At 54.9% G+C, this 89,052-nt stretch carries 78 protein-coding genes, 5 tRNA genes and 1 riboswitch (1 of these 84 running past the window's edge); of the genes, 44 read left to right on the top strand and 39 right to left on the bottom strand.

The genetic code is table 11. The features are described from left to right. Positions 1-339, top strand: the 3' portion of a protein-coding gene (locus EQV24_RS19085) for a type II toxin-antitoxin system HicB family antitoxin (RefSeq protein ID WP_013094943.1). Its footprint begins 66 nt before the window's first position; only the last 339 of its 405 coding nucleotides appear in the window; its start codon lies off the left edge, out of view; it ends in the stop codon at positions 337-339. Between the two features lie 53 nt (positions 340-392). Here the strand turns inward: EQV24_RS19085 and EQV24_RS19090 are convergent, their stop codons facing one another. After that, positions 393-2,348, bottom strand: a complete 1,956-nt coding sequence (locus tag EQV24_RS19090) for a glycoside hydrolase family 127 protein (RefSeq protein WP_130626938.1) — start codon at positions 2,346-2,348, stop codon at positions 393-395. Between the two features lie 10 nt (positions 2,349-2,358). After that, positions 2,359-3,759 carry an MFS transporter gene (locus EQV24_RS19095; RefSeq protein WP_130626939.1) on the bottom strand — a complete coding sequence of 467 codons (1,401 nt, stop codon included), beginning with the start codon at positions 3,757-3,759 and terminating at the stop codon, positions 2,359-2,361. A 224-nt stretch (positions 3,760-3,983) separates the two neighbouring features. Between EQV24_RS19095 and EQV24_RS19100 the strand changes: the two genes are divergently transcribed. Beyond that, the gene (locus EQV24_RS19100; protein ID WP_020686525.1) at positions 3,984-4,802 is read left to right on the top strand and encodes a helix-turn-helix domain-containing protein; all 819 of its coding nucleotides are present in this window, start codon (positions 3,984-3,986) and stop codon (positions 4,800-4,802) included. On the opposite strand, the gene araD is transcribed toward EQV24_RS19100, so the two are convergent. The 8 genes from araD to yiaK form a co-directional block, all read right to left on the bottom strand. Next, positions 4,803-5,498, bottom strand: a complete 696-nt coding sequence (gene araD / locus EQV24_RS19105; protein WP_058661803.1) for an L-ribulose-5-phosphate 4-epimerase — start codon at positions 5,496-5,498, stop codon at positions 4,803-4,805. Beyond that, a complete protein-coding gene (locus EQV24_RS19110; protein WP_020686527.1) occupies positions 5,492-6,352 on the bottom strand; it encodes an L-ribulose-5-phosphate 3-epimerase in 861 nt (286 codons plus the stop codon). Before EQV24_RS19110 ends, araD begins: the two co-directional genes overlap by 7 nt. A 2-nt stretch (positions 6,353-6,354) precedes the next feature. After that, entirely contained in the window at positions 6,355-7,008 is a 654-nt protein-coding gene (gene ulaD, locus EQV24_RS19115; protein WP_038418390.1) for a 3-keto-L-gulonate-6-phosphate decarboxylase UlaD, read from the bottom strand. Then, positions 7,005-8,510 carry an FGGY-family carbohydrate kinase gene (locus EQV24_RS19120; RefSeq protein WP_058661802.1) on the bottom strand — a complete coding sequence of 502 codons (1,506 nt, stop codon included), beginning with the start codon at positions 8,508-8,510 and terminating at the stop codon, positions 7,005-7,007. Before EQV24_RS19120 ends, ulaD begins: the two co-directional genes overlap by 4 nt. Before the next feature lie 56 nt (positions 8,511-8,566). Then, on the bottom strand, positions 8,567-9,886 hold the full coding sequence (locus EQV24_RS19125) for an MFS transporter (RefSeq protein ID WP_029881926.1): 1,320 nt from the start codon (positions 9,884-9,886) through the stop codon (positions 8,567-8,569). A gap of 45 nt (positions 9,887-9,931) precedes the next feature. Next, positions 9,932-10,858: a DUF4862 family protein gene (locus EQV24_RS19130; RefSeq protein ID WP_130626940.1), complete on the bottom strand. Its 927-nt coding sequence runs from the start codon at positions 10,856-10,858 to the stop codon at positions 9,932-9,934. A gap of 151 nt (positions 10,859-11,009) precedes the next feature. Then, positions 11,010-11,477: a YhcH/YjgK/YiaL family protein gene (locus EQV24_RS19135; protein WP_045901943.1), complete on the bottom strand. Its 468-nt coding sequence runs from the start codon at positions 11,475-11,477 to the stop codon at positions 11,010-11,012. A gap of 10 nt (positions 11,478-11,487) precedes the next feature. Next, the gene (gene yiaK / locus EQV24_RS19140) at positions 11,488-12,486 is read right to left on the bottom strand and encodes a 3-dehydro-L-gulonate 2-dehydrogenase (RefSeq protein ID WP_013094954.1); all 999 of its coding nucleotides are present in this window, start codon (positions 12,484-12,486) and stop codon (positions 11,488-11,490) included. A gap of 225 nt (positions 12,487-12,711) precedes the next feature. Between yiaK and yiaJ the strand changes: the two genes are divergently transcribed. Both yiaJ and EQV24_RS19150 read left to right on the top strand, forming a co-directional pair. Beyond that, a complete protein-coding gene (gene yiaJ, locus EQV24_RS19145; protein ID WP_013094955.1) occupies positions 12,712-13,530 on the top strand; it encodes an IclR family transcriptional regulator YiaJ in 819 nt (272 codons plus the stop codon). A 3-nt stretch (positions 13,531-13,533) separates the two neighbouring features. Beyond that, on the top strand, positions 13,534-13,989 hold the full coding sequence (locus EQV24_RS19150) for a 4Fe-4S dicluster domain-containing protein (protein ID WP_095907219.1): 456 nt from the start codon (positions 13,534-13,536) through the stop codon (positions 13,987-13,989). A 4-nt stretch (positions 13,990-13,993) separates the two neighbouring features. On the opposite strand, the gene avtA is transcribed toward EQV24_RS19150, so the two are convergent. Beyond that, positions 13,994-15,250 carry a valine--pyruvate transaminase gene (avtA, locus tag EQV24_RS19155; protein ID WP_020686533.1) on the bottom strand — a complete coding sequence of 419 codons (1,257 nt, stop codon included), beginning with the start codon at positions 15,248-15,250 and terminating at the stop codon, positions 13,994-13,996. 194 nt (positions 15,251-15,444) lie between these two features. Continuing rightward, positions 15,445-17,475, bottom strand: a complete 2,031-nt coding sequence (locus EQV24_RS19160) for an alpha-amylase (protein WP_130626941.1) — start codon at positions 17,473-17,475, stop codon at positions 15,445-15,447. Positions 17,476-17,789: 314 nt separating this feature from the next. On the opposite strand from EQV24_RS19160, the gene EQV24_RS19165 reads away from it, so the two are divergent. Further along, positions 17,790-18,614, top strand: coding sequence for a protein bax (locus EQV24_RS19165; protein ID WP_014830204.1), 825 nt, complete (start codon positions 17,790-17,792; stop codon positions 18,612-18,614). Positions 18,615-18,651: 37 nt separating this feature from the next. Here EQV24_RS19165 and xylR read toward each other — a convergent pair whose 3' ends face one another. From xylR to xylF, 4 genes are all read right to left on the bottom strand, one after another. Then, positions 18,652-19,830, bottom strand: a complete 1,179-nt coding sequence (gene xylR / locus EQV24_RS19170) for a D-xylose utilization transcriptional activator XylR (RefSeq protein WP_014830205.1) — start codon at positions 19,828-19,830, stop codon at positions 18,652-18,654. Positions 19,831-19,863: 33 nt separating this feature from the next. Continuing rightward, positions 19,864-21,045: a xylose ABC transporter permease XylH gene (gene xylH, locus EQV24_RS19175; protein WP_020686536.1), complete on the bottom strand. Its 1,182-nt coding sequence runs from the start codon at positions 21,043-21,045 to the stop codon at positions 19,864-19,866. Continuing rightward, on the bottom strand, positions 21,023-22,564 hold the full coding sequence (locus tag EQV24_RS19180; RefSeq protein ID WP_013094962.1) for a xylose ABC transporter ATP-binding protein: 1,542 nt from the start codon (positions 22,562-22,564) through the stop codon (positions 21,023-21,025). Before EQV24_RS19180 ends, xylH begins: the two co-directional genes overlap by 23 nt. Positions 22,565-22,636: 72 nt before the next feature. Beyond that, positions 22,637-23,629 carry a D-xylose ABC transporter substrate-binding protein gene (xylF, locus tag EQV24_RS19185; protein ID WP_013094963.1) on the bottom strand — a complete coding sequence of 331 codons (993 nt, stop codon included), beginning with the start codon at positions 23,627-23,629 and terminating at the stop codon, positions 22,637-22,639. A gap of 370 nt (positions 23,630-23,999) precedes the next feature. On the opposite strand from xylF, the gene xylA reads away from it, so the two are divergent. The 4 genes from xylA (at position 24,000) to EQV24_RS19210 (ending at position 28,399) form a co-directional block, all read left to right on the top strand. After that, complete coding sequence (xylA, locus tag EQV24_RS19195) at positions 24,000-25,322, top strand: xylose isomerase (RefSeq protein WP_014830210.1); 1,323 nt, start codon at positions 24,000-24,002, stop codon at positions 25,320-25,322. 59 nt (positions 25,323-25,381) lie between these two features. Continuing rightward, on the top strand, positions 25,382-26,836 hold the full coding sequence (gene xylB, locus EQV24_RS19200; RefSeq protein ID WP_038982531.1) for a xylulokinase: 1,455 nt from the start codon (positions 25,382-25,384) through the stop codon (positions 26,834-26,836). A 103-nt stretch (positions 26,837-26,939) separates the two neighbouring features. Beyond that, positions 26,940-27,479 carry an isochorismatase family protein gene (locus tag EQV24_RS19205; RefSeq protein WP_020686540.1) on the top strand — a complete coding sequence of 180 codons (540 nt, stop codon included), beginning with the start codon at positions 26,940-26,942 and terminating at the stop codon, positions 27,477-27,479. Next, a complete protein-coding gene (locus tag EQV24_RS19210; RefSeq protein ID WP_040020961.1) occupies positions 27,479-28,399 on the top strand; it encodes a helix-turn-helix domain-containing protein in 921 nt (306 codons plus the stop codon). The genes EQV24_RS19205 and EQV24_RS19210 overlap by 1 nt, the downstream gene beginning before the upstream one ends. On the opposite strand, the gene EQV24_RS19215 is transcribed toward EQV24_RS19210, so the two are convergent. Next, positions 28,392-29,387, bottom strand: coding sequence for an acyltransferase (locus EQV24_RS19215; RefSeq protein ID WP_029882714.1), 996 nt, complete (start codon positions 29,385-29,387; stop codon positions 28,392-28,394). The genes EQV24_RS19210 and EQV24_RS19215 overlap by 8 nt on opposite strands. A 183-nt stretch (positions 29,388-29,570) precedes the next feature. Between EQV24_RS19215 and EQV24_RS19220 the strand changes: the two genes are divergently transcribed. From EQV24_RS19220 to EQV24_RS19235, 4 genes are all read left to right on the top strand, one after another. Further along, on the top strand, positions 29,571-29,876 hold the full coding sequence (locus EQV24_RS19220; RefSeq protein ID WP_023620070.1) for a YsaB family lipoprotein: 306 nt from the start codon (positions 29,571-29,573) through the stop codon (positions 29,874-29,876). A 160-nt stretch (positions 29,877-30,036) separates the two neighbouring features. Beyond that, complete coding sequence (gene glyQ, locus EQV24_RS19225) at positions 30,037-30,948, top strand: glycine--tRNA ligase subunit alpha (protein WP_003860141.1); 912 nt, start codon at positions 30,037-30,039, stop codon at positions 30,946-30,948. Positions 30,949-30,957: 9 nt separating this feature from the next. Next, positions 30,958-33,027 (top strand): glycine--tRNA ligase subunit beta, encoded by a 2,070-nt coding sequence (gene glyS / locus EQV24_RS19230; RefSeq protein ID WP_013094970.1) that lies wholly within the window; start codon positions 30,958-30,960, stop codon positions 33,025-33,027. A gap of 232 nt (positions 33,028-33,259) precedes the next feature. After that, complete coding sequence (locus EQV24_RS19235) at positions 33,260-34,879, top strand: ABC-F family ATP-binding cassette domain-containing protein (RefSeq protein WP_130626942.1); 1,620 nt, start codon at positions 33,260-33,262, stop codon at positions 34,877-34,879. 46 nt (positions 34,880-34,925) lie between these two features. Here the strand turns inward: EQV24_RS19235 and EQV24_RS19240 are convergent, their stop codons facing one another. Next, complete coding sequence (locus tag EQV24_RS19240; protein WP_013094972.1) at positions 34,926-35,213, bottom strand: HTH-type transcriptional regulator; 288 nt, start codon at positions 35,211-35,213, stop codon at positions 34,926-34,928. 331 nt (positions 35,214-35,544) lie between these two features. On the opposite strand from EQV24_RS19240, the gene EQV24_RS19245 reads away from it, so the two are divergent. Then, positions 35,545-36,255, top strand: a complete 711-nt coding sequence (locus tag EQV24_RS19245) for a DUF3053 domain-containing protein (RefSeq protein ID WP_013094974.1) — start codon at positions 35,545-35,547, stop codon at positions 36,253-36,255. 246 nt (positions 36,256-36,501) lie between these two features. Beyond that, on the top strand, positions 36,502-36,714 hold the full coding sequence (gene cspA / locus EQV24_RS19250) for an RNA chaperone/antiterminator CspA (RefSeq protein ID WP_003860775.1): 213 nt from the start codon (positions 36,502-36,504) through the stop codon (positions 36,712-36,714). Positions 36,715-36,772: 58 nt separating this feature from the next. Here the strand turns inward: cspA and ghrB are convergent, their stop codons facing one another. The 6 genes from ghrB to EQV24_RS19280 all read right to left on the bottom strand — a co-directional run bounded on the left by ghrB (position 36,773) and on the right by EQV24_RS19280 (position 42,808). Further along, positions 36,773-37,747 (bottom strand): glyoxylate/hydroxypyruvate reductase GhrB, encoded by a 975-nt coding sequence (gene ghrB / locus EQV24_RS19255; RefSeq protein ID WP_038982527.1) that lies wholly within the window; start codon positions 37,745-37,747, stop codon positions 36,773-36,775. Between the two features lie 26 nt (positions 37,748-37,773). Beyond that, a complete protein-coding gene (locus EQV24_RS19260; protein WP_013094976.1) occupies positions 37,774-39,054 on the bottom strand; it encodes an MFS transporter in 1,281 nt (426 codons plus the stop codon). A gap of 115 nt (positions 39,055-39,169) precedes the next feature. Continuing rightward, positions 39,170-40,108, bottom strand: coding sequence for a sugar kinase (locus tag EQV24_RS19265; protein ID WP_040020955.1), 939 nt, complete (start codon positions 40,106-40,108; stop codon positions 39,170-39,172). 3 nt (positions 40,109-40,111) lie between these two features. Beyond that, the gene (locus EQV24_RS19270; protein WP_038418414.1) at positions 40,112-40,861 is read right to left on the bottom strand and encodes a xylose isomerase; all 750 of its coding nucleotides are present in this window, start codon (positions 40,859-40,861) and stop codon (positions 40,112-40,114) included. Positions 40,862-40,965: 104 nt separating this feature from the next. Continuing rightward, entirely contained in the window at positions 40,966-41,982 is a 1,017-nt protein-coding gene (locus EQV24_RS19275) for a LacI family DNA-binding transcriptional regulator (RefSeq protein ID WP_013094979.1), read from the bottom strand. A 163-nt stretch (positions 41,983-42,145) separates the two neighbouring features. Next, positions 42,146-42,808 (bottom strand): OmpA family lipoprotein, encoded by a 663-nt coding sequence (locus EQV24_RS19280; protein WP_023620074.1) that lies wholly within the window; start codon positions 42,806-42,808, stop codon positions 42,146-42,148. Positions 42,809-42,972: 164 nt separating this feature from the next. On the opposite strand from EQV24_RS19280, the gene EQV24_RS19285 reads away from it, so the two are divergent. Then, complete coding sequence (locus EQV24_RS19285; protein WP_130626943.1) at positions 42,973-45,294, top strand: molybdopterin guanine dinucleotide-containing S/N-oxide reductase; 2,322 nt, start codon at positions 42,973-42,975, stop codon at positions 45,292-45,294. Here the strand turns inward: EQV24_RS19285 and EQV24_RS19290 are convergent. Next, entirely contained in the window at positions 45,257-45,703 is a 447-nt protein-coding gene (locus tag EQV24_RS19290) for an N-acetyltransferase (RefSeq protein WP_013094983.1), read from the bottom strand. The genes EQV24_RS19285 and EQV24_RS19290 overlap by 38 nt on opposite strands. Beyond that, a complete protein-coding gene (gene tag, locus EQV24_RS19295) occupies positions 45,681-46,262 on the bottom strand; it encodes a DNA-3-methyladenine glycosylase I (RefSeq protein ID WP_020686549.1) in 582 nt (193 codons plus the stop codon). Before tag ends, EQV24_RS19290 begins: the two co-directional genes overlap by 23 nt. A gap of 159 nt (positions 46,263-46,421) precedes the next feature. Here tag and EQV24_RS19300 point away from each other — a divergent pair, with 159 nt between their 5' ends. The 9 genes from EQV24_RS19300 to dppF all read left to right on the top strand — a co-directional run bounded on the left by EQV24_RS19300 (position 46,422) and on the right by dppF (position 57,002). After that, on the top strand, positions 46,422-47,120 hold the full coding sequence (locus tag EQV24_RS19300; protein WP_023620076.1) for an autotransporter domain-containing protein: 699 nt from the start codon (positions 46,422-46,424) through the stop codon (positions 47,118-47,120). A gap of 238 nt (positions 47,121-47,358) precedes the next feature. Beyond that, on the top strand, positions 47,359-48,561 hold the full coding sequence (locus EQV24_RS19310) for an MFS transporter (protein WP_040020946.1): 1,203 nt from the start codon (positions 47,359-47,361) through the stop codon (positions 48,559-48,561). 257 nt (positions 48,562-48,818) lie between these two features. After that, entirely contained in the window at positions 48,819-50,510 is a 1,692-nt protein-coding gene (gene eptB, locus EQV24_RS19315) for a kdo(2)-lipid A phosphoethanolamine 7''-transferase (protein ID WP_020686552.1), read from the top strand. 91 nt (positions 50,511-50,601) lie between these two features. After that, positions 50,602-50,678, top strand: a tRNA-Pro gene (locus tag EQV24_RS19320). Between the two features lie 620 nt (positions 50,679-51,298). Continuing rightward, positions 51,299-52,906: a dipeptide ABC transporter periplasmic-binding protein DppA gene (gene dppA, locus EQV24_RS19325; protein ID WP_023620080.1), complete on the top strand. Its 1,608-nt coding sequence runs from the start codon at positions 51,299-51,301 to the stop codon at positions 52,904-52,906. A gap of 160 nt (positions 52,907-53,066) precedes the next feature. Further along, a complete protein-coding gene (gene dppB / locus EQV24_RS19330; RefSeq protein WP_014830232.1) occupies positions 53,067-54,086 on the top strand; it encodes a dipeptide ABC transporter permease DppB in 1,020 nt (339 codons plus the stop codon). A gap of 9 nt (positions 54,087-54,095) precedes the next feature. Further along, positions 54,096-54,998 carry a dipeptide ABC transporter permease DppC gene (gene dppC, locus EQV24_RS19335; RefSeq protein ID WP_020684504.1) on the top strand — a complete coding sequence of 301 codons (903 nt, stop codon included), beginning with the start codon at positions 54,096-54,098 and terminating at the stop codon, positions 54,996-54,998. Between the two features lie 10 nt (positions 54,999-55,008). After that, positions 55,009-55,992 carry a dipeptide ABC transporter ATP-binding protein gene (dppD, locus tag EQV24_RS19340; protein ID WP_013094994.1) on the top strand — a complete coding sequence of 328 codons (984 nt, stop codon included), beginning with the start codon at positions 55,009-55,011 and terminating at the stop codon, positions 55,990-55,992. Then, positions 55,989-57,002, top strand: a complete 1,014-nt coding sequence (dppF, locus tag EQV24_RS19345) for a dipeptide ABC transporter ATP-binding subunit DppF (RefSeq protein ID WP_014830234.1) — start codon at positions 55,989-55,991, stop codon at positions 57,000-57,002. The genes dppD and dppF overlap by 4 nt, the downstream gene beginning before the upstream one ends. Before the next feature lie 43 nt (positions 57,003-57,045). Here the strand turns inward: dppF and coaA are convergent, their stop codons facing one another. Then, positions 57,046-57,996 carry a type I pantothenate kinase gene (gene coaA / locus EQV24_RS19350; RefSeq protein WP_013094996.1) on the bottom strand — a complete coding sequence of 317 codons (951 nt, stop codon included), beginning with the start codon at positions 57,994-57,996 and terminating at the stop codon, positions 57,046-57,048. A gap of 317 nt (positions 57,997-58,313) precedes the next feature. Here coaA and EQV24_RS19355 point away from each other — a divergent pair. From EQV24_RS19355 to rpoC, 13 genes are all read left to right on the top strand, one after another. Continuing rightward, a tRNA-Thr gene (locus tag EQV24_RS19355) sits at positions 58,314-58,389 on the top strand. An 8-nt stretch (positions 58,390-58,397) separates the two neighbouring features. Then, positions 58,398-58,482 (top strand) — tRNA-Tyr (locus tag EQV24_RS19360). Positions 58,483-58,599: 117 nt separating this feature from the next. Next, a tRNA-Gly gene (locus tag EQV24_RS19365) sits at positions 58,600-58,674 on the top strand. Between the two features lie 6 nt (positions 58,675-58,680). Further along, positions 58,681-58,756: transfer RNA gene (locus tag EQV24_RS19370), tRNA-Thr, on the top strand. Between the two features lie 118 nt (positions 58,757-58,874). Further along, positions 58,875-60,059, top strand: a complete 1,185-nt coding sequence (tuf, locus tag EQV24_RS19375; RefSeq protein ID WP_013094997.1) for an elongation factor Tu — start codon at positions 58,875-58,877, stop codon at positions 60,057-60,059. A 229-nt stretch (positions 60,060-60,288) separates the two neighbouring features. Then, positions 60,289-60,672: a preprotein translocase subunit SecE gene (gene secE / locus EQV24_RS19380; RefSeq protein ID WP_013094999.1), complete on the top strand. Its 384-nt coding sequence runs from the start codon at positions 60,289-60,291 to the stop codon at positions 60,670-60,672. 1 nt (position 60,673) lies between these two features. Further along, on the top strand, positions 60,674-61,219 hold the full coding sequence (nusG, locus tag EQV24_RS19385; RefSeq protein ID WP_003862341.1) for a transcription termination/antitermination protein NusG: 546 nt from the start codon (positions 60,674-60,676) through the stop codon (positions 61,217-61,219). Positions 61,220-61,374: 155 nt separating this feature from the next. Further along, on the top strand, positions 61,375-61,803 hold the full coding sequence (gene rplK, locus EQV24_RS19390) for a 50S ribosomal protein L11 (RefSeq protein WP_008503452.1): 429 nt from the start codon (positions 61,375-61,377) through the stop codon (positions 61,801-61,803). Between the two features lie 3 nt (positions 61,804-61,806). After that, the gene (gene rplA, locus EQV24_RS19395; protein WP_013095000.1) at positions 61,807-62,511 is read left to right on the top strand and encodes a 50S ribosomal protein L1; all 705 of its coding nucleotides are present in this window, start codon (positions 61,807-61,809) and stop codon (positions 62,509-62,511) included. Between the two features lie 292 nt (positions 62,512-62,803). After that, complete coding sequence (rplJ, locus tag EQV24_RS19400; protein ID WP_013095001.1) at positions 62,804-63,301, top strand: 50S ribosomal protein L10; 498 nt, start codon at positions 62,804-62,806, stop codon at positions 63,299-63,301. A gap of 66 nt (positions 63,302-63,367) precedes the next feature. After that, positions 63,368-63,736: a 50S ribosomal protein L7/L12 gene (rplL, locus tag EQV24_RS19405; protein WP_013095002.1), complete on the top strand. Its 369-nt coding sequence runs from the start codon at positions 63,368-63,370 to the stop codon at positions 63,734-63,736. Positions 63,737-64,055: 319 nt separating this feature from the next. Beyond that, on the top strand, positions 64,056-68,084 hold the full coding sequence (rpoB, locus tag EQV24_RS19410; RefSeq protein ID WP_008503453.1) for a DNA-directed RNA polymerase subunit beta: 4,029 nt from the start codon (positions 64,056-64,058) through the stop codon (positions 68,082-68,084). Between the two features lie 76 nt (positions 68,085-68,160). Continuing rightward, on the top strand, positions 68,161-72,384 hold the full coding sequence (gene rpoC / locus EQV24_RS19415) for a DNA-directed RNA polymerase subunit beta' (RefSeq protein WP_013095003.1): 4,224 nt from the start codon (positions 68,161-68,163) through the stop codon (positions 72,382-72,384). Between the two features lie 57 nt (positions 72,385-72,441). On the opposite strand, the gene EQV24_RS19420 is transcribed toward rpoC, so the two are convergent. The 10 genes from EQV24_RS19420 to EQV24_RS19465 form a co-directional block, all read right to left on the bottom strand. Next, entirely contained in the window at positions 72,442-72,759 is a 318-nt protein-coding gene (locus tag EQV24_RS19420) for a PTS lactose/cellobiose transporter subunit IIA (protein WP_020684626.1), read from the bottom strand. Continuing rightward, entirely contained in the window at positions 72,759-73,067 is a 309-nt protein-coding gene (locus EQV24_RS19425) for a PTS sugar transporter subunit IIB (RefSeq protein WP_023334100.1), read from the bottom strand. Before EQV24_RS19425 ends, EQV24_RS19420 begins: the two co-directional genes overlap by 1 nt. A gap of 146 nt (positions 73,068-73,213) precedes the next feature. After that, complete coding sequence (locus EQV24_RS19430) at positions 73,214-74,755, bottom strand: sensor domain-containing diguanylate cyclase (protein ID WP_130626944.1); 1,542 nt, start codon at positions 74,753-74,755, stop codon at positions 73,214-73,216. A 326-nt stretch (positions 74,756-75,081) separates the two neighbouring features. After that, complete coding sequence (gene thiH / locus EQV24_RS19435) at positions 75,082-76,215, bottom strand: 2-iminoacetate synthase ThiH (protein ID WP_029883060.1); 1,134 nt, start codon at positions 76,213-76,215, stop codon at positions 75,082-75,084. Beyond that, positions 76,212-76,982 (bottom strand): thiazole synthase, encoded by a 771-nt coding sequence (gene thiG / locus EQV24_RS19440; protein WP_038418425.1) that lies wholly within the window; start codon positions 76,980-76,982, stop codon positions 76,212-76,214. The genes thiH and thiG overlap by 4 nt, the downstream gene beginning before the upstream one ends. 1 nt (position 76,983) lies before the next feature. Next, positions 76,984-77,184: a sulfur carrier protein ThiS gene (thiS, locus tag EQV24_RS19445; protein ID WP_013095009.1), complete on the bottom strand. Its 201-nt coding sequence runs from the start codon at positions 77,182-77,184 to the stop codon at positions 76,984-76,986. Next, complete coding sequence (locus EQV24_RS19450) at positions 77,168-77,923, bottom strand: HesA/MoeB/ThiF family protein (protein ID WP_038418427.1); 756 nt, start codon at positions 77,921-77,923, stop codon at positions 77,168-77,170. Before EQV24_RS19450 ends, thiS begins: the two co-directional genes overlap by 17 nt. Continuing rightward, complete coding sequence (gene thiE, locus EQV24_RS19455; RefSeq protein WP_013095011.1) at positions 77,916-78,551, bottom strand: thiamine phosphate synthase; 636 nt, start codon at positions 78,549-78,551, stop codon at positions 77,916-77,918. Before thiE ends, EQV24_RS19450 begins: the two co-directional genes overlap by 8 nt. Continuing rightward, on the bottom strand, positions 78,551-80,446 hold the full coding sequence (thiC, locus tag EQV24_RS19460; RefSeq protein WP_020684620.1) for a phosphomethylpyrimidine synthase ThiC: 1,896 nt from the start codon (positions 80,444-80,446) through the stop codon (positions 78,551-78,553). The genes thiE and thiC overlap by 1 nt, the downstream gene beginning before the upstream one ends. A 79-nt stretch (positions 80,447-80,525) precedes the next feature. Beyond that, a riboswitch (TPP riboswitch) is annotated at positions 80,526-80,635 on the bottom strand. 54 nt (positions 80,636-80,689) lie between these two features. Then, positions 80,690-81,187 carry an Rsd/AlgQ family anti-sigma factor gene (locus tag EQV24_RS19465; RefSeq protein WP_013095013.1) on the bottom strand — a complete coding sequence of 166 codons (498 nt, stop codon included), beginning with the start codon at positions 81,185-81,187 and terminating at the stop codon, positions 80,690-80,692. 95 nt (positions 81,188-81,282) lie between these two features. Between EQV24_RS19465 and nudC the strand changes: the two genes are divergently transcribed. The 6 genes from nudC (at position 81,283) to EQV24_RS19495 (ending at position 85,637) form a co-directional block, all read left to right on the top strand. Continuing rightward, positions 81,283-82,056, top strand: coding sequence for an NAD(+) diphosphatase (gene nudC, locus EQV24_RS19470; RefSeq protein WP_013095014.1), 774 nt, complete (start codon positions 81,283-81,285; stop codon positions 82,054-82,056). Positions 82,057-82,096: 40 nt separating this feature from the next. Continuing rightward, on the top strand, positions 82,097-83,161 hold the full coding sequence (hemE, locus tag EQV24_RS19475) for a uroporphyrinogen decarboxylase (RefSeq protein ID WP_013095015.1): 1,065 nt from the start codon (positions 82,097-82,099) through the stop codon (positions 83,159-83,161). 9 nt (positions 83,162-83,170) lie between these two features. Then, complete coding sequence (gene nfi / locus EQV24_RS19480) at positions 83,171-83,839, top strand: deoxyribonuclease V (protein WP_013095016.1); 669 nt, start codon at positions 83,171-83,173, stop codon at positions 83,837-83,839. Positions 83,840-83,883: 44 nt separating this feature from the next. Then, on the top strand, positions 83,884-84,474 hold the full coding sequence (locus EQV24_RS19485; RefSeq protein WP_013095017.1) for a YjaG family protein: 591 nt from the start codon (positions 83,884-83,886) through the stop codon (positions 84,472-84,474). 186 nt (positions 84,475-84,660) lie between these two features. Beyond that, a complete protein-coding gene (gene hupA / locus EQV24_RS19490) occupies positions 84,661-84,933 on the top strand; it encodes a nucleoid-associated protein HU-alpha (RefSeq protein WP_002445246.1) in 273 nt (90 codons plus the stop codon). A gap of 11 nt (positions 84,934-84,944) precedes the next feature. After that, the gene (locus tag EQV24_RS19495) at positions 84,945-85,637 is read left to right on the top strand and encodes a DUF1481 domain-containing protein (protein WP_023621286.1); all 693 of its coding nucleotides are present in this window, start codon (positions 84,945-84,947) and stop codon (positions 85,635-85,637) included. 46 nt (positions 85,638-85,683) lie between these two features. Here the strand turns inward: EQV24_RS19495 and purD are convergent, their stop codons facing one another. Together purD and purH are read right to left on the bottom strand one after the other, a co-directional pair. Further along, positions 85,684-86,976 carry a phosphoribosylamine--glycine ligase gene (purD, locus tag EQV24_RS19500; protein ID WP_013095019.1) on the bottom strand — a complete coding sequence of 431 codons (1,293 nt, stop codon included), beginning with the start codon at positions 86,974-86,976 and terminating at the stop codon, positions 85,684-85,686. A gap of 15 nt (positions 86,977-86,991) precedes the next feature. After that, complete coding sequence (purH, locus tag EQV24_RS19505; RefSeq protein ID WP_013095020.1) at positions 86,992-88,581, bottom strand: bifunctional phosphoribosylaminoimidazolecarboxamide formyltransferase/IMP cyclohydrolase; 1,590 nt, start codon at positions 88,579-88,581, stop codon at positions 86,992-86,994. Between the last annotated feature and the right edge of the window lie 471 nt (positions 88,582-89,052).

The raw sequence follows: 89,052 nt of genomic DNA on the forward strand, positions 1-89,052 counted from the left end.
CCTGGTTGTTTTTTTGCCGGCAATTCTCTGGATGATGCTTTTCAGGATGCACGTGATGCACTGACAGCTCACTTCGAAGCGCTATTTGAAATGGATGAAGAGTTACCTCTCCCTGGCAATGTTGAAGCACATCTTGAAGCCACACCGGGTGATTTTATCGGCGGACAATGGTTGCTTGTAGATATCAATATGAAGCAATTCGACGGTAAGGCCGAGCGTATCAATATCACCCTGCCTCGTCGATTGCTGGTGAAAATTGATTCTTTTGTGAATGAGCATCCGCAGTTTAGTAACCGAAGCGCTTTTCTTGCTGAGGCAGCGCGTCGCGTGCTGCCTTAACGATCCCTCTCCCGTGGGAGAGGGTTGGGGTGAGGGCATCAGGCCGCAGATATTCAGTCCTCATCCACCCAAATGCGCATTTCCCCTTCTCCCCGGTTAGCCCAGCTAAACCACGGAATAAAGGTCAACGTTTTGGGTTGACGTTGCACCGCAGGACGGTCGTACTGCCATAACGCCTCCGATCCCGCTTCTGCGGCGTCATGCGTGACACCTTCCGCCTGAATCAGCATCTTATGAGCGAAAATTCCTTTACCCTCGAAAACCCGGAATTCACTGACGGCAGGCAGGGCAAGATTATGCAGGTTGGCGCCATTGTCGGCTTCTTCCAGGCAGTAGACCAGCGGACCGCGCTGCAGCGCGACCTTTCCGGCCTGCTGACGAACCTGTGGGTGACCGTACACGCGGCGGACCGGCATCGGTAAGGTTAGCGTGAGCGTATCGCCCTCCTGCCAGCGACGGGTGAGGTGAAGATAGCCCCGTGATACCTCGCCCGTCATGCCTTCTCCGTTCAGCGACACGTGAGGATTTGCGCACCAGTCCGGCAGTCGCAGGGCCAGGGTGTGCGTTACCGGTACGGGCGAGGCGATCTCAATGTTGACCTCTTCCTGCCACGGATAATTACCGCTGATCCGCAGCTTAAACGTCTCATCGCCCACAGGGATGGTGACCTCATTCCCTACGTAGAGATTAATGAAAAGCGCATCCGGGCGAACGGTGTAAATGTAATGCCCCAGCGACGTCAGCACGCGGGCGATATTCGGCGGGCAACAGGCGCAGCCGAACCAGCGCTGACGAACCGGTTTGACGTGGTCATAGATGTGGTTAAAGGCCAGCGTCCTGGGGTGCACTTCCAGCGGGTTAACATAGAAGAAATGCTTACCGTCCAGCGCCATGCCGCCCAGCACCGTGTTGTACAGGGCGCGCTCCATCACGTCGGCGTAGCGGCTATCCGCTTCCATCTCCAGCATCCGACGGGCAAACATCATCAGGCCAATCGAGGCGCAGCTTTCGGCATACACCGTATCATTGGGCAGATCGTAATCACTGCTGAAGGCTTCACCGCTACTTTGCGAACCAATCCCGCCAGTAATGTACAGCTGGCGCTGCGCCATGTTGTTCCACAGGCGTAAGCAGTCCTGACGTTTTGCGTCGTCTTTGCTCAGACGGGCCAGGTGTGCCATACCCGCCATCAGGTAGACAAAACGCACCGCATGGCCAATCGCTGTTTGTTGTTCAGCAAGCGGTTGATGCGCCTGGCTGTAAGCTTTGTCCTTGACCATCCATGCCGGGCCGTAGGTGTGCCAGTACGATGTTCTGCCGCGCTTCTCGTATTCGATATCATAGAAGTGAGGGTGCGTACCGCGCGCCTCGATGAAGTATTTCACCAGGTTCAGGTAGCGTGGCTCCTCAGTAACGTCGTACAGCCGCATCAGCGCCAGCTCGATTTCCGGGTGGCCCGGATAGCCGTGAAGCTGGCCTTCCCGGGGGCCGAAAACGGTGTCGATATGATCTGCCAGTTTGCACACTACCTCCAGCAGTCGGCGTTTTCCGGTGCCCTGAAAATACGCCACGCCAGCTTCGATCATATGCCCCGCGCAGTAAAGCTCGTGGCACTCGGCCAAATTTGTCCAGCGTTCGTCGGGCGCTTTGACGGTGAAGTACGTATTGAGATACCCATCTTCACACTGCGCCGCGGCGATCAGTTCAATCACCTCATCGGCGGTTTTTTCCAGTTCAGCATCGGGTTTCTGACACAGCGACCACGCCACGGCTTCCAGCCATTTCGCCACGTCACTGTCCTGAAAGACCATGCCGTAGAACTCACCTTCTTCAAGACCTGCCGCAATGCGGAAGTTGGTGATGGCATGACTGGGCTCGGCTTCTGCCACGCGATCGTTGAGCGCATCCCACTGATAGGGGATGACCACATCACGCACCAGCCGCTGATACTGGCCAAGAAACGGATCGTTGATTTTCAGGTTATGCAGGTCGGCTTCCATTATGGACATCACGTTCTCCTCAGGACGGTACATGACGCTGGCGCAAATCGGTGGCAATGCGCGACATCATCGGATTGTTGAGTCTGCACCAGCGGATTGAGACCGCCAGCAGCAGGTGGAAAAGGGCAGGGAGCAGCGTCTCCATGGCGGTAATGCCTTGCAGCGAGGCGGGCGTCTGGTTACCCGCTCCCGGCTGATAGGCGACGGCGATAAACACCAGGCTGATGATCCCGGCGCTGGAGGCCCACGCCAGCTTGATGAAAAACAGGTTGAAGGCGAAGTTCATACCCGACGATCGCACGCCGGTCTTCCACTCGCCGTAGTCGTCGGCAAAAGCCATCAGCGAGAAGTGCAGCGGCAGGGTAAAGCCCAGGATGACGCCGTTACTCAGAATTACGATCAGCCAGAGCGTCTGATGCGCCGGGCCGCCGGGCAGGAACCACATGCCAGCCGCGATCGCGGCGAGCACCAGGTTGGTGTAGTAGTAGAGTTTGACCGTATCAATACGGCGAGAGAGGGGGCTGACGATCACCGCCCCGAGGATCGCTGCGAAGGTCACCATGGTGAAAAACAGCGAGGTGTAGGCGGTGCTGCCCTGAAGCACATAGGTGATGAAGTACATGTATCCGCCACCACGGATATTGAAGACGTTGATCAGCAAAAACGACATCACCAGCATCAGCAGCAGCTGGTCATTTTTACGCAGCCCTGCCAGGTGTTCGCGCAGGGTGAATTTACCCATCAGCGCCAGTGGGACGCGTTCACGGACCCAGAAGAAGCAGCAGAGAAACATCACCATGGCGAGGGTGCACAGGACGCCAACGCCCAGCTGATAACCCCGGGCGGCGTTGCCTTGCCCCAGCGCTGCCACCAGCCACGGCAGGCCGACGGAGACCAAAAATCCCGCAACGCCGCACAGCACAAAGCGCCATGACTGGCAGGAAATGACCTCGCTGTGGCGGGTGGTCATGGTGTTGATCAGCGCACAGTAGGGCACGTTGATGGCGGTATAGCCGACGGACAGCAGCAGGTAGGTGCCGAATGCCCACGCAATCTTCACGCCCATGCTGGCTTCAGGTACGGTGAAGGTCAGCACGCCGATGATGCCAATAGGGAATGCCACCCACAGCTGCCAGGGACGAAAGCGCCCCCATCGGCTTTGGGTGCGGTCAGCAATCACGCCCATGACAGGGTCAGAAATCGCGTCAAATACGCGCAGGGCAATAAACAGCGTGCCGACAAGCGCCGGGGTCAGGCCAAAAATATCGGTATAGAAAAAGGTCAGGAAATTCATTATCAGGCAGGTAATGACCGTGCCGCCCGCGTCGCCCAGGCCGTAGCCAATTTTTTCGCGAACGGACAAACGTTCTTCTCTCACCCGTTGTGCAACGTCAGACTCGGTAATCGGTGTGGAAGTCATGAGATAACTCCTCGGTAATCGATTTTTATCGTATTTGTGCAAGGTACCTCATTCATTCTGCACTGAACGAAAAGGGCAACAAGGGAAGGGAAAAGTATAAAAAGATGACGATTCCGACCTGATGAAGAAAGTGTGAGTTTGATCGGGCAGCTATAACGTTAATTGTTAATAATCAATGGATAAGTCAATTAAATGCGGCAATAAAAGCGGAATGGTGAATATCCATGCTCGAATTATCCATAGCGCTTCCGATTAAAGTGCAAAACGGCGGATTGTTTATTTCGCGGGGCGTGGGTCGCCACCCGGCGCGTAAATTAACGTCGTGGGAAATCATTTTCGTCGAAAAGGGGACATTAACGATCCAGGAGGAGAACCGTCTTTTTGAGGTGAAGGCGGGGGAGAGTTTATTGCTCTGGCCGAAGCGGCGGCATGTGGGTACAGAAGATTTTCCGGCCGATCTGCGATTTTACTGGCTGCATTTTGAGGTGAAACCTGGGCCTTCTGCTTTGCCGGAGGCTTCTCCGCTGACCATTGAACAACATTGCTGCGTGAGGGATGTCCCGTCGGTAATTGCGCTTTTTCGCCAGTTCCTCAGCGAGCAGGAAAAATTACAGCGCAGCGTGGCGCTGGAAATGCTTTTGCTACTGATTTTGCAGCAAATATCCCTCTCAGCAGGGTATGAGGACCGCCCCGATGAGGCCGGTGCAGCTCTGGCCTGGAAGGCAAAACAGCTTATTCGCACGCAGTTTCATTTACCGCTCTCCACCTCGCTGCTGGCAAAATCGCTGCACTGTAATGCCGATTACCTCGGGCGCGTGTTTCGTCGGACATTTCATTTAACCCTGACGGAGGCGATTCATCGCCAGCGCGTCAGGGCGGCAGAAAAAATGCTGCTGAATGACTCAGCGTCATTAACGGAAGTGGCCACCCGCTGCGGTTTTAACGACGTGGGGTATTTCCGGCAGATATTTTCGAAGCATACCGGGTTAACGCCCGCCGTCTGGAAACGGCGGTACTGTAAAGAACACATTAATTCCGGTTGATCACTGCCCGTAATAGGCATGCGCACCGTGCTTGCGCAGATAATGTTTGTCGAGCAGTTCCTGCTGCATAACCGGAAGCTGCGGCGCAAGCTGGCGCGAAAACAGGCCCATGTACGCGCACTCTTCCAGCACCACGGCGTTGTGTACCGCATCGGCGGCATCTTTACCCCATGCGAACGGTCCGTGGGAGTGCACCAGCACTGCCGGGATCTGCATGGGGCTGATGTCGCGCTCTTCAAAGGTTTTGATGATCACTTCACCGGTCTGATACTCGTAGTCTCCTGCGATCTCCGCCGTGGTCATCCGCCGCGTGCAGGGGATCGCGCCGTAGAAGTAGTCCGCGTGCGTCGTGCCCCATGCGGGCAGATCCTGACCTGCCTGAGACCAGATGGTGGCATGGCGGGAATGGGTATGGACGATGCCGCCAATCTCCGGGTAGCGACGGTACAGCGCAAGATGGGTAGGCGTGTCTGACGACGGTTTCATGCTGCCCTCGACCACCTCACCGGTGGCAATATTCACCACCACCATATCCTTCGCCGTCATCACGTCATACTCCACGCCGGACGGTTTGATCACCATCAGACCGCTGTCGCGATCCACCGCGCTGACGTTACCCCAGGTGAAGGTCACCAGCTGGTGGGCGGGCAGTGCCAGGTTGGCTGCCAGCACCTCGGCTTTGAGTTGTTCTAACATGTCATGCCTCCTTCCTGCATGCGGGCTTCAATCCAGCGGCGCGCCTGGATAATCTCCAGCACCGGCTCTTTTGCTTTTTCGGTCCACATTTCAATCAGAAACGCGCCGCGGTAGTTCAGCTTATTGAGCGTGTTAAACACGCCAACGAAATCGACGCAGCCCTCGCCAAAGGGCACGTCGCGGAACTGTCCTGGGCTTTGTGCCGTGACGGGCTGGGTATCTTTCAGGTGAATTGCCGCGATGCGGTCAATGCCCAGCGTCAGTTCGGCGGCCACATCGTTACCCCACGCGCTGAGGTTGCCGACATCCGGGTAAACGCTAAACCACGGCGAGGCCAGCATCTCGTCCCACTTTTTCCATTTGCTGATGGAGTTCATAAACGCGGTGTCCATGATCTCAACGGCCACCATCACCTGCGCGGCGGCGGCCTGCTCGACCGCCCATGCCAGCCCTTCGGCGAAGCGTTGCCGGGTGCCTTCATCATGCTCTTCGTAATACACGTCATACCCGGCCAGCTGGATGGTGCGAATACCCAAATCACGCGCCAGTTTAATGGCGCTGGACATGATCTCCCGGGCGCGGGCGCGCACGGTTTCGTCCCGGCTGCCAAACGGGAAGCGGCGGTGGGCAGACAGGCACATGGAGGGGATCGACACACCGGTCTCCAGCATCGCTTCCACCAGCGATGCACGCTGTGTGGTGCTCCACGCCAGGCGCGACAGGCGTTCGTCCGTTTCATCTACCGACATTTCAACAAAATCAAAGCCACAGCTTTTTGCCAGCACCAGGCGCTCCGGCCAGGTGAGGGATTTCGGCAGCGCTTTTTCGTAAATACCTAACGGATGCTGACGCATGATTACGCTCCCCAGATGTCGCGGATTTGCGAATGGAAGGCCTCGGCCACCTGCGGTGGATTGGCAGCGCCTGCCAGTGCGCGACCGGCGATAAAGGCTTTGACGTTGATCTGCTTAAACAGCGGCAGGTCGGCCGGGGTGATGCCGCCGGTGACGGACAGCTGCAAACCAATGTCGGAGAGCGCTTTCATTCGGGCGAGATCTGCCTCACCCCACTGCTGACCGCTGGCCTGCGCGTCGCGTCCCCGGTGGTAGATGGCCTGCTTCACGCCGATGCGGTGCCAGGCGCGGGCATCGTCCAGCGTCCAGTTGCCAAACAGCTCCATCTGAATTTCCCCACCGCAGCGCAGCGCCACCGCGTGACCTTTTTCAACCGTGGCCAGCGGCGCAGCGCAGATGATGGTCATCCAGTTCGCGCCTGCGCCAAACGCCTGCTCTGCCAGCGTTTCTCCGGCATCGGCCACCTTCCAGTCCGCCACGAGGGTTTTCCCTGGACACTGCTCGCGCAGCGCACGCACGGCGTTAAGCCCTTCGGTTAGACATAAAATGGTGCCCGCTTCGATAATATCGACGTGATCGGAAAGCCTGGCGACATCGCGCTGGGCAGCCTGAAGTGAGGTGTGGTCGAGCGCCAGCTGCAGTAATGGTCGGCTCATAGGTCGTGCTCCTTAACACGGGCGTGATAACCCTGTAGTGCTGAAATCAGTAACTGGTAGCGCTGATACTTGCGCTGATAGGCCGCATGGGCGTGCATGTCGGGTTCAATGACCCGAATGTCGTGTCTGAGCGCGTGCTGCGCTGCGTAAAAATCGGGATAAACGCCGGTGCCGACCAGGGCGGCCAGCGCCGCGCCGGAACAGCCAGTCTCTTCCACCTGCGGGAGCGCAATTGCCAGACCGCTGACATCCGCCAGCATCTGCATCCATACGTCAGAGTGGGTCGGGCCGCCGGTGACGCGCAGTGCCTGTACGTCGGTAAAGCGTTCGAGCATGCGGTTTAGATGGGTCATATGGCTGAACACCACGCCTTCGTAAACTGCCTGTAAAAGATGCGCGCGAGTATGCAGCGCCTGCATGCCGTAGAAGCCGCTCGTCATCTCCAGCCCGGCGTTGCTGCCATAGAGAAACGGCAGAAATAACAGATCGCTTTCGGCTTTCGGCAGGCTGGCCACGGCGCGGTTGATCTCACTGAAAGACATTTCTCCCCACTGGGCGGTCAACCACTCAAGGTTGCCGGAAGAGGTGGGGCTGGCTTCGTGGACGATGTACTGCTGCGGGTGGACGTAACGCCCATAGACATAGGGATGCGGTTCGTTGTCCCGAAGCGCATTGGCAATCCCGCTGGTGACGGCCCAGGTGCCCATGACGGCGTTCAGCGTATGTTCGTCGTGCAGTCCGGCACAGATCGCGGTGGAAACCACATCAAACAGCCCACCAACGACGGGGGTTCCCGCCGCGAGACCGGTAAGTGCGGCAGCCTGAGCGGTGATTTCCCCGCAGATTTCTGCTGAACCGACAACGGGTGGCAGAGCGTTGTCGATTTCACTGATACCCAGCCAGCGCGTGAGCTGCGGATCGTACTGGCCGGTGTTCATGTTGTAGAGATTGGATTCAGAGATGTTGCTCTCTTCGCAGCCTTTTACGCCGGTGAGGCACCAGCGCAGGTAGTCGTGTGCCATCATCACGCAGCCAATCTGCTGATAGCGTTGTGGCTCATTCTCTTTGACCCAGCGCAGAAGAGAGGCCGGATGCCCGGTCCAGAGCGTCTGTCGCGTGTGCGGATAGAGTTTTTCGGGAATACCGTCCTGCTGCCAGCGCTGCACGATGTCCAGTGCCCGACGGTCTGAGGAGAGCATCGCATTGCCCAGAGGACGATCCTGTTTATCGAGAAGAAACAGCCCCTTGCCCTGCGCTGAAATGCCCACGCCTTTGATCTGCTCGCCGCTAACCCGGGCGTTGTTGAGCAGAAGAGCGACGGTGGTGTGACACTGCTGCCACAGCTGGTTCATGTCCCGCTCCGCATAGCCTGCTCGCGGGCTGAGCGTGGCAACCGTGCGGCGTTCAATACAGACCTCTTTTCCCTCGCGGGTATATAAACCGGCTTTCAGATAAGTACCGCCACAATCGATACCCAGCCAGAAGGGTTCTTTTTCACTCATCTTTGACTCTCTCGTCTTGCTCCCTCTCCCTGTGGGAGAGGGCTGGGGTGAGGGCATCAGGCCGCACGCTTATGCGGGTTCACCGTAGGATTAGGCTCCGCACCAGCATCGCACTTCGCCGGTAGAAGCAGGGCCAGCAGAGAGGCCAGTGCCAGTGACACCGCCAGGCAGTAAACTCCCGCATCTTTGCTGTACAAGGTGATCAGCACGCCGACCGCATAAGGGCCACAGAACCCGCCGAGGTTACCCAGGGCGTTAATTACCCCCCGCGCGCCGCCTGCCATCTCCGCGCTGAACAGGCGTGCCGGAATGGTCCAGAACACGCCCGCCGCCGACTGCAGGAAGAACCCACACCCCACCAGCGCGGCGTAGGCCAGCCAGGTATGCTCTTTCAGCGCCACGGAGAGGAACATGCAGAGCGCAAAACCAATCAGCGGCAGGGAGACAAACAGCTTGCGTTTACCGGTACGGTCAGAGAGCGAAGAGAAGAGGAACATACCCGCAATGGCCCCGATATAAGGCAGGATCGCGAGCACGCCTACCTGGCCGATGCTGGTGTGCGTGAGCTCTTTGAGAATGGTGGGTAGCCAGAGGGTGTAACCGTAAATGCCGGTCTGGTAGAAGAAGTTCAGGGCAATCAGCTGCCACATGGTTTTGTCGGACAGCACCGCGCTCAGCGAGGCGTTTTTCACCTCTTTACCGGCAATGGCCTGCTGTTCTGCGGCCAGGGTTTTGACCAGATAGTTTTTTTCCGCTTCAGAAATCCAGCGTGCTTCCTGCGGGCGGTCGTACACCGTGAAGGCCCACAGCACCAGTACAACGATGGACATCAGCCCTTCAATGATGAACAGCCAGCGCCAGTCGAGTGCAGTAATAATCCAGCCCGACAGGGGCGCGGTGATGATCCCGGCAATGGGGACGAACATAATTACAATCGCATTGGCACGACCGCGTTCGGCGTCAGGGAACCAGTTACTGATCATCGTCAGCACAACCGGCAGCATCCCGCCTTCTGCTACCCCGAGTAAGAAACGCAGCACCAGCAGTTGATACTGGCTGGTGACGAGCCCGGTCAGGACCGAAATCACCGCCCAGGCGACCAGCGACCAGCCGATAAATTTCTTCCCGCTGCCATGAACGGCAATCTTGCCGCCAGGCACCTGCAAAAACAGATAGCCAATAAAGAAGATCCCACCCGCCAGGCCTGCCATGGTGGCAGAAATACCTAACTCTTCATCCATACCGCCGGGCATGGCAAAAGCAATATTCACACGGTCCATATAAGAAATAATGCAGGCGATAAGAATCGGGGGAATAATTCTTAGCCAGCGCTGGCGCGGAATGTCCGCATGTAGAGCTTGAGTAGACGTATTCATATTTAATATCTCAGTGTAGGTAACCGGAATAAGATTTTTTTATTGTTATTGCGTTGCTTTTTTCATTTGGCTAATGCCGTCTCGCAAAATATCGATGCGATGGCTGATATCAGCATTAGCATTTATTTCCAGTAATTTAATACCGGAAAATTTCAATGTTGCGGCGCTCGCCGCAGTAAAGAGTGCTTTTGCATGTTCAGTGGTCAGCAAACTGTCGGCACAGTACGATGAAAACGGTGCGTGCAGATCCTGCCATTCACCATACTCTCCGCAGATGGTGGTGCCGGAGAACATCAACGCGGCCAGTTTTCCGGCCTGAAGGGCGGTCTGAACGTGCTCAACCGGAAGCGTGGTGTTGCGCCCTTCAATGGCTGAGCGCGCCCAGTTAATACAGATGCTGATATCTGTCTCTTTTATCACCTCCAGCACCTGCTCTAAGGGTAAAAATCCCTTACGCGGTGCGGGACCGGTCATGGCATCGCAGTGTTCAAGCACCAGATCGCAGGACCAGTCCCAGCCCGCGATTTCACGAGTGGAACGGGCGAACGCCTCGATAGCCTGCTCGACTGAAGCATTGCCCGCCTGCGGTGCGGCCTGCATTTCCAGAGCGATCACCTTTCCAGGAAAACGGGCGTTAACGGCAGCAATTTTCTGGCACAGATGGCGGTAAAATTCGACGCTGGCTTTACGCTGATCTTCATCAGCGGAGGCCAGGCCAAACGCACCGTTTGTGCCGCGGCGGCGCATGGTTTCCATCACGGCGGTCACCACGATTTGCCATTCACCCGGCGTATGGCGGAACAGCCATTCATCCCCATATGGATGGAGATGTTCAAGGCAGGGTTGTTCCAGCCCGCGAATGTGTGGCGTGTCAGAAAGTTCCCGCCAGAAGGTTTGTTCTTCTTGTTCCCCTTTCTGGTGAAACGAGGGTGCGCAGGGGTACGCACCAATAATAAAACCGGTATTGGTCATTTCGCGTTCCTGTATTTATACCCGTCATACTTCAAGTTGCATGTGCGTTGGCTGCGCTCGTTCACCCCAGTCACTTACTTATGTAAGCTCCTGTAGATTCACTCTCTTGCCGCCTTCCTGCAACTCGAATTATTTAGGGTATATCAGAAAATTAATCTAATTCGCTGATTGCCACTTTCACCACAATTTTGCGAATTGCAGTTTCCTTGTTTTTAATACAGGCAGGACGGTGTACATCCTGCGGGAAAAATATGGCGTAACTGCCGGGTATCATTTCGATAAACGATTCATTTTCACTGTTGTGATAAAAAATAATATCCCGCTGTTCCAGTAATGATTCGCTGATGTTGTTATTGCCGGTATCGATAGCAATACCGATTTTTTCTTCACCCCACGCCAGAAATTGAATATCAAGATAGCGGCGATGCACTTCCGGGCGATTTTCGTGCTGTTCCCGGGTGGTGAGATCAAGCACCTGGGCAAAGATGTTGTGTCCCTCAATTTCAACGACACCCGGCTTTAGCATGCTGAAATCCGTGGTACGCAGAAAATCTAACGCTTTTTCAATCGCCCGCGGCAGGCGACACGGATTTGGCTGTGAAATATGTCCGAATATCATGGCCCACTCCTTACAGCGCCTGGATTTTCGCCCACACGCTGTCGTCAATGGTGATGCCGTTGCGGCGGTTCTCTTCAAGCAGTCGCGTAAATTCATGCCCCGGCAGACGGACAGCGACGTTTTCGTCTGCCCGCTCGGCGGTGGTGATGAAGTCCATAATACGCTGCAGTTTGGCATCGCGGGTTGGGCCGTCGATCAGGCGGTCGACCTCGATGGCGATAAAGATCTGCGACACGCCATACTCGTCGCTGTTGTCCTGGGTAACTTCCGCCACGGAGGAGCCGTTAGAGAGCAGGGTGGCGATCATGTCGAGCACAATCGATAAGCCGGAACCTTTCCAGTAGCCCATAGGCAGAATACGGCGATTTTTCTCAATCACGCCAGGCTCTTTGGTCAGATTGCCCTCGTCGTCGAATCCACCGTCGACCGGTAACGTGCGTCCGGCCAGTCGGTTCACTTCCAGCATGCCGTAGGAGAACATCGACATCGACATATCGACCATGGTAATTGGGGAGGAGGGGATCGCCACGATAAGTGGGTTGGTGCCGATGCAACATTCTTTTGACCCCCACGCGGGCATCACCGCAATGGAGTTGGTCCAGCAGATCCCGATGTAGCCCTTCTCTGCGGCTTGCCAGCCATAGCTCCCTCCGCGCATCCAGTGGTTAGCGTTACGCAGCGCAACCAGACCGATACCGTGATCGGAGGCCAGTTCGGTGGCGCGATCCATCATTTTTTTCGCCGTCAGGTTACCGATGGCGCGTTGGGCATCCCACTGTTCGATGGCCCCTAATGTGGTCACCCGTTTTGGCTGGGCATCAGGAATGATGTCGCCCGCGTCCAGTTGCTGAATAAAACGCGGGAAGCGGTTCACGCCGTGGGAATAGACGCCAGATTCCGTGGTGCGGGCAAACATCTCCGCGCAGGCATCCGCCGTTTCTGCTTTTACACCGCGATCGAGCAGAACCCGATTGAACGCTGCTTTCAACTCTTCGAATGTCACTTTCATCCCTGTTCTCCTGTTCTTCGTAGGGGCAAGTGCGAGTGCTTTTTTATCGCTAAATTTCAATATGCGAAATCTGATTTCAAATATAGCGATCAAATTTTGCCAGATCAACGACATTCATGATTTTCAAAATCGATTAAAATCAACTGGTTGTGTTTTTTCTGTTGAGATCGTGAACTGAACCACACTTTGCGCTACCATCAGGGCGCGATAAAAAGGAGCCATGGGATGAGCATGAAAGAGAGCGACATGACGCAAGAAAAAGAGAGGCCAGCAGGTAGCCAGAGCTTGTTTCGCGGTCTGATGCTGATTGAGATCCTCAGTAACTATCCGAACGGCTGTCCTCTGGCCCATTTATCGGAACTGGCCGGGCTGAATAAGAGCACCGTGCACCGGTTACTGCAGGGATTGCAGTCGTGCGGGTACGTCACCCCGGCACCGGCGGCGGGCAGCTATCGTCTGACCACCAAATTTATCGCCGTCGGGCAAAAGGCGCTGTCGTCGCTGAATATCATCCACGTGGCTGCTCCGCATCTTGAGTCGCTGAATATCGCCACCGGCGAGACGGTGAACTTCTCCAGCCGCGAAGACGATCACGCGATCCTGATTTATAAGCTTGAGCCGACCACCGGTATGCTGCGCACGCGCGCCTATATCGGCCAGCATATGCCGCTTTACTGCTCGGCAATGGGCAAGATCTACATGGCATTCGGTCACCAGGACTATGTGGCTAGCTACTGGGAAAGCCACCAGGATCAGATTCAGCCGCTGACCCGCAACACCATCACTGAACTGAGCGCGATGTATGATGAGCTGGCGGAAATCCGCGAGCACAGCATGGCGATGGACAAAGAAGAGAACGAGTTGGGGGTCTCCTGTATCGCGGTGCCGGTGTTTGATATTCATGGCCGCGTGCCGTATGCGATCTCAATTTCGCTGTCGACCTCCCGCATGAAGCAGATTGGCGAAAAAAATCTGCTTACACCTCTGCGTGAAACGGCGGACGCGATCTCCAGAGAGCTGGGTTTTAACGTGCGCGAGGGATAACAGATGAACCGGTTCATCATGGCGGATTCGGCAAAATGCATCGGCTGTCGCACCTGCGAAGTGGCGTGTGTCGTGTCGCATCAGGACGCCATCTCAACAGGCGCCTTTACGCCCCGCATTCGGGTAGTCAAAGGAGACGCTTTCACCACGGCGGTGGGTTGCCATCAGTGTGAAGATGCCCCTTGCGCGAATGTCTGCCCAACGCAGGCGATTCGCCGTGGCGAGGGAGCCTGGCAGGTTGAGCAGGCGCGGTGTATTGGGTGTAAACGCTGTATGGTGGCGTGCCCGTTTGGGGCGATGCAGGTGCAGTGGGCAGGAGATACGCTTCAGGCGCTGAAATGCGATTTATGCGCACACCGCGCGGACGGACCGGCCTGTGTGGAAGCCTGTCCGACCCACGCGCTGAGCTGTGTCGATCCCGCCAGATTACGCACCGAGCGGTTGCGTCATCTGGCGTAGGTTCTTACTGGGCGTCTTCGCGCCAGGCGAATTCGATCTCTTCGGCGAGAATTTTTACCCCGGCTTCGATTTTTTCCGGATCGGGCACGTAGTTCATACGCATACATTGATGCGTATGCGGCCACGGCTTGTCCAGCCCCGGGAAGAAGTAATCACCCGGCACCATCAATACGCCTCGCTTCTTCAGGCGCTGATAAAGCAGTTCGGTGGTGATCGGCAGATCTTTAAACCACAGCCACAGGAAAATTGCCCCTTCAGGTTTGTGGATCAGGCAGCGTTCTTCCGGTAAATAGCGGCGAAGTATGGCAATCGTCTCCTGAACGCGCTGATAATAGAACGGCTTAATCACGTCATTAGACAGGCGCAGCAGATCGTTGCGTTTAATCATTTCGCACATCATCGCCGGGCCAATACCGCCAGGAGAAAGGCTGATAATGCCGTTCATGTTGGTAATGGCGGTGATGATTTTTTCATTGGCGACGATGATCCCGCAGCGGCTGCCCGGCAGGCCGAGCTTGGAGAGGCTCATACACAGGACGATGTTCGGGTTCCACAGCGGACGTGCTTCGCTGAAGATAATGCCCGGGAACGGCACGCCATAGGCGTTATCGATCACCAGCGGGATGCCATGCTGATTTGCCAGCGCATCCAGTTTCATCAGCTCGTCGTCGGTGATGACGTTGCCCGTTGGGTTGGTTGGACGTGATACGCAGATCATGCCCGTCTCTTCACCAATGTGCAGATGTTCAAAATCGACGTGGTATTTGAACTGACCTTCCGGCAGCAGCTCAATATTCGGGCGCGCGGAGACGAACAGATCCTCTTCCAGACCGGAATCGGCGTAGCCGATATACTCCGGTGCCAGCGGGAACAATACTTTTTTGGTGGTGCCGTCGGCGCGACGTCCTGCGAAAAGGTTAAACAAGTAGAAAAACGCGCTCTGACTGCCGTTTGTCAGTGCAATATTCTGCGGTTCGATATCCCAACCCAGCTCTTCACGCAGCATGTCGGCGAGGAGTTTCAGCAGTTCGGTTTTACCCTGAGGGCCGTCGTAATTGCAAAGCGCATCGGTTGCTTTGCCGTTTTCCAGCATCTGAGCGAGCAGCGTCTGGAAATAGGTATTCATCTCCGGGATTTGAGCCGGGTTTCCGCCGCCGAGCATGATGGCGCCCGGTGTGCGCAGCCCGTCGTTGAGGTCCTCCATCAGGCGGGTAATGCCTGAATGGCGGGTAAATTTGTCGCCGAAAAGTGAAAACGTCATAGCAGGTGATCTGTCGAGCTTGTTTTGAAAGTGGGTAACCATAACGCTAGCACCGTGCGGGTGCAAATCGGCTGGTGTGGTCGGATTTGTGGTTTTATGTGGCGGGTGTGGATTTTTGTAGTGAATAGTTCTGGTGAGTGCCCCTCGCCCCGACCCTCTCCCGGTGGGAGAGGGAGAAAACCGCAGTGAGGGGGCTATTGGTTCCCCGCCCAGACGACCATGACCTTATCGCCATCATGTTCACGTACGAATCCATACCCCTCTTTCAGCGAAAGCGTGGTTTGCTTGCCTTCACCTATCGCCGGATGGCGGGCGCGGAACTGACCCAGCGTTTGCCAGTGGGCGACGGTTAACGCCTGTTTGCCCGTCACATCCTGCCAGTTCATATCCGAGCGTGTTCCCTGCAGAGGGTCGGAACCCGTCGGCCCGAACGGACGCTCTGATTCATCCCCATAATAGATTTGTATGCTGCCTGGCGCTAACAGCAGCAGTTCTGCCGCGCGCTGGCCTCCTTCGCGGAACAGGCGGGTGTCATGCGAGGAGAGATAGCTCAGGACGTTAAAGCTTTGCAGTTTTTCCGCCATCTGCTGCCAGGTCAGATCGATATCGGCCAGGCAGTTCACCGCTTTTGCCGCCTGCTCCTGATAATCGAAGTTAATCATCGCATCGAAGCCGTGGCGGTAATAATCGCTCTGCATGACTCCGTGGCCCCAGGATTCACCCGTCATCCAGAACGGCGCATTGTCGAGTTTTTTGTCCGGGTGAGAACCTTTCCAGGCCGCCAGCGCCTGGCTTGCCTGGTCCTTCAACTGCTGCCAGGCCGCCAGCTCCACGTGTTTTGCCGTATCAACACGGAAACCGTCAATGCCATACTCGCGTACCCACTGGCTGAGCCAGTGGGTCAGGTAATCGCGCGGGGTGTATCCCGGGATAGCTTTTGCCTGGGTATCGGGCTTGTGCTGATAGAAGTTTGGCAAATCGGACGGCGTGGTGGATTCCGTTTTCAGGTCGGGTAAAAACGCCAGCGACATGGTCAGGTCATCAAAGCCCGGGTTGTCGTAATCGCCAATATCGGTGCGGATCCATTTTTTACCCCACCATTTTTCCCATGCGGTTTTATCGCTGAAGTTGATGTAATCATTAAAGCTGTGCCAGCTTTGTCCCGTGCCCGGCTTCCAGTCGGTCCAGCGTTCACCCAGCGTCTTCTTCAGCTCATCACCCTGCAGATAGAGCGCGCCAAACTGGTACTCCTGCATGTCGGCAAGCGTTGCGTAGCCCACATGGTTCATGACGATATCGAACAGAATGCGGATGCCGCGCTTGTGCGCTTCATCGACGAGATGACGTAAATCATCTTCGGTGCCCATGTTGGCATCAAGCCTGGTCCAGTCCTGCGTGTAGTAACCATGGTAGGCGTAGTGGGGGAAATCCCCTTTGGTGCCACCGCCGACCCAGCCGTGGATCTGCTCAAGCGGGGAGCTTATCCAGAGCGCGTTTACCCCCAGTTGCTGCAGATAATCAAGCTTGCTCGCAAGCCCTTTCAGATCGCCGCCGTGGAAAGTGCCAATCTCCTGCATGCCGTCTTTGTGGCGGCCATAGCTATTGTCATTCGTGGGGTCACCATTTACGAAGCGGTCGGTCAGCACGAAATAGACCGTAGCGTTTTGCCAGCTAAACGGCGCGGGTTTGTCGGTTTCGGCGCGCTCAAGCAGCAGCAGGCCGTTGCTGTTGGCGGCAGGCTGAAGGGTAATTTTTCCCTGCTGCACCGTCGCGGTTTGTTTGCTGTAGAAATCTCGCACCACGGAGCCTTCCGGGAAGGTGTTTCCCACCTCCAGCGTCAGGGGTTTTCCATCCCATTTTGGGCACTGGCGGATAACGTTTGCCACCGGTTGTTCTGCTGCGCTCTTGATGGTCAGCATCAGGGTTGGCGTGCCGGAACGGGTATCGACACGCATCTGGTACTCTCCGTCGCGGAACAGACGCCACTGCGGCGGCGTGCCGTCACACGGTTTGAGCGACAGCATCTCGTTGAGTTTTATCGCTTCTGTTGGCTGCCAGCACGTGTTGTCAAAACTCACTGTTAAAGGACGCGTACCCTTCGCAAGCTTTGCCTGGCTGGTGAACATTCCGGTGCCTTCGGCGCTGAATGCGTTAAATCCCGGCGATGACCAGTCAGCGTGTGCCAGTGCGGGTAACATCAGAAAAGCTACGGCGGTGCGTTTCATTCCATCTTCCTGTCGCGGCATTTTTGACCAGTGTGCCATCAGGTGAGGCGTAAAAACTCATCCCCCGGCGCTTTCTGCAAGGATGACGCGAGAGGATGAGTGATCCCGCGCAAAATTAGGCAGTTATCTGCGAGATCGCACACAAATTTTCAGAATTGATGCTTAAGTGAGCACGTTTCAGGTGACATAGTTTCGGAATTGGACTATTTCTATACGTGCTCTTGAAGTCTATTTTTGATATGATTTGAGATTCCGCTCTCAAATTTGTGAAAAAAATAAGGTGTTGGAATGTTTATATCCGACCAGGAGACCTAATGATATCGACTCCCATTCGACGATATGGGGCCGCGATACTCATGTTACTCACCACGACATTTTCGGGTGGGGTGCTTGCAAAGACGCACACGGATACAACGAGTAAGAAAGCCCACGTAATAAAGACGACAAGCAGTAAGGTTAGCAGTAAACAAGAGTATTCTCGCAATAGTGCAAAGAGTAGTTCACTTCCTGATTTGCGAAAATACCCTTCCGGAACACCAAGGAAAAAAGCGTTTCTCCGGACAGTAATGCCTTACATCACAAGTCAAAACGCCGCGATTACGGCAGATCGTAACTGGTTGATCGCCAAACAGTACGATAGCCGCTGGACGCCGTCCGAGCGCGCGCGCCTGAAAGATATCGCAAAGCGCTACAAGGTAAGCTGGAACGGTAACACCCGTCGTGTGCCGTGGAACTCGCTCCTTGAGCGTGTCGACATCATCCCGGGCAGCATGGTTGCGACAATGGCTGCAGCCGAAAGTGGCTGGGGCACCTCGAAGCTGGCGCGCAACAACAACAACCTCTTCGGCATGAAGTGCGTGAAGGGGCGTTGTAAAAATGCGCCGGGCAAGGTGAAGGGCTACTCGCAGTTTGAATCGGTGAAAGACTCAGTAAATGCCTATGTGGTAAACCTGAACACCCATCCGGCCTACTCGTCGTTCCGTAAGTCACGCGCACAGCTGCGTAAAGCGGATCAGGAAGTAACGGCCAGTACGATGATCCACAAGCTGAAAGGTTATTCCACCCAGGGTCAGCGCTATAACAACTATCTGTTTGCGATGTACCAGGATAACCAGCGACTTATCGCCGCCCATATGTAATCCCAATAACGCCTTCCACTGGAAGGCGTTTTCTTTTCTACATCATGACTTCGCTGTGGCGTTCCCGATACTCTTTCGGCGTGTTGTCATACTCTTTACGGAACACCGAATAAAAATACTGCAGCGACGGATAGCCGCACATCTGCGAGATTTCGTTGATCGACAGCGATGTGGAGATGAGCAAACTGCGCGCTTTCTCCAGCTTCTCTGCGTGAATGACCGCATGAATGGTTTCGCCCACTTCCTCTTTAAAACGCTTCTCCAGATTTGAACGGGAAATACCCACGGAATCCAGCACCTGATCGACCTTGATACCTTTGCAGGCGTGGTTGCGGATAAAGTGCATCGCCTGAATGACTGCCGGGTCGTTTAAGGAGCGGTAATCCGTTGAGCGACGTTCTACCACGCGGACCGGGGGAACCAGCAGGCGCTGAAGCGGCAGGGATTCGTTATCCAGCAGACGATGCAGTAATTTTGCGGCCTGATACCCCATCTGTCGGGTGCCCTGCGCCACTGAGGAAAGGGCCACGCGAGAAAGGTAGCGGGTAAGCTCTTCGTTATCGATGCCAATCACGCACAGCTTCTCCGGCACCGGAATGTGCAAATGTTCGCAGACCTGCAATACGTGGCGCGCACGGGCGTCCGTCACGGCAATAATGCCGGTTTGCGGCGGCAGCGTCTGCAGCCAGTCAGCCAGACGGTTTTGCGCGTGCTGCCAGTTTTCCGGCGCGGTTTCCAGCCCCTGATAGACCACGCCGCGGTATTTCTCCTGGGCGACAAGCTGACAAAAGGCGTGTTCGCGCTCAACGGCCCAGCGCTTGCCGCTGGAGGCTGGTAAACCATAGAACGCAAAGCGATGGACGCCTTTCTCCTTTAAATGCAGAAACGCGCTTTCAACCAGAGCATGGTTATCGGTGGCGATATAGTGGACGGGAGGATAGTGCTCGGGCGAATGGTAAGAGCCGCCGACGCCCACAATCGGGACGTCGACGTCAGTCAGTAATTGCTCAATGACCGGGTCGTCATAGTCAGCGATGACGCCATCGCCCAGCCAGTCTTTGATGTTCTCGAGTCGGGTGCGGAAATCCTCTTCGATAAAGATATCCCACTCAGATTGCGACGCCTGCAAATATTCACCAACGCCCTCTACCACCTGTCGGTCGTAAGCTTTGTTGGCATTGAATAACAACGTAATGCGGTGACGCTTTTCAAACATGGCTCGCTTCCCAAATAAGTCACAATACGGTTATCAGGTACGCCGCTTGGTGGCAGAGTCCATCCAGACTGCCAGCAAAAGAATGGCCCCCTTGACGATATACTGCCAAAACGTCGGGACGTCCATCATACTCATCCCGTTATCCAACGAAGCCATGATAAATGCCCCCATCACCGCGCCCGCCACGCTGCCGACACCGCCTGCGAGGCTGGTACCGCCAATGACGCAGGCGGCGATAGCATCCAGCTCGGCAATGTTCCCGGCAGACGGCGAACCCGCCCCGAGACGCGAGCTGAGGATCAACCCTGCGATAGCAACCATCAGGCCGTTAATGGCAAAGACCGCCAGTTTGGTGCGCTCTACGTTAATGCCCGACAGACGGGCGGCCTCAAGGTTACCGCCGATGGCGTAAATACGGCGGCCAAACGCGGTACGCGTGGCCATAAACATGCCGCCCAGCAGCAGGAGGGCCAGCAGGAGAACTGGCGTAGGCACGCCGCGATAGTCATTCAGGAGCCAAATCGCGCCGAGCACGATCACCGCAGTCAGTGCCTGACGTCCCACCACGGATGTTGATGGGGAGGAGGCCAGCCCCAGCGACTGACGGCGCATACGGCCACGCCATTGCCAGGCCACGAACGCCAGCAGCCCGACCACGCCGATGGTAAAGCCCACGCTGTCCGAGAGGTAGCTCTGACCAATCTGCGACATGGCGGCGCTGGTGGGAGAGACGGTGGTGCCGTTGGTGATACCAATCAATACGCCGCGGAAGGCCAGCATTCCTGCCAGAGTAACAATGAACGACGGGACCTTCCGGTAGGCAACCCACCAGCCGTTCCAGGCACCCAGCACCAGACCTAATACCAGCGTCACCGCCACGGTCAGCGGCAGCGGCCAGCCGAGCCAGACGTCAAAAATGGCCGCGACGCCGCCGAGCAGGCCCATCATCGACCCCACCGACAGGTCGATTTCCGCCGAAATAATGACGAAGACCATGCCCACGGCCAGAATGCCGGTGATGGCAGTCTGGCGCAGCAGGTTAGAGACGTTACGCGCGCTCAGGTAGGAGCCATCGGTCATCCAGGTAAAAAACAGCATGATGGCGATAATGGCCGCGATCATCACGAATACCTGAAGGTTCAGCGCTTTTAACCCCGCGAATGCGCCGGGCGTCTGAACAGCGACTTTGATATCAGACGGATTGCTTTTCGACATGACGTTCGCTCCTTAAAGCGGCTTCCATCACCTGCTCCTGCGTCAGGTTCTGGTTAATCAGATTGGCTTTCAGTTTGCCCTCGTGCATGACCAGCACACGGTCGCTCAGGCCGAGCACTTCGGGTAATTCAGAGGAGATGACAATGACGGCGATCCCTTGCTGTACAAGCTGATTAATCAGTTTGTAGATTTCGTACTTCGCACCGATATCAATGCCGCGCGTCGGCTCATCAAGGATCAAGATGCGCGGATTGAGGAGCAGACAGCGCGCCAGAATGGCTTTTTGCTGGTTGCCTCCGCTCAGGCGTCCAATGGCCAGTTCCGGCGAGGATGTTTTCACTTTGAGGCGGGCGAGAGATTGCAAAATGCACTGCTGCTCTGCGGCATCATCAAGGCTGCTCAGCGCGCCGGAGAACTGATCGAGTGCCGCGAGCGTGATGTTTTTACCCACCGCCATTACCGGCACGATGCCGTCTTTTTTACGGTCTTCCGGCACCATGGCAATTCCGTGGGCAATCGCCTGCTGGCAGTTGTCGATTTTCACCGGCTTGCCATCAATATAAACCGTGCCTTCCCAGCGCCCTGGCCAGACGCCGAACAGGCACTGCACGGCTTCAGTACGTCCGGCGCCGACGAGCCCGGCAACACCGAGAATTTCACCCCGGTGCAGAGAAAAGGAGATGTTGTTTACGCGTTTGATATGGCGATTTACCGGGTGCCACGCGGTCAGGTTTTCTACGCGTAACACTTCATCACCCGTTGTGTGAGGTTCATTCGGGTAGAGCGCCGTCAGTTCACGGCCCACCATCATGGTGATGATGTCATCCTCGCTCATGCCTTCGGCTTCGCGTGTGCCGATGTGTTGACCATCGCGGATCACGCAGATGGTGTCCGAAATGGCTTTGACCTCGTTGAGTTTGTGAGAAATGTAGATGCAGGCGATACCGTGATTTTGCAGATCGCGGATGATATCCAGCAGGACGGCCGTTTCCTGTTCGGTGAGAGAGGCCGTGGGTTCGTCGAGGATCAGCAGCCTGACCTGTTTGTTCAGCGCCTTAGCGATTTCAACCAGCTGTTGCTGCCCCAGACCCAGGTCTCCCACGCGGGTATCCGGCGAAATGGCCAGACTGACCTGCGCCAGCAGTTTTTCACAGCGTAGCGTCATGGTGTCGTAATCCAGCACGCCGTGGCGCGAAATTTCGGCCCCGAGGAAAATGTTCTCCAGCACGGTGAGATGCTTCACCAGCGCCAGCTCCTGGTGAATGATGGCGATACCCTTACGTTCAGTATCGCGAATGTGGGTGGCCTGAATGACCTCGCCGGCAAAGACAATTTCACCTTCGTAGCTGCCATGCGGATAGATCCCGCACAACACTTTCATCAGCGTCGACTTACCCGAACCGTTTTCGCCGCAGAGCGAAACCACTTCACCAGGATTTAGCCGCAGGCTCACGTTATCGACCGCTTTCACCGCGCCAAAACGCTTGGTGATGCTCTTCATTTCAAGTAAATAAGGCATAACTGCTCCACATGACCCGAGGTAAAAACAGTACAAGTCGATGCGCCCCCGCAGGGCAGGGGCTGCGCTGGATTACAGTTCACTCTTTTTGTGGAAACCGTCTTTGATAACGGTGGCGTCAATGTTCTCTTTATTGACTTCAATTGGCGTGAGCAGGCGTGCCGGCACATCTTTCAGACCGTTGTTCAGCGTCGCGTCGGCTTTCGGTTGTTTACCGTTCCCCAGCTCTACGGCGATCTCTGCAGCCGTGTTGGCCAGTTCAGTGATGGGCTTATACACCGTCATGGTCTGGGTGCCCGCAATGATGCGTTTTACACCGGCGAGATCCGCATCCTGGCCTGAAATGGCCACTTTCCCGGCCAGCCCCTGCGCGCTCAGCGCCTGAATGGCACCCCCGGCGGTGGCGTCGTTGGAGGCGACGACGGCATCAATTTTGTTGTTATTCGCGGTTAGCGCGTTTTCCATAATTTTCAGCGCGTTTTCAGGCAACCAGCCGTCCGCCCACTGATCGCCAACCACTTTAATCTTGCCGCTGTCGATATACGGCTTGAGGACTTTCATCTGGCCTTCGCGGAACAGTTTAGCGTTGTTATCCACCGGTGAGCCGCCCATCAGGAAATAATTGCCCTGCGGCACTTTATCGACCAGGCTTTTTGCCTGCAGTTCACCCACTTTTTCATTGTCGAACGAAATATAATAATCAATGTCCGCATTATTAATCATGCGATCATACGCCAGAACTTTAATCCCTTCTTGCTTCGCTTCTTTCACGACGTTACTTAATACCTGGCCGTTATAAGGGATAATGACCAGTACATCAACGCCACGGTTAATCATATTCTCAATTTGCGACATCTGCGTTTCTTCGTTGCCATTTGCAGACTGCACAAACACACTTGCGCCAAGTGATTCCGCTTTTTTAACAAAAATATCGCGATCTTTTTGCCAGCGCTCCAGACGCAGGTCGTCAATCGCCATGCCAATTTTGACCTCTTTGGCATGTCCTGCAAAGCTTGCAAGGAGGAGAGTAGTGCAGAGCGTTAGGGTCAGGTTCTTTATCTTCATAATTATTAGGCCTTTTGTAGGGGTATGTGTTGCTGAGATAAAAGAAACATTCACTGCTTAGACGCAGCAAATTTTTAACGCGGAAAGGCGGGCTGGCAATTACAGATTTTTATCTTCTCATTACGATATTTGGTTTATTTCTGAATTTATGACCGCGATCGGATTTTAAAATACGTAAGGTCTTAATTACATTTGATTATGGAATCTGCGCCGAAAAATAGTTTGCTTGCGCATTATTTTGCGAGCCAGCGCACAGTTGCGCATTCTCTCAATAGCAGTGTGAAATAACGTAATTGAGCAACCCAAAATGTCTATTCACTATTACTCCTGTATCAACGACTCGCCGCATACCCTGATTATGGAGCTCAATATGCAAGCTTATTTCGACCAACTCGATCGTGTTCGTTACGAAGGCCCGAAAACGACCAATCCTTTAGCATTTCGTCACTACAACCCGGATGAGCTGGTGCTGGGTAAGCGCATGGAAGATCATCTGCGCTTTGCCGCCTGTTACTGGCATACCTTCTGCTGGAACGGCGCCGATATGTTCGGTGTGGGTTCATTTGACCGCCCGTGGCAACAGCCGGGAGAGGCTATCGAGCTGGCGAAGCGCAAAGCGGATGTGGCATTTGAATTCTTCCACAAGCTGAACGTGCCGTATTACTGCTTCCATGACGTGGATGTGTCGCCGGAAGGCGCATCGCTGAAAGAGTACCTGAACAACTTTGCGCAGATGGTGGATGTGCTGGCGGCGAAGCAGCAGCAAAGTGGCGTGAAGCTGCTGTGGGGCACGGCTAACTGCTTCACGAACCCTCGCTATGGTGCCGGGGCAGCAACTAACCCGGATCCAGAAGTATTTAGCTGGGCGGCCACGCAGGTCGTGACCGCAATGAACGCCACGCATCAGTTGGGCGGCGAGAACTATGTTCTGTGGGGCGGACGTGAGGGTTATGAAACCCTGCTTAATACCGATCTGCGTCAGGAGCGCGAGCAGATTGGCCGCTTCATGCAGATGGTGGTTGAGCATAAGCATAAAATCGGTTTCCGCGGCACGCTGCTGATTGAACCGAAGCCACAGGAACCAACCAAGCATCAGTACGATTACGACGTCGCGACCGTGTACGGCTTCCTGAAGCAGTTCGGCCTGGAAAAAGAGATTAAAGTTAACATTGAAGCCAACCATGCCACCCTTGCGGGTCACTCTTTCCATCACGAAATTGCGTCTGCCATTGCGCTGGGTATCTTCGGCTCGGTCGATGCTAACCGTGGTGATGCGCAGCTGGGCTGGGATACTGACCAGTTCCCGAACAGCGTGGAAGAGAATGCGCTGGTGATGTATGAAATCATCAAAGCGGGTGGTTTCACTACCGGCGGCCTGAACTTTGACGCCAAAGTGCGTCGTCAGAGCACCGATAAATACGATCTGTTCTACGGCCACATTGGCGCGATGGATACCATGGCGCTGGCGCTAAAAGTCGCTGCGCGCATGATTGAAGACGGTGAGCTGGATAAACGTGTCGCGAAGCGTTATAGCGGCTGGAACAGTGAGCTGGGCCAGCAAATTTTGAAAGGCCAGTTATCGCTTGCGGAAATCGCGAAGTACGCTGAACAACATCAGCTGGCGCCGCAGCATCAGAGCGGACACCAGGAACTGCTGGAAAATCTGGTTAATCACTATTTGTTCGACAAGTAAAAACGTAGGCCCGGTAAGCGGAAGCGCCACCGGGCATTTCTGTCAAAGGAGCCACCACAATGTATATCGGGATTGATCTTGGCACATCGGGTGTGAAAGCCATCCTCTTAAGCGAGCAGGGTGACGTGTTGGCAACGCAGACTGAAAAACTGCAGGTTTCGCGTCCGCATCCGTTATGGTCGGAACAGGATCCGGAGCAGTGGTGGCAAGCGACGGATCGCGCAATCAAGGGGTTAGGTGAACAGCACAGTTTGCGTGAGGTCACCGCGCTGGGTATCGCCGGACAGATGCACGGCGCTACGCTGCTGGACAGCCAGCATCGTGTGCTGCGCCCTGCGATCCTCTGGAACGATGGCCGCTGTGCGGAAGAGTGCGCGCTCCTGGAAGAGCGAGTGCCTGCGTCCCGTGACATCACCGGCAACCTGATGATGCCCGGCTTCACCGCGCCGAAGCTCCTCTGGGTGCAACGCCATGAGCCGGAGATTTTCCGTCAGGTGGCGAAGGTCTTACTGCCAAAAGATTATCTGCGTTTTCGCATGACGGGGGATTTTGCCAGCGACATGTCCGACGCCGCCGGCACCATGTGGCTCGACGTGGCGAAACGCGACTGGAGCGAGGCGATGCTGGATGCCTGTCATCTCACCCGTGAGCATATGCCCGCACTCTTTGAAGGCAGCGAAATTACCGGCACCTTACAGTCCGCCATAGCGGAACGCTGGAATATGCCTGCTGTGCCGGTGGTGGCTGGCGGCGGGGATAATGCGGCGGGCGCCGTGGGTGTCGGCATGGTTGATGCGGGCCAGGCCATGCTGTCTCTCGGCACCTCTGGCGTCTATTTTGCCGTCAGCGACGGATATCGCAGCAACCCGGAAAGCGCGGTGCACAGTTTTTGCCATGCGCTGCCAGGAAAATGGCATTTGATGTCGGTGATGCTCAGTGCAGCTTCTTGCCTGGACTGGGCGGCGAAGCTGACCGGGATGGCCGATGTTCCTGCATTGATTACCGCAGCACAGCAGGCGGATGAAAACGCTGGTACCGTCTGGTTTTTACCGTATCTCTCCGGTGAGCGTACACCGCACAACAACCCGGAAGCGAAAGGGGTATTTTTTGGCTTAACCCATCAGCACGGTCCTGCGGAACTGGCGCGTGCGGTTCTGGAAGGCGTGGGCTATGCGCTGGCGGATGGAATGGACGTGGTGCATGACTGCGGCCTGAAACCAGCAAGCATCACCCTGATCGGCGGCGGCGCACGCAGCAGCTACTGGCGCCAGATGCTCTCTGATATCAGTGGATTGCAGCTGGACTATCGTACCGGGGGCGATGTGGGCCCGGCGCTGGGTGCCGCGCGGCTGGCGCAGATAGCCATGAACCCGGACAAACCGCTTTCGCAACTGTTGCCACAGCTCACGCTGGAACAGGCTCATCTGCCCGACGCAACTCGCCACGCGCGATATGCTGAAAGGCGCGATGTGTTCCGCAAAATTTATCAGCAGTTGCTGCCGCTGATGTCATAAGCGTGATTGTCTGTCAGAGGCACGAGGATGTCCTTTTTTGGTCTGTCCGCGTGCCTGTTTCCTCGCCAGTATGTATTTATACCCACTGGCGAGGAGCACCATCATGTCACGTATTGCATTAATCAACATCGATACCCAACAGTCTTTTCATCACCGCGATTACTGGCAGGAGCAAGATGTTCCGGCCTTTCAGCAGGCAATGCTGGGGCTGACAGAAGGCTGTCAGTCTCGCGGTATTCCCGTCGTTGATATTTTCCATGTGGATGAAAAAGGCCCTTTCTCACTGCAAAGCGGCTATGTCAAACCGATGGCCTTTTTACGTCATCAGCCGGATGTGGTTTTCCAGAAACATGTTCATAATGCCTTCACGGATACGGGCCTGGATCGCTGGCTGCGCGAGCGTGATATCAACCAGCTGATCCTATGCGGTATTCGCACTGAACAGTGCTGCGAAACCACCGCACGGGTGGCATCCGATTTGGGTTATGCTGTGACCTTTGTTAGCGAGGCAATGCTCACGTTTCCTATGACGTACAAGGGCGTAACCCTTAGCGCTGCGGAAATTCGTCATCGTACCGAAACGGTACTGTCAGGGCGATTTGCCGCGATTAAAACGGTAGCGGAGACGCTGGAGTCACTGTAATGCGCATCGACGTTTGGTTCGTTATGTTGCCCGGGGTGTTGTCATTAGACATGACTGGCCCGGCAGAAACCTTTGTCCTGGCAGGCGATGCGTTTTGTCTGCATTACATTGGTCCGCAACCTGAGGTGCAAACGTCGATTGGTTTGATGATGAGCGGTATCGCGCCATTACCGGAAAGGCTTCCGGAAGGGAGCCTGCTGGTTCTGCCTGGTGTAAGCGACTCCCGCGTTCAGTTTTCTACGCCGCAGGCGATGCAGATCCAGCACTGGCTGATGCGCCTGCAGCCGGCTATTCAGCGTCAGGATATCACCGTGATGTGCGTCTGCTCAGGGGCTTTGCTGGCAGCAAAATCAGGGCTGCTGAACAACCGGCAGTGCACAACGCATCATGAGGTTATCGGCCGTTTACGCGTTGCCGCCCCCACGGCGACGATCAAAGAGAACCGGATATTCGTGCAGGATGAGAATGTCTGGACCAGCGCAGGGATCACCTCGGGTATCGACCTGGCGCTGCATATGATTAACCGTCTGTGCGGGCCAGAAAAGGCGCTGGCCGTGGCACGCGAGATGGTGGTCTGGTTCCGCCGGTCCGGGGACGATCCGCAGCTATCGCCATGGTTACGCTATCGCAATCATCTTCATCCGGCTATCCACCGTGCTCAGGATGCGCTAACCGCAGACCCGCAAAAAGCGTGGAACGTGCCGGATATTGCCGCGCTGGCGCATGTCAGCCCGCGCCATTTAACCCGTCTTTTCCAGACGCATTTGGGGATAAGCGTTCGCGATTACCTGGAGCAGTTGCGTCTGGCGGTGGCGGAGCAATGGCTATTGCAGGGGCGCGGCGTGGAGCAGGCCTCACTGGCGGCAGGGTTTTCCTCCCCGCGCCAGTTTCATCGGGCCCGACAGCGCGTCGTTAACTGACGAAGCGGCGGGTGTCTAGCTTCTGTAGCAGCATCGACAGCAACAGGCTCACGACCAGTGTGGCGGAGAAAATCCAGACGATGTCCAGCACTGGCCAGCTTTTGAGTTCAACGCCTCTCGTGCGTAGTGCGTGGATCACCAGCGCGTGAAAACCATAAATCCCCAGCGAGTGCCGCGAGATAAAACCCAGCACGGGAAGAGGGCGCGCATTCAGGGTGTTTTTAACGAGCGTCAGCAGGGAAACGGCACAAATGAAGACCATCGGCCCGCAGTACAGGTACCATGTATCGGCAAAATTGCCGCGCCATTGCAGCTCATGCAGCGTCCCGCGTGAAATGATAATCACCCCGATGATAAACAACGCGCCACATAGCCAGCTGATACCCCGCTTTTGGGTATCCATCATCCCGATGGCGCGCCCCAGCATGCCGTAGAGCACGTAGTAAAACGTATCGCCATTGATGTAGAGGTTTACCGGTAGCCACTCAAAACCGTCGATTTTCTGTGAGACGGTATTCGGATTGGCGATGATTCCTATCACCACCATCAGCGCCAGAAGCATCTTTCCGCTGACGTTTTTTACCTGAATCAACGGTGATACCAGGTAGATAACGATAATGGCGAAGAAAAACCACAGGTGGTAAAACACCGGCTTTTGCAGCAGATATTTGAGTGACAGGCCGGGGCTAATGGAGGTAAACAGCGTGATGTAAATCAGCGCGACGGCGCTATAAAAGCCGAGACACGCGGCGATACGAATAAAATGTCGCGGTTGTGCGCTACGCTCGCCAAAAAAGAGAAAGCCGGAAATCATAAAGAACAGCGGAACGCTGACACGCGACGCGGAGTTGAGAATATTCGCGACATCCCAGTTAACAGGGCTGATACTGTGTGCGTTCGTAACATACCAGGTCGTCGTGTGGATCATCACCACCATCAGACACGCTATTCCTCGCAGATTATCAATCCAGCTAATTTTTGACTGCATCAGTTCCTCTTTTTCCCTGTAAATAGAGTGTGACTGCTATTGTGTAAAAGTCTTTCCTTGGAAAAATCTGAGTTTTATAACGCGGACTTGTCTGGCCATCGCGAGATTCGCAGAATGCCAGACCGTAATCTATAAAAGCTTTGCTACTAAAAATAACAGCCACTGACCGGGTCGGTAATAAAAATGATGATGAAGCGTGTGGGGTCACTCTTTCTGCTGGTGGTACTGGCCGGATGCAGTACGCCTCAGGAAGCACCTGCGCAAAAAGCGCAGCAGGGCAAAATGAGCCCGGAACGTTCGTTGAATATGGAACAGCTGTGTAAAGATCAGGCGGCTCACCGCTATAACCTGGATACCCAGAAAATTGATGTCACCGGCTTTGAGCGTTTTCAGGGCAGCTATGAGCTTCGGGGCCATACCTCTCGTAAAGAGGGCTTTGTCTGCTCGTTTGATGCGGACGGCCAGTTTTTACATCTCTCCATGCGCTAATCTGCTCGCATAATCGACAGCCAGACGCTCGACGCGTTCTGGCTCGAACGCTTATTTCCCAATTTTCCCTAAACAACCCCGTTTCGTACTGTATATCTTGCAGCCAGCGGGTATACTGGTCCCTTCCATTTAAAACCACACGTATCCAGCACGAAATACTATGCAAAAGTTTGATACCAAGACCTTCCAGGGCCTGATCCTGACCTTACAGGATTACTGGGCTCGCCAGGGCTGCACCATTGTTCAACCTTTGGACATGGAAGTCGGCGCAGGCACCTCACACCCGATGACCAGCTTACGCGCGTTGGGGCCAGAGCCAATGGCGACTGCTTATGTGCAGCCTTCCCGTCGTCCGACCGATGGCCGTTACGGCGAAAACCCGAACCGTCTGCAGCACTACTATCAGTTCCAGGTGGTAATTAAGCCATCGCCAGACAATATTCAGGAACTGTACCTTGGGTCACTGAAAGAGCTGGGTATGGATCCGACCATTCACGACATTCGTTTCGTGGAAGATAACTGGGAAAACCCAACGCTGGGTGCCTGGGGGCTGGGTTGGGAAGTGTGGCTGAACGGCATGGAAGTGACCCAGTTTACCTACTTCCAGCAGGTTGGCGGTCTGGAATGTAAGCCGATCACCGGTGAAATCACCTACGGTCTGGAACGTCTGGCAATGTACATTCAGGGCGTGGACAGCGTTTACGACCTGGTCTGGAGCGACGGCCCGCTGGGTAAAACCACTTACGGCGACGTGTTCCATCAGAACGAAGTGGAGCAATCCACCTATAACTTCGAATACGCGGACGTGGACTTCCTGTTCACCTGCTTCGAGCAGTACGAGAAAGAAGCGCAGCAACTGCTGGCGCTGGAGACTCCGCTGCCGCTGCCTGCCTACGAGCGTATTCTGAAGGCCGCCCACAGCTTCAACCTGCTGGACGCCCGCAAAGCGATCTCCGTGACTGAACGTCAGCGCTACATTCTGCGTATTCGTACCCTGACCAAAGCCGTTGCAGAAGCTTACTATGCGTCCCGTGAAGCCCTTGGCTTCCCGATGTGCAACCGAAACAAATAAGAGGCGGCCATGTCTGAGAAAACTTTCCTGGTGGAAATTGGCACCGAAGAGCTGCCACCAAAAGCCCTGCGCAGCCTGGCTGAATCTTTTGCTGCGAACGTGACTGCCGAGCTGGATAACGCTGGCCTGGCGCACGGTAAAATTGAGTGGTTTGCTGCTCCGCGTCGTCTGGCGCTGAAGGTAGCAAATCTGGCGGCATCTCAGCCGGATCGTGAAGTGGAAAAACGTGGCCCGGCGATTGCCCAGGCGTTCGATGCGGAAGGTAAGCCAAGCAAAGCGGCAGAAGGCTGGGCGCGCGGTTGCGGTATTACCGTTGACCAGGCCGAGCGTCTGACCACTGACAAAGGCGAATGGCTGCTGTATCGCGCTCACGTAAAAGGTGAACGCGCAGAAGCACTGCTGCCAAACATGATCGCCACTTCGCTGGCTAAGCTACCCATTCCTAAGCTGATGCGCTGGGGCGCGTCCGACGTACACTTCGTGCGTCCGGTACACACCGTGACCCTGCTGCTGGGCGACACCGTTATTCCGGCAACCATTCTGGGCGTGGCGTCCGATCGCGTCATTCGCGGGCACCGCTTCATGGGCGAGCCAGAGTTCACCATCGACAATGCCGACCAGTATCCGCAGATCCTGCTGGAGCGCGGTAAAGTCATTGCTGATTACGAACAGCGTAAAGCTAAAATTAAAGCGGACGCAGAAGAAGCGGCGCGCAAGATTGGCGGTAACGCTGACCTGAGCGACAGCCTGCTGGAAGAAGTCACCTCGCTGGTGGAATGGCCGGTTGTGCTGACCGCGAAGTTCGAAGAGAAATTCCTCGCGGTTCCGGCAGAAGCGCTGGTATACACCATGAAGGGTGACCAGAAATACTTCCCGGTTTATGCCAACGACGGCAAGCTGCTGCCAAACTTTATCTTCGTGGCGAACATCGAATCGAAAGATCCGCAGCAGATTATCTCCGGTAACGAGAAAGTGGTGCGTCCACGTCTGGCGGATGCGGAGTTCTTCTTCAATACCGACCGTAAAAAACGTCTGGAAGATAACCTGCCGCGCCTGCAGACCGTGCTGTTCCAGCAGCAGTTGGGTACGCTGCGCGACAAGACCGACCGTATCGCGGAGCTGTCCGGCTGGATCGCCCGTGAAATTGGCGCGGACGTTAACCATGCCACCCGTGCGGGTCTGCTCTCCAAGTGCGACCTGATGACCAATATGGTCTTTGAGTTTACCGACACCCAGGGCGTTATGGGTATGCACTACGCGCGTCACGATGGCGAAGCGGAAGATGTGGCGGTCGCCCTGAACGAACAGTATCAGCCGCGCTTTGCAGGCGATGAACTGCCGTCTAACCCGGTTGCCTGTGCGGTCGCGATTGCCGATAAAATGGATACCCTGGCGGGGATCTTCGGTATCGGCCAGCATCCGAAAGGGGATAAAGACCCGTTCGCGCTGCGTCGTGCGGCGCTGGGCGTGCTGCGTATCATCGTTGAGAAGAACCTGAACCTCGATCTGCAGACTCTGACTGAAGAAGCGGTGCGTCTGTACGGTGACAAGCTGACCAATGCCAACGTGGTGGATGACGTGATCGACTTTATGCTCGGTCGCTTCCGCGCATGGTATCAGGACGAAGGTTACACTGTGGATACCATTCAGGCGGTGCTGGCGCGTCGTCCAACGCGTCCGGCTGACTTCGATGCGCGTATGAAGGCGGTTTCTCACTTCCGTACGCTGGAAGCGGCATCTGCCCTGGCGGCGGCGAACAAGCGTGTCTCCAACATTCTGGCGAAATCTGACGAAACGCTGAATGAGCGTGTGAACGCCGCGACGCTGAAAGAGCCGGAAGAGATCGCCCTGGCGATGCAGGTTGTGGTGCTGCGTGACAAGCTGGAGCCATACTTCGCAGAAGGCCGTTATCAGGAAGCGCTGGTAGAACTGGCGGAACTGCGTGACGTTATCGACGCCTTCTTCGAAAAAGTGATGGTCAACGTGGAAGATAAAGATCTGCGTATTAACCGTCTCTCTATGCTCGAAAAACTGCGTGAGCTGTTCCTGCGCGTGGCGGATATCTCGCTGCTGCAGTAATGTGCCCGCCGGGCGGGTACAGGCTAAAAACCCGCTTCGGCGGGTTTTTTCATGGCGTGCGGGTGAAAATTTAATCTTGAAATGGTCAACATATTACCGCTATCCTTATCGGCGTTAACTTTCTCCCTCAGGAGCGCATTCCGAAAATGAACAAACACGACTGATGAATTTCGATCCTTGCTAAACGCGACCGCGTCGGCAGGGGATGTTTTGATTTCATTCAGGAGTGCTTATGGCTCATTTTGCGCAGTCCCCTTCTTTTATTTTGCATCAGGTCACCTGTCAGTTTGCGACGGGCGATATTCTTTTTGGCCCGCTGAACCTCTCTCTGGAGACATCCCTGTGTGCGCTCGTTGGTCGTAATGGCAGCGGGAAAACGCGTCTGCTGCGCATGCTGGCGGGGCTGGATGAACCTGCCAGTGGTCATATTGAGCGTTTTGCCTCACATGTCTATGTGGCACAACAGCAGGATATCTCCCCACAGACAACGCTTGCTGAACTGCTTGGTTATGACGCGATTTTTGCAGCGCGTAAGCGCATCGATCGCGGCGATTACCAGCCTGACGATCTGGAGATGCTCGACGGCTACTGGGATTTAGCAGAACGCCTGAACGAGGCGTTTCTCCAGGCGAAACTGCCACCGTTTGACCCCGATAAACCTGCCGCCGAATTCAGCGGTGGCGAGCGGATCCGTGCCCTGTTGTGCGGTGCATTTACGGCTGAGGCGGATTTCCTGTTGCTGGATGAACCCACCAACCATCTGGATCGACAAGGCCGGGCGTGGTTTTACGACCAGTTGAGCCGTTATCAGGGCGGCGTGCTGGTTGCCTCTCACGATCGTGAGCTACTGACGCAGGTGCCACGTATTCTTGAGCTGAGCGCCTCCGGGCTGCGCAGCTACGGCGGCAATTATGCAGACTATAAACAGCAACGGGATGCCGAACAGCAGGCTGCCCGCGCGGCGCTGGAGCATGCGGCAACGGAGCGCAAACGCACCCGCGCGCGAATGCAAAAAGAGCATGATGACAGCCAGCGGCGTTCGGCGAAGACCATACGCACGGTCGATACCCTGAATATCGCGTCGTTTGAGCGGGTCAAATATAAAGCGGCGGCAAAAGAGCGTATCGGCTCGTGGAAAAAACAGCACAGCGATCAAAACGATGCGCTGAATGCCGCGGTAAACAAGGCGCGGGAACGGGTTGAAGAGGACGCCCCGATCATGTTTACCCTGCCGGGAAGCCAGATTGCTGAGGGAAAACAGGTGCTGGTGCTGGAGGAACTGCAATTGCCGCATGTCTCACTTCCGCCAATGAACTGGCGGATGGACGGCCCGATGCGCGTGGCGCTCAGGGGGCCCAATGGCTGCGGTAAATCAACGCTGTTAAAAGTCATCCTCGGTGAAACCGCACCCCGTGCAGGCAGTTGTAAGGTATCGGTGACGTGTGCGTATCTCGATCAGCACCTGTCGCAGCTGGATCTGACGCTGTCGGTGATGGCACATCTCAATCTGAGCAATACGCCGCTGGAAGAGGGGATGTTGCGTACCCGCCTGGCACAGCTTCAACTGGGGGCAGATAAAGTCTCACTGCCGCTGGCAGAGTTGAGCGGAGGTGAGCGTCTGAAAGCCGCCCTGGCCTGCGTGTTGTGGCGCGAGCATGCCACGCAGCTTTTACTGCTTGATGAACCGACCAACCATCTGGACCTGGCATCGGTCCAGGCGATTGAAGCGGCGCTGGCCGGTTTCCCCGGAGCACTGCTGGTGGTGTCCCATGATGAAAGCTTTCTGCAAGGGTTGGCGTTAACGCATGAACTGGTGTGGGAGGAGACGGGCTGGCGTTGTGAAGGCCTTTAAAACACAAACCCCCGCAAAGGCGGGGGCGGTAATTCACGGTACTGCATCACGCTATCTGTTTGCTGAGTGCAGGGTTGGCCTGAATCAGGCGCATCAGCTTTAACTCGGTTGGCGTGGGTTTCTCTCGTTTCGACTCCCACTCCAGCACCATCGCTACGCTGACACCCATCGCTCTGGCGAATTCATCTGTTTTTAAACCTGTCCCTTTGCGCAATTGCTCATATTCTGTAAAGGGATTGGATTTCTGTTGCAGGGTCACTGTCTGCGGTACATCTTTAAAAATAATCTGTTCCAGGCTGCTCAGCAGCTCAAACTCAGGATCTTTATATTCCATTGAGAACTCCTCTTAAATCACACACCGGGATCAAGAACATCAGAGAGCCCATTAAGAATAGTCCCTAATACAAACGAAGGATCATCACGCTTGTGATTAATCGTGCGGTAACGATCGCTTTATCCGTTTCAGCTATGCGGATAGTTATGCTAATTACCTGATTAACCATATGTCGGCTTCGCAAGGTATTTTTTTGTAAAGAGTAAGAAATAAAATGGCAATAGCCGTTTTGCATGAAAAGAGTATCTTGCAGCGCTGACCTGGACTATCCTTGTCAGCGTTGGGCACGCGTGTGCCGATGTGCGCTTTTTTGGGTGAAAGGAGTAATGAAATGGCGACAGGAAAGTCCTGCTCTCGCTGGTTTGCGCCTATTGCGGCGTTGTTGATGGTTGTTAGCCTGAGTGGGTGTTTTGATAAAGAAGGCGATCAGCGCAAAGCGTTTATCGATTTTCTGCAGAATACAGTGATGCGCAGCGGCGAGCGTTTGCCGACGCTGACTGCGGATCAGAAAAAACAGTTTGGCCCCTTCGTGTCTGATTACGCCATTCTGTATGGTTATTCACAGCAGGTAAGCCAGGCGATGGACTCCGGCATTCGTCCGGTTGTGGATAGCGTTAACGCCATCCGTGTCCCGCAGGATTATGTCACCCAACGTGAACCGCTTCGCCAGTCTAACGGTGCGCTCGGCGTGCTGAGCCAGCAATTGCAGAACGCGAAAATGCAGGCTGACGCGTCACGTTCCGCGCTGAAACAGGGCGATGATCTCAAACCGGTCTTCGACAAAGTGTATGAGAAAGTGGTGACCAAACCTTCGGATGCCCTGCAACCGCTGATCCCCGCCGCGCAGATCTTCACGCAGCAGCTGGTTCAGGTAGGGGATTTTATCTCCCAGCAGGGAACGCAGGTGAGCTTTGTTGCCAACGGTATTCAGTTCCCAACCTCGCAGCAGGCGAGTCAGTACAATACGCTGATTGGGCCGCTGGCCTCCCAGCACCAGGCCTTTAGTCAGGCGTGGAGCGCAGCCGTCGCTGCCACAGAATAAACCGAAAAAACCCCGCTTCAGGCGGGGTTTTTTACTTATGACTAAAATAACGCTTGTCATTCCTCTACCACATCGGTATAACTGTTCGCGTCGGTTTGTTACACAGACCTAAAGCAGTTTAGTAAAGCAGTCCAGATTGTTATCCATAGATACCCTTCGTAGTGACCCTTCCTTCATCGCTTAAAAATCTGTAACGCAACCCATCAAGCCGGAAGGCACAATATATTTGTTAATTAAGGTAATTCTATGTCTGCTAAAATGACTGGTCTGGTAAAATGGTTCAACGCTGATAAAGGTTTCGGCTTCATCACTCCTGACGATGGCTCTAAAGACGTGTTCGTACACTTCTCTGCTATCCAGAACGATGGCTACAAATCTCTGGACGAAGGTCAGAAAGTGTCCTTCACCATCGAAAGCGGCGCTAAAGGCCCAGCAGCTGGTAACGTTGTAAGCCTGTAAGCTTCCAACCCAGTAGCAAAGAATTTAAAAACCCGCCTTCTGGCGGGTTTTTTCGTTTCTACTGTTGGACCTGTGGATTGACGCAGTTTTTCTCCACGTTTCCGTTCAGCGCGGCGATCAGATTATCCACCGCGGTGGCCGCCATGTTGTAACGCGTCTCGTGCGTCGCAGAACCAATATGGGGCAGCGCGACCACGTTAGGCAGCGAAAGCAGCGGCGAATCCACCGGCAGCGGCTCCTGTTCAAACACGTCCAGACCGGCCGCATGGATCTCACCGTTTTGTAGCGCCTCAATTAACGCCTTCTCATCAACGACCGGGCCACGACCCGCATTGATGAAAATGGCGGATTTCTTCATCTTTTCAAACGCCGCTTTGCCAATCAGATGCCGGGTTTCGTCCGTCAGAGGCAGGATCAGACAGACAAAATCCGCTTCCTGCAACAGCGTATCCAACTCGCAATAGCGGGCGTTGAAGCGTTCTTCGGCTTCGCTGTGATGGCGACGTGCGTTATACAGAATCGGCATGTTAAAACCGAAATGCGCACGCTGCGCCAGCGCCAGGCCGATCCGGCCCATGCCAACAATCCCCAGCGTTTTGCCATGAACATCCACACCGAACCAGTCCGGGCCGATGCTTTTTGTCCACTCGCCCGCTTTGACGCGATCGGCCACCTCCACCACGCGGCGGGCAGTGCTGAGCATCAGCGCCATCAGCGTGTCGGCCACGGTCTCCGTCAGGGCATGTGGCGTATGCATCAGCAGAATGTTGCGCGCGTTGAGGGCGTCCACGTCAAAATTGTCGTAACCCACGGAAACGGTTGAGGTAGCACGAAGCTTCGGCATTTTTTCCAGCAACGCGACATCCACTTTTTCGCTTGAACCCAGCAGGCCTTCGGCCCGGGCGAACGCCCCGGTGTGTTGTGCCACCGTCTCCGGGCTTAGGTTCTTCACCTGCGTGACGGCGAAGTGTTCTTCCAGGCGTTTTTGCAGATCATCAGGCAGTGCTTTATACAAAATGACGGACGGCTTCATGCTTATCTCCGTTGATTTTTAATGATTCAGGCGTGGCGTGCGCCGACGGGGAGTTGTTGATTATTAGCAGGCTTAACAATCAGAGTAAGCCATACTGAGGCGAAAAGTGCCACTCCCATAAAGATGTATGAGGCTGACGGGCTGCCGGTTGCACCGTTAAGGTAACCGACGAACCAGGAGCCGCAGAACGAACCGAGCGCACCCATACTGTTAATCAGTGCCATCGCGCCGCCTGCCACATTACGCGGCAGCATCTCCGGGATGATGGCGAAGAAGGGACCATACGGGGCGTACATCGCCGCACCGGCAATCACCAGCAGCGTATAGGAGACCCAGAAGTGGTTTGCGCCCACGGCCCAGGAGCCGATGAAAGCAAAGGCAGCGATCAGCAGCAGTGGCCAGACAAACAGCTTACGATTTTGCAGTTTGTCCGATGCCCAGGAGACGATGATCATCGCGATAGTTGCCGCCAGATAGGGCACGGAGGAGAGCCAGCCGACTTCCACCATACCGAGATTTTCCCCGCCGCTGCGGATAATTGACGGCAACCACAGTACGAAACCGTACACGCCGATACTCCAGGTAAAATACTGCGCGCACAGCAGGATCACGTTGCGGGAGCGGAAGGCTTCGCCATAGTTACGCACCGCCTTCAGCCCTTGCTGCTCTTTATCCAGCTGCGCCTGCAGTGCGGCTTTTTCATCTTCGGAGAGCCATTTCGCCTGAGCAGGCTTATCTTTTACCAGCACCCACCAGCAGAAGGCCCAGATGATTGCCGGCACCCCTTCGATGATAAACATCTCACGCCAGCCGAAAGACTGGATCAGGTAGCCGGACACCACTGACATCCACAGTACGGTGACCGGGTTACCGAGGATCAGGAAGGTGTTCGCACGGGAACGTTCAGATTTGGTAAACCAGTTGCTGATGTAGATCAGCATTGCGGGCATCACCGCCGCCTCAACTACCCCAAGGATAAAGCGAATAGCGGCCAGGGCAGGGATATTATTGACCACGCCGGTAAGCGACGCGCAGGCGCCCCACAGGATCAGACAGACGAAGATCAGCTTACGCACGCTGCGGCGTTCGGCGTAGATCGCGCCGGGGATCTGGAAGAAGAAGTAGCCCAGGAAGAAAAGGGCGCCCAGCAGAGATGAAATACCTTTGGTGATCCCAAGGTCTTCGGTGATCCCCGCAGCGGATGCGAAACTGAAGTTGGCACGATCAAGGTACGCCAGGCTGTACGTGATAAACACGATTGGCATGATGTACCACCAGCGTTTTACTGCATTGGTCGAACTGTTCATAGGCTTGCCTCTGTTGTTGAGGTTGTTACCGCCGTTGTCTGTAGGGTACACGGTGGTTTAATTATATGTGCGGGTCGTTGCCCTCACCCTGGCCCTCTCCCACGGGAGAGGGGATTTATTCCTTAAGCTGCGCGCGCGTCGGCAATCCTTCACTGTCGCCCTGCACCTGAATGGCCAGCGAGCCGATCCAGTTGCCCCGGGCGATGGCCTGCGGCAGCGGTTTGCCTTCCAGCAGGGCGCTAATGACCCCGACAGCAAAGCCATCGCCCGCGCCGACGGTATCGACTACGTTCTCAACCTTCACGGCCGCGACCGCGCCCTGTTCACCATCCGCGGTTTTAAACCATGCGCCATCGGCACCTGTTTTCAGTACCACCGCTTTTACCCCTTTATTCAGGTAAAAATCGGCAATCCCTTCCGGCGTGTTTTCACCGGTGAGGATCACGCCTTCTTTCACCCCCGGCAGAACCCAGTCCGCCTGGAATGCCAGACGGTTCAGCTTCTCGACCATCTCCGCCTCGCTTTTCCACAACACCGGGCGCAGGTTAGGATCGAAAGAGATCGTTTTCCCCTGAGCCTTCATGGTGGTCGCGGCATGCTCGAGCAGCTCATACGAGCTGGCTGACAACGCGGCTGCCACACCGCTCAGGTGCAGATGGCGTGCACTCGCAAAGTAGTCGGCGTGATAATCTTCCACCGAGAGATGGCTTGCCGCCGACCCTTTGCGGAAGTATTCCACAATGGGATCGGTTCCATTTTCGACTTTAGATTTAAGCTGAAAGCCGGTCGGGAAGCGGCCATCGAGCGTCACGCCTGCGGCATCAATCCCCTCTTTTTTCAGCGAATCAAGAACGAAGTGACCAAAGCTGTCGTCACCCACGCGGCTGACCCAGCCTGTTTTCAGGCCGAGGCGTGCCAGCCCCGTTGCCACATTCAGCTCTGCGCCTGCCACGCGTTTGATAAAGTGCTCAACCGTGCTCAGCTCACCGGTTTCGGTAGCGACAAACATCGCCATGGCTTCACCGATAGTGATCACATCCAGTATCTTGTGCATGGTTTACTCCTCGCGCAGCAGGTTAACGTAATGCCGGGTGACAGCGGTTAAGTCCGCCCCTTCCAGCGGGAACTCGATCCCGCGTGGTGCATCGGCAGGCAACTGACTGAGCAGAGCCAGCCAGCGCGCATCGGCGCGATCCGGCGCGACGGCGCGGAACTGCGCTTTATGCGGTACGGCGGCTTTCACGTGGATATAGCTGACCGCCGGAGCCAGACGGGTTGCCGCTTCTTCCGGCGAGTCGCCGACCCACAGCCAGTTCCCCATGTCGAAGGTCAGCGTGACGGGGAGCGCCATTTCCCGGCAGGCGGCCTGGAAGCGCTGCATCGGCGCAAGCTGGCCGCAGTCGGTCTGGTCGTTTTCCACCACCAGTGCCATGCCGCTCTCATTGAGCAAAGTGCGCAGGGCGGTAAGCGGCCGGGTGCCGCTGAAATGACCCAGGGATACCTTCAGCCACAGCGCGTTGAGCGTGCTGGCTTCGGAAAGGTAGCGGGGAAGGTCGGGGTTGAGGGTACCGTCGGGCATAAACAGGGGGGCGGGGGCGGAATAACACGCCAGCAGGCCCAGCAGCTCAATGGATTCACCCAGCGCAGGCAGCGCCTGTAGCTCTTCGCTGTTGAACAGCTCCCGGCGGATCTCTACGCCGTCGGCACCCGCACCGGCAATTACGGGCAGCATCGCCCGTTGGCCGCCAGCCTGTCGCACCTGATCCGCACCATACGCGGCGGTGACCACCATTATTTTTCTGCCCATTCAGGAACTCCATCAAACGTACATCGATACTATTACGCTAGATGGAACCGGTTCCAAAGAAAAGTTCAGGATGTTGAATTTATGATCGTCATCACAAGGGGAAATTAACGGGCGGTGGAGCCGCGGACAATCAGCTCGCCGGAAAAGACCTGCTCGCGCACGGCATCGCTAATCCCTTCAATGCGACGAACCACTTGTTCAACAGCGGCATAGCCGATTTGCCAGGTCGGCTGTTTGAGCGTGGTGATGCCTACCCCGGCCAGTTCTGCCCACTCCAGTTCATCGAAGCCCAGCAGGCCGATATCGCTGCCCCAGTGCAGGCCAATGCGTTTGAGCGATCGGGCGACCTGAAGCGTCAGCGCCCCGTTGGCAGAAATTACAGCTTTGCGCATCCCGCGATGGCGCGTGTGGAACTGACGCAGGGTATTGTCGAGCTGGTCGGCTTCATGAAGCGGAGTTTCGGCATTTTCGGCGATCACACCGGGATAACGCTCCAGGGTGGCACGAAATGCATTCAGGCGCTCGCGACGGGTATTCACCATGCCCAGCGGCTCGCTCAGGAACAGAATTGCTTCGAAGCCCTGTTCGATCAGATGTTCGGTGGCAGTCGTGGCCGCCTGGGTATTATCCAGCCCGACGACGTCGCAGGCGAACTCCGGGATTTTACGATCGATGAGCACCATCGGCAGGGAAGACTGTTGCAGCCGGTTTAATCCTTCCTCGCGCATACCTACGGCATTGACCACGATACCTTCCACCTGGTAGCTGCGCAGCAGATCGAGATAATGCAGCTCCTGGTCCACCTCGTTGTTGGTATTACAGACCAGCGGGGTAAAACCTTTCTCGCGACAGGCGGCTTCGATACCGCTCAGCACGTTTACCGAGTAGGGGTTGGTAATATCGGCGATGATAAGCCCGATAAGGCGGGTACGGCCACGTTTAAGTCCGCGCGCCATGATGCTGGGGCGGTAGTCGAGATCGGCAATGGCCTGCTCAATACGTGCCAGCAGCGCATCGGAAAGCAGGTGTTTCTCGCCGTTGAGATAGCGTGAAATACTGGTTTTACCGGTTCTGGCGGCTTTCGCCACGTCGCTGATGGTGGCCCGCGTTGGTTTGCTCATCACTGAATTCCCTGACTTTAGTGAGAATACCTTAGCGGGAAAATCAACGATGGCAAGTGGTTCATTATGGAAGGTGCTGCTTGATGCCCTCACCCTAACCCTCTCCCACGGGAGAGGGCGCAAACACTTAAAACGGCAACGAATGTTGCCGTTTTGCTTCTACCTACTGCACAGGACTCAACGTAATCTCAACGCGGCGGTTCTGCGCTTTGCCTTCCGCCGTGCTGTTGCTGGCGATAGGGTTTGCCGGGCCCATACCGCTGGTGCGGATACGGTTCGCTTCAACGCCCTGGGTGATCAGCGAGCTGGCCACGGAATCCGCACGCTGCTGAGACAGACGCATGTTCAGCTCCTGGCTGCCGGTGCTGTCGGTGTAGCCAATCACATTCACGGCGGTCTTGTTGTACTCTTTTAGCACCATCGCCACGCCGGTCAGGGTATTCGCACCGGCAGGTTTCAGCGTTGCGCTGCTGCTGTCGAAGGTCACATTGTTAGGCATATTCAGGATGATGTTGTCACCGCTGCGCGTGACGCTCACGCCTGTGCCTTTCATTTTGTCGCGCAGCTTCGCTTCCTGCACATCCATGTAATAACCCACGCCGCCGCCGAGCGCTGCGCCTGCCGCTGCGCCAATCAGCGCGCCTTTACCGCGGTCTTTTTTGGAGGAGGAGAGCGCACCTACACCCGCCCCGACCAGTGAACCGATACCCGCGCCGATGCCGGATTTACCCGCTTCGCGTTCACCGGTGTATGGGTTTGTTGTGCAGCCAGAAACCGCCAGTGCACCGCTCACCAGAGCGGCAATAACGAGTACGCGTTTTTTCATCTTCTTTCCTTAATCCTTTTTATTCTTTGCCACGACGGACGTGGCAGTTGATTATGACGTCCGGATACGGAGAAAATTCCGGGGATAACTCTGAAATTTGTGACAAACCATAAACGGCCTCAATAACAAGACCGTAAACCTGCACGCAACCAGGAGCGCACGCTTTGAGCACCTCAACAAAAACCATTCTGACTGCCGCCCACTGGGGGCCGATGCTGGTCGAAACCGACGGCGAAAATATCCTGTCTTCCCGTGGGGCATTGCCATCACAACACCCCAACTCTTTACAGACCGTCGTTCGCGATCAGGTGCACAGCAAAACCCGCGTGCGCTGGCCGATGGTGCGTAAAGGATTTCTGGCTTCGCCGGACAAGCCGCAGGGCATTCGTGGTCAGGATGAGTTTGTGCGTGTGAGCTGGGATGACGCGCTGGCGCTGATCCACGCCCAGCACAAGCGCATCCGCGACAGCTATGGGCCAGCATCCATTTTTGCCGGCTCTTACGGCTGGCGTTCTAACGGCGTACTGCATAAAGCATCGACATTGCTGCAGCGCTACATGAGCCTGGCCGGCGGCTACACGGGCCATCTGGGGGATTACTCCACCGGCGCGGCGCAGGCGATCATGCCGTACGTCGTCGGTGGTAATGAGGTTTATCAGCAGCAGACCAGCTGGCCGCTGGTACTGGAGCATACCGACGTTGTGGTGCTGTGGAGTGCCAACCCTCTCAACACACTGAAAATTGCCTGGAATTCTTCCGACGAGCAGGGTATTGGCTATTTTGATGCGCTGCGCAAGAGCGGTAAGCGCATCATCTGTATTGACCCCATGCGCTCTGAAACCATGGATTTCTTTGGTGACAGTGCCGAATGGCTCGCCCCGCATATGGGTACTGACGTGGCGATGATGCTGGGTATCGCCCACACGCTGGTAGAGAATGGCTGGCACGACGCCGACTTCCTCGCGCGTTGCACATCGGGCTTCGACAAATTCGCCGATTATCTGACGGGTAAAACGGATGGTGTTGCCAAAACGGCAGCGTGGGCAGCCGATATTTGTGGCATTCCGGCTGACAAGCTCCGTGAACTGGCCGCGTTGTTCCATGAAAACACCACGATGTTGATGTCCGGTTGGGGCATGCAGCGCCAGCAGTTTGGCGAGCAAAAACACTGGATGCTGGTGACGCTTGCCGCGATGCTCGGGCAAATTGGTACGCCGGGCGGCGGGTTTGGGCTCTCTTATCACTTCGCCAATGGCGGCAACCCCACCCGTAAAGCCGCCGTGCTGGCCTCTATGCAGGGATCGGTGAAGGGCGGCGTTGATGCCGTGGATAAAATTCCGGTGGCGCGTATTGTTGAAGCCCTGGAAAACCCGGGCGGGTTTTATCAGCATAACGGTCTGGACCGCCATTTCCCGGATATTAAGTTTGTCTGGTGGGCGGGTGGGGCGAATTTCACGCACCATCAGGATACCAATCGTCTGATCCGCGCCTGGCAGAAGCCGGAGCTGGTGGTGATTTCGGAATGCTTCTGGACCGCCTCCGCCAAACATGCCGACATCGTGCTGCCGGCCACGACTTCGTACGAGCGTAACGATCTCACCATGACCGGTGACTACAGCAACCAGCATATGGTGCCGATGAAGCGTGTGGTCGCACCGCGGGATGAAGCGCGTGATGATTTTGACGTATTTGCGGAACTGAGCGAACGGTGGGAAGCGGGCGGTCGTGAGCGTTTCACCGAAGGGAAAACCGATCTCGAGTGGCTGGAAACGTTCTATCAGATTGCCGCTCAGCGCGGTGCGGCCCAAGGGGTGACGCTGCCGCCGTTTGCGGAATTCTGGGAAGCGAACGCGATTTTCGAAATGCCGGAGAGCGAGCAGAACGCGCAGTTTGTCCGTTTCGCCGATTTCCGTCGCGACCCGGAGAACCATCCGCTGAAAACCGAGAGCGGAAAGATTGTGATTTACAGTGAGCGCATTGCCCGCTTTGGGTACGCGGATTGTCCTGCGCATCCCACATGGCTTGAACCGGATGAGTGGCACGGCAATGCCCAGCCGGAGCAGCTCCAGGTGTTATCCGCGCACCCCGCGCATCGCCTGCACAGCCAGCTTAACTATTCGTCGCTGCGCGAGCAGTATGCGGTCGCCGGGCGGGAGCCGATCACGCTTCATACTGCAGATGCGAAAGCGCGCGGGATTGCGGATGGCGATCTGGTGCGCGTCTGGAACCATCGTGGGCAGGTATTAGCCGGAGCGGTGGTGAGCGACGGAATCAAACCAGGCGTGATCTGCATCCACCAGGGCGCGTGGCCGGACCTGGACGAGAGCGGTATTTGTAAAAACGGTGCTGTTAACGTGCTGACCAAAGATCTCCCCAGCTCGAAGCTGGGGAATGGCTGCGCAGGCAATACGGCGCTGGCATGGGTCGAGAAATATCAGGGACCCGAGCTTACTCTGACGGCGTTTGATCCGCCTGCCAGCTCATGATCCACGTCGGGTGTTGGGTGTCGTCCTGCCAGGCGCTGTCCTCGATGCGAAAGCCCTGTGCATGGTAGAAATTCACCGCCCGGACATTTTTTTGATACACCTCCAGGCTTAAATGCGGGAAGCGCTGTTGAACGTGGTTCAGCAGCGCGCGTCCGATGCCTTTGCCGATGTACGCCGGTGCGACAAATAGTGCGCCGACAAACTGAGACTGCATCACGCTGATAAACCCGTAAGGTTCGCCATCCTGTTCCCAGACCCAGGTTTCGGCCGACGGCAGATAAACGTCCCGCACCATGGCTTCGTTCTCTTTCCAGTAGCTCGCCTCAATAAACGGATGCGCTTCCGTGGTACTTTCAAGCCATAGGCTCAACAGCGACGCGGTATTCTCACTTTGCCATTTGCGGATCATGATGGCCTCCCGGATGACAGAAGCAGCCGGTAACATGGTCATTGACCAGGCCACAGGCCTGCATAAAGGCGTAGCAGATGGTGGAGCCGACAAACTTAAAGCCGCGTTTTTTCAGCGCTTTCGAGAGTGCGTCCGAGGCCGGAGTCGAGGCGGGAATTTCCGCGAGCGTGGCGGCCTGCGTAATTTGCGGATCGTTATTCACAAACGTCCAGACAAACTCTGAGAACGATTCACCGTTTTGTTCCATTGCCAGGTAAGCGCGTGCGTTACCGATAATGGCCTGGATCTTACCGCGATGGCGGATGATGCCTGCATCCTGCACCAGTCGCTCCACGTCGTCGTCGGTCATCGCGGCGACCCGGACGGGATCGAACTGATGAAAGGCATTGCGGTAGTTTTCGCGTTTCTTCAATACCGTAATCCATGACAAACCCGCCTGCTGACCCTCCAGGCAGATCATCTCGAAAAGTTTTTTGCCGTCCGTTTCCGGCACGCCCCATTCCCGATCGTGATAGTCGATATAGAGCTGATCCTGGCTTACCCAACCGCAACGTTGCATCGGTTATCTCCCTTATGACACGGTTATCGCAAAAATTTCATTCCGTCAGGCTTGACGTGTGACCTGTAAAGACAATAGTTAATACAGGGCCATAAGCCCTAAAAACCTCTTCCTGAATAATGATAAAAATCGCCGAATTCGGCTCTCTCTGGAGTCGCTTTGATGATAAAAAAAATCAGTGGTCGCCATGCTGTTTCTGGCCTGGTGGGGATTTCAGCCTGTCTGCTTTCTGGTCACTCAGCATTTGCCTGGCAACAGGAATATATCGTTTCAGACCCGCAAAGTAATACGGCGGAACGCTATACATGGGATGCGGATCACCAACCGCGTTATGACGATATCCTGGCGGAGCGCATCCAGTCTTCGCAAAATGCGCCGGGGCTGGCTCTGAATCTGCCCTCTGGCTCGACCTCCGCGGGGGCGATGAGCGTCGGCTGGAATTTTCCGCTGGCGGGTCATGTCACGACCGGCCCGGTGGTGGCATGGCGTTATGACGGCACCACGCCCATGATGATTAATGAGTTTGGTGATAGCGTGACAACCCAGGCGCTGACCGATCCCCTGTGGCATGCCAGCGTGAGTACGCTAGGCTGGCGCGTGGATACGCAATATGGCGAACTTCGTCCCTGGGCGCAGATTAGCTATAACCAGCAGTATGGTGAAAATCAGTGGAAATCCCAGTTCGGGATGCCGCAAACGCCTGCCCCGGCTCAAAATGGCAACTGGATGGATGTCACCGTAGGCACCGATATTCCTTTCACCTCGCACATGGCGGCGTATGCTTCCTTAGCGCAGGGGGAGGACAGCACGACGGGAGAGCAGTTTTTGTACACGCTGGGCGTAAGTGCAAATTTCTAACGTTGTTACTATTTTAAACGTCACGTTAACATCTTGAATGCAATAACCGTGGGGGTTGTAGCGATAGCGGACACTAACATTCTGTCGCTTCACTCCCCGGCAAGGTCGTTCATTCCCGATTCCAGGCATTTCATTCCGTTTCTCCTGCATCTCATGCCGTTTTCCCCCAGCTGGATCAGGGTTTTGTTTATCGTTGTCCTCAGCAAATTCCCTTACTTTCTCTTGCAGGACAACTGCCATGAATACATCTTCCTACAATCGTACACGCTGGCTGACGCTCTTTGGCACCATCGTCACCCAGTTTGCGTTGGGCTCGGTCTATACCTGGAGCCTGTTTAACAGTGCCCTTTCCGACAAGCTCGGTGCGCCGATCAGTCAGGTGGCGTTCTCTTTCGGTTTGCTAAGCCTTGGGCTGGCGCTGTCCTCTTCGGTTGCGGGCAAATTGCAGGAGCGGTTCGGCGTAAAACGCGTCACGATGGCCTCGGGGATCCTGCTGGGATTGGGCTTTTTCCTGACGGCGTATTCAAACAACCTGATGATGCTCTGGCTGAGCGCCGGGGTACTGGTCGGTCTGGCGGACGGTGCCGGTTATCTGCTTACTCTGTCAAACTGCGTCAAATGGTTCCCGGAGCGTAAAGGGTTAATCTCCGCGTTTGCCATCGGTTCTTATGGCCTGGGCAGCCTCGGATTTAAATTTATCGACTCTCATCTGCTGGCGTCGGTTGGCCTCGAAAAAACCTTCATAATCTGGGGAGTTATCGTCCTGGTGATGATCCTGTTTGGCGCGACGCTGATGAAAGACGCACCGCAGCAGGAAGTGAAAACCGTTAACGGCGTGGTGGAGAATGACTTCACCCTGGCTCAATCCATGCGTAAACCCCAGTACTGGATGCTGGCGGTGATGTTCCTGACGGCCTGCATGAGTGGCCTGTATGTGATTGGTGTGGCGAAAGATATCGCGCAGGGCATGGTTAAACTGGATGCCATGACGGCGGCAAACGCGGTGACCGTGATCTCTATCGCTAACCTGTCTGGTCGTCTGGTGCTGGGTATCCTGTCCGACAAGATTGCCCGTATCCGCGTGATTACCCTTGGACAGGTGGTTTCACTGGTGGGTATGGCGGCCCTGCTGTTTGCGCCCCTGAATGAAGCGACTTTCTTTGCTGCGATTGCCTGCGTGGCCTTTAACTTCGGCGGCACCATCACGGTGTTCCCGTCACTGGTGAGCGAGTTCTTTGGTCTGAACAACCTGGCGAAAAATTACGGCGTGATTTACTTAGGCTTTGGCATCGGCAGCATTTGCGGCTCGTTAATTGCCTCGCTGTTCGGCGGATTCTATGTCACCTTCTGCGTAATATTCGCCCTGTTGATTATTTCACTGGCCCTGTCGACGACGATTCGGCAGCCGCAGCGCGAAGTGTTTAATGAAGCACATGCCTGAAGATAAGACAAACGGCCGGGTTTCCGGCCTTTTTCTTGTCTGAAAACCGGAACTTAAGTGATATCGTATGTTTAAGGACTTTCTTTTTTGTAAAAAACTGTACCGATCACACTCTCTGTTGCCACTTTTCCGCTTCCCTGTGGTCTACTTACCACGCTTGTAGACGTTTCTTATAACGATTCCCTGAGCGAATATCTAAGCTGTCCATTTTTTAGTGAAGTGGACGGCGGTACTGTCCCTTTTTCCGGGTAGCTTGCATGAAATACATTAAATCGATGGCGCAACAAAAGCTCTGCTTTTTGCTGGCGTTGTACATCGGCCTTTTTATGAATGGCGCAGTTTTTTTCCGTCGGTTTGACGGTTACGCGCAAGATTTCACCGTCTGGAAAGGAATTGCAGCGGTTGTCGAATTGGTCGCTGCAGTACTGGTTACCTTCTTTTTATTACGTATTCTTACACTGTTTGGTCGCCGCGTGTGGCGTGTGCTGGCAACGTTCATCGTGCTTTGCTCAGCCGGTGCCAGCTATTACATGACGTTTATGAACGTCGTCATAGGATACGGCATTATTGCTTCCGTCATGACGACAGATATAGACCTTTCTAAAGAAGTCGTTGGGTTGCATTTTATCCTCTGGCTGGTAGCGGTAAGTGCTTTGCCGCTGTTGCTCATCTGGAGTAACCGCTGCCGGTATACGCTTGTGCACCAGATCCGCACGCCAGGTAAACGCCTCAGAAGTGTTGCACTGGTACTGCTGGCAGGTCTCATGGTCTGGGGGCCGATTCGCTTGCTTGAAGTCAAGCAGAGAAGTGATGAACGCACCTCTGGCGTGGATATGCCAAGCTACGGTGGTGTAGTCGCAAACTCTTACCTGCCTTCTAACTGGATCTCTGCTCTGGGGTTATATGCATGGGCGCAGGTGGACGAATCTTCTGATAACAAATCGCTTATGAACCCGGCGAAGAAGTTTACTTATGTAGCGCCGAAAGATATCGACGATACCTATGTCGTCTTTATCATTGGCGAAACGACGCGCTGGGATCATATGGGTATTCTAGGTTATGACCGTGATACCACGCCTGAATTGGCTCAGGAGAAAAACCTGATTGCCTATCGCGGCTACTCCTGTGATACCGCCACCAAGCTCTCCTTACGCTGCATGTTTGTTCGTGAAGGGGGGGCGAGCGATAATCCGCAGCGTACCTTGAAAGAACAGAATGTGTTTTCTGTGCTTCATCAACTCGGGTTTAGCGCTGACCTCTACGCTATGCAAAGCGAGATGTGGTTCTACAGCAACACCATGGCGAAGAACATCGCTTACCGTGAGCAAATTGGTGCGGAGCCGCGAAATCGTGGCAAGGCTGTCGATGATATGCTGCTGATCGATGAGATGAAAAACTCTCTTAATGGCAACCCGGATGGCAAGCATATGATCATCCTGCATACCAAAGGGTCTCACTATAACTATACCCAGCGTTATCCTCGCAGCTTTGCGAAATGGACGCCGGAATGTGTTGGCGTTGACAAAGACTGTACCAAAGAGCAGTTAATTAACTCTTACGACAACTCAGTGTTGTATGTGGATCATTTTATCGATTCGGTGATTGACCAGGTACGGGATAAGAAAGCGATCGTGTTCTATGCGGCTGACCATGGTGAATCCATCAATGATTATGAGCATCTGCACGGTACGCCACGCAAGATGGCACCACCAGAACAGTTCCGCGTGCCGATGATGGTGTGGATGTCTGATAAATATCTGGAAGATCCAGAGAAAGCCAAAATGTTTGCTCATCTGAAACAGCAGGCAGAAATTAAGGTACCGCGCCGTCACGTTGAGTTGTACGACACCATCATGGGGTGCCTGGGTTATACCTCTCCGGACGGGGGGATTAACGAAAATAACAACTGGTGCAAACTGCCTGAAAGCAGCCAGAAAGCCGCGCAGTAGCTTGCCTGGCGAGTTTATCGCCAGTTGGATGGCTTTTTTAAATTAAGGGATTGACGGGGGCGCACCTCAGCAGTAAGATGCGCTCCGCATTCGGCGAGTAGCGCAGCTTGGTAGCGCAACTGGTTTGGGACCAGTGGGTCGGAGGTTCGAATCCTCTCTCGCCGACCACATTCAAAAAAGGGCTAACCGCAAGGTTAGCCCTTTTTGCATTAACGCTTTATTCGTCCAGATTAGCCAAAACACCTCTTAGTCCTGCTTCTTCCTGCCTGTTCGTGATTTTGTGACATAATCCATTGTATTTTTTTATATATAGATTGATCTTTTTTCGCGTTGCTTATGGATAACCTCAGCATTTTTCGCTGTGCGTTTTAACGTTCGCGGTATTTAGTGCTCAGATAATCACCGTTCTGCAAGAAAATTTACCCATTCTGAATAAAAGTTAATCACTGATTGTTGCGAAATATGAAGATATTTGTGCTGCAACATGACGAGTAGCATAAATTTCCCTGCTGAAAACTGGCGTACATAGTTTTTTTAATCTTTGTTTGCGGTTTCTCACACTCAGCGTAAATCCCCGTCACCTGTATTGACGTTTTCACATTCTGTTGACAGATTGTAGGGCACGAGGGGCATTTCAGGGACGATCTGCGCTGCAACTCCAACGCTCTTCTGAAAGGATTCTCCATCCCTTTAACGCCTTCGGGCATCACCGACCGGACCGGGTAAAAAATAAATAAAGGTCAGGCGGCGTAACACAACAAAGCAAAACATCACATTGGAGCAGAATAATGAGTATTTCCTTGAAGAAGTCAGGGATGCTGAAGCTTGGTCTGAGCCTGGTGGCTATGACCGTGGCAGCAAGCGTACAGGCAAAAACCCTGGTTTACTGTTCTGAAGGCTCGCCGGAAGGCTTTAACCCACAGCTCTTTACCTCTGGTACGACTTACGACGCAAGCTCTGTGCCGATCTATAACCGTCTGGTTGAATTCAAAACCGGCACCACGGAAGTGATTCCTGGCCTGGCGGAGAAGTGGGACGTCAGCGAAGACGGTAAAACCTATACCTTCCACCTGCGCCAGGGCGTGAAGTGGCAGGACAGCAAAGAATTCAAACCAACGCGCGACTTCAACGCCGATGACGTTGTGTTCTCCTTCGATCGTCAGAAAAACGCTCAGAACCCGTACCACAAAGTGTCCGGCGGTAGCTATGAGTACTTCGAAGGGATGGGTCTGCCAGACCTGATCGCTGAAGTGAAAAAAGTGGACGATAAAACCGTTCAGTTCGTGCTGACTCGCCCGGAAGCGCCATTCCTGGCGGACCTGGCCATGGACTTCGCCTCTATCCTCTCTAAAGAGTACGCGGACAACATGCTGAAAGCCGGCACGCCGGAAAAAGTGGACCTAAACCCAATCGGTACCGGTCCGTTCCAGCTGCTGCAGTACCAGAAAGACTCCCGTATTCTGTACAAAGCGTTCCCGGGCTACTGGGGTACCAAACCACAGATCGACCGTCTGGTCTTCTCCATCACGCCTGACGCGTCTGTGCGTTACGCAAAACTGCAGAAAAACGAATGCCAGGTTATGCCCTACCCGAACCCGGCTGATATCGCCCGCATGAAGCAGGACAAGAATATCAACCTGATGGAGCAGGCTGGCCTGAACGTGGGCTATCTCTCTTTCAACACCGAGAAGAAACCGTTTGATGACGTGAAAGTGCGTCAGGCGCTGACCTATGCGGTGAACAAAGAAGCGATCATCAAGGCCGTTTACCAGGGCGCTGGCGTTGCGGCTAAAAACCTGATCCCGCCAACCATGTGGGGCTATAACGATGACGTTAAAGACTACACCTACGATCCAGAGAAAGCGAAAGCGCTGCTGAAGGAAGCAGGGCAGGATAAAGGCTTTACCGTTGAACTGTGGGCGATGCCGGTACAGCGTCCGTACAACCCGAACGCACGCCGTATGGCTGAAATGGTTCAGGCTGACTGGGCGAAAATCGGCGTTCAGGCCAAGATTGTCACCTACGAGTGGGGCGAGTATCTGAAGCGCGCCAAAGCGGGTGAGCATCAGGCAGTGATGATGGGCTGGACCGGTGACAACGGGGATCCGGACAACTTCTTCGCCACTCTCTTTAGCTGCGCGGCGGCAAAAGACGGCTCTAACTACTCTCGCTGGTGTTACAAGCCGTTTGAAGACCTGATCCAGCCGGCACGTGCCACCGACGATCACAACAAACGTATTGAACTCTACAAGCAGGCACAGGTTGTTATGCACGATCAGGCTCCGGCTCTGATTGTTGCTCACTCCACCGTGTACGAGCCAGTGCGCAAAGAAGTGAAAGGCTACGTGGTTGATCCGCTGGGCAAACACCACTTCGAAAACGTATCTGTTGAATAATCAGTAGGGTGTTCTCCCTCTCCCTGTGGGAGAGGGCAGGGGTGAGGACTAGCATGCAAGCCCCTCACCCTAACCCTCTCCTGCGGGAGAGGGAATTTACATTTGTGAGCAATACAGACGCCACGCCACTGGTCGTGCGTCTTCAGAGAGAATCCGGGTTATGTTGCAGTTCATCCTCCGACGTCTGGGACTTGTCATCCCCACGTTTATCGGTATCACCCTTCTCACTTTTGCCTTTGTCCATATGATCCCCGGCGACCCGGTAATGATTATGGCGGGCGAGCGTGGTATTTCCCCTGAACGTCATGCGCAGCTGCTGGCTGAACTCGGCCTCGATAAGCCGATGTGGCAGCAGTACCTCCACTATATCTGGGGCGTTATGCACGGTGACTTAGGGATTTCACTGAAAAGCCGTCTTCCGGTGTGGGACGAGTTCGTGCCGCGTTTTAAAGCGACACTGGAGCTTGGCATCTGCGCCATGATTTTTGCCACTGCGGTGGGTATCCCTGTCGGGGTGCTGGCTGCCGTTAAACGTGGCTCTATTTTTGACCATACCGCTGTGGGCCTGGCGCTGACCGGCTACTCCATGCCGATCTTCTGGTGGGGCATGATGTTGATTATGCTGGTCTCGGTGCAGCTTAACCTGACGCCGGTCTCCGGACGCGTCAGCGATATGGTCTTCCTCGATGATTCCAACCCGTTGACCGGCTTTATGCTGATTGATACGGCGATATGGGGCGAAGAGGGCAACTTTATTGATGCGGTCGCGCATATGATCCTGCCGGCAATGGTGCTTGGCACGATCCCTCTGGCGGTGATCGTGCGTATGACCCGTTCGTCAATGCTGGAAGTGCTGGGCGAGGATTATATTCGTACCGCGCGTGCCAAGGGCCTGACGCGTATGCGAGTCATCATCGTTCATGCGCTGCGTAACGCCATGCTGCCGGTGGTGACCGTTATCGGTCTGCAGGTGGGTACGCTGCTGGCAGGGGCGATCCTGACCGAAACCATCTTCTCCTGGCCGGGCCTTGGCCGCTGGCTGATTGACGCGCTGCAACGCCGTGACTATCCGGTCGTGCAGGGCGGTGTATTGCTGGTCGCGACGATGATTATTCTCGTCAACCTGCTGGTCGATTTGCTGTACGGCGTGGTGAACCCGCGTATTCGTCATAAGAAGTAAGGGGCCATCATGTCACACGTTTCTGAAAATAAAGTGGTTGCTGCACCGGTTCCAATGACGCCGCTGCAGGAATTCTGGCACTACTTCAAGCGTAATAAAGGCGCGGTAGTGGGGCTGGTCTATGTCTCTGTCATGATCCTGATTGCCGTGTTTGCAAACGTGCTTGCACCGTATAACCCGGCGGATCAGTTCCGTGACGCGCTGCTGGCCCCCCCTGCATGGCAGGACGGCGGGAGCCTGGCTCACCTGTTGGGTACCGATGATGTAGGTCGCGACGTGTTGTCGCGTCTGATGTACGGCGCGCGTCTGTCGCTGCTGGTGGGCTGCCTGGTGGTGGTGCTGTCCCTGATCATGGGGATCATCCTCGGCCTGGTTGCGGGTTATTTTGGCGGCATTGTTGATAACATCATCATGCGTATCGTCGACATCATGCTGGCGCTGCCAAGCCTGCTGCTGGCCCTGGTGCTGGTGGCGATATTTGGCCCGTCGATCGGTAATGCCGCGCTTGCGCTGACCTTCGTGGCACTCCCTCACTACGTGCGTTTAACCCGTGCGGCAGTGCTGGTGGAAGTGAACCGCGACTACGTCACCGCGTCCCGCGTGGCCGGTGCCGGTGCGATGCGTCAGATGTTCGTCAATATCTTCCCGAACTGCCTTGCGCCGCTGATTGTTCAGGCGTCGCTCGGCTTCTCTAACGCCATTCTTGATATGGCCGCTCTTGGCTTCCTGGGCATGGGTGCGCAGCCGCCAACACCGGAGTGGGGCACGATGCTCTCCGACGTGTTGCAGTTCGCACAAAGCGCCTGGTGGGTTGTCACCTTCCCGGGTCTGGCAATTCTGCTGACGGTGCTGGCATTTAACCTGATGGGTGATGGTCTGCGCGATGCACTTGATCCCAAACTGAAGCAGTAAGAGGCACGAGATGGCGTTATTAAATGTAGATAAATTATCGGTGCACTTCGGCGATGAAGGCACCCCGTTTCGCGCCGTGGACCGCATCAGCTACAGCGTAAATCAGGGCGAAGTGGTTGGCATTGTTGGGGAATCCGGTTCCGGTAAGTCCGTAAGCTCGCTGGCGATTATGGGGCTGATCGATTATCCGGGCCGCGTGATGGCGGAAAACCTGCAGTTCAATGGTCAGGATCTGAAGCGCATTTCCGAGAAACAGCGCCGCCAGCTGGTGGGCGCGGAAGTGGCGATGATCTTCCAGGACCCGATGACCAGCCTGAACCCCTGCTACACCGTGGGCTTCCAGATTATGGAGGCGATCAAGGTCCATCAGGGCGGTAACAAGAAAACCCGTCGTCAGCGGGCGATCGACCTGCTGAACCAGGTGGGGATCCCTGACCCGGCATCGCGCCTTGATGTCTACCCGCATCAGCTTTCTGGCGGGATGAGTCAGCGTGTGATGATCGCGATGGCAATTGCCTGTCGGCCAAAACTGCTGATTGCCGATGAGCCGACCACAGCGCTGGACGTGACCATCCAGGCGCAAATCATCGAGCTGCTGCTGGAACTGCAGCAGAAAGAGAACATGGCGCTGGTGCTGATTACGCACGACCTGGCGCTGGTGGCTGAAGCAGCACACAAAATCATCGTGATGTATGCAGGGCAGGTGGTGGAGACCGGAAGTTCGCATGATATCTTCCGCGCACCGCGTCATCCGTATACTCAGGCGCTTTTACGTGCGCTGCCGGAGTTTGCCCAGGATAAAGCGCGTCTGGCGTCGCTGCCGGGTGTGGTACCAGGTAAATATGACCGTCCGCAGGGCTGCCTGCTGAATCCGCGTTGCCCGTATGCGACGGATAAATGCCGTGCAGAAGAACCTGAGCTGAACCAGCTGGCTGACGGTCGTCAGTCGAAATGCCACTACCCACTCGATGATGCCGGGAGGCCAACACTATGAGTACGCAACAGGCCACCACGCAACAACCGCTGTTGCAGGCTATCGACCTGAAAAAACACTACCCGGTGAAGAAGGGGATTTTTGCCCCTGAGCGCCTGGTGAAAGCGCTGGATGGCGTCTCCTTTACCCTCGAACGCGGTAAAACGCTGGCGGTGGTCGGGGAGTCGGGCTGCGGCAAATCAACCTTAGGCCGTCTGCTGACGATGATTGAAACGCCTACCGGCGGCGAGCTCTATTATCAGGGACAGGATCTGCTCAAGCACGATCCGCAGGCGCAGAAGCTGCGTCGCCAGAAAATCCAGATTGTGTTCCAGAACCCGTACGGTTCATTGAACCCGCGCAAGAAAGTGGGGCAGATTCTGGAAGAGCCGCTGCTGATTAACAGTAATCTCAGCAAAGAGCAGCGTCGTGAAAAAGCGCTGGCGATGATGGCGAAAGTCGGCCTGAAAACCGAGCATTACGATCGCTACCCGCATATGTTCTCTGGCGGCCAGCGCCAGCGTATCGCCATCGCCCGTGGCCTGATGCTCGACCCGGATGTCGTGATTGCCGATGAACCGGTCTCAGCGCTCGACGTTTCCGTGCGCGCACAGGTGCTGAATCTGATGATGGATCTGCAGCAGGAGCTGGGGCTGTCTTACGTATTTATCTCCCACGACCTGTCGGTGGTAGAGCATATCGCTGATGAAGTGATGGTGATGTATCTGGGGCGCTGCGTGGAGAAGGGGACGAAAGATCAGATCTTTAATAACCCTCGCCACCCGTACACCCAGGCGCTGCTCTCTGCGACACCGCGCCTGAACCCGGACGATCGTCGCGAGCGTATTAAGCTGACCGGTGAACTGCCAAGTCCGCTGAATCCACCCCCGGGATGTGCATTCAACGCCCGTTGCAGTCGCCGCTTTGGCCCTTGCACCCAGCTACAGCCGCAGCTGAAAGATTATCGCGGTCAGCTGGTCGCCTGCTTTGCGGTCGATCAGGATGAAAACGGCGAAAAGCCGCAGGCGTAAACAAAAAAACCGGCGTTAAGCCGGTTTTTTTATGTCTGCTAACCTATTTCCGCAAACGAATCTGGTCGACAGCGTGTTTCTCGCTCTTGGTGAGGATCAGGCTCGCCCGCTCGCGGGTAGGGAGAATGTTCTCTTTCAGGTTTACGTAGTTGATCTCGTTCCACAGGCCTGTCGCCACCTTCACCGCCTCTTCTTCAGAAAGCTGGGCGTAGTGATGGAAATAGGAGTCCGGGTCGGTGAACGCCCCTTCGCGGAACTTCAGGAAGCGGTTGATATACCAGCTTTGCAGCAAATCTTCCGGTGCATCGACATAAATAGAGAAATCGACGAAGTCAGAGACAAACACGTGATGCGGATCGTGAGGATAATCCATCCCGCTTTGCAGCACATTTAACCCTTCCAGAATCAGAATGTCTGGCTGCACCACCGTTTTGTCTCCGCCCGGAATGCGATCGTAGATCAGGTGCGAATAGACCGGCGCCGTGACGTTAGGCACGCCGGATTTCAGGTCAGAGACAAATTTCACCAGACGGTGCATGTCATAAGAGAGCGGGAAGCCCTTCTTCTTCATCAGCCCGCGTTCTTTTAACACCTCATTGGGGTGCAGAAAGCCGTCGGTGGTGATCAACTCCACGCTGCGGTGTTCTGGCCAGCGGCTCAGGAGAGCCTGCAAGACACGCGCGGTTGTGCTTTTACCTACCGCCACGCTGCCAGCAATACTGATGATATAAGGAATGCGTTGACCATTGGTTCCAAGGAACTGCTCCAGCACCGCCTGACGGCGCAGGTTGGAACTGATATAGAAGTTAAGCAAGCGTGAGAGGGGGAGATAAATTTCTGCCACTTCTTCCAGGGACAGATCTTCGTTTATCCCTTTTAACCGTGCGATTTCACCTTCCGTCAGCGTCATAGGGACGGAATCACGCAGGGCAGCCCACTGGCTGCGGTTAAAGTGAAGATAAGGCGTCATTAACGTTTGCTCTTTTTTGCTCATAAGCATGCTTCAGTGAGCCAGCATCACACTGCCGGATCATGGCTCATCACACAGTTAATTTTGGACAATGGGCAGGAGGTTAACACCAGATGACAGGAATAATAAGAAAAAAGATGGAAAGCGCTGCGTTACGCGGAAGCCGTCACGCTACGGTGTATGCGATGCAATTCGCTCATATATGTTGAATATTTGACCGTGAATGACTACTTTTACAGCGCTTGATGCGTGGTTAGCATAAAATGTGAGCGAAAGAACGTTTTATGCAAATTTTTAGTTGCATGACCGCGCAGGTATCCATAGAATGCGCGCTACTTGATGCCGACTTAGCTCAGTAGGTAGAGCAACTGACTTGTAATCAGTAGGTCACCAGTTCGATTCCGGTAGTCGGCACCATCAAGTCCGGTGGGGTTCCCGAGCGGCCAAAGGGAGCAGACTGTAAATCTGCCGTCACAGACTTCGAAGGTTCGAATCCTTCCCCCACCACCACTTTCTGGCAGCGTAAATGCCGCCGGAGCTGGTTTAAAAGCTGAATCAGCTCGAACTTAAAAAGAGAGAAATCTCTTTTTTTGTTACAGAAAGAACTGGGTAGCCGAGTTTCAGGATGCGGGCATCGTATAATGGCTATTACCTCAGCCTTCCAAGCTGATGATGCGGGTTCGATTCCCGCTGCCCGCTCCAATACGTGCTGATATGGCTCAGTTGGTAGAGCGCACCCTTGGTAAGGGTGAGGTCCCCAGTTCGACTCTGGGTATCAGCACCACTTCACTTCTCCTTCCCGTTTCTCTCTGTTTCAATTTTACTTGATTCAACAGTTCAGGCATTTCGCCTGGTTGATGTGGTGATATCACCGATTTATCCGTGTCTTAGAGGGACAATCGATGTCTAAAGAAAAGTTTGAACGTACAAAACCGCACGTTAACGTCGGTACTATCGGCCACGTTGACCATGGTAAAACAACGCTGACCGCTGCAATCACTACCGTTCTGGCAAAAACCTACGGTGGTTCTGCTCGTGCATTCGACCAGATCGATAACGCACCAGAAGAAAAAGCTCGTGGTATCACCATCAACACCTCTCACGTTGAGTATGACACCCCGACTCGCCACTACGCACACGTAGACTGCCCAGGCCACGCCGACTATGTTAAAAACATGATCACCGGTGCTGCGCAGATGGACGGCGCGATCCTGGTAGTAGCTGCGACTGACGGCCCAATGCCTCAGACTCGTGAGCACATCCTGCTGGGTCGTCAGGTAGGCGTTCCTTACATCATCGTGTTCCTGAACAAATGCGACATGGTTGATGACGAAGAGCTGCTGGAACTGGTAGAGATGGAAGTTCGTGAACTGCTGTCTCAGTACGATTTCCCAGGCGACGATACCCCAATCGTTCGTGGTTCCGCGCTGAAAGCGCTGGAAGGCGACGCAGAGTGGGAAGCGAAAATCATCGAACTGGCTGGCTACCTGGATTCTTACATTCCAGAACCAGAGCGTGCGATTGATAAGCCATTCCTGCTGCCAATCGAAGACGTATTCTCCATCTCCGGTCGTGGTACCGTTGTTACCGGTCGTGTAGAGCGCGGTATCATCAAAGTGGGTGAAGAAGTTGAAATCGTTGGTATCAAAGAGACTGCGAAGTCTACCTGTACTGGCGTTGAAATGTTCCGCAAACTGCTGGACGAAGGCCGTGCTGGTGAGAACGTTGGTGTTCTGCTGCGTGGTATCAAACGTGAAGAAATCGAACGTGGTCAGGTTCTGGCGAAGCCAGGCTCAATCAAGCCACACACCAAGTTCGAATCTGAAGTGTACATCCTGTCCAAAGACGAAGGCGGCCGTCATACTCCGTTCTTCAAAGGCTACCGTCCACAGTTCTACTTCCGTACAACTGACGTGACCGGTACCATCGAACTGCCAGAAGGCGTAGAGATGGTAATGCCAGGCGACAACATCAAGATGGTTGTGACTCTGATCCACCCAATCGCGATGGACGACGGTCTGCGTTTCGCAATCCGTGAAGGTGGCCGTACCGTTGGCGCGGGCGTGGTTGCTAAAGTTCTCGGCTAATTGCTGATAACATTTGACGCAATGCGCAATAAAAGGGCATCATTTGATGCCCTTTTTGCACGCTTTCACGCCAGAACCTGGCTCATCAGTGATTATTTTTGTCATAATCATTGCTGAGACAGGCTCTGCAGAGAGCGTATAATTCGAAAAGCGAATTAGCATTTCGATTTGGTTTGCCTCGCGATCGCGGGGTGAAAATGTTTGTAGAATACTTCTGACAGGTTGGTTTATGAGTGCGAATACCGAAGCTCAAGGGAGCGGGCGCGGCCTGGAAGCGATGAAATGGGTAGTGGTAGCCGTTCTGCTGATCGTAGCGATCGTCGGCAACTATCTTTATCGTGACATTATGCTGCCGCTACGCGCGCTTGCAGTGGTAATTCTGATTGCTGCAGCGGGTGGTGTCGCGCTGTTGACGACAAAAGGCAAAGCGACTGTCGCTTTTGCCCGCGAAGCGCGTACCGAAGTCCGTAAGGTAATTTGGCCGACTCGCCAGGAAACATTGCACACCACGCTGATCGTAGCGGCGGTAACCGCTGTAATGTCACTGATCCTGTGGGGACTGGATGGTATTCTGGTTCGCCTGGTATCCTTTATCACTGGCCTGAGGTTCTGAGATGTCTGAAGCCCCTAAAAAGCGCTGGTACGTCGTTCAGGCGTTTTCCGGTTTTGAAGGCCGCGTAGCAACGTCGCTGCGTGAGCATATCAAATTACACAACATGGAAGAGTTATTTGGCGAAGTTATGGTTCCGACCGAAGAAGTGGTCGAGATCCGTGGCGGCCAACGCCGCAAAAGCGAGCGTAAATTCTTCCCGGGTTACGTGCTGGTTCAGATGGTTATGAACGACGCGAGCTGGCACCTTGTGCGCAGCGTACCGCGCGTGATGGGCTTTATCGGCGGCACGTCTGACCGTCCGGCGCCAATCAGCGACAAAGAAGTTGATGCGATTATGAACCGCCTGCAGCAGGTGGGTGATAAGCCGCGTCCGAAAACGCTGTTTGAACCGGGTGAAATGGTTCGTGTTAATGACGGTCCGTTTGCTGACTTTAATGGCGTGGTCGAAGAAGTGGATTACGAGAAATCCCGCCTGAAAGTTTCTGTTTCTATCTTCGGTCGTGCGACCCCGGTAGAACTGGACTTTGCCCAGGTAGAAAAAGCCTAAGCAGCGATCAAAAAAGCGGCGATTTAATCGTTGCACAGGGCGCGAGATTGGAATACAATTTCGCGCCTTTTGTTTTTATGGGCCACGGCCTGTAAAACGATTTTATTCACGGGGAGCCTCGCTGAGGCGCTATCACCCAATCAGAGGATTTTAGAATGGCTAAGAAAGTACAAGCCTACGTCAAGCTGCAGGTTGCAGCTGGTATGGCGAACCCAAGTCCACCAGTTGGTCCAGCTCTGGGTCAGCAGGGTGTGAACATCATGGAATTCTGTAAAGCGTTTAACGCCAAAACTGAATCCCTGGAAAAAGGTCTGCCAATCCCAGTTGTAATCACTGTTTACGCTGACCGTTCTTTCACTTTCGTTACCAAAACCCCTCCTGCAGCAGTTCTGCTGAAGAAAGCGGCTGGTATCAAGTCTGGTTCCGGTAAACCGAACAAAGACAAAGTGGGTAAAATTTCCCGCGCTCAGCTGCAGGAAATCGCGCAGACCAAAGCTGCCGACATGACTGGTGCCGACATTGAAGCGATGACTCGCTCTATCGAAGGTACTGCACGTTCCATGGGCCTGGTAGTGGAGGACTAAGAAATGGCTAAACTGACCAAGCGCATGTCCGTGATCCGTGACAAAGTTGATGCGACCAAACAGTACGACATCAACGAAGCTATCGCTCTGCTGAAAGAACTGGCTACCGCTAAGTTCGTTGAAAGCGTTGACGTTGCTGTTAACCTGGGCATCGATGCTCGTAAATCTGATCAGAACGTTCGTGGTGCAACTGTACTGCCACACGGTACTGGCCGTTCCGTTCGCGTAGCTGTATTTACTCAGGGTGCAAACGCAGAAGCTGCTAAAGCTGCTGGCGCTGAACTGGTAGGTATGGAAGATCTGGCTGACCAGATCAAAAAAGGCGAAATGAACTTTGACGTTGTTATCGCATCTCCAGATGCAATGCGCGTTGTTGGCCAGCTGGGCCAGGTTCTGGGTCCACGCGGCCTGATGCCAAACCCGAAAGTGGGTACTGTAACCCCTAACGTTGCTGAAGCGGTTAAGAACGCTAAAGCAGGTCAGGTTCGTTATCGTAACGACAAAAACGGCATCATCCACACCACCATCGGTAAAGTGGACTTCGACGCTGACAAACTGAAAGAAAACCTGGAAGCTCTGCTGGTTGCGCTGAAAAAAGCAAAACCAACTCAGGCGAAAGGCGTGTACATCAAGAAAGTTAGCATCTCCACCACCATGGGTGCAGGTGTTGCAGTTGACCAGGCTGGCCTGAGCGCTGCTGCAAACTAATGCCTTTACGTGGGCGGTGATTTTGTCTACAATCTTACCCCCACGTTTGCTAACGAAAGTTAGCGGCTAAAAGAATTGTTCGTTGGAGCCTGGCCTAATCCAGGCCTCCGTCGAAGACCGCAGGTGTTTCGCAAGAGACTTAATCCCCTGCGTAGACGGTGACAGAACGCTAAGATTATTTTTGGATATTCTGGCTTGTTTCTGCTCACCGTATTAAGACGCTCTTTCCGTTGGGAAGAGTGAAGTGAGTTCCGGAACATGAGTTCCGGCAAACATCCAGGAGCAAAAGCTAATGGCTTTAAATCTTCAAGACAAACAAGCGATTGTTGCTGAAGTCAGCGAAGTAGCCAAAGGCGCGCTGTCTGCAGTAGTTGCGGATTCCCGTGGCGTAACTGTAGATAAAATGACTGAACTGCGTAAAGCAGGTCGTGAAGCTGGCGTTTACATGCGTGTTGTTCGTAACACCCTGCTGCGCCGTGCTGTTGAAGGTACCTCTTTTGAGTGCCTGAAAGACACGTTTGTTGGTCCGACCCTGATTGCATACTCTATGGAACACCCGGGCGCTGCTGCTCGTCTGTTCAAAGAGTTCGCGAAAGCGAATGCAAAATTTGAGGTCAAAGCCGCTGCCTTTGAAGGTGAGCTGATCCCGGCGTCTCAGATCGACCGCCTGGCAACTCTGCCGACCTACGAAGAAGCAATTGCACGCCTGATGGCAACCATGAAAGAAGCTTCGGCTGGCAAACTGGTTCGTACTCTGGCTGCTGTACGCGATGCGAAAGAAGCTGCTTAATCGCAGTTATCTTTATAAAGCATCTGCTTACGTATAAACTTATTCTGATATTCAGGAACAATTTAAATGTCTATCACTAAAGATCAAATCATTGAAGCAGTATCCGCTATGTCCGTAATGGACGTTGTTGAGCTGATCTCTGCAATGGAAGAAAAATTCGGTGTTTCTGCTGCTGCTGCTGTAGCTGTTGCTGCTGGCCCAGCTGCTGACGCTGCTGAAGAGAAAACTGAATTCGACGTAATTCTGAAAGCTGCTGGCGCGAACAAAGTTGCAGTAATCAAAGCTGTTCGTGGCGCTACCGGTCTGGGTCTGAAAGAAGCTAAAGACCTGGTAGAATCTGCTCCAGCTGCGCTGAAAGAAGGCGTGAGCAAAGACGACGCAGAAGCACTGAAAAAATCTCTGGAAGAAGCTGGCGCTGAAGTTGAAGTTAAATAAGCCAACTTTTCTGGTTGCAGCCTAAGTAATTAGGCTGATGGCTGGTGACTTTTTAGTCACCAGCCTTTTTGCGCTGTAAGGCCTCGGTAGCATTTCACACTGTTTGACTATCGATGTGTCTTTCAATGCTTGTTTCTATCGACGACTTAATATACTGCGACAGGGTGCTCGCTCTGTGTAAATCGCAATGAAATGGTTTAAGCGTGATAGCAACAGGTATTGCGGAAAGTATTCAATTTTCCGGTCCACAAAATGGTGTTGCACAAACTGTCCCTTCGTCGGACAGATGGGTCGACTTGTCAGCGAGCTGAGGAACCCTATGGTTTACTCCTATACCGAGAAAAAACGTATTCGTAAGGATTTTGGTAAACGTCCACAAGTTCTGGACATTCCATATCTCCTTTCTATCCAGCTTGACTCGTTCCAGAAGTTTATCGAGCAAGATCCTGAAGGGCAGTACGGTCTGGAAGCAGCCTTCCGTTCCGTGTTCCCAATTCAGAGCTACAGCGGTAACTCCGAGCTGCAGTACGTCAGCTACCGCCTTGGCGAACCGGTGTTTGACGTTCAGGAATGTCAGATCCGTGGCGTGACCTATTCCGCACCGCTGCGCGTAAAACTGCGTCTGGTGATCTACGAGCGCGAAGCGCCGGAAGGCACTGTTAAAGACATTAAAGAACAAGAAGTCTACATGGGTGAAATTCCACTCATGACAGACAACGGTACTTTCGTTATCAACGGTACTGAGCGTGTTATCGTTTCCCAGCTGCACCGTAGCCCGGGCGTCTTCTTCGACAGCGATAAAGGTAAAACACACTCTTCCGGTAAAGTACTGTATAACGCGCGCATCATTCCTTACCGTGGTTCATGGCTGGACTTCGAGTTCGATCCAAAAGACAACCTGTTTGTCCGTATCGACCGTCGTCGTAAACTGCCTGCAACCATCATTCTGCGCGCACTGAACTATACCACTGAACAGATCCTGGACCTGTTCTTTGAAAAAGTGATCTTTGAAATCCGCGACAACAAGCTGCAGATGGAGCTGGTGCCGGAACGTCTGCGTGGTGAGACCGCGTCGTTCGACATCGAAGCCGACGGCAAAGTGTATGTGGAAAAAGGTCGCCGTATTACCGCGCGCCACATCCGTCAGCTGGAAAAAGATGATATCAAACACATCGAAGTTCCGGTTGAATACATTGCAGGAAAAGTAGCCGCGAAAGATTACGTTGATGAATCAACTGGCGAGCTGATCTGCCCGGCTAACATGGAGCTGAGCCTGGATCTGCTGGCTAAGCTGAGTCAGGCTGGCCACAAACGTATCGAAACGCTGTTCACTAACGATCTGGACCACGGTCCGTACATCTCTGAGACTGTACGCGTCGACCCAACCAACGATCGTCTGAGCGCGCTGGTAGAAATCTACCGCATGATGCGTCCTGGTGAGCCACCAACTCGCGAAGCGGCTGAAAGCCTGTTCGAGAACCTGTTCTTCTCTGAAGACCGCTACGATCTGTCTGCGGTTGGTCGTATGAAGTTCAACCGCTCTCTGCTGCGCGATGAGATCGAAGGTTCCGGTATCCTGAGCAAAGACGACATCATCGAAGTGATGAAGAAGCTCATCGATATCCGTAACGGTAAAGGCGAAGTGGACGATATCGACCACCTCGGCAACCGTCGTATCCGTTCCGTAGGCGAAATGGCGGAAAACCAGTTCCGCGTTGGCCTGGTGCGTGTAGAGCGTGCGGTGAAAGAGCGTCTGTCTCTGGGCGATCTGGATACCCTGATGCCTCAGGATATGATCAACGCCAAGCCGATTTCTGCAGCCGTGAAAGAGTTCTTCGGTTCCAGCCAGCTGTCTCAGTTCATGGACCAGAACAACCCGCTGTCTGAGATCACGCACAAACGTCGTATCTCTGCACTCGGCCCAGGCGGTCTGACCCGTGAACGCGCAGGCTTCGAAGTTCGAGACGTACACCCGACTCACTACGGTCGCGTATGTCCAATCGAAACGCCTGAAGGTCCAAACATCGGTCTGATCAACTCCCTGTCCGTGTACGCACAGACAAACGAATACGGTTTCCTTGAGACCCCGTACCGTAAAGTGACTGACGGTGTTGTTACCGACGAAATTCATTACCTGTCTGCTATTGAAGAAGGCAACTACGTTATCGCTCAGGCGAACTCCAACCTGGATGACGAAGGCCACTTTGTAGAAGATCTGGTTACCTGCCGTAGCAAAGGCGAATCCAGCTTGTTCAGCCGCGACCAGGTTGACTACATGGACGTATCCACCCAGCAGGTGGTATCCGTCGGTGCGTCCCTGATCCCGTTCCTGGAACACGATGACGCCAACCGTGCATTGATGGGTGCGAACATGCAACGTCAGGCCGTTCCAACTCTGCGTGCTGATAAGCCGCTGGTTGGTACCGGTATGGAACGTGCTGTTGCCGTTGACTCCGGTGTTACTGCAGTGGCTAAGCGTGGCGGTACCGTTCAGTACGTTGACGCATCCCGTATCGTTATCAAAGTTAACGAAGACGAGATGTATCCGGGCGAAGCGGGTATCGACATCTACAACTTGACCAAATACACCCGTTCTAACCAGAACACCTGTATCAACCAGATGCCTTGCGTATCTCTGGGTGAGCCAGTTGAGCGCGGCGACGTGCTGGCAGACGGTCCGTCCACCGACCTCGGTGAACTGGCGCTCGGTCAGAACATGCGCGTAGCGTTCATGCCGTGGAACGGTTACAACTTCGAAGACTCCATCCTCGTCTCCGAACGTGTGGTACAGGAAGATCGTTTCACCACCATCCACATTCAGGAACTGGCCTGTGTGTCCCGTGACACCAAGCTGGGGCCAGAAGAGATCACCGCTGACATCCCTAACGTGGGTGAAGCTGCGCTCTCCAAACTGGATGAATCCGGTATCGTTTACATCGGTGCGGAAGTGACCGGCGGCGACATTCTGGTTGGTAAGGTAACGCCGAAAGGTGAAACCCAGCTGACGCCAGAAGAGAAACTGCTGCGTGCAATCTTCGGTGAGAAAGCGTCTGACGTTAAAGACTCTTCTCTGCGCGTACCAAACGGTGTTTCCGGTACGGTTATCGACGTTCAGGTCTTCACCCGTGACGGCGTTGAGAAAGATAAACGTGCGCTGGAAATCGAAGAGATGCAGCTCAAACAGGCTAAGAAAGACCTGTCTGAAGAACTGCAGATCCTCGAAGCGGGTCTGTTCAGCCGTATCTACGCGGTGCTGGTTGCCGGTGGCGTTGAAGCTGAGAAGCTCGACAAACTGCCACGCGATCGCTGGCTGGAACTGGGCCTGACCGACGAAGAGAAACAAAATCAGCTGGAACAGCTGGCTGAGCAGTATGACGAACTGAAACACGAGTTCGAGAAAAAACTCGAAGCGAAACGCCGCAAAATCACTCAGGGCGACGATCTGGCACCAGGCGTGCTGAAGATTGTTAAGGTGTATCTGGCTGTTAAACGTCAGATCCAGCCTGGTGATAAGATGGCAGGTCGTCACGGTAACAAGGGTGTTATCTCTAAGATCAACCCGATCGAAGATATGCCGCACGATGCTAACGGTACGCCGGTAGATATCGTACTGAACCCACTGGGCGTACCGTCTCGTATGAACATCGGTCAGATTCTGGAAACCCACCTGGGTATGGCTGCGAAAGGTATCGGCGACAAGATTAACGCCATGCTGAAACAGCAGCAGGAAGTCGCGAAACTGCGCGAATTCATCCAGCGTGCCTACGATCTGGGCACCGATGTGCGTCAGAAAGTCGACCTGAACACCTTCAGCGATGAAGAAGTGCTGCGTCTGGCAGAGAACCTGCGCAAAGGTATGCCAATTGCAACGCCGGTATTCGACGGTGCAAAAGAAGCTGAAATTAAAGAGCTGCTGCAACTGGGTGGTCTGCCAACGTCTGGTCAGATTACGCTGTTTGACGGCCGTACCGGTGAACAGTTCGAGCGTCCGGTAACCGTAGGTTACATGTACATGCTGAAACTGAACCACCTGGTCGACGACAAAATGCACGCTCGTTCTACCGGTTCTTACAGCCTGGTTACTCAGCAGCCGCTGGGTGGTAAGGCACAGTTCGGTGGTCAGCGCTTCGGGGAGATGGAAGTGTGGGCGCTGGAAGCATACGGCGCAGCATACACCCTGCAGGAAATGCTCACCGTTAAGTCTGATGACGTGAACGGTCGTACCAAGATGTATAAGAACATCGTGGACGGCAACCATCAGATGGAACCGGGCATGCCAGAGTCCTTCAACGTACTGTTGAAAGAGATTCGTTCGCTGGGTATCAACATCGAACTGGAAGACGAGTAATTCTCGCTCAAACAGGTCACTGCTGTCGGGTTAACGCCCGACAGCAGAGTGTGCTAACTCCGACGGGAGCAAATCCGTGAAAGACTTATTAAAGTTTCTGAAAGCGCAAACTAAAACCGAAGAGTTTGATGCGATCAAAATTGCTCTGGCTTCGCCAGACATGATCCGTTCATGGTCTTTCGGTGAAGTTAAAAAGCCGGAAACCATCAACTACCGTACGTTCAAACCTGAGCGTGACGGCCTTTTCTGTGCACGTATTTTCGGGCCAGTAAAAGATTACGAGTGCCTGTGCGGTAAGTACAAGCGCCTGAAACACCGTGGTGTGATCTGTGAGAAGTGCGGCGTTGAAGTGACCCAGACCAAAGTGCGCCGTGAGCGCATGGGCCACATCGAGCTGGCGTCTCCGACTGCTCACATCTGGTTCCTGAAATCTCTGCCGTCCCGTATCGGCCTGCTGCTGGATATGCCGCTGCGCGATATCGAACGTGTTCTGTACTTCGAATCTTATGTGGTTATCGAAGGCGGGATGACGAACCTGGAACGTCACCAGATCCTGACTGAAGAGCAGTATCTGGACGCGCTGGAAGAGTTCGGTGACGAATTCGATGCGAAGATGGGTGCGGAAGCTATTCAGGCCCTGCTGAAGAGCATGGATCTGGAGCAAGAGTGCGAGCAGCTGCGTGAAGAGCTGAACGAAACCAACTCCGAAACCAAGCGTAAAAAGCTGACCAAGCGTATCAAACTGCTGGAAGCGTTCGTTCAGTCTGGTAACAAGCCAGAGTGGATGATCCTGACCGTTCTGCCGGTTCTGCCGCCAGATCTGCGTCCGCTGGTTCCGCTGGATGGTGGTCGTTTCGCAACGTCCGATCTGAACGATCTGTATCGTCGCGTGATCAACCGTAACAACCGTCTGAAACGTCTGCTGGATCTGGCTGCGCCGGACATTATCGTACGCAACGAAAAACGTATGCTGCAGGAAGCGGTAGATGCCCTGCTGGATAACGGTCGTCGCGGTCGTGCGATCACCGGTTCTAACAAACGTCCTCTGAAATCTTTGGCCGACATGATCAAAGGTAAACAGGGTCGTTTCCGTCAGAACCTGCTCGGTAAGCGTGTTGACTACTCCGGTCGTTCTGTAATCACCGTAGGTCCATACCTGCGTCTGCATCAGTGCGGTCTGCCGAAGAAAATGGCACTGGAGCTGTTCAAACCATTCATCTACGGCAAACTGGAACTGCGAGGACTCGCCACCACCATCAAAGCCGCTAAGAAAATGGTTGAGCGTGAAGAAGCTGTCGTTTGGGATATCCTGGACGAAGTGATCCGCGAACACCCGGTACTGCTGAACCGTGCACCAACTCTGCACCGTCTGGGTATCCAGGCATTTGAGCCAGTCCTGATCGAAGGTAAAGCTATTCAGCTGCACCCACTGGTTTGTGCGGCGTATAACGCCGACTTCGATGGTGACCAGATGGCTGTTCACGTACCGCTGACGCTGGAAGCCCAGCTCGAAGCGCGTGCGCTGATGATGTCTACCAACAACATCCTGTCTCCAGCGAACGGCGAGCCAATCATCGTTCCTTCTCAGGACGTTGTATTGGGTCTGTACTACATGACCCGTGACTGTGTTAACGCTAAAGGCGAAGGCATGGTGCTGACTGGCCCGAAAGAAGCTGAGCGTATTTATCGCGCTGGCCTGGCCTCTCTGCATGCGCGCGTTAAAGTGCGTATCACTGAATACGAAAAAGATGCTAACGGCGAATTCGTTGCGAAAACCAGCCTGAAAGACACGACTATCGGCCGTGCCATTCTGTGGATGATCGTACCGAAAGGTCTGCCTTTCTCCATCGTCAACCAGGCGCTGGGTAAGAAAGCGATCTCCAAAATGCTGAACACCTGTTACCGCATTCTGGGTCTGAAGCCGACTGTTATCTTCGCTGACCAGACAATGTACACCGGCTTTGCTTATGCAGCGCGTTCAGGTGCATCTGTTGGTATCGATGACATGGTCATCCCAGAGAAGAAACACGAGATCATCTCTGAAGCAGAAGCTGAAGTTGCGGAAATCCAGGAGCAGTTCCAGTCTGGTCTGGTAACCGCGGGCGAACGCTACAACAAAGTTATCGATATCTGGGCTGCGGCGAACGATCGTGTATCCAAAGCGATGATGGATAACCTGCAAACCGAAACCGTGATTAACCGTGACGGCGTAGAAGAGCAGCAGGTTTCCTTCAACAGCATTTACATGATGGCCGACTCCGGTGCACGTGGTTCTGCAGCACAGATTCGTCAGCTGGCAGGTATGCGTGGTCTGATGGCGAAGCCAGATGGCTCCATCATCGAAACGCCAATCACCGCGAACTTCCGTGAAGGTCTGAACGTACTCCAGTACTTCATCTCCACGCACGGTGCGCGTAAAGGTCTGGCGGATACCGCACTGAAAACAGCGAACTCCGGTTATCTGACGCGTCGTCTGGTTGACGTTGCGCAGGATCTGGTGGTGACCGAAGACGATTGTGGCACCCTTGAAGGTATCACCATGACTCCGGTTATCGAGGGTGGTGATGTTAAAGAGCCACTGCGCGATCGCGTACTGGGTCGTGTTACCGCGGAAGACATTCTGAAGCCGGGTACCGCAGACATTCTGGTTCCACGCAACACGCTGCTGCACGAACAGTGGTGTGACCTGCTGGAAGCGAACTCTGTTGACTCCGTGAAAGTGCGTTCCGTTGTATCCTGTGACACCGACTTTGGTGTATGTGCGCACTGCTACGGTCGTGACCTGGCACGTGGCCACATCATCAACAAAGGTGAAGCCATCGGCGTTATCGCGGCACAGTCCATCGGTGAGCCGGGTACACAGCTGACGATGCGTACGTTCCACATCGGTGGTGCGGCATCTCGTGCGGCTGCTGAATCCAGCATCCAGGTGAAAAACAAAGGTAGCATCAAGCTCAGCAACGCGAAATCGGTTGTGAACTCCAGCGGTAAACTGGTTATCACTTCTCGTAACACCGAACTGAAGCTGATCGACGAATTCGGTCGTACCAAAGAGAGCTATAAAGTGCCTTACGGTGCTGTTATGGCGAAAGGTGATGGCGAGCAGGTTGCCGGCGGTGAAACCGTTGCAAACTGGGATCCACACACCATGCCAGTTATCACCGAAGTGAGTGGTTTCATCCGCTTCACTGACATGATCGACGGCCAGACCATTACTCGTCAGACTGACGAGCTGACCGGTCTGTCTTCTCTGGTAGTTCTGGATTCTGCTGAACGTACTACCGGCGGTAAAGATCTGCGTCCTGCACTGAAAATCGTTGATGCTCAGGGTAACGACGTTCTGATCCCTGGTACCGATATGCCTGCGCAGTACTTCCTGCCTGGTAAAGCGATTGTACAGCTGGAAGATGGCGTACAGATCAGCTCTGGTGACACCCTGGCGCGTATTCCTCAGGAATCCGGCGGTACCAAGGACATCACCGGTGGTCTGCCACGCGTTGCGGACCTGTTCGAAGCACGTCGTCCGAAAGAGCCGGCAATCCTGGCTGAAATCAGCGGTATCATCTCCTTCGGTAAAGAGACCAAAGGTAAACGCCGTCTGGTTATCACCCCGGTAGATGGCAGCGAGCCGTACGAAGAGATGATTCCTAAGTGGCGTCAGCTCAACGTGTTCGAAGGTGAACGCGTAGAACGTGGTGACGTGGTTTCCGACGGTCCAGAAGCGCCGCACGACATCCTGCGTCTGCGTGGTGTGCATGCTGTTACGCGTTACATTGTTAACGAAGTACAGGACGTATACCGTCTGCAGGGCGTTAAGATTAACGATAAACACATCGAAGTTATCGTTCGTCAGATGCTGCGTAAAGCGACCATCGAGAACGCGGGCAGCTCCGAGTTCCTGGAAGGCGAGCAGGTTGAGTACTCACGCGTCAAGATCGCTAACCGCGAACTGGAAGCGAACGGCAAAATCGGTGCGACCTTCTCGCGCGATCTGCTGGGTATCACCAAAGCGTCTCTGGCAACCGAGTCCTTCATCTCTGCAGCATCGTTCCAGGAAACCACTCGTGTCCTGACCGAAGCCGCTGTTGCAGGTAAACGTGATGAACTGCGCGGTCTGAAAGAGAACGTTATCGTGGGTCGTCTGATCCCGGCGGGTACCGGTTATGCGTACCATCAGGATCGTATGCGTCGTCGTGCTGCAGGCGAACTGCCAGCTGCACCGCAGGTGACTGCTGAAGATGCATCCGCGAGCCTGGCAGAGCTGCTGAACGCAGGTCTGGGCGGTTCCGACAACGAGTAATCGTTGATGCCGTAAATAAAAAACCCGCCTCGGCGGGTTTTTTTACAGCTGTAGCTTTTAATTCAGCAACGGTATGCGTCGATAAAGCTCAATCATATCGCCCGCCAGATCCTGGATCACCATCGCGTTCATCAGGTGATCCTGAGAGTGAACGGTAATCAGGTTAACCGGAAGCTTCCCGGTGCCTTCATCAAGACCAATAAGCTGTGTCTGGATGGTGTGCGCATGCTTCACATACTCGCGCGACTCTTCCATCGCCTTTTCGGCCCCGTCAAAGTCACCTTTACGCGCCATCTGTAATGCCGTCAGGGCAGCACTGCGCGCCGCACCCGCGTTGACCAGCAGTTCCATGATTGTCGTTTCTAAGTCTTCCATTATGACTCCAGCAGTTTGAGCGCTTTTTCCAGTACGGCATCACCTTTCATCATGCCGTAATCCATCATGTCGATCACCGCGACCTTTTTACCCAGCGGCTCGGCCTGGGCCTGAAGTTTCGCCTGCTCGTATTTAACCTGTGGCCCCAGTAATACGATGTCGGCCGTCGCGATGTTGTCTTTAAATTCCGCGACCGGAACGGCTTTAATGGTGACTTCAACCCCTTTTTTCTGCGCGGCGTCTTTCATACGTTGAACCAGCATGCTCGTTGACATTCCCGCTGCACAGCATAAAACGATGTTCTTCATAATCAGCCTCGATCTACATGTGTTTATTGATAATTATCCCGTGCAGACTGCTTCAACAACCGCTTTACGGTGATTGTGTGTCAGGCATCACAAAGAAATCGGCATTTTTCTGAAACCGGTTACAATTTTGCGCCGGGCAGCGAAAATCAGCCGACAGACGTTCGAATAATGCGGTTTTTTCCCTGTTGTTTCGCGCTGTAGAGGGCGTTATCTACGCTCCCCACCAGCTCCTCCAGCGGTTCGAAATGCCATTCCCCCAGACCGGCACTGAACGTTACCCGCAGGTTTTCTTCCCGCCAGACGCGTTTTTCAACGGCGGTTCGCCACGCGTCCAGTAACGAGAATGCGCTAGCGATCTGGTCAGCCTGGAAAATCACTGCGAACTCTTCTCCACCGTAGCGGTAAACCGAGACGTTATGCGGCTGCATTATCAGGATCCCTTCACGCGCCACGTTACGCAGGACAATATCACCGCTCAGGTGACCCCAGGTGTCGTTAATCGATTTAAAGTTGTCGATGTCAATCAGCGCCAGGGCGAAAGGCTGGTGGGCACTGAGTAGCTCATCCACATCGCTATCAAATGCCCGGCGGTTTTTGCAGCCGGTGAGTGCATCATGGGTGGCCTGGCGCACATAGGCCATCTCACGCGCTTTGTTGGACTGGATAGTATGGCTAAGCATCGCTTCCAGACGCGGAGCCTGGTTGACGTCGCCGGTTTTGATGGCGTTGATAATCGTCATCAGCACGGTACGCGACTCATGGCGCAGGTACAGACCGAAGAGGATGATAATGATGGCCGCCAGCGCAAAACCCCAGCCGACGATAGTGGTCTCATGGCGGGTAATGTCGGTGAGTGTTGCGCCCGAAACCCGGTAGATGACAAACCAGTCCGGGTTGGTGAAGGAGTAGTAGTAATACCAGGCTTTGGTTTTCTTATCATACAGATGGCCTTCGCCGCTGGTCATTTTGTCCATCAGCGCTTCGCTCACGTACTGCTTGAAGAGTGCGCCCGGATCAGGGTGAAGCACCACGGCACCGTCGCGTTCGACAACAAAGAATTCCCCTTGTACAGGCGCTACCATCTGACGAAGGGTAAACCCCATGGAGGTCAAATCGAGATGAAATGCTATTGTACCCTTGAGCCGTCCTTCCGGCGAAATCAACGGCTTATAAAGAGTGACCGTGGGATGCCCGGTAAAATAGTCCATGTAGGGGCGGGTATAGTGGCTGAAGATGCTGGCTTCCGCCTGGGCGATGAACCATGGACGCGTCCGGGGATCGAAGGTTTTGCTCTTTTCCGTGGGAAGTACCTCCGGCGCGCGCAGATAACGGCCCTGGGTGTCTGTCAGAGAAATGGAAGAGACGGTCGGCATCAGGTTCTGTAGATGCATCAACATCTGTAGCCCCTGAGACGGATTGACGTTCAGCATCTCGTTCAGCGTGTCGTTGCGTGCAAAATAGAGCGCCGAACGCCCAAGGATATAGTCGTTTTCACGCAGGATAGATTCGGTGTAGTTCACCGCCAGGTTGTGGGTGAAGTTACCATTAATCTTATGATAATCCTCAAGAAAATCTTTTTGTTGTGAAAGGGTAACCACGACCGCGATCAGCGCAAAACTGCACAGGATCCCAGCAAAGCTGAGCATAATGGGTCGGGTAAAAGAGAGCTTTCTGCTGTGAAGTGCCATGAGTTGTACATCAATCCTGATGGTGAGTTTTTTCGTCTGCCGATATCCTCTCAGCATAGTCGCTGTCCTGCGGTTAGCTGTGAATTATACGGAACACAGTTTCAGATGAGATGATTTATCTTAAGAACCATTAAGAAAATACTCATTCACTGGCGGGCGGCGTGTGCAATGAATCAGAGGCAGGGCGAAACGAGGAAGAAGCTTTTCGCCCTGGTCAGCTTCCGTTGCTGACGGCATGACAATAAAAAACCGGACGATAGATGACAATCGTCCGGTTGTGACTCTCCAGAGCGCCTCGACAATTTTTTAACGGCTTGCAGTGCGTTTCAACGCATTTGCGAGGCTCTTCCCAGCCAACTATCCCAGTCTTTCCAGACTGGTTGTAACCCCTGCGCGGTCAGGGCGGCGGCAACCGCTTCTGGCCGTCGACCATCATGTGGCGCGAATTGTTCCAGCTCCGGATGGTCATCGGCGTAGCCCCCTGGCTGCGTTTTGGAGAACGCACTGACGTTGTTAATCGCAAGCGGGATCACGCGGTCACGAAACGCAGGAGATTCACGCGTCGAGAGGGATAATTCAACCTCCGGGGCAAGCAGGCGAAACGCACAGATGGCCTGGACCAGCTGACGTTCGTCCATCACCGAGGCGGGTTCAACACCTCCCGTACACGGTCGCAAGCGTGGGAAAGAGATGGAGTAACGGCTTTGCCAGTAGTGCTGCTGCAACCATAGCAGGTGTTCCGCTACCATGTAGCAATCCACTCGCCAGCTATCTGACAGCCCAATCAGCGCGCCCAGACCGATTTTGTCGATCCCGGCCCGGCCCAGCCTGTCCGGGGTCTCCAGCCGGAAGAAGAAATCCTGTTTCTTTCCCTTCAGGTGATGCCGGGCATACGTCGCCTCGTGGTAGGTTTCCTGATACACCATCACTCCGTCCAGCCCGAGGGTTTTAAGCTCCGCGTATTCCTCCTGCGACAGGGGTTGAACCTCCATCTGTAGCGACGCGAACTGACGGCGAATGGCCGGAAGGTGCTGTCGAAAATAGTCCATCCCGACTTTGCTCTGATGTTCACCCGTGACCAGCAGGAGATGCTCAAAACCCATTTCACGGATGGCGGCACACTCACGGGCGATTTCGCTCTCATCGAGTGTTTTCCGCTTGATGCGGTTGCTCATGGAGAAGCCGCAGTAGGTGCAGTCATTCGCGCACAGGTTAGAGAGGTAGAGCGGTACGTAAAAGCTCACCGTGTTGCCAAAACGCTGGCGGGTGAGCCTCTGAGCGCGCTGGGCCATCGGCTCAAGAAAGGTGCTCGCCGCCGGAGAGAGCAGGGCCATCATATCGTCGCGGGACAGGTGACGGGCTTGTAAGGCGCGCTCTACATCAGCCTGCGTTTTACTGTTGATACGCAGGGCAATATCGTCCCAGTTAAGCTGCCGCCAGCGGTCGGTAAAGGTGGTCATGAGAGCGCCTCCAGAAACCCGGTCAACGGGCTGGTGGCCTGTGCCTGAAAACTGCGCATTCCCGGGCCAGACTCTCGTGCCAGCAAGCCAGCCTCCACGGCCATGCGGAACGCACGGGCCATCCTGATGGGGTCGTCGGCGACCGCAATGGCCGTGTTCACCAGCACGGCACTTGCTCCCATCTCCAGCGCCTGGGCGGCATGGCTGGGCACGCCAATGCCTGCATCCACCACCACCGGCACGGTGGCTTGCTCAATGATGATCTCCAGCATGGCGCGGGTCTCCAGTCCCTGATTAGAACCAATCGGGGCACCCAGCGGCATGACGGCAGCGCAGCCGACCTCTTCCAGCCGTTTACACAGCACGGGATCGGCCCCGCAGTAGGGCAGAACGGTAAAGCCTTGCTGCACCAGCTTTTCGGCCGCTTTTAACGTTTCGATGGGGTCGGGCAACAGCCAGCGCGCATCCGGATGTATTTCCAGTTTCAGCCAGTGGGTACCCAGCGCTTCACGGGCCAGCTGAGCCGCAAAAATCGCTTCTTCAGCCGTTTTCGCACCGGAGGTATTGGGCAGCAGGGTAACGTCAGCATCCAGCAACGGTGCCAGAATGGCGTCGCTGTGATGGCGCAGATCGACGCGCTTGAGCGCCAGCGTCACCAGCTGGCTGCCGCTTTCACGGATGGCATCCACCATCAGCTGCGGCGAGGCGAATTTTCCGGTCCCGGTAAACAGATGTGAATCAAAGACTTTATCAGCAATACGTAACATCTCAGCCCCCGGCGATAACCTGAAACAGCAGGATCTGGTCGCCTTCGCTCACCTGCTGATGTTCCCACTGCTCACGCGGCAGGATCTGTTGATTAAGCGCCAGCGCCGTTCCCGGCTTGAGCTGGCGCAGCTTCTCGAGTAGCGCGGCAACGGTGAGACCGTCATCGCATTTCATCGGCTCATCATTAAACAGAATGCGCATTGCAGCCTCCGCACACCGGACAGTGGCTGGCGCGGTGCAGTGCCAGATGACGCCAGCCGCTGGAGCGGGCATCAAACAGCCGCAGCGTATTGCGCTCTGTTTCCATACCGCTGAGCAATTTAATGGCTTCCAGCGCCTGCAGGGTCCCCATCACGCCTACCACCGGGCCCAGTATGCCCGCGGTGCGGCAGTTGCGCTCCGGCTCGGCATCATCCGGCCACAGGCAGCGATAACAGCCCTGCGCCCAGGGCGGGGTCAGCACCATCATCTGCCCGCCGAAACCGACCGCACTGGCGGTGATAAGCGGCGTATTCTGTGCCACGCAGGCGGCGTTAATGGCCTGGCGGGTCGCCATATTGTCGGTGCAGTCCAGCACCGCATCAGCAAGGGCGACTTCGCGCTGCAGAGTGTCGCCGTGGAGTCGCTCCTGGTGCGCGATGAGCGTGATGTCCGGGTTCAACTGCTTCAGCCTTTTGCGGGTGATTTGCGCTTTGGGCTGGTTAACATCCTCCGTGGTGAAGAGGATTTGTCGCTGCAGGTTACTGATATGTACCTCGTCGTCATCGGCCAGAACCAGCGTGCCCACGCCCGCGCCTGCCAGATAGAGCGCGGCAGGAGCGCCTAATCCGCCCAGACCAACAATCAGGACCCGGCTGGCGAGCAGCTTTTGCTGCCCGTCAATGGCAATATCCTCCAGCAGGATCTGGCGGCTGTAGCGCATAAAATCACGATCATTCATCGCCTGCTCCTGCCAGCTTTAACAGCTGTGCGGTGGCGGCCTGCCAGTCTGCCGCCTGGGTAATGGCGCTGACGACAGCGATACTGCCGACACCGGTATCCAGCACGGCAGGAGCGCGTTCCAGGCTGATCCCACCGATCGCGACGGTAGGGTAATCGGCAAGGCGTTTAACGTGCGCCGCCAGCTGCGTCAGCCCCTGTGGGGCAGAGGGCATCTGTTTGGTCTGCGTCGGAAAAACATGGCCAAGTGCGATGTACGAAGGGCGAGCCGCCAGCGCCACGTCGATCTCCATGTCGTCGTGTGTTGACACCCCCAGTCTTAATCCAGCGTCCCGGATAGCGCTCAGGTCCGTTGTTTCCAGGTCCTCCTGACCCAGATGCACACCGTACGCCTGGTGCTTAACGGCCAGTCGCCAGTAGTCGTTGATAAACAGGCGCGCGTCGTAGCGACGCCCCAGCGCGATGGCGGCGACCACATCGGCCTCCACCTCGTCATCACGTTTATCCTTAATGCGCAGCTGGATTGTGCGAACGCCGCACGCCAGCAGGCGTTCGATCCACGCTACGCTGTCCACCACCGGATAGAGCCCTAAACGGAAGGGAACGCAAGGGAAATCAGGCTGATACATTACGCCTCCTCTTTTTTGAGGTAGATTTCGCCGCCCTTCGCGCGGAAGGTTTCTGACATATCCGCCATACCCACTTCAATGGTTTGCGCGGCGGCGTAGTCACGGACTTCCTGGCTGATTTTCATCGAGCAGAATTTTGGCCCGCACATGGAGCAGAAATGCGCCACTTTGCCCGACTCCTGCGGCAGGGTTTCATCGTGATACGCGCGGGCAGTGAAAGGATCGAGCGCCAGGTTGAACTGGTCTTCCCAGCGGAATTCAAAGCGCGCCTTCGACATGGCGTTGTCGCGGATTTGCGCGCCGGGGTGGCCTTTGGCCAGGTCCGCGGCGTGGGCGGCGATTTTGTAGGTGATCAGCCCCTGCTTCACATCTTCTTTGTTGGGCAGGCCGAGGTGCTCTTTCGGCGTCACATAGCAGAGCATGGCGCAGCCGAACCAGCCGATCATCGCCGCACCAATCCCGGAGGTGAAGTGGTCATAGCCCGGAGCGATATCCGTGGTCAACGGCCCCAGGGTATAGAACGGCGCTTCGTGGCAGTGCTCCAGCTCTTCGGTCATGTTGCGGCGGATCATCTGCATTGGCACGTGTCCCGGGCCTTCAATCATCACCTGCACGTCATACTCCCAGGCGATTTTGGTCAGCTCACCCAGGGTATGCAGTTCGGCAAACTGCGCTTCGTCGTTGGCATCACGAATGGAGCCCGGACGCAGGCCGTCGCCCAGCGACAGGGAGACATCGTACGCGGCACAGATTTCACAGATCTCGCGGAAGTGTTCGTAGAGGAAGTTTTCTTTATGGTGCGACAGGCACCATTTGGCCATGATAGAGCCGCCGCGCGAGACAATACCGGTCAGACGCTTCGCCGTCATCGGCACGTAGCGCAGCAGCACGCCCGCGTGAATGGTGAAGTAGTCGACTCCCTGTTCAGCCTGCTCCAGCAGCGTGTCGCGGAAGGCTTCCCAGGTGAGGTCTTCGGCAATACCGTTCACCTTCTCCAGTGCCTGATAAACGGGCACCGTTCCGATAGGCACCGGGCTATTGCGCAGGATCCACTCGCGGGTTTCGTGGATGTAACGCCCTGTGGAGAGGTCCATCACCGTGTCCGCGCCCCAGCGTGTCGACCAGACCAGTTTTTCCACCTCTTCTTCAATGGAGGAGGTCACGGCTGAGTTGCCGATATTGGCGTTGACCTTCACCAGGAAGTTGCGGCCAATGATCATTGGTTCAGATTCCGGGTGATTGATGTTGGCAGGGATAATCGCGCGGCCAGCGGCCACTTCATCACGCACAAACTCCGGCGTGATGTTTTCCGGCAGACGTGCCCCGAAGCCTTCTCCCGGATGCTGGTGGCGTAACACCTCGCTGCGGATACGCTCGCGACCCATGTTTTCACGAATGGCGATAAACTCCATCTCCGGCGTGACGATGCCCTGGCGGGCATAGTGCAGCTGGGTAACGCATTTACCTGCTTTCGCGCGTTTCGGCGTCAGCAACCCGGTGAAGCGCAGCTCATCAAGACCATCGTCGGCCAGACGCGCTTTGGTGTACGCCGAGCTGCGGTCAGAGAGCTCTTCGCAGTCGTTACGCGCGTCAATCCACGGCTGGCGCAATTTCGCCAGACCCTGCTGAACGTTAATGGCAACCGCAGGATCGCCGTACGGACCGGAAGTGTCATACACCGGAACGGCTTCGTTATCTTCATACTGCGGGTGCGCTTTGCTGCCACCGATAAGGGTCGGGCTAAGCTGGATTTCACGCATTGGCACGCGGATATCCGCCTGTGAACCGGTGATGTAAATGCGTTTTGAGTTCGGGAAAGCGGTGCCTTCCAGAGTGTCGATGAAGTGTTGGGCTTGTGCGCGCTGTTCGCGGCGGGTCAGTTTTGTTGTAGACATAGCTCATTCCAAAAGTGAAGGACATGGCTTGTCAGACGACGGATGAAGCAAGAGAGGATCGCCCTGGGGGCGATACAACAGCAGTGTGACTCTTGTTCCCTTCGCAGGTATTAGCCTGATCAGGTTCCGCGGATCCCGAATTAACGGTCTCAGCCCGTGCTTGCACACTGGGCACTCCGACAAGAAAAATCCCCCTCCACAGAGGGGCGAATGGTTGTAAATTACTCGTTAACGATTAAGAACTCAAGCAGGTCGCGCGACGTTATCTTCGTGGCTCACATCCAGGCCGTGATCCAGGGCGAGGGCGATCAGCTTATCTTCCAGCGTGAATCGCTCTTCCAGCGCTTCGCCGAGGTCGGAAAGCGCCTGCTGAAACTCAAGATAGTTATCGTGATCGATGGCGTTCTCAAGCGTGGAATCGTAGTAATCCATGATCTGCTGGGTGTTAGCTTCCAGCAGCGGATAGAGTTTGCTGGCCGCTAAATACGGTGTAGTCCCTTCCATTTCGCGGATAATGCGTTCATAAATATTGAAATGGCCGTCGGACAGATAGTCGACCAGGCTCTGACAAAAATCATCCAGCGCTTTTTCATTCAACCGCATAAACGATTCTTTGCCAGGCTTAATACCGACCAGATTGTAATAAGCCACGAGTAGATGCTTGCGCACATGTAGCCAGCGATCCACCAGTTTGTTACTTCCTCTAACGCGCTCAGTCAGGCTCTCTAGCTGGTTTAACATGGTTGACTCCGCAAGGTTGAGAATTGAATCTGCTTATCCAAAATGTAACCACAATGCTAACAACATGTCAGTGAAGCGAAGGTAGTGCAATAGATATGGATCGTATTATTGAAAAATCAGATCTGGGTTGGTGGATCGTCAGTCACGAACAAAAATTATGGTTGCCTGCCGGGGAAATACCCTATGGCGCAGCAGAAAAATTTGATCTTGTCGGCCTGCCCGCGCTGAAGATCGGGGAATGGCAGGGTGAACCCGTGTGGTTGATCCAACAGCCACGCCGCAATGACATGGGATCGGTTCGTCAGGTGCTGGATCAGGATGTGGGCCTGTTCCAGCTGGCGGGCCGGGGTGTGCAGCTGGCTGAGTTTTACCGTTCGCATAAGTACTGCGGCTACTGTGGTCACACCATGCACCCCAGTAAAACCGAGTGGGCGATGCTCTGCAGCCACTGCCGTGAGCGTTACTACCCGCAAATTGCGCCGTGCATTATCGTCGCTATCCGTCGTGACGATTCCATCCTGCTGGCGCAGCACACCCGCCACCGCAACGGCATTCATACCGTGCTGGCCGGGTTCGTCGAGGTGGGCGAAACGCTGGAACAGGCGGTGGCGCGTGAAGTGATGGAAGAGAGCGGGATTAAGGTTAAAAACCTGCGCTATGTTACCTCCCAGCCGTGGCCGTTCCCGCAGTCGCTGATGACGGCCTTTATGGCCGATTATGACAGCGGCGAGATTGTCATCGACCAGAAAGAGTTGCTGGAGGCGAACTGGTATCGTTATGACGATTTGCCGCTGCTGCCACCACCAGGCACCGTCGCCCGTCGGCTGATAGAAGATACCGTAGCAATGTGTCGGGCTGATGCTGAGTGACATGTTACACTGAGGCCATGACGCTTAAGGAACTGCAAAAATGACCGAACTGAAAAACGATCGTTATCTGCGTGCGCTGCTGCGCCAGCCCGTTGATGTCACCCCGGTGTGGATGATGCGCCAGGCGGGACGCTATTTGCCAGAGTACAAAGCCACGCGTGCGCAGGCGGGCGATTTTATGTCGCTGTGCAAAAATGCCGAGCTGGCGTGTGAAGTCACGCTCCAGCCGCTGCGCCGCTTCCCGCTGGATGCCGCCATTCTCTTTTCGGACATTCTGACCATTCCGGATGCGATGGGCCTTGGGCTCTATTTCGAAACCGGCGAAGGCCCGCGTTTCACTTCAACAATCAAAAGCAAAGCGGATGTTGATAAGCTGCCCGTTCCCGATCCTGAGCAGGAGCTGGGCTATGTGATGAATGCCGTGCGCACCATTCGTCGCGAACTGAAAGGCGAAGTCCCGCTGATTGGCTTCTCCGGCAGTCCGTGGACGCTGGCGACCTATATGGTTGAAGGCGGCAGCAGTAAAGCCTTTACCGTGATCAAAAAGATGATGTATGCAGAGCCGCTGGCCCTGCATGCGCTACTCGATAAGCTGGCGAAAAGCGTCACCCTCTATCTGAACGCGCAGATCAAAGCGGGTGCGCAGTCGGTGATGATTTTCGATACCTGGGGCGGCGTGCTGACCGGGCGCGATTATCAGCAATTTTCGCTCTACTACATGCACAAAATCGTTGATGGCCTGCTGCGTGAAAATGAAGGCCGCCGTGTGCCGGTCACGCTGTTCACCAAAGGCGGCGGCCAGTGGCTGGAAGCCATGGCGGCGACCGGCTGCGATGCGCTGGGTCTCGACTGGACCACCGATATCGCCGACGCGCGCCGTCGCGTGGGTGACAAAGTGGCGCTGCAGGGCAATATGGATCCGTCCATGCTCTACGCGCAGCCTGCCCGTATTGAAGAAGAGGTGGCGTCTATTCTGGCTGGCTTTGGCCAGGGGGAAGGGCACGTGTTTAACCTCGGGCACGGTATCCATCAGGACGTTCCGCCAGAGCACGCTGGCGCGTTTGTGGAGGCGGTGCACCGACTTTCTGCGCAATATCACAAATAAGGAGTGGTTATGGATCTCGCGTCATTACGCGCTCAACAGATAGAACTGGCTTCATCCGTGATCCGCGAGGATCGTCTGGATAAGGATCCCCCGCAGTATATAGGCGGTGCGGATGTCGGGTTTGAGCAGGGCGGTGAAGTGACGCGGGCGGCGATGGTGCTGCTGAAGTACCCCTCACTTGAGCTGGTGGAGTACAAAGTGGCGCGTATCGCCACCACCATGCCGTACATACCGGGCTTTCTCTCCTTCCGTGAATACCCCGCGCTGCTCGCAGCGTGGGAGCAACTCTCACAAAAACCCGATCTGCTGTTTGTTGATGGACACGGTATCTCTCATCCGCGTCGCTTAGGCGTTGCCAGCCACTTTGGTCTGCTGGTGGATGTACCCACCATCGGTGTGGCCAAAAAACGCCTGTGCGGTGCATTTGAGCCGCTCTCCGCCGAGCCGGGCGCGCTGGCGCCGCTTATTGATAAGGGTGAGCAGCTGGCATGGGTCTGGCGCAGTAAAGCGCGCTGTAACCCGCTGTTTATCGCAACCGGGCACCGTGTGAGCATGGACAGCGCCCTGGCCTGGGTGCAGCGTTGTATGAAGGGTTACCGGTTACCTGAGCCCACGCGTTGGGCAGATGCGGTGGCCTCTGCTCGTCCGGCTTTTGTTCGTTGGCAGGAAATTCAGTGATGAATCAGGTAAACTGCGACTAATTTTCGATTCGAGATCTCATCATGCTACAAAACCCGATTCACCTGCGCCTTGAGAAGCTGGAAAGCTGGCAGCACGTCACCTTTATGGCTTGCCTGTGCGAGCGCATGTATCCGAACTACGCCGCGTTCTGCAAGCAGACGGAGTTTGGTGATGGCCATATTTATCGCCGGATCCTCGACCTCATCTGGGAAACGCTGACGGTCAAAGACGCAAAGGTGAACTTCGACTCTCAGCTGGAAAAACTCGAAGAGGCTATTCCGGTGGCGGATGATTTTGATCTGTACGGTGTCTATCCGGCAATTGATGCCTGCGTAGCGTTAAGCGAACTGATTCACTCTCGTCTGAGCGGTGAAACGCTGGAGCACGCTATTGAAGTCAGTAAGGCATCCATTACGACCGTAGCAATGCTCGAAATGACCCAGGCAGGCCGTGAAATGACCGACGAAGAGCTGCGGGCTAACCCTGCTGTTGAACAGGAATGGGATATTCAGTGGGAGATTTTCCGCCTGCTGGCAGAGTGTGAAGAACGCGATATTGAGCTGATAAAAGGGCTGCGTGCGGACTTGCGTGAGGCCGGCGAGAGTAATATTGGTATAATTTTTAACCAATGAGACAACAAAACGTGATTTAACGCCTGTTTTGTCGCACCTCGACTCTTCCCTTCTGCCCCCCGTCTGGTCTACATTTGGGGGGCGAAAAAAAGTGGCTATCGGTGCGTGTATGCAGGAGAGTGCTATTTTGGCATTTTCGTCGCACTCGATGCTTAGCAAGCGATAAACACATTGAAAGGATAACTTATGAACAAGACTCAACTGATTGATGTAATTGCGGACAAGGCTGATCTGTCTAAAGTGCAGGCTAAAGCTGCTCTGGAATCTACCCTGGCTGCTATTACTGAGTCTCTGAAAGAAGGCGATGCTGTACAACTGGTTGGTTTCGGTACCTTCAAAGTGAACCACCGCGCTGAGCGTACTGGCCGCAACCCGCAGACCGGTAAAGAAATCAAAATCGCCGCAGCTAACGTGCCGGCATTTGTTTCTGGTAAAGCACTGAAAGACGCAGTTAAGTAAGACGCGTGGCAGTGAACAGTTTTAACGAAGGGGCGGCAACGCCCCTTTTGTCATTCTGGCGTGGCGCGCTCGCGCTGGCGGGCGTGTTACTGCTTTCCGCCTGTAGCCATGACACCTCTTTACCACCGTTTACCGCCAGCGGTTACGCTGACAACCAGGGAGCGGTGAGGATCTGGCGTAAAGATTCTGGCGGTGAAGTGCATCTGCTTTCCGCTTTTAGCCCGTGGCATAACGGCAATACATCGACCGCAGAGTATCGCTGGCAGGGAGACGACCTGTCATTCATCGAACTCAATATCTACGGCAAAACCCCCGAACATGTAAAAGTGCGGTTTGATGATCACGGCGAGCTGAGCTTTATGCAGCGTGAAGTCAACGGTCAAAAACAGCAACTCTCCAGCGATCAGGTTGCTCTCTATCGTTATCGTGCCGGACAAATCCGCCAGACCAGCGATGCGCTGCGTCAGGGACGCGTGGTGCTGCGCCAGGGGCGCTGGCATACCGATGGTACGGTCACTACCTGCGAAGGGCAGACAGTCAAACCTGATCTTGAATCCTGGGCAACCGAACATATACAGCGCCGTCAGCGTCATTCATCAATGGAAGTGAGTGTGGCGTGGCTTGAAGCGCCTGAAGGCTCTCAGCTGTTGCTGGTGGCGAACGAAGATTTCTGCACCTGGCAGCCGACAGAAAAGAGTTTTTGACGTAAATCCCCTCTCCCTTCAGGGAGAGGGTTAGAATGAGGGGGGATTACTCCCCTTGCTCACGTGCAATCGCACGATAACCGATATCCTGACGGCTAAAGCTACCGTTCCAGTGGATATCCGCCATCAGGGCATAAGCGCGCTTCTGCGCTTCGGCAACGGTATGGCCCAGCGCGGTGGCACACAGCACGCGGCCACCGTTGGTCAGTACGCGATCGTCGTCAGCCAGTTTCGTTCCGGCGTGGAACACCTTGGCACCTTCGGTTTCTTCCAGCGGCAGGCCATGGATCTCATCTCCGGTGTTGTAGTGGCCAGGATAACCGCCCGCAGCAATCACCACGCCCAGAGACGCGCGTTCATCCCACTCTGAGGTTTTCTCATCCAGCTTGCCGTCGCATGCGGCCAGGCACAGCTCCACCAGGTCAGATTTCATGCGCAGCATGATTGGCTGAGTTTCGGGATCGCCGAAGCGGCAGTTAAATTCGATCACCTTCGGATTGCCCTGCTTGTCAATCATCAGGCCCGCATAGAGGAAACCGGTGTAAGTGTTACCCTCGGCAGCCATTCCTTTTACGGTTGGCCAGATGATTCGGTCCATGGTGCGCTGATGCACTTCATCCGTCACCACAGGGGCAGGGGAGTAAGCGCCCATACCGCCGGTATTCGGCCCGGTATCCGCATTGCCCACGCGCTTATGGTCCTGGCTGGTGGCCATCGGCAGAACGTGTTCGCCATCCACCATCACGATAAAGCTCGCCTCTTCGCCATCAAGGAACTCTTCAATCACGATGCGGTGGCCCGCGTCGCCAAAGGCATTGCCTGCCAGCATATCCTGTACGGCTGCTTCGGCTTCTTCGAGCGTCATCGCGACGATAACACCTTTACCGGCAGCCAGACCGTCGGCTTTGATCACAATCGGCGCGCCTTTTTCACGTAAGTAAGCCAGCGCGGGCTCGACTTCGGTGAAGTTCTGGTATTCCGCCGTCGGGATGTTATGACGCGCAAGGAAATCCTTGGTAAAGGCTTTAGACCCTTCCAGTTGTGCTGCGCCTTCCGTCGGGCCGAAGATTTTCAGACCTGCGGCACGGAACGCGTCAACGACGCCAATCACCAGTGGCGCTTCCGGGCCGACGATGGTGAGATCGATTTTCTCGTTCTGGGCAAAGCTCAGCAGCGCGGGGATATCGGTCACGCCGATGGCGACGTTCTGCAGCGCAGGTTCCAGCGCCGTACCCGCATTACCCGGAGCCACAAAAACGGTTTCAACCAGCGGAGACTGCGCCGCTTTCCACGCCAGCGCGTGCTCGCGCCCGCCGTTACCAATCACTAATACTTTCATTTTCTGCTCCGGGAATTAATGACGGAAGTGACGCATATCGGTGAAGATCATCGCAATGCCGTGTTCGTCGGCAGCGGCAATGACTTCATCGTCACGGATAGAACCGCCAGGCTGGATCACACAGGTGATACCCACAGCGGCGGCCGCATCAATACCGTCACGGAACGGGAAGAAGGCGTCAGACGCCATGGCAGAACCTTTTACTTCCAGGCCTTCGTCGCCTGCTTTGATACCGGCAATTTTCGCAGAGTAAACGCGGCTCATCTGGCCTGCACCTATCCCGATGGTCATGTTCTCTTTGGCATAGACAATGGCGTTGGATTTCACGAACTTCGCCACTTTCCAGCAGAACAGCGCATCACGCAGTTCCTGTTCGGTTGGCTGACGTTTGGTGACGACGCGCAGGTCAGCGGCTGTCACCATGCCCAAATCGCGATCCTGAACCAGCAGCCCACCATTTACACGTTTGAAATCAAGACCCGGCACGCGCTCTGCCCACTGGCCGCAAACCAGCACGCGCACGTTCTGTTTCGCGGCGGTGATTTTCAGCGCTTCTTCAGACGCAGATGGCGCGATGATCACTTCAACAAACTGACGAGAGATAATGGCCTGTGCGGTTTCGGCATCCAGTTCACGGTTAAACGCGATAATGCCACCGAAGGCAGAGGTTGGGTCAGTTTTATAGGCGCGATCGTAAGCGTCCAGGATAGAAGTACTGACCGCTACGCCGCAGGGGTTCGCGTGCTTCACAATAACGCAGGCAGGCTCATTGAACTCTTTCACACACTCCAGTGCGGCATCGGTATCGGCAATATTGTTATAAGAGAGCGCTTTGCCCTGAACCTGCTGGGCGGTGGCGACAGAAGCTTCTTTTACTTCTTCTTCTATATAGAAGGCTGCCTGCTGGTGGCTGTTCTCGCCATAACGCATATCCTGCTTCTTGATGAAGTTCAGATTCAGCGTGCGTGGGAAGCGGCCGGAAGGATCTTTGCTTTCGCCGTGGTAAGCCGGCACCAGGCTACCGAAGTAGTTGGCGATCATGCTGTCGTACGCGGCGGTGTGTTCGAATGCTTTAATCGCGAGGTCGAAACGGGTGTCCAGAGTCAGTGACCCTTCGTTCGCATCCATTTCATTAATAATGGCGGAGTAGTCGCTGCTCTTCACCACAATGGCCACGTCTTTATGGTTCTTGGCCGCGGAGCGCACCATCGTCGGTCCGCCGATATCAATATTCTCTACGGCGTCTTCCAGAGAGCAGCCTTCACGCGCCACGGTTTGGGCGAACGGATAAAGGTTAACGACAACCATATCAATTGGCGCGATATCATGCTGTTCCATAATGGCATCATCCTGACCGCGACGACCCAGAATGCCGCCGTGGACTTTCGGGTGCAGGGTTTTGACGCGTCCATCCATCATTTCCGGGAAACCGGTGTAATCGGACACTTCGGTTACCGGCAGACCTTTATCTGCTAACAGGCGTGCGGTACCACCTGTGGACAGCAGCTCTACACCACGTGCAGAAAGTGCCTGAGCGAATTCGACGATACCGGCTTTATCAGAAACACTGAGCAGAGCGCGGCGGACTGGACGACGTTGTTGCATGGTAAATCCCCTGGATTTCACGATTACAGAGAGCGTTAGATGAATTTTCCAGCGAAAAACTCATCTAACACACCTGACGAGGCATCCTTGTTAAGCGCGAGCATTTTAACGAAAACGTTTGCGCAACGCTCGCGAATTTTCACTTTTTCGCATCGCTGTGGATAACTCTGTGTGTAAAAAGGTATAAGGCGGGGTTTTGCTGGGGAATGCAGCAGTCAGTCATTTTTCTGTCATTTAGCGGTTGCGGCCTGCGGAGAACTCCCTATAATGCGCCTCCATCGACACGGCAGATGTGAATCACTTCACAAACAGCCCGGTCGGTTGAAGAGAAAAAATCCTGAAATTCAGGGTTGACTCTGAAAGAGGAAAGCGTAATATACGCCACCTCGCGACAGAGCGCTGAAGCGCGTCGCAACTGCTCTTTAACAATTTATCAGACAATCTGTGTGGGCACTCAAAGTGACATGGATT

It is taken from the genome of Enterobacter sp. A8 (assembly GCF_004296595.1).
GTDB lineage: Bacteria > Pseudomonadota > Gammaproteobacteria > Enterobacterales > Enterobacteriaceae > Enterobacter > Enterobacter cloacae.

Coding starts and splice junctions, on each gene's coding strand:
- dppD (WP_013094994.1), top strand. CDS start 55,009: ATGGCGTTATTAAATGTAGATAAATTATCGGTGCACTTCGGCGATGAA.
- rplK (WP_008503452.1), top strand. CDS start 61,375: ATGGCTAAGAAAGTACAAGCCTACGTCAAGCTGCAGGTTGCAGCTGGT.
- thiG (WP_038418425.1), bottom strand. CDS start 76,982: ATGTTACGTATTGCTGATAAAGTCTTTGATTCACATCTGTTTACCGGG.
- EQV24_RS19095 (WP_130626939.1), bottom strand. CDS start 3,759: ATGACTTCCACACCGATTACCGAGTCTGACGTTGCACAACGGGTGAGA.
- yiaK (WP_013094954.1), bottom strand. CDS start 12,486: ATGAAAGTGACATTCGAAGAGTTGAAAGCAGCGTTCAATCGGGTTCTG.
- hupA (WP_002445246.1), top strand. CDS start 84,661: ATGAACAAGACTCAACTGATTGATGTAATTGCGGACAAGGCTGATCTG.
- EQV24_RS19180 (WP_013094962.1), bottom strand. CDS start 22,564: ATGCCTTATTTACTTGAAATGAAGAGCATCACCAAGCGTTTTGGCGCG.
- thiS (WP_013095009.1), bottom strand. CDS start 77,184: ATGCGCATTCTGTTTAATGATGAGCCGATGAAATGCGATGACGGTCTC.
- EQV24_RS19150 (WP_095907219.1), top strand. CDS start 13,534: ATGAACCGGTTCATCATGGCGGATTCGGCAAAATGCATCGGCTGTCGC.
- EQV24_RS19235 (WP_130626942.1), top strand. CDS start 33,260: ATGGCTCATTTTGCGCAGTCCCCTTCTTTTATTTTGCATCAGGTCACC.
- EQV24_RS19290 (WP_013094983.1), bottom strand. CDS start 45,703: ATGATCCGCAAATGGCAAAGTGAGAATACCGCGTCGCTGTTGAGCCTA.
- rpoB (WP_008503453.1), top strand. CDS start 64,056: ATGGTTTACTCCTATACCGAGAAAAAACGTATTCGTAAGGATTTTGGT.
- EQV24_RS19165 (WP_014830204.1), top strand. CDS start 17,790: ATGATATCGACTCCCATTCGACGATATGGGGCCGCGATACTCATGTTA.
- EQV24_RS19450 (WP_038418427.1), bottom strand. CDS start 77,923: ATGAATGATCGTGATTTTATGCGCTACAGCCGCCAGATCCTGCTGGAG.
- dppA (WP_023620080.1), top strand. CDS start 51,299: ATGAGTATTTCCTTGAAGAAGTCAGGGATGCTGAAGCTTGGTCTGAGC.
- xylB (WP_038982531.1), top strand. CDS start 25,382: ATGTATATCGGGATTGATCTTGGCACATCGGGTGTGAAAGCCATCCTC.
- avtA (WP_020686533.1), bottom strand. CDS start 15,250: ATGACGTTTTCACTTTTCGGCGACAAATTTACCCGCCATTCAGGCATT.
- thiC (WP_020684620.1), bottom strand. CDS start 80,446: ATGTCTACAACAAAACTGACCCGCCGCGAACAGCGCGCACAAGCCCAA.
- EQV24_RS19120 (WP_058661802.1), bottom strand. CDS start 8,510: ATGAGTGAAAAAGAACCCTTCTGGCTGGGTATCGATTGTGGCGGTACT.
- tuf (WP_013094997.1), top strand. CDS start 58,875: ATGTCTAAAGAAAAGTTTGAACGTACAAAACCGCACGTTAACGTCGGT.
- dppC (WP_020684504.1), top strand. CDS start 54,096: ATGTCACACGTTTCTGAAAATAAAGTGGTTGCTGCACCGGTTCCAATG.
- EQV24_RS19240 (WP_013094972.1), bottom strand. CDS start 35,213: ATGGAATATAAAGATCCTGAGTTTGAGCTGCTGAGCAGCCTGGAACAG.
- EQV24_RS19485 (WP_013095017.1), top strand. CDS start 83,884: ATGCTACAAAACCCGATTCACCTGCGCCTTGAGAAGCTGGAAAGCTGG.
- rplA (WP_013095000.1), top strand. CDS start 61,807: ATGGCTAAACTGACCAAGCGCATGTCCGTGATCCGTGACAAAGTTGAT.
- EQV24_RS19430 (WP_130626944.1), bottom strand. CDS start 74,755: ATGGCACTTCACAGCAGAAAGCTCTCTTTTACCCGACCCATTATGCTC.
- coaA (WP_013094996.1), bottom strand. CDS start 57,996: ATGAGCAAAAAAGAGCAAACGTTAATGACGCCTTATCTTCACTTTAAC.
- ulaD (WP_038418390.1), bottom strand. CDS start 7,008: ATGAGCCGACCATTACTGCAGCTGGCGCTCGACCACACCTCACTTCAG.
- EQV24_RS19245 (WP_013094974.1), top strand. CDS start 35,545: ATGGCGACAGGAAAGTCCTGCTCTCGCTGGTTTGCGCCTATTGCGGCG.
- EQV24_RS19110 (WP_020686527.1), bottom strand. CDS start 6,352: ATGCGTCAGCATCCGTTAGGTATTTACGAAAAAGCGCTGCCGAAATCC.
- tag (WP_020686549.1), bottom strand. CDS start 46,262: ATGCAACGTTGCGGTTGGGTAAGCCAGGATCAGCTCTATATCGACTAT.
- dppB (WP_014830232.1), top strand. CDS start 53,067: ATGTTGCAGTTCATCCTCCGACGTCTGGGACTTGTCATCCCCACGTTT.
- hemE (WP_013095015.1), top strand. CDS start 82,097: ATGACCGAACTGAAAAACGATCGTTATCTGCGTGCGCTGCTGCGCCAG.
- EQV24_RS19280 (WP_023620074.1), bottom strand. CDS start 42,808: ATGAAAAAACGCGTACTCGTTATTGCCGCTCTGGTGAGCGGTGCACTG.
- ghrB (WP_038982527.1), bottom strand. CDS start 37,747: ATGAAGCCGTCCGTCATTTTGTATAAAGCACTGCCTGATGATCTGCAA.
- EQV24_RS19125 (WP_029881926.1), bottom strand. CDS start 9,886: ATGAATACGTCTACTCAAGCTCTACATGCGGACATTCCGCGCCAGCGC.
- glyQ (WP_003860141.1), top strand. CDS start 30,037: ATGCAAAAGTTTGATACCAAGACCTTCCAGGGCCTGATCCTGACCTTA.
- xylH (WP_020686536.1), bottom strand. CDS start 21,045: ATGTCGAAAAGCAATCCGTCTGATATCAAAGTCGCTGTTCAGACGCCC.
- EQV24_RS19160 (WP_130626941.1), bottom strand. CDS start 17,475: ATGAAACGCACCGCCGTAGCTTTTCTGATGTTACCCGCACTGGCACAC.
- nudC (WP_013095014.1), top strand. CDS start 81,283: ATGGATCGTATTATTGAAAAATCAGATCTGGGTTGGTGGATCGTCAGT.
- nfi (WP_013095016.1), top strand. CDS start 83,171: ATGGATCTCGCGTCATTACGCGCTCAACAGATAGAACTGGCTTCATCC.
- secE (WP_013094999.1), top strand. CDS start 60,289: ATGAGTGCGAATACCGAAGCTCAAGGGAGCGGGCGCGGCCTGGAAGCG.
- EQV24_RS19135 (WP_045901943.1), bottom strand. CDS start 11,477: ATGATATTCGGACATATTTCACAGCCAAATCCGTGTCGCCTGCCGCGG.
- EQV24_RS19130 (WP_130626940.1), bottom strand. CDS start 10,858: ATGACCAATACCGGTTTTATTATTGGTGCGTACCCCTGCGCACCCTCG.
- yiaJ (WP_013094955.1), top strand. CDS start 12,712: ATGAGCATGAAAGAGAGCGACATGACGCAAGAAAAAGAGAGGCCAGCA.
- nusG (WP_003862341.1), top strand. CDS start 60,674: ATGTCTGAAGCCCCTAAAAAGCGCTGGTACGTCGTTCAGGCGTTTTCC.
- xylF (WP_013094963.1), bottom strand. CDS start 23,629: ATGAAGATAAAGAACCTGACCCTAACGCTCTGCACTACTCTCCTCCTT.
- EQV24_RS19260 (WP_013094976.1), bottom strand. CDS start 39,054: ATGAACAGTTCGACCAATGCAGTAAAACGCTGGTGGTACATCATGCCA.
- EQV24_RS19210 (WP_040020961.1), top strand. CDS start 27,479: ATGCGCATCGACGTTTGGTTCGTTATGTTGCCCGGGGTGTTGTCATTA.
- EQV24_RS19465 (WP_013095013.1), bottom strand. CDS start 81,187: ATGTTAAACCAGCTAGAGAGCCTGACTGAGCGCGTTAGAGGAAGTAAC.
- thiE (WP_013095011.1), bottom strand. CDS start 78,551: ATGTATCAGCCTGATTTCCCTTGCGTTCCCTTCCGTTTAGGGCTCTAT.
- glyS (WP_013094970.1), top strand. CDS start 30,958: ATGTCTGAGAAAACTTTCCTGGTGGAAATTGGCACCGAAGAGCTGCCA.
- rplL (WP_013095002.1), top strand. CDS start 63,368: ATGTCTATCACTAAAGATCAAATCATTGAAGCAGTATCCGCTATGTCC.
- eptB (WP_020686552.1), top strand. CDS start 48,819: ATGAAATACATTAAATCGATGGCGCAACAAAAGCTCTGCTTTTTGCTG.
- thiH (WP_029883060.1), bottom strand. CDS start 76,215: ATGACCACCTTTACCGACCGCTGGCGGCAGCTTAACTGGGACGATATT.
- xylA (WP_014830210.1), top strand. CDS start 24,000: ATGCAAGCTTATTTCGACCAACTCGATCGTGTTCGTTACGAAGGCCCG.
- EQV24_RS19270 (WP_038418414.1), bottom strand. CDS start 40,861: ATGGGCAGAAAAATAATGGTGGTCACCGCCGCGTATGGTGCGGATCAG.
- EQV24_RS19425 (WP_023334100.1), bottom strand. CDS start 73,067: ATGAAGAACATCGTTTTATGCTGTGCAGCGGGAATGTCAACGAGCATG.
- xylR (WP_014830205.1), bottom strand. CDS start 19,830: ATGTTTGAAAAGCGTCACCGCATTACGTTGTTATTCAATGCCAACAAA.
- rplJ (WP_013095001.1), top strand. CDS start 62,804: ATGGCTTTAAATCTTCAAGACAAACAAGCGATTGTTGCTGAAGTCAGC.
- EQV24_RS19310 (WP_040020946.1), top strand. CDS start 47,359: ATGAATACATCTTCCTACAATCGTACACGCTGGCTGACGCTCTTTGGC.
- EQV24_RS19275 (WP_013094979.1), bottom strand. CDS start 41,982: ATGAGCAAACCAACGCGGGCCACCATCAGCGACGTGGCGAAAGCCGCC.
- cspA (WP_003860775.1), top strand. CDS start 36,502: ATGTCTGCTAAAATGACTGGTCTGGTAAAATGGTTCAACGCTGATAAA.
- EQV24_RS19090 (WP_130626938.1), bottom strand. CDS start 2,348: ATGTCCATAATGGAAGCCGACCTGCATAACCTGAAAATCAACGATCCG.
- EQV24_RS19420 (WP_020684626.1), bottom strand. CDS start 72,759: ATGGAAGACTTAGAAACGACAATCATGGAACTGCTGGTCAACGCGGGT.
- EQV24_RS19220 (WP_023620070.1), top strand. CDS start 29,571: ATGATGATGAAGCGTGTGGGGTCACTCTTTCTGCTGGTGGTACTGGCC.
- EQV24_RS19265 (WP_040020955.1), bottom strand. CDS start 40,108: ATGCACAAGATACTGGATGTGATCACTATCGGTGAAGCCATGGCGATG.
- dppF (WP_014830234.1), top strand. CDS start 55,989: ATGAGTACGCAACAGGCCACCACGCAACAACCGCTGTTGCAGGCTATC.
- EQV24_RS19100 (WP_020686525.1), top strand. CDS start 3,984: ATGCTCGAATTATCCATAGCGCTTCCGATTAAAGTGCAAAACGGCGGA.
- purD (WP_013095019.1), bottom strand. CDS start 86,976: ATGAAAGTATTAGTGATTGGTAACGGCGGGCGCGAGCACGCGCTGGCG.
- EQV24_RS19215 (WP_029882714.1), bottom strand. CDS start 29,387: ATGCAGTCAAAAATTAGCTGGATTGATAATCTGCGAGGAATAGCGTGT.
- purH (WP_013095020.1), bottom strand. CDS start 88,581: ATGCAACAACGTCGTCCAGTCCGCCGCGCTCTGCTCAGTGTTTCTGAT.
- EQV24_RS19205 (WP_020686540.1), top strand. CDS start 26,940: ATGTCACGTATTGCATTAATCAACATCGATACCCAACAGTCTTTTCAT.
- araD (WP_058661803.1), bottom strand. CDS start 5,498: ATGTTAGAACAACTCAAAGCCGAGGTGCTGGCAGCCAACCTGGCACTG.